The sequence below is a fragment of the Luteolibacter arcticus genome, assembly GCF_025950235.1.
In the GTDB taxonomy this organism is placed as follows: Bacteria; Verrucomicrobiota; Verrucomicrobiia; order Verrucomicrobiales; family Akkermansiaceae; genus Haloferula; species Haloferula arctica.
Genome location: NZ_JAPDDT010000001.1, coordinates 859873 through 973517, shown reverse-complemented (window position 1 = coordinate 973517; position 113645 = coordinate 859873). Strand labels below are relative to the sequence as shown.

Sequence of the window (113645 nt, the reverse complement as noted above, 5' to 3'; positions counted from 1 at the left end):
TACCGGGCCCGGCAGACGATCAGCACCGACGGCCTCACCAGCATGCGCGGCTGAGGCCACCGGCAAATCTTCAATCGACAATCTTCAATCGACAATGGCCTGGGTCCTCCTGTTCCTCCCGCTGATCGCCGCCGCGGCGAACCAGCTTTATCTCAAGCGGAACGCCTTCATCGCGTCGATGGTGTCGGTCGTCTCCGTCGCGGTGACGTTCGGCATTTCGCTGATGCTGCTCGGCAAGACCGATGCACCCAAGCCGATCGATTGGCTCAGCGTTGGCGACTTCCATCTCCAGATCGGCATCACCTTGGACAAGCTGTCCACCGGTATGATGATCGTGGTTACGGGCATCGGCTTGTTGGTTCACATCTTCTCGTTGGCCTACATGGCCGACGACAGCGCCAAGGCGCGCTACTTCACCTGCCTCTCGCTCTTCATGTTTTCGATGACCGGCATCGTGCTGGCGTCGAATTTCATCATGACCTTCATGTTCTGGGAGCTGGTCGGCCTCAGCTCCTACCTGCTGATCGGTCACTGGTATCAGAAAGCCTCCGCCGCAGATGCCGCCAAGAAAGCGTTCATCGTGAACCGGGTGGGGGACTTCGGTTTCATGATCGGCATCCTAATGCTGTGGGGCATCACCGGTCACCTCGGCTTCGCTGGCATGAAGGAATGGGCCGCTGGTGGTGGATTGGCCACGGTTTCGACCGGTGTGCTGGGTGCCGCGCTGCTCTGCGTCTTCTGCGGCGCGGTCGGCAAATCCGCCCAGATGCCGCTCCACGTCTGGTTGCCGGACGCGATGGAAGGCCCGACCCCGGTGTCCGCGCTGATTCACGCAGCGACGATGGTGGCGGCCGGCGTTTACATGCTCTTCCGCGTCCAGCTCTCGATTGGAGCTGAAGCCTTCGATAACTTCTCCGGCGAGACCATCGCTTGGATCGGCGGCATCACTTCGCTGTGCGCCGCGCTGATGGCGACCCAGCAGAACGACATCAAGAAGATCCTCGCCTACTCGACGCTGTCGCAGCTCGGCTACATGGTGATGGCCGTGGGTCTGCTCGCGGGCGAGGCCGGCATGTTCCACCTCTTCACCCACGCTTGGTTCAAGGCGCTGCTCTTCCTTGGCTCCGGCGCAATCATCTACGCCTGCCACCACGAGCAGGACATCTGGAAGATGGGCGGGCTGTTTAAGAAGATGCCATTCACTGGCCTCACCTTCTTGATCGGCACCGCAGCGTTGATCGCCGTGCCGTTCGTCACTTCCGGTTTCTACTCAAAGGAAGAAATCCTCGCCGCTGCCTATGGGGGCAACAAGTGGCTGTTCGGAATCGCCGTCTTCGTCGCCTTCCTGACGACCTTCTACATGACCCGCGCCTTCGTTGTCACCTTCCTTGGAAAGACCCGTTCCGACAATTCCGATCACGCCCACGAGGTGGGGCCGCTCATGTTGCTTCCTTTGATCCTGCTAGCGGGCATGGCAATCGGCTCCGCTTGGCTTACCGGCCCGCTCAATGCGATGGATCCCCGGGTTCACGCCCATGGTCATCATGAAGGTCACTCGATCATTCTCGGCGCATCCATTGGGTCCCTGGTGCTCGGCCTGATCGCCGGCTTCGTCCTCTACAACGGCAAGGAACGCGATCCGATTTCGATCCCCTTCTTCCGCGATCGCCTCAAGATCGACGCCTTCTACGACAACGTCATCGTCCGCTACTTCCAGGACGCCTTCGCGGCCGTCGTCCACTTCTTCGATGAGTTCCTCATCAATGGCCTGATCGTCGGTGGCTTCAGCCGCCTGGCGGAAAGTTTCGGCGGTCTGTTCCGCCGGGTCCAGTCGGGCAATCTCCAAGGCTACGCGTTCGCTTTCGGCATCGGCGTCATCCTCGTCATCTACTTCACCGCGTTCTGAGCCATGCTCCTCGTCCTTGTTCTACTTCCTCTGCTGGCGTTCGTGGCGATGCTCGCCGGTGCGCCCGCGCGCAAGGCTGCCATTGCTGCCGGTGTGGCCAATCTCGTGATCGGACTCTGGGCCGCGACGTCCTGGGAAAACGCCAAGCTATGGTCGATTTCGCTGCCCGTTCTTGAAAAGCCCGCGCTCCACCTTGCGCTCGGCTTCCAGGACGGCATGAGCCTGATCATGGTGCTGCTGTCTGTGATCGTCACGCTTGCCGCGCTGCTTTCCGGCAAGGCCCCTGAAGGCCGCGAGACACTCTACTACGGCTCCTCGCTGCTGATCTCTGCGGGCGCCATCGGTGCCTTCGCCGCTACCGACCTGTTCTTCTTCTACGCCTTCCACGAGCTCGCGCTGATCCCGACCTTCCTCATGATCGGCATCCTCGGTCGCGGCGACCGCAAGGATGCGGCTTGGAAGATCACCATCTACCTCGGCCTCGGCTCGATCGTCCTGCTCGCCGGCCTTGTCTGGCTCGCCAACCTTGCCGGCACCTTCGACATCCCGACGATGGTGAAGGCGGCGAATGAAGGCTCGCTCAAGATCGATGCCGCCTCGCAGAAGGGCATCGCCGGACTGCTGATCGTTGGCTTCGGCGTGCTGGTCTCGCTGTTCCCATTCCACTCTTGGGCCGCTCCGGCCTACGCAAGCGCTCCGGCTCCGACTGCCATGCTGCATGCGGGCGTGCTGAAGAAGTTCGGCCTCTATGGTCTGCTCCGCCTTGCCATCCCGCTGGTTCCCGAAGGTCTCAACGCTTGGCTCGTCCCGCTCTGTGTGCTGCTGCTCGGCAATATCCTGTGGGTGGGCCTCGTGACGATCAGTCAGAAGCGCCTCGATGGCATGCTCGGCAATTCGTCGGTGATGCACATGGGCTACATCTTCCTCGCCATCGCCGCGCTTGCCGCGGCGAAAGCTAATGGCCAGGTCAACGACCTCGCCGAGCCGGCCGCGGTGCTGCTGATGTTCGCTCACGGCGTCTCGATTGCCATGCTCTTCGGCCTCGCCGATCGCATCGAGCGCAACACCGGCACACTCGAGCTTTCCGACCTCGGCGGCCTTGCCAAGTCCGCGCCCGGCCTCGCCTTCCTGTTTGGCATGGTCGGCATGGCGTCGATCGGCCTGCCCGGCCTCGCCAACTTCGCGGGCGAAGTGATGGTCTTCCTCTCGTCCTTCCAGAACTACGATCCCGCCGTCGGCCTTGGCCCGGTGCAGATCACCTGCATCCTCGCGATCTGGGGTGTGGTCATCAGCGCGATCTACATGCTCCGTGCCTATCGCCGGATCTTCCAGGGCGAAAGCGTCCGCGCCACCGATGGTGCCGCCGACCTGACCCTTGCCGACCGCATCCCGGCGCTGCTCCTCGCGGTCGCGCTGCTCGCCGTCGGCCTCTACCCGAACCTGCTCCTTCAGTTTCTCAACAAGTGATTTCCACTGATCACCGGTCACTGATCACTTTTCGCTTCTTCCCATGCCCGCCTACTACCTCGAAGCCCTGACCGTTTTCCTCGGCCTGCTGTTGCTGATGGTCGAAGCCTTCGGTCCCAGCAAGTCGAAGAAATTCGTCGGTTTCTCCGCCGCGGCGGGTCTCGCGTTCATCCTGGTCTTTTCGTTCTTCGCCATCGGGCCCGACGACAAGCCGGATGCCACCTGGGCGAAGTGGCCGCTCTGGAACTTCTACGCCTTCGACTGGCTTGCCCGCTTCTACAAGGGCTTCGCGCTGGTCACCACGATCCTCGTGGTGCTAATGTCGATCGATTTCCGCTCGATCCTCTCGCGCTTCACCGATGACCCGGGCTCGGAAGATGGCACCGGAGAATACTACGCGCTCCCGGTCTTCGCCTGCGCGGGTATGATGTGGATGGCTTCCGCGAAAGACCTTGCCGGTGCCTTTGTGGCGCTCGAGCTGGTCACCATCACCTTCTACATCCTCGTCGCCTTCCTACGCCGCAATGTCGGCTCGCTCGAGGCAGGCGTGAAGTATCTCATTCTCGGCGCGCTCAGCACCGGCTTCCTCGTTTATGGCATCGCGTGGATCTACGGCTCCACGGGCACGATGAGTCTCGAACAGCTGCCATCCGCGATCTCCCAGCTGCCATCCACGACGCCGCTGCTTTTCGGCATCGCCCTCATTCTCATCGCCCTCGGCTTCAAGATCGGCGCGGTGCCGATGCAGGTCTGGATCCCTGATGTCTATCAAGGCGCGCCGACTCCGACCACCGCCTTCCTGTCCGTTGGCTCGAAGGCCGCGGGCTTCATCCTGCTGATCCGCTTCCTTGACCCGTTGCTCCAGGCCAATTCACCGGTGGCCGCCCAGGTCACCCTGATGCTCGCCATCATGGCCGGTGCCACGCTGCTCTTCGGCAATCTCGCCGCCATCGCGCAGACGAACTTCAAGCGGCTGCTTGCCTACTCGTCGATCGCCCACGCAGGCTTCCTCGTGCTCGCGCTCGCTGCCTGGAAGGCTCCCAGCATCTCGGGTCTCAGCTCGATCCAGACCGTATCGTTCTACCTCGCCACCTATCTGCTGATGACGCTCGCGAGCTTCTTCGTGCTGGCGCAGGTCCGCATCCAGACCGGCTCCGAGCAGATCGACGCCTTCAATGGCCTCGGCAAGCGCAACCCGACGCTCGCCATCGGAGTGACCGTCATTATGGCAGCTCTCGCCGGCGTGCCGCTGACTGCCGGCTTCCTCGGCAAGTTCTTCGTCTTCTCGCTCGCGGTGGAAGCGAAGCTCTGGTGGGGCGTCGGCCTTGCCTTCATCGGTGCCGCCGCCGGCTTCTACTACTACTTCAAGATCATCCGCGCCATCTGGTGGGAAGCCCCCGCGGGCGACGCGAAGCCGCTGGTGCTGCCGGAGATTACGCGGACCTGCGTGGTTGCGTTGACGCTCGCCGTGCTCGTCTTGGGCGTCTGGCCGCAGCCGATCCTGTGGCTGATGGATTGAGGCGTGTGGACGTTCCGTCCACACTGTGTCGACAGGATGTCGACACCCCTTATCCTCGCGCATGGCTCAGTCTCACGCCCGGCGGATGAATTTGGTGGCGCTTGCGCTGCTGATCACGGCGCTGATCGCCTTCGTGGCGTTCCATTTTCTGGTTGTCGATTACGATTCAGATCCTTCGACCGTGGAGAAAACCCCTGAAAGGGGATGGGAGATCTGGTTAGAGCTCATCGGGTTCCTCAAGGACGCGGACTTCACTGAATTTCGCGGGATGATCGCAGCGGCTTCCTTTCTCTGCGCGACCCTCCTGGTGGTGTTAGCGCCGTTTCTGGTCCCTGTCCTGAAACGATCCCGGCTTGCATGGTGGGTGATTGTCCTTCCCGCGGGCATAGCCACTTGTGGGTTCGGAGGAATCGTTGGAGTCGACTTGCTCGATCCCTTGAATTCCTACGGTCCCGGAGTTCCGTGCCTCTTGGCCGCCTTCGCCATCAACTTCATCGGCCTCCTCTTCATCCGCCACGAAGCCGCGCCCGATCTGATGGCGGACGTTCCGCGGCCAACTTAACGAATGAAAGCGCCAAGCTTGGGCCGCTAGACGACTTCAAGCCCGCGCCCACAGCCACTCCTGCAGCAATTGGAGGTCTGCGGGCTTCACCAGATGCTCGTCGAAGCCGGCCTCCTTGGCGCGAGCCCGGTGCTCGTCGCTGCCGTAGCCGGTCATGGCCACCAGGAAGGCACCGTCCAATTCCGGGATCGCCCGCAGCGCCCGGGCAACCTCGTAGCCGTCCATCCCCGGCAGGCCGATGTCCAGCAGCACGACTTCCGGCAGGAACTCCGCCGCGAGGGCAAGGGCGGCTGGACCGGAGTGAGCGAAGCGGGTCTGGTGGCCGCGCAATTCCTGGAGCAGGGCCATTGTTTCCGCCGCATCCACATTGTCATCCACGATGAGCATGCGGAACGAACGTTCGACCGCCGGTGCTGCGCACGGTGGCGGCGGAGCGGAACGGCCGGGCAAGATCGGCAGGCGCACGACAAACTCGCTGCCGTGGCCCAAGCCATCGCTGTGCACCTCAACGCTGCCGCCGTGCAAGGTCACCAGCCGCTGAACCACCGTGAGCCCGATTCCCAGCCCGCCGTAGGCGCGATCCGACGCGCGGGTGGCTTGTACGAAGAGATCAAAGATGTGCGGCAACAGCGCGGGCGCGATGCCTATGCCGTTGTCGCGGACCCGGACGATGACCTGCGGCGACTCATTGCCTTGCCCCGGCACAAGCTCGGCGGTGAGCCAGATCTGGCAGCCGGAGCCGCTGTATTTGCATGCGTTGCCCAGGAGATTGCCGAAGACCTGGTCGAGCCGCGTGGCGTCGCCGTTGAGGAAGACCGGCTCGGTCGGCAAGGTGATCGTGAGCTGCTGGCCGTGCGCCTCGATCGCTGGATTCGCAAGGCTTGCGGCAGCGCTGAAGACCGCTTCCAGCGACACCACTTCCTTGCGCAGCTCGATCTTGCCCTCAGTGATTCGCGAGATATCCAGCAGGTCGTCGATCATCCGGGTCATGTTTCCCACTTGGCGGGCGAGAATCCCCTGCGCGTGTTCGCAAGCCGCCGCAGGGGCACCAGGCGTTTGCAAGATTTCCGCGGCATTGCGCAGCGGGGCCAGCGGGTTGCGCAGCTCGTGGGCAAGCATGGCGAGGAACTCGTCCTTGCTGCGGTCCGCGCGAACCAGCTCCGAGGCGTGCGCGGCCAACTCGTCCTCGTGGGCGCGACGGCCGGTGATGTCCTCGATCGCCAGCACGATGAGCTGGTTCTTCCCGCTACCCTGCACGAGGCGGCGGGCGTTGAGGAGCATGATGCGCGGGCCGATCTGCTCGAAGGTATGCCGCACCTCGAAGTCATCGATCACTTCCATTTGAGGCAGCAACTCCTCCAGCAGCACGCGCAACGCCGCGATGTTCCATTGGCCGTTTCCCAAATCATAGATGAGCCGGCCCTCGGTCTTTTCGTGCGTGACGCGGAAGGTTTCATAAAACGCGACGCTCGCCGTCTTCACCCGCAGTCCCGCGTCCAGCACCACCAGCGGACTGCGCATGCTGGCCACGATGCTTTCGGAATAGTCGCGCGCCAGAGCCAGCGAGTCATTGAGCTCGTTGAGCTCGACGTTGCGGTTGTTCAGCTCGTCATTGACGGTGGCGAGCTCCTCGTTGCTCGATTGAATCTCTTCCTTCGAGGTTTCCAGCTCCTCGTTGACACTTTGCATCTCCTCGTTGGCCGACTGCGCTTCCTCGTTGGCGGATTGCAGCTCTTCGTTGACGGTTTCCTGCTGCTCGATGACCGCCTGCAAGTACTCGCGGGTGGCGATCAGTTCTTGGGAGAGGCGGGAAATCTCCTCATGGCCCGTGGCTGAATCCCGTTGGGAGTTTGCCTCGTGCCCGACTTCCGTGGCGGGTGTTTGCCCTTCCTCGAACAGCACCAGGAAGCCGCCGGCGTTTGCCTCTCCCGGCTGGATAGGGATCACCTCGACCGCCAGCTCGCGAAAGCCGTTGCCGTCCTTCACCCGCAGGCCTTCCTCGCGCACCGGCCGCCCTTCCGCGGTCGCCCGCAGGATCGCTGCGCGGACGCTGACGAGCAGGCCCTCGCGCAGCATCTTCAGCAGGTTCAGGCTGGCCGCCCCGGCTGCGGGGGTGAGATAGGGACCGGTATCGCCGCGGAACTGCAAGATCTCCATCGCCGGGGAAATGATCACACCAGGCGGGGCATACTTGGTGAGCAGGACGCGCTCTGCCTCCTTGAGCAACTGGGCGCGCGGCGGCACCCGCGAGCCGGAGTGGTCCTCCGGGAAATGGTTGTTCGCCGTGGCCCCGTGCCAAGGCCGGAAGCGCGTGCCCGGCGGGCTGCCACCGGGCTGCCGCACGTAGATCTTGTGCCGCGCGTCCGCCACTTCGAACAGGGCGCGCGAGGTGCCCGCGGTCTCCGAACTGCCGAGCCACAGGAAGCCGCCGGGCTTCAACGCGTAGTGCAGCAGCGGCACGATCTGCTGCTGTAGCACCGGCTGCATGTAGATCAGCACATTCCGGCAACTGATGAAATCGACCCGCGAGAACGGCGGATCGCCCAGCACGTTGTGGCGTGAGAAGATGCAGCGGTCGCGGATCTGCTTGCAGATGCGGTAGCACCTGCTCTCTTCCACGAAGAACCTTTTCAAGCGCTCCGCCGGAACGTCCTGGGCGATGCTTTTGGAATAGATCGCCGCTCGCGCCGTCGCGATGCCGGTGGCATTGAGATCCGTGGCGAAAATTTGCATCGGCACGTCACTGCCCGCGGCCTCCGCGCACTCGGCGAGGGCAATCGCCAGCGAATACGACTCCTCGCCGGTCGAGCAGCCGAGCGTCCAAATGCGCAAGGGGTCCTGACGGGATCTTCCTTCGAGCAGCTTCGGGAAGACCTTTTCGGAAAGCGCGCCGAAAGCCTCGGGATCGCGGAAGAAGCTCGTGACGTTGATCAGGATGTCCTGGTAGAGCGCCTCGATCTCTTCCGGCGATTTCATGAGGTGGTCCTCATAGTCCTTCACCGAATCCATCTTGTGCAGCACCATGCGGCGGGTGATGCGGCGGTGCAGCGTGTTGGACTTGTAATGGGTGAAATCCACGCCCATCGCGCGGTTCACGATCTCCGCGATCCGCGCGTGGCCCGGCTCCTCCTCGATCGCCGCCCGGTCCGCCGGCGCGACGTAAGGATGGCGGGCGATCCGGGCAATCTCGCGGGCGATCTCGGCCGGCGGCAGTACGAAATCCACACAGCCGGATGCCACCGCGCTGCGCGGCATGCTGACGTGCTCCGCGCTCTCGTCCTGGGCAAAGGTAATGCCGCCCTCGGCCTTGATCGATTCCAGCCCGAGCGTGCCGTCGCTCATCGCGCCGGACAGCACCACGCCGATCGCCTTGTGCCCGCAATCCTCGGCCAAGGCGCGGAAGAACTGGTCGATGCCGTGGTGTCTGGCATTCCGTTCCTGCGGGAGCAGCCGCAGCTTGCCGCCCTCGATGATCAACTCGCAGCCCGGCGGGCTGACATAGACGTGGTCGGCTTCGACCTCGGGCTCGCCGCAGGCCTCGCTCACCTCGCACACCGGCATCTTCGTCGCGCGCGAAAGGATCTCCGCGAGACTGCTTTCACGCTCCGGCGCCAGATGCTGGACGATGACGAAGCCCATCCCCGTGTCCGGCGGCAATGCTGCGAGCAATTGCCGTAGCGCCTCCAGCCCTCCCGCGGAGGCCCCCACGCCCACCACCGGAAATGCTCCCGGCCCGCGGCCGATGGGCTCCTCGGCGGGGGAAGGGGTGGTAGGATCGACAGTCATGTCCCTGCACCGTGAAGGATGTTGACGACTTCCAAAAGAAGCAACTTTCCATCAGTCTCCGTCAAACATGCCCGCCTTGGCGAAGGCTCCGATAACTTCCGCGGCTCCAGCCCCTCGTGGGGAACGCCGCCGTCCTTCCCGCGTCTTCAGATCGGGAAGGACTTTCCTCTGGTGCGACTGCGTCCGCCACTCCGCTTTCGATGCAGGAGAAAATCTCGGGCGGGGACCGCTGGGACTTGCGCCGCCTTCGTAGCCTCCTTGGCTGCGTAGCGGTCGTCCTCGCCCATACACTTGACGGCCAGCAGATGGAAGAACGTGGCGGCGGATCGTCGGTCATCGTCTCCACCCTCGCGCAGCAAGTCCGCGATCTGCTGCCCAAGTTCCCACGCGCCCAAGGGAGGGAAGCAGGCGAGCCGGACGCGCCACACCGCCGGAGCGCTCTTATCTTAGGCCGGTAGGGCCTCCAGTGCGTCCCATGCATCCTGCCAGGGTCTGCGGTGAGGTCTTTCGATTCCCGCGATGATCGGCTTTCGAATATCGATTTCCCCGAGTTGGGTGTGACAGGCAGGATTCGTCTCATGAGTATGGCAAAGACGATGGTGGTGGCGTTGGCGCTGCTGGCTTGCTCGTGTTCGTATGACCGGAGTGATCACCCGGTCATCGGGGAGGTGGTGGGAAAGCGCTTGACCACGAAGCGTCCCACGGTGCTGGCGTGGGGATACACGCTGAGGGGCGGGTCGTTCTTGCTCGACTCGAGCAGGCCGATGCTGCGGCTCCACGATGCGGCGGAGTATGGAAAGTACGCGAAGTATCAGAATTTCGGAGCTGTCGAGCCGGTGGTGGCGCGCTTGCCCGCGGGGACGCCGGTGAAGATCGATTCGATCTATGTCTTCACGAGCGATAGCAGCACGGTGCTGACGGGCTTCGGAGTGATCGGCGAGGGTGATGCGGCGAGGGTGTTCTACTATCCGATGGGCCACTCGGGTGAGCTGGAGATTGCGCCGTGGGAGCCGCCGTTGCGGCCGGTGCACCGGAGCTATGATGTGGTTTATGAGAGGGCAGAGTGATAAGGGGGCGGGGGAGTTTGCTAGTTTTCAGTGTTAGCTTTTAAGAAGGTCTGAGGATCAATGACGTCTTGGGTGGTGGTTCGTCGCCGGGCGGCTGTGAGGGCGGCGGCGGCCACGAACTTCGGGCTGACGGGGAATGTGACCTCCACCTTGCCGTTGCTGTTCAGCTTGGCCTTGGGCTCGTCCGGTTGGATGGATGAGCGCCGGGGCCTGCCGGTGCCTTTCTTTCGCACCTTGGGCGCTTCCGCGATTCCGGCCTCGATGTCCTTTTCGGATCGTGCCCTGCTTTCGGCACTAAGGGCGCGGTCGAAGTGCTGAAATGCTTTCATGATCCTTCCCCTCCTCCTTACACAAGTTTCAATCCAGCGGCTTCCAGTCCGCATGAGCATCCTTCCACGCTCTCAGGTCGGACGGCGTGACCTTGGAGAGCTTCTTGTCCGCGGACTGGGTGGGGAGGGTGTCGCTCGTCTGGATAAGGCTCCCCGCGATCTGCTGGTAGTATTGCTGGGTGCTCTCTTTGATCGACGGATCTTTTCGCTCGGCCTCGGTCGTGATCGCCTCGGCAATGGTCCCGGGGTGCTTCGCGTTGACGGACCCGCGAAGGTCGGCCAGCGAATTCGTCAGCCTGCCCTTGGCGGTATTGTAGTCGTCGGTTTCAACGCACCGGCGACGGACCTTGCCATCCACCTTGCACACCGCGTAGAAGTTCCCGCCCCGATGACGAAAGAGGTTCTCAACCTTCGACCTGCTGACTTGCGCTTTCTGTTGCATGCCGTCGTGATTTGTTCTTGCGAAGGTGTGCAGAGAGAGAATGCACTAGGTGATCTAATCGGCGTAACTCATTGACGGGCCTGTAGCTCAGCGGTTAGAGCAGGGGACTCATAATCCTTTGGTCGTGGGTTCAAACCCCACCGGGCCCACCCTAGAAAAGGGTATCGTCAGGATGGCTCCGGGTCGTTCAAAGGAGCGGGTGAACCGGGGGCCACTTGGCGCTTCTCGACTGCGCGGATCAGTCCGAGGTAGGCCATGGTGCCGAAGAGATAGAGCACCGCGGTGGTCAGGAAGACTTGCCAGTAGGGGAGGTCGTGCGAGCGCAGGATTTGGAAGGTGCGGGCGGCCAGCCACCAGGCGCCGCTCCAGATCGCTCCGCTACAGGCACTGACCAGTTCGCGGTTGCGCTCGCCGACGTAGCTCATCGTGAGCTCGCTGGTGGAGGGGCCGGCCATGCTCATGAGGGGTTGGCGCAGGATGAAGCAGCCGATTGCCAATGGAAGTGCCCATGCGGCGGCTTGCTGAAGTTCGGTCAGGCCCATGGCGGCGAGCAGTACCACGGCAAATGATTGCACGCCGAGGATCGCGCCGCGCCAACCGAAGCGGCGCTTTACTTCCGGCACGATCAGCCCGGCGAAGAGCACCAGCACGTTGCTGATGGAGCCATAGGCGGAGTATGCCTTCGAACTCAGGTGGTGGACGTGGCTGAAAAACAGGTTGAGGAATTGGATGCTCAGCCCCGCTCCTGTGGCGATGCATAGCGTGGGCACCAGCGAGCGCATCAGGACCGGCCAATCCTCCCGGTGGACGTGCAGCCAATGGCGGGTCGCGCCTTTCTCCGCTACCGGCACGGGATCCGGCAGCCGCATGTAAAGGAGCGGAGCGGCGCAGGCCAGCACGCTCAGCACCAGCAGCGTGGCGTGCTCGTCGAAGATCAGCGTCGCGCCACCGAGCTCGATCCGGCCAATGGCTTGCAGCGCCGTGGAAAGCACACCCCCGCAGATGCTCGCCGCCGCCCAAGTCGCGAATTGCAGGCTCAGCGCCTCGCTCGATTGCTCCGCGGGCACCAGCCGCAAGGTCATGGGGAGGCTCGCCACATTCAGCAGCAGACCGGCGAATCCCATCGCGAGAAACGAGACGCTCGCCGCGCTCATCATTCCCAGCCGCACGGTTTCCAAGGCTGCCAGCGCCGACAGCGGAAAGAGGATCGAGCCCGCCAAAAGCGGCATCCGCAGTGGCTTGCCGCGCAACCAGAGGCCGGCGGGGATCGCAAGGAACAGCGTGGCCACGAACCGTTGCGAGCCCAGTGCGGCGATTTCCGGGTCATCCAGGCCGCGCTGCTTCAGGTAAAGATTCAGCAGCAGGAACTGCGCGGTGGTGATCAGATTGATCAGGAATTGTCCCGCGGCGAAGAGCACCACCGGCCGCGGCAAGGCACGGTATCTCTCCAACCAGGCAGGCAAGCGCGGCATTCCGGCGCTTTGATGAGCCGCGGTGACGGTCGAGGCAAGGGCAACCGGTCAGGATGCGCCGTCAAAAATCAGGTAGGTCGGACTTCCGCTCGCCGTCATCTTCACCGAGTTCGGGGTGGGTTGTTTTGGCAGGGCGATCTCCTTGGCCTTCTCCGTGAGCGGCATCTGCGGCGCACCGGTCAATTTTCCCGGCACTCCGTCCAAGGTGATCTCCACGTCCTTGCCCTCGTGCGTCGGCGTCCAGACTGCCCACACGATCTTGTTCCCGGAGGCATGCCGGTATTCCTGCACCCGGATTTCTGGTTCGCTCTTCACGCTTCGCGTGAAGCGATAGTCTCCGAGTGTCCGCTGCAAGTGGCTCACCGCATGAAACGATGCCTTCGGCTGGAAATGTCGCGTGAGCCCGGCGCTGGCGTGCAGGCTCGCCTTGTCGTCATCGTTGAAGAAATAGAGGTAAGCGCGCTCCACTGGCATTGAGGAGAAGACGAGGAATGAGCGCACGAGCCACTGTGCCTGTTGCTCATCGGTAACGCCGACCCACTTGGCGAAGTCGCCGGTCTTTTCTTGCGGCTGTGTGGTGCTGTCGTAGCCGAACTCGGTGATCCACACCGGCTTGCCCTTGGCGTGCTGATCGCGCCAGCGGCACAGGTCGTCCACGTCCTTCAAGTAGCGGGGTAGGGAGGGGTCTTCGGGAAAGCTACGCCGCCATGTCGGCCAGTTCTCGAGCTGGGCATAGCTGTGGATCGTGAGGACATCGATCAAGTCTGTTAGGCCGGTGAGACAGGCGACGCTCTTCTCGTAGTCGCCGCTCTTGCCTGTTGTTAGATTGCAGGTGCCGATCTTGAGCTTCGGATCGCCCGCGCGCAGGCCGGTGGCCATCGCCTTCAGCATGCGAGTGTAGTCGGCATCGCTCCACTTGCCCGGTTCGTTGCCGACCTCGATGGACTCCACCAGCTTGCGGGCACCGGATGGCCCGAACTCCTTCGCGAAGGTGCGCCCGTAGGCCTCGGCGTCCTTCTCGATGTCCTTCCATTGCTCTCGCGGCACCGACTCGAACATCAGGCAGGCATTCGTCGTCCAGCCGTGCTTTTGCCATGAGCCATAGACGCCGTCCCAATTGACGCGGTTCTTCGCGAAGGGAAACTCCGGCAGCGTTGCGGTGTCCTTCCCTAGATCCCATTCGACGGGATGGTAGTCGCGCACGAGCCGCGCCGTTGGCTGATACAGCTCCGGCTTGAATTGCACCGTGTGGCCGTTGAGCCCGATGAAATCCTTCATCAGCGGGGGCTGGGACCACGCCATTCCCGCGAGGGCGATCGTGAAAGCAGGGGCAAATAGGCAACGACGCATCGTTGCCGGATACGCGTCCGATCGATCTTTCTTCGCCACCGCGTGATAAATCCGCCGCGCCGCGCCGCTGTCCGGGTGAAACGCATGGCATCCCCCGCACAGGACTGGAACGATTGGCTGGCTGAGAATGCGGCCCGTTTCCTTCTTTTCGCCCGCCAGCAGACCCGCTGCGAGCACGATGCGGAGGACGTCCTTCAGGAGTCGCTGGTCGAGTCCTGGCAGCGCGCCGGTGGCCGGCCGGATGCCGCGCTTGTCTTCGCGACTATCCGCCGTCGCTCCATCGACCTCGGTCGCTCGAATGATCGCCGTGCGGTCCGCGAGCTGGAGAGCGGGGATCTCTTCACCGTGCCCACTGGCGACCGCGACACCGCGGAAGTCCTCGCCAGCGAACTCCATCGCCTGCCGCCTGAGCAGCGCGACGTGCTCACCTTGAAATTCTGGGGCGGCCTCACTTTCGCCGAGGTCGCCACCACCCTCGAGATCCCGCCGGGCACTGCCGCCTCGCGCTACCGGCTGGCCCTCGAGGCTCTCCGCGAAACCCTGACCACTGCACTCACATGAACTCCGACGAAGACCTCGAAGCGCTGCTCGGCCGCTTGGCCCCGGCTCCGCCGTCGGCCGATCTCATGGCCCGGCTGCAAGCCGCGTGTCCGCCCGTCCGGAAAGCGAGGCCCGTCCTGCACCTGTGGCTGCCGCTGGCCGCGGCGGCCGGGCTGACGCTCGCCTGGCTGTGGCCGGACCCACCTTCAATACCGGAGCCCGTTGCGGAGAAGCCGGATCTTCAGCCCGTCGGCAGTGTGCAGCACCTGATGGAAGTCGCCGACCTCGGGGTCGTCATGGGTGAGGACCAGCGTCCCGTCCGGCTGATCCGTACCCGCTGGGTGGATGAAATTCTCTACGCCTCGCCCGGCGGTGGCGAACCGGTCAAGGAAGGCCGCCTCCGTGAAGAGGTGCTGCCAGTTTCCCTCGACCTCTACTGATCTACTGAAAGAGCCAAATACCGAACTACCGATACCATCATCATCATGAAAACGACCTGCCTGCTTGCCGCTCTGAGTGGCCTCGCCTTCGCCCAAGAGCCTGCTCCCGTTCCCGTCCGCCCAGCGCCGTCCGTCCCCGGAGTTCCAGGTTCCCGTGTGGAGGTGGTGCCGCGGATCACCATGTCCCGTTCCAGTAGTGCGGCACTCGCGGAACTGGAGCCGAATTGGACCGTTCCGACCTTTGAGCACGGGGAACTCGGCGAGCCGCTGCGCTGGACCTATGGGCAAGCGCGGGCGTCATTCCACGATGTCGTGCGCTCCGGCCCGGTCGGCTTCCTCGGCGTCAATGCCACGCCTGTACCTCATGAACTTTCCGCCCACCTGACGTTGCCGGCGGACACCGGCCTGATGGTGGAAGTTGTCGCGAAGGATAGCCCGGCGGAAAAGGCCGGCCTCCAAGCGAATGACGTGCTCGCCAAGCTCGACGACCAGATCCTCATCGACCCACGCCAGCTCTCGGTGCTGGTCGCAAACAAGAAGGAAGGCGACAGCGTGAAGATCAGCTACGTCCGCAAGGGCGAGACGAAGGAAGCAAACGTCGTCATCGGCAAACGGGAAAGCAGCGGCCCGGCGATGGGCAAGGTGAACGCGGATGTCCTGCTGGAGCGTTCCGGGGGTGCCCCGCTGCTCACCTTCGTCCGTCGCTTTGAGATTCCCGGGGGTGATGGCGGCGAGATCAAGATCGCCGGTAGCATTTCCGAAGATGCCACTGTTGCCCCGGCTCCCCACGACGATCCGGCGGGTCCGCCAAACGAAGACGTGAAGAAGCAACTCGAGGAGATCCGCGCCATGTTGGAAGCGCTCCAGCAGAAGGTGAAGTGAGTTTTTTGAGATGGTAGGTGTCTCATCAAAAGCGATTCCTACCATCTGACTTTCGCGGTGTCAGACGGACGAATCCCATTGTGGTCTATGATTCCAACGCGCAGAATGTCGAACGGATATGCACGACCCGCGGTATGGGGAAATCAAGTGAAGAACAGGTGGGTCAATGGATCGGTTATTGTTGGCCGCCTGTCATCGGGATCAGCGCCTTGGTTGCCGGTCACATCACTGCCTCGTCTTCGCCAAAGGCATTTATGAGCACCCACGGCTTCTTTGAAATTGCCATCGTAATCGCGTTTTTGGCTTCGATCATCTACGTGATCCGACTGCGGCCTTTCCGACGAGACCGGTGGCTTAGGATTCCGTTCTACGCAAATTGGGGAATGCTTGCCCTGACGGTGGTGGGAATCATCTCGGTTTTTGCAGGGGAACTGTGAAGTGAAAACCAGTTGTTCGTCTCCGGCTGGAGGGAATGAGGATTGAGTCGCCAAGCCCGCGATTCTCCGCTGGAGTGTGACGTCTTTCAAAACGTGATGTCATGGCAACGAGTGGAATGAACCCCAAGGTGGATGCCGTTTTGGGCAAGGCCCAGAAGTGGCAGGAGGAGTTTGAGAAGCTGCGGAAGATCGCTCTCAGTTGTCCGCTGACCGAAGAGTTGAAGTGGGGCCAGCCGTGCTATTCGATGGAAGGTGCGAACATCGTGCTGATCCACGGATTCAAGGAGTACTGCGCGCTTCTCTTTTTCAAAGGGGCCTTCCTGAAGGATGCCAAGGGACTGCTCGTCCAACAGACGGAGAACGTGCAGGCAGCACGCCAGATCCGGTTCACGAATCTCAAGGAGATCACCAAGCTGGAGCCTGTCTTGAAAGCCTACATCAAGGAAGCCATCAAGGTGGAGAAGGCGGGCATGGTAGTGGAATACAAGAAGACTTCCGAGTTCTCGATGCCAGAGGAGTTCGAGAAGCAGTTGAAGGGCAACGCTGCCTTGAAGAAGGCTTTCGAGGCTCTGACGCCGGGACGCCAACGGGGGTATCTGCTTCATTTCGCGGCGGCCAAGCAATCGAAGACGCGGGAGTCGCGAATCGAAAAGTGTGTGCCGCAGATTCTGGCGGGCAAAGGATTGATGGATCCACCGGCCGACCGGAAGGAGAAGCCGGGCAAGCTGAAGAAGAATGAGGACGGCATCGTTCTTTTGTCAGGCGGCAATCCGCAGATCGCGAAGGCAGATGGCGATGCTCCGGTGCAGGCTTACATCGCCGCGATGCCGGGATGGAAGAGCGAGATCGGCAAACGCCTCGATACGATTGTCGCGGACACGGTGCCCAGCGTGAAGAAGGCCGTGAAGTGGAACTCGCCTTTCTACGGCGTCGAAGGCAAGGGCTGGTTCCTCAACGTCCACTGCCTGACGAAATACGTGAAGGTGACGTTCTTCGCCGGCAAATCGCTGAAGCCGATGCCACCCGGCAGCACGCCGAAGAGTGGGGAAGCACGCTGGATCGATATTCACGAAGGTGAGTTCGATGAGGCGAAGATGGAGACGTGGGTGAAGCAGGCGGCCAAGTTGCCGGGGTGGACTCCGTAGGCATTCAATGCATAGTGTAATCTTCCTATCATGAAACGTGCAGCCTTGATCTTGTTCTCGATGTTCGCCTGTGGCGCTCTTGGTGAGGACGATCCTTTTGTTGCCGACGGATCTGACAAGGTTGTCGTTCAGGAGGACGATGCCTTCAAGGTGATCGCCGATCCAGCCGGCAAGGCCTATTTCCCCGAAGGACGGGCGTCGTACTACACCAAGTATTTGTCGGCGATGAAGGAGCCTTCCGTTCTATCCCCGCAGGAGAAGGGGGTGGAGAGGGTATTTCGGTTCACCTACCTTCGCAGTTTCCATGATCCGTTGGTGGTCCGGATCACCGAAACGGGAGACACGGTCACGGCGCGTGCGGTTAGGTTGGAAATGGATCAGCAATACCAGCCGGTGAAGATTGTAAGCGACAGGACATGGAAGCTCGACGGAGAGGGTCGAAAGGCAGTGAAGGCACTTCCGGAGCAGAAGGGCTTCTGGACGCCACTTAATCTAGTCGAGGAAGCGATTGCTTCCAGTGGACTGGATGGATCGAAGTGGGTCTTTGAAGTTCACGACAAGGATGGCTATCGAATGATCGATGTGTGGACTCCGGAGGCCTTGGTGGGTATGGATAAAGACGTCGTAGATCGAGTGTCAGGGGACTTGGGAAAAGAACCCGTCACGATGAGGGACTTCCTGATTTACAAGAAGACCGGCGAGAAGCTGCTGGAGATCGGGGGCATTCTTCCGGAACCGGACGACCGATACTGACGCCAAGTGGCGAGGCTTTTCACGCCGCCTCACACCATCGAGTGCATCCAGAACATCACCGAGTCTTCCACGTTCGCGATCATTCGCACCTGGCTGTCCTGGGAGATGACGAAGCCGATGACGCCGGGTTCCACGGAGCAGAGTCGATAGACTGCGCGGTGGCGGGTTCCGTCTGACTGGACATTCCAGTCGCCAAGCGCGGAGCCATCGAGGTCGTGGGCTTGGAAGACGCGGAAGACATTGTGCGGGACTTGGATTTCGCCGCCGAAGCCGAGGACTCGGACGCCTTGGTCCAGCACCATGGCCCCGTCCACCAGCATGAGGTCGGAGAAGAAGCGGGCGAGCTCGAAGAAGGCCTCCTCCAGCCGGTCGAGTTCGGCATCCTTACTGGTTCGGAAGACTTGCCAGGCATCATCGATCGTCGAGCCTTCGGGGCAGAGCTGGCCGACGCGGCGGATGATCTTCTTCATGAGGTGCGGGAAGCGGCGTCCGGCTTCGTCCGATTCGGAGGTGTACTTGCAGTCGATCCAGCGGAAGGGATCGCCATCCACGCCGGTGGTGGGGAGGAAGACGACGGTGCCGCCGTGGCCGCTGGTGCGGACGAGGTTGATCACGCGCTTGACGAACTGCAGCGAGACGAGGTGGCAGAGCTCGGCGTAGTCGGCCTCCTTCAAGGTCGGCGGCAGACAGCGGTCGCCGAGTTCCTGGACGAGGTGGAGCCGGAGGTCGGCAAAGCGTTCGCTGAGCAGGCGGGATTGGAAGACATCGAGCCGCGGCCCGTGGAATTCGCGGCCGCGCCATTCGCCGATGAGCTGGTAGTCGTGGTAAAACAGCAGCCAGCCGGGGTCACGGACATGGATGATCGGATGCAGGATGGAGTGACCGGCCGGCTTGCGGCCACCGGCGACGAGGTTCATCCAGCGCGGCCCCGTATTGAGGATGCCCCAGATGCAAAGGCCGCGGTCGCGGTCCGGCCATACCGCCACGGCGGAGTGGAAGAAGCTGGCCGCCGGGCTGAGGCGCTTGATCTCATTCGGCGAGAACGCATGGGGCGTGGTGAAGCGGATCGCGTGGACGCCGTCGGGAGGCCCGTCCGACAGGGGAAAGGCATCCGGCGGGGCGATGATGACGCGGGCGCGCACCGGCCGGCCTTCTTCCTTCAGCAGGCTTGAGGAAAACAGGATGTCGCAGGCCCGGCGGATTTCATCGGGCGACGGACAATCGGGGCGCTCATTGAGCAGCCGGTGAAGCTGCCCGACCATACCGGCGAGGTCGAGCGGGGAAGGGGCGGCGGCGACCATCTCGGACATGACATGACTAAAGAGGCTGAAACGGCTGCCGTCCAGAGCCCGGCGTGAAACATTGCTCCGGACTGCGGCGTTCCCGCATGGCCATGAAAACCCTCCTCGCCGCGCTGCTCGCATTTTCCATCGGCTCCGCCCACGCCCGTCCCAAGGTCGTGGCCTACGTGCCGAACTGGATCAATCTGGAGGAGTTTTCCAAGACCATCGACTACACGAAGGTCACCCATCTCAACATCGCCTTCGAGAATCCGACCGACGACAGTGGCGAGCTTTCCTTCAACCGGCGCAACCGGGCGCTGTTAGAAAAGGCCAAGGCGGCGAAGGTCAAGGTGCTGGTGTCGATCGGCGGCGGCTCGGCATCGGGCGACGAGGTGCTGAAGGCCCGCTACTTCAAGCTTCTGGCCGATGACCAGCGGGCCGGCTTCGTCACCAAGCTGGCGGCGTATGTGGAGAAGCACGGTTTCGACGGGCTGGACGTAGATATCGAAGGCCCCTCGATCAACGAGGACTATGGCGACTTCATCGCGGATCTCGCCGCCGTGCTGAAGCCCAAGGGCAAGCTGCTCACTGCCGCGCTGTCGAAGGGCTATGGCGGTGACCGAGTGCCGGACGCGGCGTTGGGCCACTTTGATTTCCTCAACATTATGGCCTACGACGCTAAGGGGTCATGGAACCCGGAAGCGCCGGGGCAGCATTCGTCGCTGGAGTTTGCCAAGGGAGCGGCAAATTACTGGCTCGCTCGTGGTTTGCCGAAGGAGAAGGCGATCCTTGGCGTGCCCTTCTACGGCTACGGCTTCGGGAAGGATTTCCGCAACGGCGGTTTCGGGTATGCGGACATTCTGGCGAGGCATCCAGAGGCGGATCAGCAGGATCAGGTGGGCGAAACGATCTGGCACAATGGCCAGCCGACAATCCGGGCGAAGGCGAAGCACGTGGTCGATGAAGGCCTCGGCGGCGTGATGATCTGGTCGCTCAACAACGACGTGAAGGGAGAGAAGTCGTTGTTAGAGGCGCTTCACGGGGAGTTGGTGAAGGGGAAGTGAAGGAAGCTGCGAGACGGTATCGGGAGTCTTTCGCCCCGCCGGGGCGTGATTCCTAAGCCCCAGGCATCGCCCGGGGACTGGTGTTGCGAAGGAATCCGGAGGGCTGAAAGCCTGTTAGATTGTGAGAGGATCGAAGCATGCTGATCTCATTCCGTGGCACGGGCTCGCCTCAGTGACCCTCCGCGATGGTGTGATGGGAGCCTCCCACGTCTCGCGGCCCTACAGGCCGCAATGCTCTGCCTGCAGGGACCCCGCCCGTTGGGCGGGGCTGAAAGATCGCGCCCCTTTGGGGCTGAGGAAAAGGGAATCGTTTGCGCTCCCTGTGTACACAAGGAAGGGAGACCGTGTGGTCTCCCTTCGTGATTTGGAATGTAGGCGCGTTTGTTAGAACGCGAGGAGCAAGGGTGGTGAGCGTTTCTATGACGATCGCTTTTCCCGTGGCTTCCGCGGTGTTACCACCGCGCCTACGCTGAGAAAGGCGTGGCCTCAGCGCATCCGGTAGTAGTTGTCCGGATTGTAGAGGAAGTAGACGTCCTTGGGAGTCAGGCGCGGGAGATAGGAGAAGGGCTTGCCGTTGGGGTCGATCTCTTCCTTCATCTCGGCGGCAGGCTGGGCGGGCGACGGAGGCATGGCGGACTTGAGGTCCGGGCTCTTGGTGAAGGAGCTTTCCTCGATGCCGCTGACGATGTGGTTCACCCACTTCAGCTTTTGCGCGTCTTCGCCGAATTCGCTCCAATCGCCGGCGCTGGAGTGGGCATACATCTGCTTGATGAATTCATCCGTGCTGACGCCCATCTTGGCGGCGACGGGGGAGGCGAGGCGGGTCCACCAGCGCTGGCTTTCCTTCACGACTTCCGCCTGCTCGGTCAGGTTGAGCTGGCCGAAGAGGGTGGAGCTGATCTGGTGGTGCAGGATGATGGCATTCGGGTAAGCGTAGCTTTCCTTGGCCAGGGTGGTGATGCCGGCGGCCATCGAGGCGGCGAAGGACTTCACGACCACGTGGACCGGGGCGTCGCTCGACTCCATCGCCTTGAGGATGCGGTAGCCGGCCATGACCGAACCGCCGGGCGACTGGTCGATGACGATGAAGATCGGCAGCTTCTTGTCGGCGTTGTTGAAGAAGTCGATGCGGTCGGTGATGTGGTCCGCAGTGGCCATGCTGATCATGCCGTTTAGGGCGATCCGGCGGTCGGAAATGACCAGCGTGCCATCGTCGCGGAGGGGATTCTCAAGGTAGACCGGCTTGGCGTCCGCGTAGGACTTGCGCTTGGTCTCCATCTCCATCCCGGCAATCTGGTTCTGGAGCTTGCTGATCTCGATGCCGGACTGGCTTTGGACGGCCTTGAGCTCGTTGGTGAGGTACTCGGCCTTGGCCTTGGCGAGTTCGTTGTCGCGGGTGATCTGGGCCTTCTCAGCCTCGATCTTGGACATTGATTCTTCCATGGCCACTTGGCGCTTCATGGCGGCGAGGCTGAGGCGCTCGGCGAGGAGGTCCTTCTCCATCTTGAGCCGGGTGATCTCGGCGCGCATCGCGTTGGTCTCGGCGGTGAGCTTGGCGGAGGCGAGGTTGTTCTCGGCGGTGAGCTTCTCCTGCTCCTCCTTGACCGGGTCGGCCTTCTTTTCCTCGGCTGGCTTCTCGGCGGAAACCGGCTTGTCGGCAGGCTTTTCGACCGGGAGTTCCGGCTTGGCGGCCGGGACTTCGGCGATGGCGATCGGCGCGGTGGCGGCCGTGGCCTTGGCGGCGGGCTCCTGGGCGATGGCGGCGGTGGCCAAGCCAAGCAGGACGAGGGCGGAACGGGTCGTGGTTCTCATGAAACGGGCGTGGGATGCGGAAATGCGCTACGGGGTTCCCATAGGCACGGCTTTCAAGCGCCGCGGACCCGCGGGCTTGTCTAAGGGGAAAGTGAAGCAGGAAGAATGCCCCGCTTCAATTCTCCAAGCCCTCTTTTTCCCGGCGCTTCTGGCGGCGAATCCCGACGATCACCATGGTCGCAGCAAAGGCCAGGAAGATGCAGGCGACGATGCCAAGCACGGTAAGGAAACGATTGCTACCTTGCTGGAAGGTCGCATTGCTGACGGTTTCCGGCGGATTTTCGCCGGGAACGCGGGCGAGGACCATCTTGCCGTCCTTGATCTCGGCGCGGGTCATTTGACCCATCGCGGGCCCGAGCACGGGGTCTTTCACGTAGCGCTCAAACAGGCGCAGCGTGGAAAAATGCTCCATGAAGCCGTCCGGGACGGCGGAGCCGGGGACGTCCAGCGCGTTCACCTTCAGGGCGAGTTCGCGCCGGGCGAGGTGTGGCTGGCCCTTGATGGTGCCGATCAGGTAGCGCGGGTCGGAGGTCATGAAGCCCTCTTCCCCGTCCTTGGTGAGGCGGGGGCGGCCATTGAGCTGGTAGCAGATGTCGATCACCAGCGCATCGGCAGTGATTTCGCGGATGCGGAAGCTCTTGCGGAGCTGTTCGACCTGCGGGAAGGCAGCGATCGCGAGGTTCAGGTCATCGGCCGTGAGCTCGATCCGGGCGGGCTTGGCGGCGTCGTTCAGCTCGGTGCGGAAGATTTCCAGTCGCTCGACGAGGGCGTTCACCTTGGTCTCGTTGCCCTCGATGGGGTCGACGGCCAGCGGGGTAGGGGCGGCTTTGGTGAATTTCTCGATCTCGGTCGCTTGGCGGAAGGGCATCCACGCGGTGAAACCGATCAAGCAGACCAGCATCAGCAAGGCCAGGATAAGGATCAGGCAGCCGGCAAAGGGCGAACGGGCGGAGGCTTGCGGAGGCATGGGCGGCGGTTCTTAGCCGCGGCTTTCCGGAAAGTCGAAGGCTGAAATTGCGCCGGGAAATTACCCGGCGATCTTCAGCCAGAGCCACATGCTGACGTAGGCGACGCCGGCGGATGCGGGAAGGGTGAGCACCCAGGCGCCGAGGATCTTTTTCACGATCTTCATGTCGATCGCGCTGAAGCGCTTGGTCGCGCCGACGCCCATGATGGCCGTGGTGATGGCGTGGGTGGTGGACACCGTCATGCCGTATTTCCCGGTGATCGCCAGCAGAGTCGCGGCGGTGGTCTCGGCGGCGAAGCCGTGGACCGGCTGCAGCTTCACCATCTTGTGGCCCATGGTCTTGATGATGCGCCAGCCGCCGGCGGAGGTGCCGGCTGCCATGACCAGGGCGCAGACCACCTTGATCCAGGCCGGTACGTCGGACGCGAGTTCCCGGACCTTGCTGGCCATGGCCTTGAGCGGCGGCTTGCCGTCCTTCTCCGCCTTCGCGCCTTCGGCGTCCAGGGCATTTGGCCACTCGGTGTATTTGACTGCGACCATCGGGCCGAGAATCGGGACCTTGGGCAGGAAGCGGGCTTTCTCGCGGGCCAGGCTGGCCTCGTAATCCTTCTGCACGTCGGCGCGGGCGCGGGCGGCTCCTGCCGGGTCGCCGAGGTCATCGTGGACTTCGGCAGCGAGCGAAAGGAAGGCCTCGCGGAACTCGCCGGAGCGCATCTTGAAGCCCTCCGTTTCCAGCCGGGCGGCGGTGTCGAGGGTGTGCTTGCCGTCGATCACCGTCAGCAGCAGTTGCTCGGCTTCCGGCGTCTTTTCCATCTTCAGGAAATGGAACGTCTTCGGGAGATCATGGAATGAACCGGCGGTGGTCGCGGTGACCAGCGCGAGGGTGATGATGCCCATGGTCTTCTGCGCGTCCGCGAGGCCGTGGGCGAAGCCCATGTAGCTGGCGCTGAAAATCTGCGCGCGGCCGAAGAAGCGGTTCACCCACATCGGGCGGGCGTTCCGGAGCAGGGCGTAGAGCAGCGTCATCACCAGGAAGCCGCCGACCAGGCCGATAACTGGCGAACCGAGCATCGGCCAGATCACCTTGTGAAGGACGCCTTCCATCACGACCTTGCCGTCCTTCATCTTTTCCTGGGACCAAATGATGGCCTCCCAGTTGTTCTGCGCGTTGGCCAGCGTCGCGCCGCACAGGCCGCCGACCATGGCGTGGGTGGAGGAGGAGGGGAGGCCGAGCCACCAGGTGAGCAGGTTCCACACGATGCCGCCGAAGAGCGCGCAAATGATGGTCTGCGAGGTGACGAACTGGGAATCCACCAGTCCAGACGACACCGTCTTCGCCACCGCATGGCCGACCAAGGCGCCGAAGAGGTTGGTGATCGCGGCGAGCATGATCGCCTGCCGCGGGGTGAGCACTTTCGTCGAGACGACCGTGGCGATCGAGTTCGCCGTGTCGTGGAAGCCGTTGATGAACTCGAAGGCCAGCGCGACGAGGATGACGACAAGGATGAGCGTCATGTCGGGCGCTTAGGAGTTCTTGTAGGCGATCTGTTTCGCCACGTTGCCGACGTCGCGGCAGCGGTCGAAGACCTTCTCCAACAGATCGTAGAGGTTCGAGACGATGACGACGAACAAGGTGTCGTATTTGCCGCTTTAGAGATCCTTCAAGCAATCGAGCATCAGCTTGTCCGCGTCGCCCTCGATGGTTTGCATGCGGTCGTTGAGCTCCTTCATCTTTACGATATCCATGCCCTTGCGCAGGGCTTGGATCATCTCGACCACCAGTCCGGTGGCTTCATCGAGCATCACGGCGTGGCGGTTGAAGTCGGTGATGGACACCTTGTCCTGCGAGATCAGGTAGCGCTCGACGAATTTCTCGACCGTCTTCGGGATCTTGTAGAGGGCGGTCGAGAGCGCCTCGATGTCCTCCCGCTCCAGAGCGGTGACGAAGCTTTTCACCAGCAGGTCGCTGATTTCCTGGGTGATGGCCTTGTCCTTTTTCCGGACTTCCGCGAACCTGTCGAGCGAGGGGGCCTTCTCGTGCCGCAGAATGTGGGTGAGGCCGACGATGCTTTGCCGGGCCTCCTCGGCACTGGCAATGAGCAGGGTGAAAAAGCGGTCCTCTTTGCCGAACATGCGCTGGATCGAGATCATGGGCAGGTGTTTCGGGCGGGATTTGTGTCGAAAACGTCACACGTGGCAAGCCGCACGAAGGATTTTCCCTGACAGAGTGCCGGGGTCGCCGTGCCACGGCTCACGGCGAGACCTTTACAATCCACCATGCCACTGGTAACCGATGCCCCGCCGCGGAGACGGCCGACTGCCCCGCCGATGACGTCTGAGCACCCTGTGACGCCCGATCCCGCCCCTCGAACCGCGGCAGATGTGCCTGCGATCCAAGTCCAAGGGGTCGATTTCTCCTACGGTGACAAGCAGGTCCTGAAAAGCGTCACCCTCGACGTGCCGAACAACCAGGTGGTCGCCTTCATCGGGCCCTCCGGCTGCGGGAAGACCACCCTCTTGCGCTGCTTCAACCGGATGAATGACCTCGTCCCCGGCGCGCGCGTGACCAAGGGCTCGATCATCATCGAGGGCGCGAACATCGCCGACAAGAGCATCGACCCGGTTCAGCTCCGCCGTCATGTCGGGATGGTCTTCCAGAAGTACAATCCCTTTCCCCGCAGCATCTACGACAACGTCGCCTACGGCCCGCGCACGCTCGGCGAGAAGAAGAAGTCGACGCTTGATGAAGTCGTCGAAAAGTCACTGCGCCGCGCTGCCCTGTGGGACGAGGTGAAGGATCGACTCAACGACATCGCCACCGGGCTCTCCGGCGGCCAGCAGCAGCGGCTCTGCATTGCCCGCACCATGGCGGTCGATCCCGAGATCATCCTGATGGACGAACCCTGCTCGGCGCTCGATCCGATTGCCACCGCGCACGTGGAAGACCTGATTCTGAGCCTGCGGGAGCACTACACCATCGTCATCGTCACGCACAACATGCAGCAGGCGACGCGGGTATCGGACCGCACGGCGTTCTTTTATCTCGGGGAGATGGTCGAATACGACATCACGCGAAAGATCTTCGAAAACCCCGCTCAAAAGCGTACTTTGGACTACATCAGCGGCCGCTTCGGCTGAATTTTCCCTCCATGCACTCGGATACCCCACACATTCTCCGCGAATTCGATCAAGCCTTCGGCGCGCTCCGCAATGAGGTCATTTCCATGGCCGGCCAGGCCCGCCTCAATCTGGAACGTGCCATGCAGGGCCTGCTTGAGCGCGATCTGGAAAAGTGCAAGGCCGTGGTGGCCGATGACGACGAAGTGGACGAGGCGGAGATGACGATCGACCGCATTGGCATGGAGACGCTGGTCCGCTTTCATCCGGTCGCCAGCGACCTGCGGCTGGTGATTACTTCCATGAAGGTGGCGTCCAATCTGGAGCGCATCTCCGATCACGCGGTGAACATCGCCAAGCGCGCCCGCAAGATGATCGCCCGCCCGGCATGCGCCGAGGTGCCGTTCATCGAGCCTCTGTATGCGATGGCCGGGGAACTCCTGCGCGACGCCCTGTCCGCCTACTCCGACCGCAATGCGCAACTCGGTGAATCGCTGAAGGCCCGCGACAAGGAACTCGACAAGCTTCACAAGCGCTTGATCGCCACCTTCAGCGCGCGTCTTGAAGAAGGCGGGGCGGGAACCGAGGACTTCCTGCATCTCATCTTCGTGGCGCGCTCGCTGGAACGCATCGGCGACCTCGCGGTGAACATCGGCGAGGACGCCGTCTATCTCGACTCGGCCCGCGACATCCGCCACGACAAGCAGCGGACCGCCGTCGTGGAGACACCGGCAGAGTAGTCTGAAGAATAGAAAGACCCGCGACAGACCGAGTCCGTCGCGGGCTTGGGTTTCCAGAGAATGGCGGGTTCAGGGTGCCGCAGTGGCGGTGGCGCTGGCCCGCAGGAAGCCTTTTCCGGTCAGGCCATTTGAGCCATCAAGGCTGAAGGTTTTCCATTCCCATCCGCTATTGAGCGTCGGTGCGTTTGGCGGCAGCACGGCTGTCGTTTCCACGCTCACGGCGGCGGTAAAGGTAGCGAGATCGGTGCTGCCCCCGATGCTGTAGTCGAGGCCATCCAGACTGCTGCCGGTAGCCGGGGCACCGGCGGTGAAGGGAGTGCCAGCCCGCACGGCGGCTGTGAGCAGCAGTTGCTTCTGGGTGTCCCCGTCGCCGCCATCTTCCGACAGGCCGAAGATCCGGCCATTGTTGGAGCCGTCGCCGGGATCGCCGTCGAAGGCGAATTCGGTGATGTTGTCCACGCCATCGGCATCCGGGTCATCTTCGGGGTCCGTCTGATTGGCCGGGATGTCCCCGTTCAAGACGAAGGTCTCGATCCAGGATTGGAACGGAGTGACTGCCGAGGGATTGATGATGGCGACTACCGGCGGCGTGGCAACGTTGGCATCGTCGTCGTAGGCATAGTTGAGGTCAAAGCCACCGGGCAGGCCGGTGACGTTGGCAAAGGTGCCGGTGACACCGCCCGAAGCCTTCAGTAGCACGTGGACGCCTCCGGCCACGGTGCCTGAGCCGCTGAACACCAGCGTCGAGTTGGCACCGAGGGCAATCGTGCCAGCCGAGCTGATGATCCGCGGAACGCGGGGGTTGGCTTCACTGTCGTAGGTGAGGGCGAGGGTGCCATTGATGACCGCACCTGCGGTCGCGGAGAGCACTCCCTGCGGGGCCAGCGTGGTGCCGGCATCCGCGGTGATCAGTCCACTCGTCTGGCCGCCGAGACCGAGCGTGCCTGCACTGACGAGTGTGGGGCCGGAGAAGCTGTTGGACGGCGAGCTGAAGATCACGGTGCCCGCGCCGTTCTTGGTGAGGGAGCCGGTGCCGGTGGTGGGGCCCGTGAAGGTCATCACATGTGGAGCATTGGCATCGCTCGCGCCGGTGACGACGGCAGGGCCGTTGAGGCTCACTGGAACGTTCGAGGTTGAGCTGCCCAGTGCGCCCAAGGTGCCGCCTTCCAATTTCAACTGGGCGACGATCGGGCCGGTGGAGCCGATGTTCATGCCGCCGCTGCCGACGTAGAGTGCTCCGCCGGACAGCCGGAGGGTGGAGATGCCTCCCAAGGCGGCTTGGCCGAACTGGAAGCGTTCCGCTTTGGCCACGCCGGTGCCGCGGACGTGCATCACGGCCTGGCCCCTTGAGTTGTTAGTGGCCGTCGGAACCCCCAGAAAGACTCCGCCCACTGCATCGGTGGAGGTGAAAGATCCGGCGGCGACATCAAGAATCGACCACCGGTCGGGGCTGTCGGTTCCCACCGTCGTGCTACCATTGACCGTCAGGCTGCCGCCGGATTCGATGCGGCAACTGACGGAGGAGTTCGCGTTGTTTCCCAGCAGCACGTTGCCCGCCACGTTGACGATCCCGCCATTGTGGATGTAGAGGCCGTTCGTCGTCGAGCCGTTGGCAGGCTCGGCGGTGCCGAGGGTGAAGTTGCACCGGCTCAAGCTCACGCTTCCCGCGTTGAGCGTGCCTCCGCCGACATTGATGAAGACGTTGCCACTGCTGATGTTGGGTTGATGGGTGACGGCACCGTCGATCGTGGCGGTGCCCGAGACGAGTTCGAAGCCGGCGGAGGCGTTCTCGAAGTTCCCGCCCCCGGTGGTATGGATGGTTCCGCCATTCACACGGAGTTTGCCGGTGGCGGCCGTGGTGCTCACGGAGGCGGCGGTGAAACTCGCGCCCGTATCGAGACTGAGAAGCCCGGCGCTGATGGTGGCCGCGCCGCTAAAGGCGTGGGTTCCGGTCAACGTGAAGGTACCACTGCCGAGCTTGGTGAAGGCACCGCCCGTCCCGGTGGTGGATGGGGCGTAGCTGGTGGTCGAGTTGTTCTGGCCGACCGTCAGGGACACCGGGTCGCCGATGGCATTGGTGACCGGGAAGGACCGGTCACCGGTCAGGCCGCCGAGCGTGACGGAGGTGAGGAAGTCCGGGAATGTCACCACGCCACCGGTGGTGGAGTAGGTGAGCGTGCTGTTCTGGAGCGCTGTGCCATCCGCGATCTCGACGGTGCCGGCGGTGATCGTCGTCGGGCCGCTGAAGGTGTTGGGTACGTTGAGGATGGTCTTGCCGGTGCCGGCGAAGGTTACGCTGCCGGTGCCGCTGATGCCGTAGTTGAGGATGACCTCGTCGGAGCGATTGAAGCTCAGCGCGCCGCTATTGGAGATCGGGGTGAAGATCGCACCGCTGGTCGAGCCGTTGCCGACTTGCAGGGTTCCTCCTCCCACGCTCGTGGCACCAACGTAAAAGGCGTCGCCGGTGACGACCAGGGTACCGGGACCGGACTTGGCGAAGGCCCCGATACCGTCGATTTGTCCACCGAGTGTAAGTGTGCTGGCAGCATTCTCCACGCTGGCGAGCAGTCCGTTCTCCGGTAGGGTCAGCGGGGCGGAAATGGTGTGGCTGCCATTGATCACCTGTAGCTTTGCCCCGACCGAACCGTCGTCGAAGTTCAGGGTGCTGGCACCCGCCAGGGTGAAGGACTGTTCAGCACGCCGACGGTGGCGGGAGCGCCCAGCGTGACGGTCCGTGGCTGCGTGATCGGGGTGCCTTCCGCGCCGCCGAGATTGGCGATGGCGGAGATGGCGTTCGGCACGCCGTTGCTGGTCCAGTTTGCCGGCGTGGCCCAGGTGCCGCTGATGTCCTGGTTCCAGAACGACTGCGGCCGGCTGCCAACCTCGATGGTCAGCGTGACGAAGCCTGCGGCGACGCCGAAGGTGTAGGTCTGGCCGGCGATTTTCGTGCTCTCTGCCACGGCCAGACTGGAGACGCCTGAGCCACCGATCGTGCCGGCGCTGTTAAACGCGAACAGCTTGTAGACCCCGGTGCCTGTGAATGGAGTGGTGGTGCCGGAATTGTAGAGTTCCACCGTGCCGCCGTTGATGACCAGGCCGTCGGTGTTGTTCACTGTGATCAGGTCGGCTTGGGTGGTGTCGATCCCTTCCCACTTGATCGTAGAGCCCGCGGCCAGCGAGAGCCCGCCGGTCGTGAGACTGCCAATCGCGCCGTCCCTCGGAATCAGCGTCCCACCGGATGCGACGGTGACCACGCCGGCCATGCTGCCTTGACCGGTCAGCGTGCCCGTATTGTTGACGTTCACCGCACCGCTGCCGGTAGCCGAGCCGGAGGTGGTGTTGTTGATCACCAGACGACCGCCATTCACGGTGGTGGTGTTGGTGCCGTTCCGGGTGGAACCGGTGAGGCTGTTGAGTCGGACCTCACCCGCGCTGAGGACGAGGTTGCTCGCCTGAAACTGGTCGTTGAAGATCGAGGTTCCTGCGCCGGCGAAGGTCACCGTGACGCCGCCCGAGCCGCCATTCACCGCGAGCTTCGAATTCAAGGTGAAGGTGCGGCCAGCTGCCACATTGATGGCGATGTTGAAATTGCTCCCGAGAATCCGGAATCCGGAGTTCGTGCCGGTGGGGAGGTTGCCGATGGTGAGATCCTGCGTGGCGGCGCTCATGTCGATGCCGCCATTGTTGCTGATGGACATCGTCCGCGTGACGCCGTCGATGGTGACCGCGCCACCGGGGTCCAGGATCTTGATGGTATTCAACCGCACATCGCCCCCCATGCTGACGATGCTGGCTGCAGTGACTGCAGTGACCCTGTTGTCCCAGTGCCAGATGTCGGGGTCCGAGCCGCTGTTGTTGGCAGGGGCGGTCGTTACGGCTCCTCCGGCGAGGTCGGTCCACGCGCCTGATGAGTTCAAATTGGGGGGGGAGGTAAGGTTAGCCTTGTAGTAGCTGATCGCCTCGGCGGTTGCGGCCAGCGAGACAAAGGCCGCGCCAATGGCAACTTGGGGTATGGCGCGGAAAAGAAAGGGATGTGACATGGCAGGGGTTGGCTTGGGTTGGGAACTGGGCTTTACGAATAAGATTCGATTCGTGAAAGAGGGCGAGGGCGGGGCTCTGGATGGTTTCTGGTGGTGGCCGCTGGGGCCGGGGAGCGGGAAAACGCGCCCGCTCGGGTATGCATCAAGGCGATTCAGGAGGCTTTGCCGAAAGGCTGAAGCCACGACCTTTCCCCCGGAGCACGAAGTGCAGGGGAAGTTGAATATGCAGCATGGAGACGCAGGGATTCATGGGTTTTTCCGGGCAAGCGGTTGGGTCCACTTGACCTTGGGTCTCCTATCTACCTGTCCCAAAGCTGCGCAGAGGCAAGCCATTGCTTGCTCTATTGCGCGATTTTCAATCTATTTTGCAGAAAACGGTAGGAATCGATGCTTTTCCGCCTGCGTCGACAGTCTTCCGCGTGTCTGCGTAGCCTTCGCCCCTCCTCGCCGAGGGCAAGAGGGATAGGACAGGACAGCGCGAAACATTCTGACGAACCCGCCTACATGGCTCCGGGCATTTACTGGCCCTCCAGCGGGCGCACCTTCAGGCCGCCGAAGCTTGCATGGGTATCGACCACGCGGACGCCTACCGATCCGGCAGCATGAGAATCGTCGCGGGCCGTCAGCACTTCCTTTTCTCCAAGGGTCACCTTGATTTCCGGACCGCGGGCCGTGACGCCGAGTTGGTGCGTGGCTCCGGCTGGCAGGTCCACCGGCGCACGACGGATCTCCGTCCAGCCCTTGCTGTCCATTTTCCCCAGCACCACGGCTTTGTCCCGTGGCAATAGACCGGCGAAGTAGCCGTGCTGGGCATCGAAGCCCACCGACGGAGCGGTCACTCGGAACAACAGCCCCGCATCGCGGTCGCCATTCACGAAGCGCACGGTGGTCGAGGCTTCGAAGTCCGTGAAATTGCCGCCATCGAGCACCAGCTTTTCGCCGCTGCGGTAGTCATTGACCGGGTGGGCCGGGACGGTGCCGAGGTGCAGGCCGTCCTTCTCAAAACCGAAGAATTGCAGGTGGCCGTAATAGGAGAATCCGTCGGGGTGGCCCGTGGTGAAATCCACCGCCAGCGGAAGCTTCGGGGTGGGCAGGGCTTCGCCGGAGGGGAAGGGCAGGACGGTGCCGGGTGCGACCGGGGTGCCGAAGTCCGGCAGACCGTCGGTGCCGAAGGTGAAGGGCTGCACGAAGATGGCGCGCCGCCAGCCGGTCCCACGGTCGCGCTTGGCGTGGTAAACGTGCCACCACTCGCGGTCATCCAGGCTTTTCACGAAGCAACTGTGGCCGGTGCCGTAGGTCTGCTCGGTGCCTCGGAATACGGGCTCGGGGCGTTTGGTCCACGACTTGGGATCGAGCGGGTCCTTGCCGGTGAGTTCCAGCATTCCCAGCTTGTAGGTCGGGAGCCACGAGGCGGCGGTGGAGTAGGTCACGAAGGTTCGGCCGCCGTTTTGGAGCACTTGGGGCCCCTCGGCCAAGCCTCGTGACTCGGGCTTCTCTTCGGTCCGCTCCCAGAGGTGCTCGTCGTTCTTCGCCAACAGCACCCGCGGGCCGGCCAGTTCGGTGGGCGATTTCATCGGGGCGATGTAGAGGAACTGTTTGTCCGTGCCCGGAGCATCCCAGCCGGACCAGATGGCGTAGCGCTTGCCGCCGACCTCCAGCACGGTCATGTCGATCGCCCAGATATTCGGCGACTTGCCGTCGGTGCCATCGCCGGTGGTGAAGGGGCCGTGCAAAGTGTACGGGCTCAGCGGATCCGCGTCACGCGAGCGTAGCACGTAGGCTAGATGGTTCGCATTGTTCCCGTCGGAGGCGGCGAAATAGACATGCCAACGGCCATCAAGGAGGTGGATTTCCGGCGCCCATACTTCTTTCGCATAGGGCCCGCTTTCCGGTGCCGTCCAAATGACGTGCTTCTTCCCCAGCGAGGTCAGCCGGTCGGAGACCCACAGCGCGATCCCGCGGTTGCCTTCCGAGGCGCACCACACGTACTGCTTGCCGTGCTTCACCACCCAGGGGTCGGCTCCTTCCGCGATGGGATTGATGAAGGTGGTCTCGACGGCGTAGACGGCGGCGAGCAGGGCGATGGAAATGGAAAGCGGGCGGAACATGTTTTACGGGTGATACGTATGCTGGGCGGCGGGTGCAAGCGGGCGCGGGGTCATCGTGATGAGGTCGTACGAACCAATAGACGTCGCCCGAGTGGTCGGAGAACCGGACTACTTGGGGCGGGCTTGCTTTCAATGCGGGGTGTGCTCAATCCTTTGACTGAATGAGTGCGATGAAAGCCTACCTTTCCGCGATGACGGTCGCGGCGTGTTTGCTGGTGCTTTTGATGCCGGCACATGCTGAGACACCGAAGAAGGCGGTACCGGCACCGTCGGCGGAGGAAGCAAAGCACGCGGTCGAGGAGGCGAAGCGCGCAGTGGAGCGAGCGATGGATGCAATGGGCGCCGCCTTGGTTCAGGCGAATGCGGCGACTCGCCAGCAGCATGAGGCACTTCAGCTAGCGAAGAAGGCGGGGGATGGGAAGACGGTGCCTGCGGTGGATGCCGATGCCGAGCTGGTGACGTTGGCGGCGAAGGATGCGAAGGCGTTAGAGCCGCTGTTGAAGGACGATTGGGTGGTGGAGGTGAAGCAGCATGAGATCGTGCTGACGTCGAAATTCGAGGTGTTCCGCGAGTCTCTCCATCGTCCGTTGAATGAGGGGATGCCGGAGTTCAGCGACGCGGTGTCGAGGGAGGAACTGCTCACCCATGGCGCGCCGGAGAAGTACGTGTTCCGCTTGGAATACGCCCGCGCTCTGACGAGGGAGGAGTATGAGAAGCGACTGACGGGGCGGCAGGGCGCGGCCTTGGCGATGGCACTGGGGCCGTGGTCGAAGCACGAAGGTGGCGTCGCCTACCGCCTTCTGGATGCGACGCGAGTGCCGCGCTACCGGAGCTTCATGGGAGGCGGGGCCTTCCACATCTACGAGAGCAACTCGGACCTGTTCTCCGGCCGCCTCTATCCGCCCGCCTCCGTGAGAAAGATCGGCGCGGCGAAGGCGATCCTGGCGGAGGAACTGAGATTGATGCCGAGCGCGACGGATGCCTCGGCGGTGGAGTAGCACGGAACTCGACACTCTTTACGTGCCGCGCTGCTGCATCCGGCACTCGGGATCCGGTGGCGTGCGTTCACCGATCTCATTGACGGGATGCGTGAAGAGATAGCGCCAGACGTCCTCATAGAGAAGTTTGCCTGACTTGTCCTTGGGCGACGTTCCGCCGGGCACGACGGCTCCGTGGGCGCGGTTGGGGTCGTTCTTCACGTCGGCCTCGGTGATGAGGCGGCGGCTGTTAGAGTAAGGTGGGGTAGCGGTATCGATATTGACCTGCGGGCCGTAGTCGTGGAGTTGGAGCATCTGCCAGGATCGGCAGTAGTGGTCGTTCTTCCAACCGTCATCGAGCACGTGGGTGAAGCCGAAGAAGCGCTCGCCGGGCGTGACGGAGGGCAGGCTTTGCCATGCTTCGAGTTGGTCGCGGGGGCCGGAGAACATGACGACGCGATCGACGCGGACGTGCTTGGCCATGCGGGCCGCGGTCGTGGAACCGTGGGAGATTCCGGCGAGGATGACCTTGTCCCACGCGAGGCCGCGACCGCCGGGAGCGAGGAATTGGTCCCAATGTCCCTGGGGATGTTCCTTATCCAACCATTTCAGGAGTTGGAACGAGCGCTCCATGATCCCGTCGGGCTTCGGGATATCGATGGCCTTCGAGTGATCCTCGCCGGTGGCGGCTTCAAGGCGGATCTTGGAAAGGAACAGGTCGTCCTCGGGCGGCGGGCCGCCATAGAGCTTGGAGAACCAGCCATTGGCGTAGTGGACTTGGATCGCGTGCATGCCGTAGCCGGAGACCCGCTCGAAAAGTCCCTGATTGTGGCCCATCAGCCAGATGACCAGCTTGCCCTGCGGGGCGACACGGGTATCGACGCAGGCGTGCTCGACATCCTGCGGCTTGCCGTCCTTCTCAAAGATGAAGCCGATCTCGGGGTGCTCCTTGGCCCGGCGGTCGATGACGCTGGCCCGGCCGGTCAGGTCGTAACGCTTCGGTGCAGGATCCTTGTAGGCGGGAGGAGCCGCGAAGGAGAACCCGATCAGTGACAGCCCCAGGCCGCACCACATGGCTCTCCGGAGTCCCGGCCCGCTTGTTCCTTTTTGCATCGTCGCGGGATACGCCGTATAGAGTCATTTCTTCGCCGCAGGGGGAGAAATTCTTCATTTGTATGGCAACTTCCGCGACCTCTCGGGCTATAGTGCGGGCGTCCCGGCGATCGGAAGCCGTCACTTCCACGGCAAGACCGTTCGGGACCGGCTTGAGTTTGACCTCCTTGATCACGGTTTTCGAAGCCTGCTCAAGCGTTGTCGCCCCCCGGTTGCCGAGGTCCAGGGAGCGAGCCGTCATTGCCGCCCTCCGCCTGGTGATCCGTGGCGGGTGGTCCACAGAGGCCGGATGTTCAATCCGCGCCCAACCCGGATAAAGGATTGGCTGGCGTTTCGCCGTCAGGAAGCCCACTGCGGCAACCGGCGAGGCGGCTTCCCGGCTTTTTTGCTTCCACCTACGCGATCGCGTAATGGCCTGAAAGTCTGGAATACTTAAAAGTGCGGCTGTCTTGGAGATTCACCCCAGTTTCTCAAAAGACACCCCCAAGTGCAACAACCCCCTACCCCCTAACCCCCATGACAGATCCGGAGAAGATCAGTCGCTTGGCGTCTGCCGCGATGGATATCCCTTCGTTTTCACCTGCGAGCCCGAACTCCGGCCCGGCGATTGCCCGGCCTCCGTTCGCGATTCGCAAGACGCTGCTATGCTCGGAATGCCACGCATCCAGCACGCCAATGCCGTTCTTTCCAACGAGAGTGGCGTTCTATCAGGAAGCCCGCGTGCTCTTCAGCGAGCGCATGGCTGGCGCGAATCACCGGCGCTCGCGGCCCAGTCGCCCATCGCTGGCCTCGGCGGCCTGCTGCCTGCTGACTTCCTTGAGCGCGCTGTATGTCACGTCACCGCGCGGCGAGGAATCGCTCGCCGGTGTGGCACGCACCGTGATCCAAGCCAGCAACGAGGCCGGGGCCATGGTGTCCAACGGGACGCCTGACTCGAAGCTCGAGCCCTGATTGAGCCTACGATCTTGGGTGGGTCAGGCTTCCACGCTGCTTTCGTGGTGCCTGCCCACCCGGACCGGTGCCCATTCAAGAGTCGCACGCTGGAAATCCCGCGGCGCCGGGACGCGATAGCGTCCGTCATCCCCGCGGAGCGCGATCACCTCGCGGCCATCGATGGCCACCTTGAGCTCGGCTTCGGCGCTGCCGATCCCGCAGAAGGTGAGGTGCACGACTTCATAGCCAGGAATCCACGAGCCCTCCCATTCACGGGTCAGCTCGATGCGTCCTTCGTGCCCATCGACGCGGAGAGTTGAGTCACGATAGACGCCTTGCTTCCACGCTTCGCCGTCGCCTTGGTCTTCATACCAGCGGCTGGTCTCGCTGCCACTCTTCCACCAGGTCCGCAGTTCGGGTTCGGGATTCGGAATCTCGCCGGTGTGCTGTTGCAGCGGCCAATGCGGAATCACCGCACCGCCGCGCACGAAGACCGGGATGCGGTCGATCGGGCATTCGATCCAGATGTCGGTGGCCACCGCTTTCGGTCGCGCGTCGTCGTGGTAGGAAAACCAATCCGCTTTCGGCAGGTAAAGGAAGCGACCTTCCTCGCCCTCGGCCAGGATCGGCACGACGTAGAGATGATCGCCGAAGTAGAACTCCGCGCTGCGCCAATAGGCGTCAGGGTTCTGATGCTCGACCAAAGGCAATGAGCGCAGCATCGGCGTGCCGTCCTTCACATACTGCCAGAAGGCGGTGTAAACGGCGGGCAGCAGGCGGTAGCGCATCTCGATCGCGCGGCGCACCCAATCGGTGGTGTCCTCGCCGAAGGACCATGGCTCCTGATCGCCATGATCACCCGACGAGTGTGTGCGGAAAAACGGATGGAACACCGCGAGCTGGACCCAGCGCAGGTAGAGCTCGGGCGAAGGTGTTTCGATGAAGCCGCCGATGTCCGAGCCGATGAAGGACATGCCGGATGTGGCAAGCCGCTGGCACTGGGTATTTGCCATGTTCAGGTGCTCCCACGACGCCACGTTGTCGCCGGTCCAGCCACAGGCGAAGCGCTGCGTGCCGGCATAGGCCGAGCGGGTGATGGAGAAGGGGCGCTTGCCATTGCCAAACCGCCGCAGGCCGTCCTGCGTCGCGCGGATCATCTGCATGCCGTAGATATTGTGCGCCTTTCGGTGCGAACAGGGATGGCCGTCGTAATCGTGCCGGACGTCGTGCGGAAAGGTGCCGTCCTCGAACACGGCCGGCTCGTTCATGTCGTTCCAGATGCCGTGGATGCCGACGTCGCCAATCAGACCTTGGAATTGATCCGCCCACCAGTCGCGAACTTCGGGGCGGGTGAAGTCGGGGAAGTGACAGAGACCGGGCCAAACGGAGCCCTTCATCAGGTTTCCGTCAGGCCGACGGCAGAAGTAGCCTTTCTCGACGCCCTCGACCCAGACCGGGTAGCCCGGGTCGATCTTGAGCCCGGGATCAATGATCGCGACGGTCTTGAAGCCGTCCTTTTCCAACTCGGCGACCATCCGCTTGGGATCCGGGAAGCGCTCGGCGTCCCACGTGAAGCAGCGGTAGCCATCCATGTAGTCGATGTCCAAATAGAGGGCATCGCACGGGATCCTGCGGTCGCGGAAGCCCTTGGCGATGCCGCGGAACAGAGTCTCCGGGTAGTAGCTCCACTTGCATTGGTGGTAACCCAGCGCCCACAGCGGCGGCATTTCCGCCATGCCGGTCAGGCGGGTATAGCGGCGAACCACATCGAGAGGTGTGTCCCCGTGGAGGAAGTAGTAGTTCATCTCCCCGCCCTCGGCGCGGAAGGTGGTCACGTTCGGCTTCTCGCTGCCGAAGTCGAAGCCGGTGCGGAAGGTATTGTCGAAGAAGATCCCGTAGCTGCGGCCGTGGCAGAGGCTGATGTAGAAGGGGACGTTCTTGTAGAGCGGGTCGGTATCCGGGCCGTAGGCATAGGTGTCGCTGCCCCACAGCTCGAAATGGCGGCCGCGGAGGTTGAGATCGCAGGATTTGTCGCCGAGGCCGTAGAAATATTCGCCGTGCTGGCAGATCTTGCCCATTTTCACGACCTCGCCGCCGAAGACCTTGTTGTCCTCCCAGTGGAAGCCCTTGTCGTCCTGGCAGAGGATCTTGCCGGTGGCGGACTCGGTGACGGTGGTCTTTAGCCCGTGGCGGGTGATGCGGATGGATAGCGTGCCGGTTTTCAGCGCGAAGCCATCGGCGAACTCGATCATCTCGTGCTCCGGCAGCGCCGGCGTGAAGGCGGGATCGACCGCGTAGGAAAAGTCGTCATCAAAGCGCCCGTCGGGGGAAAAACGGAAACGCACGATGCCTTCAGCCAAAAGCTGGAGGCGGAGCAGCACGCCGTTGTCGGTCAAAAACTCGAAAACACCGGCATTCGGGTGCCGGGTTTCGCGGATGCTGCCGGGAAAGAAGTCCGCCGCGACCAGCGCGGTGCGGTGCTTCTCCATGTAGTTGCCGGAGAATTCGTCGGATGCCATGGATGGGTGGCGGGGTTCTGGGGGGAACGCCGCTGGAGATTGAACCACCAAGCCGCTCCCATGCCAAGCTTGCGGAGTGTCGTTCCGCAAACCTACCCAGACTGGGGGCTCGGGGTGCGTCTCATGAATCCCATTCAGAAAATCTGTGTCTGTATATGCCTGCAAGTGGACTTTGGCCGCCGTTCGGCATAAAGGATGCAATGCGCATTACGACATGCCTTCCGTCATGAAGATCGCCATGCTTTCCTGGGAGAGCCTCCATTCCATCCCTGTGGGGGGAGGCGCCGTTCACGTCACCGAGCTTGCCGCCGCCTTGGAGCGCCGGGGCCACGAGGTTCACGTCTTCACCCGGCTCGGCCAGGGCCAGACGACCGCGGCCGTCATCGATGGGGTTTACTACCACCGCTGCCCGATCGAACTGCACCCGGACTTCATCACGGAGGTGAACAACATGGGCAACTCGCTCATGTATTTCCTGGCCGCCCACGAGGCCGAGTCGGGCAAGCCCTTCGACATCGTCCACGGCCACGACTGGCTTTGCTCGAAGGCCGTCGCGCAGGCGAAGAACGATCACGGCCGCAAGACCGTCTTCACCATCCACTCCACCCAGTACGGGCGCACCGGCAACAACCTCCACACCGGCGTGTGTGACCGCGTCCGTTCGATCGAACGCGAGGGCACCTACGTTGCCGACCGCGTGATCGCCGTCTCCGGCTACTTGGCCGATGAGGTGAAGTGGCAGTATGAAGTGCCGGAGTGGAAGCTGCGCGTGATTTACAACGGCATCGACTGCGCCCGCTTTGACGATGAGATCGATCCCGCCATCTGCCGCGCCAGCTACGGGATCGCGCCGATGGATCCGATGATCCTGTTTGTCGGCCGCATCAGCACCCAGAAGGGCCCCGACCTCTTGTTAGAGGCGATGCCGTCGATCCTCCATTACAAGCCGAATGCCAAGGCGGTCTTCGTGGGTGGTGGTGACATGCTCAGCCACCTGCGGCACCGGGCGAAGGAACTCGGCGTCGATTTTGCCGTGCGTTTCCCCGGCGCGATGAGCCCGGATGGCGACGTGATGAACCTTTTCAAAAGCGCCGACGTGGTCTGCGTGCCGAGCCGCAACGAGCCCTTCGGCATCGTGGTGCTGGAAGCTTGGGCCGCATCGAAGCCGGTGGTGGTCACCCGCAATGGCGGACCGCGCGACTTCGTCACCCACGGTGAGGATGGCTACATCGTGGACGCCAGTGCCTGGGGCATTGCCGACGGGGTGAAGGCAGCTTTCTCGAACTTCGAGCACGCCCGCTGGATGGGCACCCGCGGCCGGGTGAAAGCGGCCTATGGGTTCAGTTGGGACACGATCGCCGAACAGACCGAGGGCGTGTATCGCGAGATCGTCCCTGTGGGAGTGGTGGCGGGGGTGAATGGCAAGCCGGTCGAAGCAGTGCCGGCGAAGAAAGTGGAGACTGCGGAGGAGCCCAAGGCCCCGGTGATCCCTGAAACCAGGAAAGTCGAAGTGGCCGAAGCCAAGCCAGTAGCGGAAGCCAAGCCGCTGCCAAAAGAATCGAGTCTGGCAATGGAATCGAGCCGATCCGCCAGCGCAGCCGGATAAGGCGTGTCGACATACTGTTGACACCGCGCGGAGGGCTGGTCTCGCTCCTCAAATCGTCTGCACCAACTCGCGCGGCACTCCGCGCATCTCGAAGATCCGGAAGATCGTGTCCTCGATCAGGTTGTTCGGGCAGCTCGCGCCCGCCGTGATGCCGATGACCGCCGGGCCTTCGCCCAAGAGCGCTCCCGGATAGCCGCTGGTGATTTCCGCCTTTTCGTGCAGGTCGAAGTGGATGATCTGCTCCAGCGACTGGAGGCACTGGGCATTGCGGATGAAAAAGGTCGGTAGCGATTGTTCGCCGATCTCCACGAGGTGCGTGGTGTTGGAGCTGTTGTAGCCGCCGACCACGAACAGCATGTCCATCGGCCGACGGAGCATCTCGAAAAGCGCATCCTGCCGCTCCTGGGTGGCGCCGCAGATGGTGTCGAAGACCAGGAACTTCTCCGCCGAGCCATCGCGGGCGACCACGGCATCGCGGACGCGGCGCTGGATCTCCTCGGTCTCGCTCTTCAGCATGGTGGTCTGGTTCGCCACGCCGACCTTTTGCAAATGCAGGTCCGCATCGAAGCCGGGCGACACGGCGTGGGCGAAGCGCTTGAGGAGAGCCTCCTTGTCGCCGCCCTCGCGGATGTAGCGGCAGACGATGTCGGTTTCCTCCAGCGTCAGCACGATCAGGTAGTGGCCCTGGCCGTCCTCGCCGAGAGCCCGGGAGGCGGTCGCCTGGGTCTCCTCGTGGCCGGCCTTGCCGTGGATGATGGAGGTGATGCCATCCTTCGCGTAGCTTCGGACCCGGCGCCAGACCTTCATCACGTCGCCGCAGGTGGTGTCCACCACGTAGCAGCCGCGCTCCTCGATCTTCTCCATGAAATTCGTCGGCGCGCCGAAGGCGGGCACGATCACCACGTCCTCCGAGCTGAGCTGGTCGTAGTCGTCGGTGAGCTGCTTCCACGGCAGCGAAACGATGCCCATGTCCACGAGCTGGCGGTTGACCTCGGGATTGTGGATGATTTCGCCGATCAGGAAGATGCGCTTGTCCGGGAAGACGCGGCGGGCGGCGTAGGCGAGGTCGATCGCCCGCTCGACGCCGTAGCAGAAGCCGAATTGCTGGGCAAGCCGCACGGTGGTGTTGCCCAGCGTGACCTCGCCGCCATTGGCGCGGATCCGCTCGACGATAGACGACCGGTAGTGGCGCTCCACCTCGGCATTGACCTGCGTCATCACGTCGGGGCGACGGACGTTGACTCGGGGGCGCTTCGGTGGGGCTTCGCTCATGCGCGGGCGATATAACGCCGGGACTCCCGGCGACCAAATCATTTCCCCCGCAGCAAAATCCGGGAGATCGGGGTTGTCCTCGCTTTGGAGCAGAATCGACTACTTTTGACCCCGTGTTTGGATTTCCCGGATGGCGCGGGAAGCACTGGTCTTGGTGTTTAAGGCTCCAACCGGCTGCGAGGCGGCCGTTAGCCGACGCAATGCCGGCAGGGCCCGTTCCGTGCCGATTTTGGCCAGGGCGTCGCAGGCATTCACTTGCAGCCACAAATCGTCACTTTCAGACAACGCCGCAATCAGATCTGCCTCGGCATCCACCGAGCCGAAATCTCGCAACGCGCATGCCGTGAAACCGCGCAAGGGCGTTTTCGAGTCCCTGAGGAGCGCAAGCAAGGGACCTAGCGCCCGCGGGTCTCGCGACCGCCCGAGGGCGAGAACCGCGCCGGTCTGGAAGCTTCCCCGGGTCTTTTCCATCAAAATGTCCACCAGTTCGGCTTGGGGGCGTAGGTAGGCCAGCCAGAAGCCCCACCGCGGATCGGCTGACTCCACTTCCCGCCGAATCGTCTCCGGTTTCAGCCCGGCCGTGACCTCCGCCGCCAGCGCCCCACGTGTCGTTTCGGCCAGCTCGATCACCGCTTTGGCGTGAATGAAGCTGCGGTTGCGCCACAACAGGAAGGCGGCGGATTCCCGCTCCGTTGATTCAGGATCGGCAAGGATCTTTCCCAAGGCTTCCTCGATTTTGGCAGGCGGGCCTGCCTCGGCGTCGCTGAAACGCCACTGTGGTGGCATGCGGCAATGAAAGGGCTGGGAATCCTGCCCTTGTGACGGAGCAAGGCCAATCACCACTGCCATCAGCAATGTCCATGGTTTCACACACGCTCGTGGAGGCACCATTGAGGAACGTGCCAACGCCGAAAACCTTAGCTCTTGGCCACGGCTTTCCGAGAGAGCACCGGCAGCGCCAGCAGCGAGAACAGCACCACCGCCAGCACCTGCATTCCCAGCAGGTAGTAGGGCCAGGGCCCCATGTGGTCCAGCAGGCTGGGGTTCACCGGCTTGCGGGCGGTGAAGCCGAAATTCGTGCCCAGCCACGCATTTACCGCCATCGAGAGGAGCAAGTAGATATTCCCTATGAGCAGGGCCGTCAGCGGTCCCTTCCACCACGGCCGGTCGGCACGCCAGCCTCGGACGATGGGCAGGTAGAGAGCGGCTGCCACGAGCGCGAAGTGATGGACGAAGAACGCCACGAAGGCGGGGTGGGGGAAGCCCACCGTGATTGCCGGGGTGAGCAAGGCCTGGATCGCCCCCGCCAGACCCCAGAAATACGTCAGCGTGCACAGCAGCCGCTTCCCCGTCAGCAGGGCGAAACCGGCAATGAATGCCGAGAGATCGCACAGGTGCAGCGGCAACGAGCTGTCCAGATCCGGGTCGCCATCGATGTTCATCCATGCCGCCTGGGTGTAGCCGAAGGCCATGAGACACAGGAAGGTGAGCAGGCCGCGGGCGAGCCGCTCGTTCCGCTCGCCCGACTTTCCCCAGGAAATGATCGCTGCGATCCCGACCAATCCCGCCACCATGGCCCAGCCGTGGGTGGCGGAAAACGGGGTGAAGACGGTCGGCACGGTGGCAGACAACCGCCCCGGCCTCGCCCCGGCAAGCGGGAAGGCGGATCGGGTCATGATCCGAAAGAATCCCTCGCTTCCCCTCGTTCGGGCCGCGTAATTTGCACCCGTCATGAAACGTCGCTCTCTTTTCGCCATGGTCCCCGCCGCCTCCGCCCTGCTTGCGCTCCGTTCGCACGGCAAGCCGATCAATCCGGACGCGCTGACCGACGCCGGTTTCACGATTTCCGTCCAGTGCTGGTCGCTGAAGGAATTCACCCTGTGGGAGGCGATCGAGAAGTCCGCCGCCGCCGGGGCCAGCGCGGTGGAGGTGTTTCCCGGACAAAAGATCGGCGGCGATCTCGGCGATGTGAAGCTCGGCCCGGATCTCACCGACGACCAGATCGCCAAGCTGATCGACCACATGAAGAAGAACGGCATCACGCCCGTGAACTTTGGCGTGACCGGCATTTCCAAGGACGAGAAGGAGGCCCGCAAGACCTTCGAATTCGCCAAGAAGATGGGCCTCTACGGGGTGACGACCGAATCGCTCGACGCGCTCGATACCCTCGAGAAGCTCGCCAAGGAATACGACATCAAGGTCTGCTTCCACAACCACCCGAAGCCGACCGCCCTGTGGGACCCGAACAAGATCTGGGAAGCGATCAAGGACCGCCATGCGAACATCGGCTACTGCGCGGACCTCGGCCACTGGGCGACCTCCGGTCTCGAGCCGCTGGAAGTGATCAAGAAGATCGCGCCGCGGGTTCACTCTTTCCACATGAAGGACCGCGAGGCGGTGGGCAAGTGGACCCACGACCGGCCCTTCGGCACCGGCGTCATCGACAACGCCGCCATCCTCGATGAAGTCCGCAAGCACGGCTTCGCCGGCAACGTGACCATCGAGTACGAGCACAACTGGAAGACCAACGTGCCGGAGATCGCGCAATGCGTCGGCTACCTGCGCGCTTACTCGAAGTTCAAGAAGGCATAACGTAAGCCGTTGAAAACGGGCGGGGAATTGGAACGGCTATTCCTTTCCCCGCCCCGTTTGCCGTGTTAGGGAATTCGCTGCCATGAACGATCCCTACTTGCCGCCGTCCGCCCCTGCCGCTCCGCCGCAGTCCGGGCTCTCTAACGAGGAACGCACCTGGGCCCTGGTGGCTCACCTGTCCGCGCTGACCGGACTTTTCACCGGCTTCGGGGCCATCGTTGGTCCCTTGATCGTGTGGCTAATCAAGAAGGACACCATGCCTTACGCGGCGGCGGAGGCGAAGGAGGCGCTCAACTTCAACATCTCGTGGTTCCTGTGGACGATCATCCTCTCGGCTGTCGCATTTGTGCTCAGCTTTGTGCTGATCGGATTCCTGCTGTGGCCGTTGGTGTTCTTGCTGGGGATCGCCTGGCTGATTCTCTGCATCGTCGCCGGTGTGCAGGCAAATGATGGCCGGGGCTACCGCTATCCGCTGACGGTCCGGTTCATTTCGTGAAGGTCTGCCATGTCGTCACCGGTCCGGCGGGTGCGGGAAAATCCTCCCACGCCCGCCAACTTGCGGCCGACTTGGGCGCGTGCCTGATCGACAGCGACACGGCGACCGAGCGTCTCGTCCGGGCGGGGCTTTCGCTTGCGGGGCTCGATCCCGATGATCGAGACTCGGCGGCCTACAAGCGTGCGTTTCGTGATGCGGTGTATGAAGCGATGTTCGACCTCACCGTGGCGAACCTGCCGCAGATTCCCGTTGTCCTTGCCGGGCCATTCACGCGTGAAGGCGGTGAAGCGGATTGGCCGGTGAGGCTGGAGCAGCGGCTTGGCGTGAAGCCGGTGCTGCATTTCGTCTGGTGCCCTCTTGAAACGCGCCGCGAGCGGATGATCGCACGGGGCGAGGAACGGGATTTGCCGAAACTGCGCGATTGGGAAAGCTACGCCGCGTCATGCCGGGAGGAGCGGCCGGTGTGGGAGCATGTGTTTGTGGGGACGCACTGTTAGGGAATTGAATTCCTTCAGCGTAGGCGCGCTGGTGACAGTGCGGAGTGGTCCCTGGAGGCGGACTGCTCGCGTGCTTCCGCGGTGTCACCACCGCGCCTACATTTCTAGCGCGAGCCGTCGAAGCGGGAAGATGTGCACGTCCACATGGTCCACCCAAAGCATTGACTCGGGCCTTCCTTGAGGCTCGGGCAGCCCGTCCCACTTCACCGGCAGCGTGGACCATTGATCGCACTTTGCGGGGGCCCATCGGTAGGGAGGATGATTGACCTTCCCGCTAAACAGCCGCCCGTTTCGTCCCACCGAAAAGAGCACGTAGCGCTCTAACAGAAAGAACTCGAGCGTTCCCGGTTCGGCTTCCTGAACTTCGCCGGCGGGGCCGTATTCGTAGACCGCTTCGTCGAGTTCGCCATCGCGCAGGCAGTGGTAGCGTGTCGCTGTTAGATCGCCGCCGTAGCGCATGCGGGCATGCTGATAGGGGAGCAGGAAGAGCCTCCTCGCCAGCTCCACCGCGACGGGTTGGTTGCAATCGAGCGACAGGAACCACACGCCCGGTTGGCCCGCATCATCGTGGCAGTAGATCCGGACGTTCAGCTCGAGGAACCACGACAGCCCGGGAACGGCGGGCATGAGCACCGGCCTCACGCGTTCCATCAGGAACGGCACCACACCGAGCCATGCCTCGCCCTCATGAAGATCGAGATGAAGCCCGGCGGGCAAGAGCGGTCGCAGCAGGTCCGGATCGATGCGCCAGTGGAGGAACAGCAGTCGCGACCAGCGCTGCTTCATCACCGGTCGGCCCGCGGGGCGCTCGCGCGCGGCAAGGCGTTGCGCGAGTTCCACGGGCTTCATGGTGCTACCTTAAAGGCCGGCGATGAGCTTTTCCATCCGCTTTCCGTATTCCACGTAGCTGTCGTAGCACTGCTGCCAATCGACCTGCGACTGGTCCTTCACGTGGAAGACGGTGGCGACATGCGGCTCGATGGCGATCCAGCCGTCGTAGCCGCGGGCCTTCGCGTCCGTGAGGATTTCCGGGATCTTCGCATCGCCCTCGCCGGGCATGGTGTAAATCGGCTCCACGCCATCGATCGTCGGGCTGATGCAGTCCTTGATGTGGATGTGCACCACATGGTCGCGGACCGCGGTCCAGAATTCCCATGGGTCTTGCCATGGGTAGGGGTCACCTTTCGAGCGGTCGCGCTGGAACAGCGGATTGCCGGTGTCGAAGACCAGCTTGAGACCGGGGATCTCCTCGATCAGCCGCAGCGTGTGCGCGGCGGAAAAGCCGCCCCAGTTCATGCAGTTCTCGTGGATGGCGGTCAGGCCGGCGTCCTCGAAACGCTGCACGATCTCGCGCAAGCGGCGGAAGCGCTCCTGCTCCTGCTGGTCCTCGCCCCACGGTTCCTGGGCGTAGGACATCACGCGGATGAGCTTGGTGTTGAGGCGCTGCATCCGCGGGATGGCGCGCTCGATCTCCGCGACCGTGATGGCGAAATCGGTGGTGATCTTCTTGCCCCAATTCCCGATCAGCGAGCCGAACTCCGGGATGTGGATGCCTGCCTCGTCGAGTTGGTCCGCCACGCGGGCGAAGTCATCTTCGGGCAATTCGTGGAGGTTCGCGCCATTCACCCCACGGGCGGAAATGGCGGACCATCCGAGTTCCTTGGTGGCCTTGATCTGGGTATCGAGGTCGCGTGCGGCCTCGTCGGCGAATCCGGTGAGTTTCATCGGGAAGTTCATGTTAGAGCTCGACGCGCTTGCCGCCGTTCTGGGCACTTTCGTAGATCGCGCGGATCACGGCCACTGGCTTGCGGGCCTCGGCGGCGGAAACGTTCGTCTCGCGGCCTTCCTGGATGGCGTTGACCACTTCCTCGAAGTTCCGCTGGTGCTGGTAGAAATTGATCGCCTTGGGGTCGTTCGCGCCGAGACCGGCGGCCTGGCCCTTCATCAGCGTGGAGCGGATTTCCGCATCCTCCGGCTTCTCATTCATGAAGTCCCAGATCTCGAAGGCCTCGTCAGCGAGGAAGACAGAGCCTTCCGTGCCGGCGAGCTGCACGCGGGCCGGGTGGCCGTCCTTCGACCAGGTGCAGGTCGAGCCCTCGATCACGCCGCGCGCGCCGCTCTCGAATTCGACGATGGCGACGACGATGTCCTCCACCTCGATGCGCTCGTGGGCGAGACAGGCCATGCTTGCCTGCACGGCCTTCACGGGGCCCGCGAGATAAATGAGTGCGTCCACGGTGTGGATCGACTGGTTCATCAGCGCGCCGCCGCCATCGAGCGCCCATGTGCCGCGCCAGCCGGCGGAGTCGTAGTAGGCTTGGTCGCGATACCACTTCACGTAGCAGGAGGCCGAGGTGAGCTTGCCGAAACGGCCTTCGTCGGACGCATTCTTGAACGCCTCCATGCCGGGGTGGAAGCGGCGGTTGAGCACGGCGGCGAGCGTCTTGCCATTCGCCTTGGCGGCGGCCATGAGCTGATCGATTCGCTCGACGGTCACTTCCAGCGGCTTCTCGCAAATGACATGCTTGCCGGCATTCAGCGCCGCGAGCGAGGGGTCGAGGTGCGCGCCGGAAGGCGTGCCCACGGTCACGATTTCCAGCTCCGGGTCGGCGAGGAAGGCGGCCATGTCGGAGTAGGCCTTCGCGCCGTATTCCGCGGCGAGTTTCTCGGCGGCCTCGCCGCGCAAGTCGAAGACCGAGTGGAGTTCGCCGCCGCTCATCGCAGTGATCGCCTTGGCGTGGAAGTGGCCGATCATGCCGGCACCGATGATTCCGAATTTCATGGTCGTATGGTGAAAGAAGGAGGGGTTTTCTAGCGGTTCAGGGCTGTATGACAAGATGGCCGGGAAGCTCGCTGCGATGAGAAAAGCGGCCGATGACAGACTTGTCGAGAAAAGGCTTCCCGAAGCGTGCTTTCAGGCTTGCCGGATCGCCCCCGGCACTCTGGAGTCGCCAAAACTCAAGAACGATTCCCTATGGCAAACCTGTCGGACAACTCCCATCGCGCATGGTGGACCCAGCTCAGTGGCTATCACTGGTTCGTGATGATCGTCGCCTCCTTGGCGTGGTTTTTTGACTGCCTCGACCAGCGGCTGTTCTCCTTGGCGAGAAATCCCGCGCTCAAGTCCCTGATGCCCGGGGCGGAGGCAGGCGACATCCAAGCCGTCGGTAAGGAAGTCACAGCGCTCTTTCTGGTGGGGTGGGGCATTGGTGGTATGATCTTCGGTGCCTTGGGTGATCGTTACGGCAGGTCAAAGATGCTGACGGTCACCGTGCTCCTGTATTCGATCTTCACGGGGCTCAGCTTTTTCAGTCTCCATTATTGGGACTTCGCCGTTTATCGTTTCCTGACAGGAGTGGGTGTGGGTGGTGTTTTCGGACTCGCGGTGGCCCTGATCGCGGAAACCGTTCCGAATGGTGCACGCGCGGGGGCTCTGGGGACGCTTCAGGTCCTTTCCACCATCGGCAATATCTCGGCAGCCTTCATCAAGATGGGGATCGATTCGCTGGAAGCCGGCGGCACCATCTCTGCGGGAAATGGCTGGCGTTGGCTGTTCTTGGTCGGCGCGCTGCCAGCCTTCCTCGTCTTCTTCATCCGCAAGCATCTCAAGGAGCCGGAGCCTTGGCTGAAAATGAAGCGTGAAGGTCGGCTGCCCACCGGAGGGATCTTTTCTCCTTACGCGGCCCTCTTCAGCGACAAGCGATGGCGGCATAATTTGATCGTCGGAGCTGTCATCGCCTCGACCGGCGTTGTCGGTCTTTGGGCAATCGGTGAGTATGCCGTGGACCTCCAGCGCATCGTTTTCCGGAAGCACTTCGAGGGCATCGGCACACCAGCTCCGGAGATCGACAAGCTCGTGAATGCCGCGGTGAGCAAGGCGTACCTTTTGAGCATGGTAGGCGCAGCCATCGGAATGTCCTTCTTCACATGGCTCTGCGGCAAGTTGGGACGCCGGACTTCCTTCGCGATCGGGTTCTCCTCGGCAGCGGTCATCACCGCGCTGGTCTATTGGAAGATGAACTCGCCGATGGATGCGTATTGGATGACGCCGCTGATGAGTGGTGCCCAGTTGGGGATACTAGCGGGCTTCGCGATTTACCTGCCGGAGCTGTTTCCAAGCCGATTGCGGAGTACAGGGACTTCCTTCTGCTACAACCTCGGTCGCTTCGCCGCGGCCGGTGGAAGCTTCTTCTCTGCCGCGCTGGCCAAGGGTGCCTTCGGACAGTTTGGATCTCCGATGATGGAGCGTTATTCCGCGATGGCAATGTGCTCGATCTACATCGTCGGAATCATCGCGCTCATTTGGGCACCTGAGACCAAGGGCGAGCCGCTGCCGGAAGACTAAGCCGCTTCATGCGTAGCTGAGGCACCTTGCCTCAGTCTATTGTGGGGGCGTCTCGCCCCCACTCTTGAAGCACCGGGGCGGGATGCCCCGGCAACGGACTGGAGCGATACGCTCCAGCTACAGGGGCGCTCTCGAGCTACGGAAAATCACTCGCGCGCTGGTGCGAGCTTCGGGTCATCCAGGTCCAGACGGTAAAGGATCTGGTTGTAGTTGTAGCGCGGTGTCGGCTGCGCGTGGTTGGCGAACTCCGCGGTGTAGGTGCCTTCGAAGACGATGAAGCTGGCATCCGCCGGCGTCAGCTCCGGGTGAATCCTCGGGTTGTAGAAGGTGTAGTTGTCGTGGGTCAGGATCTTCACGGCCTTGCCCCACGGGCCCATCGGTGAAGCGGCCTCGGCATACCAGATCTCACCGAAGGCGGAGGGCTTGCCGTGGGTTTGGGTGAAGACGGTGACCCAGCGCTTGCGGAATGGATTCCATGTCACCGAGCCACGGTGCGGCTTCATTTCCGCGCCGTCCTCGGCAGCGCGCGGGTGCGGCGGCGCGGCCACTTTTTCCCACTGCTCTTTCGTCTCCCAGCCTTCGAAGGTCGCCGGGCAGCGCATGGTGGGAAAGGGGTCACCAAAGAGGAGCCATTCCTTCCCGTGTTCGTCCTTCCAGCGGAAGGGATGGCCGCGGGGAATGAGGCCCTTTTCCCCATCTCCTTCCTTCCACAGAACGTGATGGGACTCGAACGAATTCTTCTCCGGATCCCAGACGCACAAGCCAACCTCGTATTCATCGAGGTGGTTCTTGATCTTGGTGTAGGTGGCGACAAGCCGGTCGGGTAGGCCGACTTTCCACGGAAGGCTCGCCATTCCCGTCAGCCAAGTGGGGCCGTCGCCGGGGATGGGTGCCACACCCCGCACCTTTTCGTCGGCGTCGCGGAAGTGGGAGAACCGGATCGAGAGCGGCGGCTTGAATTCCGAGACCGGCTGCAAGGAGGAATGTGCCGCGGTCGAGTGGAAGACCCCGAGCGGATAGCCGGGCAGGGTGGTGTCGCCCCAAAGCCAAAACAACTTGTCCTCATGCTTCGCGAGCAGCACGGAATCGCAGCCAAAGACCCCCGTTTCTGGTTCGGGAGCCTTGACGCCTAGCTTTTGCTGCTCCGCGAAAAGTCCGCCGCCCGTGAGCCGGCCGAGCCGCTTGGAGATATTCCGCCGATCGACCTCGATGCGGATCGTCCCGCCGGCCGCTGGCGAAGTACGAATGCCCTCGTAGCCGAAGCCATCCTTCTTCACGCCGTAGCCGTGGCCCTTCACATGGAACCACACCGCGCGATCAAAGAGATCCGGATCGTCCAGCACGATCAAGCCGGCATTGTCGCTGACGTACCGGGCATCGTGCGTGGTCCGCAGCTCGACCAGCGGCACAGGCCAGCCGTTCTCCTTGTCGACGATTTCGATACGGCACGGCTCGACCGCGAGTCCGGCGGATGAAAACGCGAGCAGGGTGAGGGCCTTCATGGCCGGTGGTTACTTCGCGCCATCGAGATCCCTTACACAGCGGAAGCCGGTATGATTCGTGGGTGATTCGCTATCCTGCGAATGTCGCGCCGCGGGCCGGTAGCGCATGCAGTAGGAGACGTGGCAGAGGAATGAGCCGCCCTTGGTCACGCGGTGGACCTTGCCATCGCCCTTCCTGCCGGAGTCGCGATTGACCCAGACTTCGGGGCCTTGCGGGTTGTCGGGATCGCACTCGGTGAAATAGGTGGGGTCGTAGAGGTCGGTGCAGAGTTCCCAGACATTGCCGGCCATGTCGTAGAGACCGTAGCCATTGGGCGCATAGGTTTTGGAGGGCGAGCTACCCTTGAATCCATCGTCGGCGGTGTTCTTGTTAGGAAACTCGCCCTGCCATGAATTGGCCATCCACTTGTCGCCGGGTTTCAACTCGTCGCCCCAGGTGTAGATCTTTCCTTCGAGGCCGCCGCGGGCGGCATACTCCCACTCGGCCTCCGTCGGCAGGCGCTTGCCGGCCCACTTCGCGTAGGCGACAGCGTCCTCGTAGATCACGCAAACCACGGGATGGTCGTCCTTTCCTGTGATGGAGCTGCCTTTGCCGGTCGGTTGCTGCCAATTCGCCTCCGATTTCCAGCTCCACCACTCGATCGAGCGGCCGGGGATATTCGGGTCGCCTTGGATGTGGGCGTCGTCGCGGAAGACAATCGAGCCGTTGTTGAACTTCTCTCCGGGCAGATTGGCACGGGCTTCCTCGGGGAAATCCTCGGCCTTCACCTCGCGCTCGGCGAAGGTGACGTACTTCGTCGCCTTCACAAATTCGGCGAACTGCGCGTTGGTCACCTCAGTTTGGTCGATCCAGAAGCCTTTGACCGTCACCTTGTGGGCGGGGCCCTCCTCAGGGAATGACTTCGTCCCGTAGGGGGTTTCAAACGACCCGTCGTGGCCCATCATGTAGCTGCCGCCGGACAAGCGGACCATGTCGTCCTTCTTCTCCAAGCCCGGCACCTCGGCTGCAGCGGAGGATGAGGAAGACGCGGCCTGTTCCTTTTGGCAGGAGGGCAGCAAGGCGAGCAGCAGGAGCAATCGCTTCATGTCAGATGATTTCGGGAGAAGGTGGCGTGTTCCATGCCGCTCGGCACGGCGAATTTTCGCGGAACTCGCGGGCTACTCGCGGGCTACTCGCGCGCACCACCGCCAGCCATCCGCTGCCGGAGCTTGGTCACGGCCTCGTCCCCGGTATGGATCGCCGCCTGGTGTCCGGATTTGGCGGAATCCTCCTCGGCGAACAAGATCACCTCGAAGTGCTTTTCGCCGGACTTGAAGTGGTAGTTCACCAGGTCATCGGCGCTCAGGGTCGGATGGCCGCCGCGCCGGGTGAGGGGAAGATCGATTCCCGAGCGGCCGTTGATTCCGCGGTAAATCACCTCGGTGCAGACCTGCCGCGAGGCGTCGGCGAAGTCGAAAAGGAAGTCGTAGGAATCGCCGAGGTAGGACGAGACCTCATTCAGGTAGGCCGCACGCTCGGCAGGTCCGTAGCGCGGGCGCAGCACCAACAGCCGGTTCACGTGGGTGTCCATCAGGTAGCCCAGGTTGTTGAAGATCACCCCCTCCGCCACGGCCTCGATCACGTCCGCCGGTTTTCCATTGGGGAGCACCGCTGGTTGGTCAGCATGTCTCATTCCGGCGACTTTCCGCTGCTCTGGTGAGCCCACGTAGGTCAGGCCGTGCTTGAAGGCGCCGGGAATGAAGACGTCGCTCATGTAACCGGCGGTGTAGGTCAGGATGATGTCGCCGGGTTGGAGCCGGGCCTTCACCGCCGCGTGTTGTTCCGATGAAAAGGCGATTACCTTGGCGCCGGGATTCTTGATCCTGCTGACATCCTTGAAGAGCAGGCTGCGGGTCTTGTAGCGGAGATCACCCAGGCCAGCCTCGGCCCGGCGGGCGAAGGCGGCGGCATGCGTGTGCTCCATGTCTTCTTCCAGGGTGCCGCTGCCGCAATCGGCGAGTGCGTTCGCAGCGCGGCGGTAGTCTGCGGGGAGCTTCGCCACGAGCTTGGCATAGGCGGGATTGCCGGCCACGAGCTGCCGGATCTCCGGGCCATCGAGGTCATGCTCAAGGAGGACACGTGACGCATGCAGCCGCCGCGGCGCCTCGCGGGAGCTGACGGTCAGCCGATAGCGGTCGAGGGTGCCTTTCGGGATCTCGGAGCGATAGAAGGCTTCATTCAACTTCGCCACCGCCACCGGATCACTGGCGAAGAGCTTCACCAAGGCAGCCCGGTGCACGATCACCTGGCATTGGGCTTTCAGCACCAACACGTGAGCGGCGGTCTTGAGATTCTCGTCGGGGAAGAGGGCCGATGACTGTTTGCCGCCGAGCGCGGTCGCGAGCTCCACCAGTGCATTCTGGCCCGTGGTGTGGCGAAACAGCAGATGCTCGATGGCCTCGCTTTCCTGCGCCGTCATATAACCGCGCTTTCGCCACGCCGGTCCATGGGACTTGGCGAGGGCGGAAAACTCCCGGTCGGTTAGCGCCAACTGTGTCGAAATCGCCTCAACTTTCTCGGGTCCGGTTGCGAGCGCTTGCCGCACTTCCGTCGGCGACTGGAATCGATGCGCGCCATCCATGGGACCGGTCGTTGTGCACGCCGGGAGAAACACCGCGAAGGCCGAAACCAGAATCGCCAGGCGGCCGATGCCGTGGACCGGGGTGGGGGTGTTTTTTCCCGTCATATCTTCCCATGAAATCTGCGTGCAACGGTTTGCTGCCGTCAATGATTCCTGCCGGTCATTCGTCCGGATTGCATTGCGGCCCGATCCGTCGAGGATGTCGCCGCTGTCATGAACGATCGACGTATCTATCCGCTCAAGGGCCTGCCTCAGCAACGCCAGATCTGGAGCTGGATCTCCTACGACGTGGCGAACCAGTCCTTCACGCTGATCGTGAATACGATGTTGTTCTCGGTCTTCTTCGGCGCGGTGATCGTGCAAGACGATACCAAGGATGACCGCCTCTGGTCGCTGGCCTTCGGCGGCAGCATGCTGCTGGCGGCCTTGTTGTCGCCACTCGCCGGTGCGGCGGCGGATGAGCGCGCGTGGAAAAAGGCCGGACTGGTCGTCACCGGCATCACCTGCAGCCTCTTCACCTGCAGCCTCGCCTTCATCCAGCCGGGGCAGATCTGGCTGACCATGCTGCTCTACATTCCGGCGAACTTCGCATTCGCCATCGGGGAGAATTTCCTCGCCAGCTTCTTGCCGACCTTGGCGCGGAAGGACGAGGTCGGGCGCTTGAGCGGCTTCTCGTGGGGGCTCGCCTACCTCGCCGCGCTGCTGCTGATCTTCATCACCGCGGGCAGCATGATCGTCTTTAAATTGAATGACCCGGAGAAGTGGCGGCCCTTCTTCCTGATGGCCGGGTTATGGTTCCTCCTCTTCACCATCCCGACGATCCTTTGGCTGAAAGAGCCCAAGGTGGAGCACACCGTCCATGGCGGGAAATCGTGGCTCACCGCTGGCTTCGTGCGACTCGGTGAAACCTTCAAGCACTTGCGCGGCTATCGTGACCTCGCCATGTTGCTCGCCGCCTCATTCTTCTTCGGCACCGGTATGAGCGTGGTGGTCTCATTTGCCAGCAAGCTAGCCGGCGAGTATGGATTCAAGAACGAGCAGATGGTGATCTTCATGGCCGTGATCACCGTCTCGGGGATCGTCGGGACCCTGGTGCCGATGTTGTTCCAGGACCGTCTCGGTCACCGGCTTACCTCGGCGCTCTTGCTCGGCGTGTGGGTGCTCGCCGCCACGGGCTTCGCTGGCTATGCCTATCTCTACGAGTCCCACGTGGCGAATGGAGGCAGCGGCTATCCGACCTGGCCACTGTGGTTGATCGGAAACTTGTTAGGCTTCGGTCTTGGCTCGCTGGGGTCGGCAAACCGGGCATTCGTCGGCTATCTGGCACCGCCGGAAAAGTCCGCGGAGTTTTTCGGGATCTGGGGGCTGATGATCAAACTCGCTGCGGTGATGACCTTTCCGTTCGCGTGGGTGAAGGACACCACCGGCAGTCCGCAGGCCTTGCTCCTGTTAGCCGGGTTCATCGCCGTCGGGCTGGTGCTCACCCTGTTCATCGACGAAAAGCGGGGTCACGCCGCCGCCCAGCGCGGGGTGGAATGAGCCGAAATCCGGCCGGACCGTCCGTTCAAATTGTCGCAAGGCGAGTTTGTCATTTCCCGCGGGGCCGCTAGTGTCCGCGGCGTGAGCGACCCTTCCGATGAGCTGGCCAAGCGCCTGCTGTCCGCATTCGAGCTGGGCCCGTCGTGGGCCCGGGGCGATGCACCGGCGAAAAAACAACCCGAGTTTCGTGATGATGAGCCCCCGCGCGAGCGGCGTGGCGACCGCGATCCGCGCGGCCGAAGTAACTTTGGTGGCGGCGATCGCCGTGACCAACGCGGCGGTGGCGGTGGTGGCGGCGGCGGTGGCGGTGGCGGTGGCGGTGGGGGAGCCGGGGGAGGAGGCGGCGGACGTCGCGATGATCGCGGTCCGCGCCGCGAGGGTGGCGACCGTCGGCATCAAGGGCATGGCCAGGGTCACGGTCATGGCCGCGATCAAGGGCCGCGCGAATTTCCCCAGCCGGCGGAAGGCGTGCGCGTCTCGATCACTCCGGCCGCAGAGGCCGTGCATCTGGTGGTGAAGGAAATCCACCACGTCGCCCGCGTTTACTCGCTTTTCGACGTCGCGCAGATCCTGCTCGCCGGACGCGAGCGGTATCACCTGCAGTTCGCCGTTTCGGACAAGGTCGGGCCCATCCTCAAGAGCAAGCTGGACTCATCGATGTGGCTGACCAAGGAAGAGGCGATCGCCCATTTCTGGCATTCGCCCGCCTCCAAGGATCTCTACGAGTCCGAGGAGATCGAAACCGATCCGCCGGCCGGCAATTTCCAAGTCGTCGCGCGTTGTGGCATGAGCGGTGAGTGGCTCGGACCACCGAACTTCCACGCTTATCAGACCACGCTGCGCCGCGTCCATCGCGAGCAGTTTTCGAACATGCCGTTCGAGGTGTATGCCTCGCGGGTCCGTACGGAGCGTGGTGAGGAAGCGGTCAATGCATGGCTGGAGACGATGAAGAAGCGTGTCCGCTGGCGGCTCAAGGGAGCCGGTGACGAGGCGTGGAGCTTCGATCGCGGTGAGATCGAGCGCGACTTCGCGACCAAGCGCTTCAGCGAGGTTTTCGAGGAGGTCCGCAGCGCCGAGATCTCCGGCAATATCCCGGCACGCGATCTCTCGCCCGGCCTGCTCGCTTGCGTCCGCATCGCGAGTTCGCATGCCCGCAAGCATCCCGCCATCCTGATCCCGACGATCTGCCGTTTGTTAGAGAACGAACACCTCTCGGTCTTCAAGCGCGAGGGCAAGCTCTTCACTGGTCCTGCCCGTCCGCATCCTCTGACCACCGATGCCATCCTCGCCGAACGCCCGTCGGCGATGGTCGAGTGGTTGGAAGCGAATCCGACCGCCAAGCTCGCCGACCTGTGGAAGGGTGTTTTGCCTGAAGGAACCACCGAGCCGGGCAAAGAGTGGCTCGCCGATCTCTTCTGGCTGCTCACCCAGGGTCACGTGCTGCTTTTCGCCGACGACAGCTTGGTGCTCCCACGGCGTCGCGCGCCGCAAGGCACCAAGCCAGCGACGGCCAAGGCTCCGGCGACCAAGGCGGCTAAGAAAAAGAAGAAGAAGCGGAAGCGGAAGCCGCGCGCTCCAAAGGTCGCCGTGCCGACGCACGCAAAGGTCATCCGCACGATCTCGCGCATGTCACCCGGCCGGCTCCGCGGACTTCGCGGGCCCGATCTGCTGTGGCGTCGTCGCCTCGTGAAGCGGGGAAAGATCGCTTCAGTGGTGGAAGAGGAATAACCGCCGCGCTCGCGCCTCTCTTCTCTAGAAAGCAAATGCTCACCCGGTCGCGGGTGAGCATTTTGTTTCAAGAAGTGCCTCGCCCCGGCGAGCTCGGATTCTCCCCCCAGATCACCCGGGTTCTGACCCGGGACGAAGCAACGGGACTATCGCAATTCTTCGGGCCGGGGCAACACCGATCCATGCCGGTGACGGGTTTCTGACACCGCCTGTTCCCGGAAAAATGCCGGAAGTTCGAGCTTTCCTGACCATACGGGCGCGTGGGTGACGATCCGGACACCTGACTCGATCGCTGCTGCGATAAGGCGTTGACTCGCCGACGACGTGCGCAGGAGTCCGTAGCGAGCGGTCGCGAGTCGCTTCGTGAGGGAGTCCTCGGTCTCATGCCGGATCGTAATTCCTTTCATCGGAAATTCGCGTCCCGGCGGCAACGACAGTTCGCTTTCGACCCCGGCAGCGCGTGCGGCGATGAGCATGCGGGCGATAGCGGTGGCGTCGGTCGTCTCGCTTGCACGGATCAGGCAGCGGGCAAACGGGCGGTAGCGGAAAACATTGGCCTCACAGTCGAGTGCGGAGGGATCGTGTTCGATTCCGAACTCGTTTTTCATCCACCACGCATCGCTGCCAGCGGCCGCTTCGAGTTCTTCCGAAGAAACGATCGGAGCGAGGGATTTCAGGAGTTCCATGACCTCCGGCTTGGGCGTTTCGCGGAGTTGCGGCAGGCCCTCATTTCGCCATGTGGAGAAGAGCGGCACGTAATTCGGTCCACCGGCCTTCGCGCCCGGACCGAAGCATGAACGCTTCCATCCGCCGAATGGCTGGCGCTGCACGATTGCACCGGTGATCGGACGATTGATGTAGGCGTTGCCGACTTCGGCGCGTTCGCGCCACGCATCGATCTCGACCGGATCCAGCGCGTGAATGCCGCCGGTGAGGCCGAACTCGGAGTCATTCTGGATGCGGATCGCGTGATCGAGATTGTTGGCGCGGACCAAGCCGAGCACCGGGCCAAAGCATTCGGTGGCGCGGAACCAGCTATCCGGCATGACACCCAGCTTGATGCCCGGCGACCACAGACAGGGATTTCCGTTCAACATTTGTGGCTCAAGCAGCCACTCCTCGCCGGGATCGAGCGTGGTGAGCGCGCGCTTCAAGGCGTCTCCCGGCTCGCGGATGACGGTGGTGACGATCGAGTCGTATTCCCAGGATGGACCGGTCTTCAGCGACGACGCGGCATCGCGCAGGCGGCGGCGGAATCCGGGGTCGTCGTAGAGTTCGGCCTCGACGATGGCGAGTGAGGCGGCCGAGCACTTCTGGCCGGCATGGCCGAAGGCACTCTTGACGAGGTCCTTCACCGCGAGGTCGGGATCGGCAGAGGCGGTGATCACCAACGCATTCTTGCCGGAGGTCTCCGCGAACAGGCGCAGCTCGGGCTTCCACGAAAGAAACATCCGCGCGGTCTCATAGGCACCGGTCAGGACCACCGCGCCGATGCGTGGGTCGGTGACCAGCGAGCGGCCGATCTCGTTGTCGGGGCAGGGGAGGAATTGCAGCACCTCATGCGGCACGCCGGCTTCCCACAGGCAGTTCACCATCTCCCATGCCGTTAGGACGGTCTCCGGGGCGGGCTTGAGGATGACGGTATTGCCAGCCGCCAGCGCGGCGAGGATGCCGCCGCAGGGAATCGCGTAAGGGAAGTTCCAAGGCGGCGTCACCAGCACGGTGCCAAGAGGTTCGCATGCGACGCCATCGAAGGCTCCCACGCGGGAAAAACTACGGGCATAGTAGTCGGCGAAGTCGATCGCCTCGCTCAGCTCGGCGTCCGCTTCCATCACGGCCTTGCCAGCGTCGAGCACCATGGTGGCGATGGCATCGCCGCGGCGCGCGGCAATCACGGCCGCGACCTTGGCGATGATTTCGGAGCGGACTTGCCAGCCGATATTCTTCCACGACTCGCGGGCAGAGACGGCCACCTGCAGGGCTCGCTCAATATCTTCAGGGCCGCCGAGCGCGTGGCGGTAGGCCACGTAGCCGGGGCGGGAAGGATCGCAGCCGTCCTCGGTCGCGGAGCCTTCGCTGGTTTGCCCGCCGATCTGAAGCGGGACGAATGGCGGCTCCGCCTTCCTCATCGCTTCCACTTTCTCGCGGGCCCAGCGGACGTTGTGAGGGAGCGACCAGTCGGTGTCGGCTTCGTTGTGGAAAGGATGATCCAGTGGCAGCGGCGGGCGGCTCTCGGTGGTGCGATCTTGGACGCGCTGCGGACCATGGATTGCCGTGCCGATCATCGCACAGGCATTAAGGAAGCGTTCCTTTTGGCGCCCCCATGCGGCATCGCCCGGCTTCATGCCAAAGAGGTCGTGGAGGAAATTCTCCGGCGAGGTGTTCTCGTCCAAGCGACGGACGAGATAGGCGATCGCGCTGTGGAAGTCCTCGCGCTTCACCACTGGCGCGTAGAGCAGCAAGCCCTTTGCCGCGTCGCGGACCGTGCGGGCCTGATGGTTGGCCATGCCTTCCAGCATCTCGAACTCGACGCAGTCCTCGACGCCTTCACGGGCACGCAACAGCAAGCCGTAGGCGATGTCGAAGAGGTTGTGGCTGGCCACGCCGAGTCGCACGGCACGGGCGACTTCCTTGCGGCAGCCTTCGTGAAGCATGCGCTTGAAATTGGCATCCACTTCCACCTTCGAGCCGTAGGGCGCGAGGGGCCAGTCGTGGGTCTCGGCGTCGACCTTCTCCATAGCCAGGTTTGCGCCTTTCACGATGCGGATCTTGATGCTCGCGCCGCCGGCATCGACGCGCTTGAGCGCCCAGACGTTGAGTTCTTTCTGAACCGGCCAAGCGTCGGGCAGGTAGGCTTGGAGCACGATTCCGGCTTCGAGCTTCTGGAACTCCGGCTCGTCGAGGACTTCTTGGAAGGCGGCGCAGGTCAGGCGCAGGTCGCGGTATTCTTCCATGTCGAGGTTCACGAACTTCGCGGGCGAAGCCTTCATCGCCGCGCGGTAGAGTTCGCGCAGCCGCTTCTTGATCTCGACCAGCGTTTCATCGACCGCCACCAGGTGGATCTGGCTGTAGATCGCGGAAATTTTCACCGAGATGTAGTCGGTGTCAGGATCGGCGAGACGGGTGAGATTCGCTTCGAGGCGATGGTTCGCTTCTTCCTCGCCGAGCACGGCTTCGCCGAGCTGGTTGAGGTTCATCCGCATCCCGGCATCACGGCGGCGGCGGAGGTGCTTGCGCAGCTTTTCCTCCTCGGCCGGCAGAATAACCGACGAGCTTTCCTGACGCATCTTCTCCGCCACCAGTGGCATCACGATCTCGGGTGCGGCGGCGGAGGCGATTTCGCCGGCGCGCATTGCGACCCGGGCCGGCAGCGGAAGGTAGTGCGGCACTCCGTAGTCCTCGATCAGGTCGCGGAAACGCTTTGCCTCGCGTGCTGCCGTGGGCGGGCGGAAGACTTGGTCGGCCATCGCGAAGGTGAAGGCCTTGCCCGGTGCATCGTCCATCATGGCCGCCATCTGGCGGGCCTGCAGCTTCTCGCCGAAGCGTTGGCCGCGGGTGGCTTCACGCAGGAGCTCGGCGGCCAGCTCGATCGCCTCCCCGGGGAGTTCGGCGTCGGTAGGGTGGAATTGGCGGCACCGGTCAATGCGATCGCATACACGAGTCATACCCGTCACTTTAGCACCGGTGTCTTGACTGAATAGGACATCAAGCTCGGGACCGGTGGACAATCTGGCCCCTTCGTGGCGGGGTCAGGAGGGGAACTCTATAGAAGCTCTTCCCGGACCTTGAGGCGACATGAATGGTGAGATCTGCCTCCGGCCGTGGGGACCTGCTTGTGGCGGCCGAATGCGCCTGGGCGGCCAGCAGATTCCTCCTCGAGAGCCATGGGAGATCTTGAGGGGAAGGTATCCAGAGGGAGGAAATAGAGGTCCGTCCGCTCCTCCGCCGGAGCACACGGTGCCACGGCCGGACGGACCTCCGCATTTGCCTGGAAATCTAACAAGATGTGCGCCGGACGGGAGGCCCGCCTACTCCTCCGCCGGGACGAGCCCGGCCAGGCGGGCCTCCGGAATTCCCGGACGTGTTTCCGATGGAGTCGGTCGGCGGCGATTCCGGGCGGACCGGGAACGAGTCGCCCACCGATGAACCTTTGACGACCACTCCCATGCTCGCGAGAAAGCCGGAACGGCTGGCGAATGCGGGATGAATGGGTCGCTTCATGGTTTTCGTATCGACGTGCCCACCGTAGCCGACGGTCGATTAAGAGTGCATTAAGCCGCGAAAAATCGCCGGAAATTTCGCCCTCTCCCTTTCATGGTGGCTTAATCTTGGACCTGCTAGCCTGCCTTTGGCACAGGGTATGCCGACTCTTCATGCGACTGTTGATCATCGAGGACGAACCGCGACTGCTGCGCGCGCTGGCCAAGGCGCTACGCGAGGAAGGCTATGCCGTGGACACGGCCGAAGAAGGCGAGGACGGACTCTTCAAGGCGACCGCCTTCAATTACGATGCCGTGGTGCTGGACGTGATGCTGCCGGGCATGGACGGCTGGGAGATTCTGCGCCGCCTACGCGCGACGAAGGCAACGCCGGTGCTGATGCTCACCGCCCGTGACGCCACCACTGACCGGGTGAAAGGTCTTGATGGCGGAGCGGATGACTATCTGGTGAAGCCCTTCGAGCTGGACGAACTCTTCGCCCGCATCCGCGCCATCATCCGCCGCCACGCCGGTCGTCCGCATTCCACGGTGACCGTCGGTGATGTGGAGATCGACACCCGTGGCCGGAAGGTCGAGTTCGGTGGGAAGGCCGTCTTTCTAACAGCCCGCGAGTACGCCATCCTCGAATACCTCGCGCTGCATCGCGGCGAGGTGATCAGCCGCACGGAACTCTACGAGCATCTCTTCGACGAGAACGAGGACACGCTTTCGAATCTGTTGGATGTCCATGTCCACGGTATCCGCCGGAAGCTGCGGGCGGACCTGATCGTCACCCGTCGTGGCGAGGGCTATCTCATCGACTGATCATGTTCACGGATTCCATTCGCTGGCGTTTGCAGATCTGGCAGGGCATCCTGCTGGTCGGGCTGCTTGCTGCCTTCGGCGCGACCGCGTGGCAGCTTGAGAAGACGCAGCGGGTGACACGACTGGACGATGAGTTGGCGAGGCGGGCGGTGGCGTTGGGCGTGAGCATTCGTCCGCCGGATCCACCATTCCTGAGCAACCGCGTGTCGTCGTCGGAATCAGGTGGTTCAAAACGGCTTCCGCCCCGGGATGAGGGCGAGGACTTCGGTGATTATGAAATGGGCTTCGGTCTGGGACCGCCGCCCATGCTTCGCGATCGCTCGGTTCCCGCGACGGTGAAAGCGATGTTCCCGGGTCAAGCGGGAGAGGGCTACTACTACGTCGTGTGGACCGGTCCGCAGGCGCGTGTCCAGAGTTCGGAGAATGCCCCTGCCACGGTGCCGCTGCCGCAGCGCGAGGCGCGGGATACCCAGACGCGTTTCCGAGACCGCGACGGATTGCGGGAGGCCTATCATTTCACGGAGATGGGCGAGTGCGTGCTGGCCGGACGTCCGGTGGGGAAAGACTTGGCCGGGATGAAGCCCTATGCCGCGCGGTTATCGGCAATCGGAGTTGGCGTGCTGGTCGTGGGGCTCGGAGGTGGCTGGTGGCTGACCACGCGGTCGATCCGCCCGATCGAACAGATCGCCGGTGCGGCGAAGCGAATCTCGGAGGGAAAGCTCTCCGAGCGCATCGCGGTCGATCATCCAGGCAGCGAGCTCGGACAGCTGGCGGAAGTGCTGAACTCAACCTTCGAGCGGCTGGAGGACACCTTTGCCCAACAGAAGCGTTTCACCGCGGATGCTTCTCATGAGCTGCGGACGCCGCTTTCGGTGCTGATTGCCGAGACCCAGACGGTGTTGTCGCGAGAGCGTCCGGCGGAGGAATATCGTGAGGTGCTTGCCGGCAACCTCGACACCGCACGGCAAATGAAGCGGCTGGCGGAGGCGTTGTTAGAGCTGGCTCGTCTCGATGCCGGGGAGATTCGCAAGCCCGGCCCGCCGTTGGAAATCGGAGCGCTGGCAGATGATGTGGTGCGCCGGCTCCATTCACTGGCAAAGGCGCGGAACGTCTCGATCACGCGGGAAGGTGGAGTCGCCATCACCAGCGGCAGTCCCGAACGCCTCGTGCTGGTGATTTCCAATCTGGTGGAGAATGCGATCCATCATGGGCGTGAGGGAGGGTCAGTCGCGGTAACGATTCGGCAGGAGGAGAGTGGGGTCGTGCTTGAAGTGAAGGACGATGGTCCGGGCATTCCCGTGGAGGATCTGCCGCACGTTTTCGAGCGGTTCTACCGCGCCGACAAGTCACGGACCGGTTCCCAGGGCCGCTATGGCCTCGGGCTCGCGATCTGTCGTGGTCTGGTCGAGGCGGAAGGCGGCACCATTTCCGTGCAAAGCCAAGCGGGGCAGGGGGCCTGCTTCACTGTGAGACTGTCGGCCCCGTCTTCCTGAAATGAAACGGGTGGCTCAGGCAGGTTGTGATCCTGCGTCGCCGAGTCCGTCTTCCTGACGAGGTTTGCGAAGCTTCCGCGCGCGCAGGAGGAGTCCGTCGAACATCAGGTAAACCACCGGCGTGGTGAAGAGCGTGAGCAACTGGCTGAGGGCAAGGCCGCCAACGATCGCGTAGCCAAGCGGTTGGCGTAGCTCCGAACCGTCGCCATGGCCAAGCGCAAGCGGGATACCGCCGATCATCGCCGCGAGGGTGGTCATCAGGATGGGCCGGAAGCGCTTGATGCAGGCCTCGAAGATGGCCTTCTCTGGTTCCATCCCACGGTCTCGCTCGGCCTCGATGGCGAAGTCGATCATCATGATCGCATTTTTTTTCACGATGCCGATGAGGAGGAGGATGCCGATGACGGCGATTACGCCGACATCGTGGCCGAAGGCCCACAGCGTGAGGAGCGCGCCGAGCCCGGCCGAGGGCAGGGTGGAGAGAATGGTGAGGGGATGGATATAGCTCTCATAGAGCATGCCGAGGATGATGTAGATCGCCACGATGGCAGCGGCGATAAGCAGCGGCTGGGAGCGCAGGGAATCCTGGAAGGCCTGCGCCGTTCCCTGGAAGCTGCCGCTGACAGAGGCGGGCATGCCCATTTCCGCGGTGGCCTTTTCCACGACGGCCACGGCGTCCCCGAGAGCTACGTCCGGAGCGAGGTTGAAAGAGATGGTCACCGATGGATACTTGCCGAGGTGATTCACCGTGAGGGGTTTGCTGGCTCCGGTGGTGGATGTGATCAGTGAGGAAAGCGGCACCTGACCACCGGTGAGCGGGGATTTCAGGAAGATCTTGTCGAAGGTGGACGAATCCTTCTGAAGCTCCGGATCGACCTCGATGATGACCTTGTACTGGCTCACCTGCGTGTAGAACTGGGTGACCTGTCGTTCGCCGAAGGCATTGTAGAGGGCGGAGTTGATATCCTGCGCCGGGATGCCGAAGCGGCTCGCCGCCTGGCGATCGATCTCCACGGTGAGGGCGGGGGCGGACGACTCCTGGTCGGAGGTCACGTCACGCAATTCCGGGAGCTGCTTCATGCGGTCCATGATCTTCGGAGCCCACTCATTGAGCTCGTCCATGTCGGAATCCCGCAGGGTATACTGGAACTGGGTTTTGGAAGAGAAGCCGCCGAGGTTGAGATCCTGCTGGGGCTGGAAGAAGACCGTCATCCCGGGGATGGTGGCAGTGGCTTGGCGCAGCCGGTTCATCACCACGCCGACGGGATCGCGCTGGTCCCGCTCCTTGAGCGTGATGAAAAAGCGGGCGCTATTCATCGAGCCGCCGCCGCGTCCCCCGGAGCCGATCCGGTTCTGGAGACCCTGCACGGCGGGATCGCTCTTGATGATTTCTCCCACCTGCTGGACGCGCTCGAACATGGCCTCATAGGATATGTCGGCCGAGGCCTCAGCCGTGGCATTCATCAGGCCGGTGTCCTGCATGGGGAAGAAGCCCTTCGGCATCTTCATGAAGACGAAGCCGGTCAGTGCCACCGTGACCACCAGCGAGAACAGCGTGGTTTTCCGATGGCGGAGCACGACGTGCAACATCCACTCGTAGGTCTTCTCCAGACCGCCGAAGAATTTTTCCAAGCCGCGGTCGAGCAGGGCGCGCGGCCCCTTGCCAGTGGGCGGCTCGAAATGCTTAAGGAACCGCGAGCACAGCATCGGCACGAAGGTGAGCGAGACGAAGCAGGACACCAATACGGCCGCAGTGACCGTCACCGCGAACTCGCGGAAGAGCCGCCCGACGATGCCACCCATCAATAGCACGGGGATGAAGACGGCGATGAGCGAGAAGGTGATCGAGAGGATCGTGAAGCCGACTTCTTTGGCTCCCTTCAAGGCAGCGTCCATCGGCTTCATACCCTCCTCGATGTGACGGTAGATGTTCTCTAACATCACGATCGCGTCATCGATCACGAAGCCGACCGAGATGGTGAGCGCCATCAGCGAGAGGTTGTTCAGGCTGAAGCCGAGGAGCTTCATGATCGCGAAGGTGGCGATGATGGAAACGGGTACCACGGCACTGGCGATTAGGGTCGCCCGGGTATTTCGCAGGAAGGCGAAGACCACGATGGTGACAAGGACCACCGTGAGCACCAGGTGAAGCTCCACCTCCTCCACCGAGGCGCGGATCGTCCGGCTGCGGTCGCTCAGCAGATCGATGCTCATCGCCGGGGGGATCGACGCGCGCAGGGAAGGCAGGAGCTTGTTCACGCTCTCGATGGTGTCGATCACGTTGGCCGTGGCTTCCTTGCGAATGATGATGCCGACGCCCGGCTTGTTGTTCACCAGGGCGGAAGAACGGATGGATTCCGGGCCATCGACCGCCCGGCCGACATCGCGGACGCGGATCGGTGCGCCCTTGCGATAGGCGAGGATGAGGTCGTTGTAGGGTTCCGCTTTCAGGAGCTGGTCGTTCGCATAGATCGAGAAGCTCTGGCGCGGGCCATTGATGGTGCCCTTCGGTGAGTTGATGGTGGCGGACGCAATCACGCCCCGCACGTCATCCAGGGTGAGGCCCACGGCGGCGAGCTTGGCCGGGTCCACCTGCACGCGTACGGCGGGCTTCTGCTCTCCCATCACATCCACCTGGGCCACACCGCCGAGCTGGGAGATTTGCTGTGCCACGACGTTCGCCGCGTAGTCGCTCACCTCGGTGAGTGGCAGCACCTCGGAGGTGAGGCTGAGGATCAGGATGGGCGAGTCCGCGGGATTGACCTTCCGGAAATTCGGCGGGCTGGGCAGGTTGGCGGGAAGCTGGCCCGCCGCGGCGCTGATGGCCGCTTGCACCTCTTGGGCGGCGGCGTCGATGTTCTTGGCCAGGTCGAACTGGATCGTAATCTGGACACTGCCCAAGCCGCTGGCGGAAGTCATCTGGGTGACGCCGGGGATCAAGGCGAGTTGGTTCTCCAACGGCGTGGCCACCGAGGACGCCATTGTTTCCGGACTGGCCCCGGGCAGGTTCGCAGAGACCTGGATGGTGGGGAATTCCACCTGCGGCAGCGGCGCGACGGGCAGCAGCGGGAAGCAGATGAGACCCACCAGCAGGATGCCGATGGTGAGGAGCGTGGTCGCGATCGGGCGCCGGATGAAGGGGGCGGAAATGTTCATGATCCCGAGGGGGTAATGCTAATCTGCGAACCGGGCTTCAGCTTGTTCTGGCCCTCACGCACCACCCGGTCGCCGGCTTGCAGCCCGCTCTCGATCACGGTGAGCCCCCCCAGCGTGATCCCGGGTTTCGTCTGGCGCGCCTCCACCGTGTCATCATCCTTCACCAGGTAGACGAAGGGTCCGTCCAGTCCCGGTAGGACGGCTTCGGCAGGCACCACCAGAATGTCCTCCCTCGTCTCCACCAGCACCCGGGCGTTAACGTATTGGCCGGGCCAGAGGGTGAAGTCCTTGTTAGGAAAGGAGGCCTTCAGCTTCAGGGTGCCGGTGGTGTTGTCGATCTGGTTGTCCACCAGCTTCAGCACGCCTTCATCCAGCAGGGTGCCGTCTTCATCGCGGGCTTGCACGGCGAGTTCCGCGGCACCCGGTTTCATGTGGGCGCGGAGGTCAGCCAGATAGCGCTGGGGGAGGGTGAAAATGACTGAGATAGGCTGCAGTTCGGTCAGCACGACCAGACCCTCCGCCTGGCTGGCGGTCACCACGTTTCCGGCATCCACCATGCGCACGCCGGTGCGGCCGGAAATGGGTGCGCGCACGGTAGTGAAATCGAGGTCGAGCTGGGCGGCATCGATCGCTGCTTGGCCGGCTTTCACCTGGGCTTCCAGTTGGCTCGCGGCGGCCTCCGCCTGATCGAGCGCCTGTTGGCTCACGGCATTCTCCTTCACGAGGGTCTGGACCCGGCCGAGGGTAGTGCGGGCATTGGCCAGTTGTGCCTCATCCTGCGCCTTTCGCGCCTCTTCCTGGGCAAGCACGGACTGGTAGGGACGGGGATCGATCCGGGCAAGCACGTCGCCCTCCTTGACCATCGCGCCCTCGGTGAAGGTGATGCTTTCCAAGGCACCGCCGACCCGCGGCCGGACGGTCACGGTATTGGCCGCCTGGACATTGCCGATGCCTTCCAGCCAGATGGGAATTTCCTCCTTGCGGGCTTCCGCGACCGTCACGGGTATTGCCCGCGGCGCGGCGGTGGCGGGAGCGCGCTCGCCCGTTGAGGCGCTCGCCCTTTGCCACGCGAAATAGGCGGCGGAAAGGACCAGCAGGAAAATCAGGAAGCAGACGGCTCTCTTCATCGGCGGGGCACTCTTACCACGGGAAGAGCCCGATGGTATCTCAAGCGCCGGTATTTATTGTCGCGAATTGTCGCAACCGCCCGGACTCCGGCACAAAATGCGACACTTTTTTGCACGCCCTGTGATCCCGAAAGGGCCATGCTACCGGTGACGAAGCATGGAACCCCTTCCGCACATCGCCGTGGTCGACGACCACGGGGAAATCCGCGAGCTGCTGGTGCGCTACCTGGGCCAGCACGGCTACAAGGTGAGCGCGGCTGCCAGCGCGGCGGAATTCCGTGCCATGATGGCCCGCGGCGAGGTGCCTGACCTGGCGGTGCTCGACATCATGATGCCGGGGGAGGACGGGCTGTCACTCTGCCGCCATCTGCGGTCCGTTTCCAAGCTGCCGGTGATTTTTCTAACAGCGATGGCGGAGGACACCGAGCGCATCGTGGGCCTGGAGCTGGGTGCGGACGACTACCTCGTGAAGCCATTCAATCCGCGCGAGCTGCTTGCCCGCATCCGCGCGGTGCTGCGCCGCACAGGGAGCGATCCGGTGAAAACGGAGGAATCCGGCGCGAAAGGGGGCAATGTCCGCTTTGGCGACAAGCTCTTCGACATGACCCGTCACGAGGTCACCGGGGCGGACGGGGTGGCGGTACCGCTGAGCACCGCCGAGTACCGCCTGCTATGTGTCTTCCTGGAACACGCGGGGAAGGTGCTCAGCCGTGATGCGCTGCTGGATCTAACAAGCGGTCGTGAGGCGGAGGCGTGGGATCGCAGCATCGACAACCAGGTCAGCCGTTTGCGCCGGAAAATCGAACAGGATCCGAAGAATCCTGTCCTCATCAAGACCTTCTGGGGAGACGGCTACTGCTTCACCGGGGAGGTGTCACCGGGATGAAGCGCTTTTGGATGCGGAGCCTCACGGGGCAGTGGATCACGCTGCTGCTGCTGTCGCTGGTCCTTTCGCAGGTGGTGTTCCTGGTGATCTATCGGGACGAGCAGTTGCGCACGGTCTCGCTGCTAAGACGGGATGAGTTCATCTCCCGCACGGCCTCGGTGGCACGATTGCTGGATGCGGCCGAGTCCGACCTTCACGAGGGCATCGTGACTGCGGCGAGCACGAGTGCGGTGAGATTCTGGCTGGCCGGTGGACCCGAGCCGGAAACGCTCGCGTGGGAGAAGCAGGCTCGGGAGCGGCTGATGGAAGCAAGTCGGCCGCCGCCTCCTGGCAGCCTCGAGCTTCAGAATGGACTGAAGTGGGAGCCGCTGCCCTTGGACGAGTGGAAAGGGGGATCTCCTGCGAACCTGCTTCATCTGAACAAGTGGAACGGCTTTGGCCTGACCACCCGGATTGACGATGGGGTGTGGTTGCATGCGATCTATGCGAAGCCCGGGCCGGTGGGCGGCCCGCCCGCTTCCTACTACATTTCAATGGGCATCACGGCCGCGGCGTTGTGCCTGGTGACGGCCCTGATCGCGAACCGGGTGGGGCGGCCATTGAGACGGCTCACCGAAGCGGCGGAGAAACTCGGGCGCGGCGAGGCCACGGACCCCCTGCCGGAGGAAGGCGCAGATGACATCCGCCGGACAGCGACGGCTTTCAATCGCATGCAGTCCCGGCTCAAGAGATACGTGGAGGACCGGACCGGTATCATGGCCGCGATCAGTCATGACCTGCGCACGCCGATCACCTCATTGCGCTTGCAGGCGGAGTTCGTGGCCGACGGCGAAACCCGCGACAAGCTGGTGGCGACGCTGGATGAGATGAAGGCGATCACCGAGGCCAGCCTGGCTTTCGCACGTGAGGACGCATCTTCCGGAGGCACGCGGACCGTGGACCAGCATGCGCTGTTAGAGAGCTTGTGCGAAGACCTGCACGCGCTCGGTTGGAAGGTTGAATTCCGTGGGGATGAGCCGTTGCCATGGCGCTGCCGTCCGGATTCCCTGCGGAGGGCGGTGCGAAACATCATCGAGAATGCCGTGCGCTATGGCGGCGTGGCGCGGGTCAGCACCCGGACCGGTGCGGGGATGCTCGAGGTCATCGTGGATGACGACGGCCCGGGGATCCCGGAGGCTGACATGGACCGGGTCTTCATGCCTTTCGTGAGACTGGAAGGCTCGCGCAACCGCTCGACCGGAGGGACGGGATTGGGCCTGCCGATCGCGAGGACCATCCTGAGAAATCATGGGGGGGATCTGACCTTGGAAAACCGGCAGGGGGGGGGGCTCCGTGTGGTCATGCACTTGCCCGGTGCCTGAGCCTGCCTGCCTGTCTACTCCCGGATTCCGCGATAGCGCCACGGTTGATAGCCGCGGGCGAGCAGGTAGTCCTTGCGGATCTCGGCCGCGTTCACCCGCCACACGGGGAGGGGGCCTGCTTCATAAACATACAGGGAGTTTCCCGTCGCGGCCCACTTCGCGAACAGCACGACGTGGCGGTCATTGAGGAGGATGTCGCCGGGCTTCAGTTCATCCCAGCTCTGGAGCTTGTCGCAGATGGATGGCAGCTCCTTGGTCGAATAGGGACGCGACAGCCGCCAGCAGCGCGAAACGAAGCCGGAGCAGTCGATTCCGCATGCCTCCTTGCTGGTGCCGGCGTCGCCGAGGCGCCGCTTCTCCGCGGTGGAGATGTCGCCGGCGGCTTCACCGCGTTCGAGCGAGGCGACGAACTGCGTGGGGGTGTCGAAGCCACCCCACTGATAGGCCATCCCGCGAGCGACCCGGCCGGTTTGCCACCAGCCATTCGAAAGGCCATGGCTGGAAAGCGTGGTGTCAGGGGTGTGCACGAGCACTCCGCTACTGTCCCGGCCGTGTTTCCGGTGGTGCTCGTTAGGCTGCCATTCCAAGCGGCTGTAGGTGTAGGCGGTTTCGATCGCCTCCATTCTCCGCACCGTTGACGCAGGACCAGGGATGGCGAGATGAGGGCCGGTGGCACATTGGCAAAGCAGGAGGGCGGCGGAGCAGGGGAGCAGTCGGGAAAGCACGGCGGGAGTTAAAGGGTGGATCGATTCCGTGGGAAATCCTTAAGCAGGAATAGTTAGGGAAGGTCATTTATCGGCCCATAAATCATTGGTTCACACCGCGCCTTGTTCATTCCGGGGGAAATCCAATAGAACTCCGTTACTCAGATGCCCTGATATTTCCGGTTCACCGGAAACTTTACTTCCCGATCTCCGCGGCACCCACCGCAACTACACAGAACAAGTCCCCGGTCCGTCCCGAGAAGTCCCACCTTCTGGACCGGTTAGTCCCCCCCCAATCTGGTTTGCGGCAGTGTCAAACTGCCAATCACCCGATTCACCCTTACAACCAGCCATGATCCCCCGGACCCCCCTCCGCGCGGCCGCCTTGTGCGCCGTTTCTGCCCTGCTGTCCAATGTCTCCGCCCAAGTTGAATGCTGGGCCCCCGGCATGTCCTCCCCGGTAGTCCTCACCGAGGGCACCCGCAGTCGGACCGTTTCCTTCAACCGGCCGTATCGCTACGACGTGTTTGGCGTCGCCGGTCGCCTCGAACTTGGAAACCGCGCCGTCAACACCACGGTGGTCAACAACCAGTTCCACCTGAAACTGCTCGGCCTGATCGGGACCGGAAGCGCGGTCGATTCGACCGCCTTTGTCCGCCTGCAGACCGGGCTGACCCAGTTCTATCCCGAGGATTTGACCGTGAAAGGCCGCTTTCCCGGCGTGGAAGTCGGGCCGCTCCATAACTACGGGGCTTCGTGGACGCTGTGCGACCCGCGAAACCCGCGTGATGTCAATCTGACCTTCCACCTCGCCGGTTCCGGGTTGCTCGGCAGCTTGCTCGCGCCGGCGTATTACAATCTCAATCCCTCCGGCTACTTCTATGTCCTCGGCGAGTATCACTCCGCCCCGCCGGTGATGACCGGGGAGATTTCGGTGCCGTCGAATTCGATCCTGTATGGCGCCGCGGTTCCGATCACCTATCGCATCGACCGCGAGGAGCAGCGCCCGGTCTTTCGACCGCCCTTTCTCGGCCTCGATCTGGGAGATGCGAATCTGACGATCCTCGGCTCGCCGCCGTCCTCCTCCAGCGGCGGAAGTGGGTCCGGCCTGATCGATCTGCCGGACTACCAGGCTCCGGACCTTGTCAGCGTGACCCTCGACCTCAGCGGCTCGCAGGGCCACGGCTGGATCAAAATCAGCCGCTCTCCTCTATGAAACCTCTCCCTTTGCTGTTCGCCGCCCTCGGTCTGCTTGCAAGCGCCCCCACCCGGGGCGACGAACCGCGCCGCAGCGGCAGGGGGCCGGAAGTCCTTCCCCCCGGACTTCTGCCCCCTGCCAATGACGTCTCCGGCGACGAAGCGTTCATCGCCCGCCGCGACGCTGCCGGTGCTGCCAGGCCCAAGCCCGTGGCGCGGAAAGCGAAGGACTACAGCATCGCCGAGTTGTCGGCCTTCATCAGTAATGGAGAGACCCATGCGATCTTGCCAAAAGGCTCGGTGGTCTTCTGTCCCGATGCAGTGGCGACCCGCGTGTCTAACAAGGCGGTCGGCAAGCCGGTGGCTTGGCCGGACTTCCTCGTCGCCAATCGCAATTGGATCTCCACCCACGAGGTCACCTTGCCCCAGATCCGCGGCGAGGCCCCGCTCTCTGAAAGCGATCGCAAGGCCTTTGCCGCGGCCGGTCGCATCGTCATCGCCACCCTGCGTGGCAACCCCGTCACTGTCCTTCCCGTAACTGTCACCCCTCCATGAAACTCCCCACCCTTGCACTCATTGCCGCCACCGCCCTGCCTGCTACCGGCGTGGACTTCATCCGCCAGATCCAGCTCATCCAGGGCCAGCCGGTCGTCTATGACATGCCGGTTTCCGGGCTCAATGGCCAGATTCTCTCGAAGCCGCTCGAAGGCGACGGGGCCATCCTCCAGCTCTACGCCTATCACGACGAGACCTACGATCCCTTCAGCCTGCTCGACGTCGGCGTCGGATCGCTTGCCCACGTCAATGTCTCGCTCGACTCGCATCTCGTGGACGTCGATCTGCTTGGGATTCACCTCGATGTGATTCTCGGCGGATCCGGCGAGTACCAGCCGCTGCCGCAGCTTATCGATGAGGTCACCATCGGTGCCCATCTTCCGGCTGCGACGCTGGCACTTCGCTCGGAGGATACGTACAGCCCGCCGCGGACGCGTGCCGACCGGCCGTTTGCGATGGACTTCTCCATCCGCAAGCTCGCTGAGCCTGGCGATCCGCTTGGCGGGATCAGCAAGGTCACGCTCGAGCGCGACTTCAAATTCTACCACCCCGACCTCCATGTCCCGTACCCGAACGGTGCCGGGCAAGGAAGCTACGATGAGATGTTCGAGTTCACGAAGAACGGTGACTTCTCCGATCCCGAGATCTATCAGGCGCTTCCCGCCGAGCGACCGACCAAGGCCTGCGGCGAAGAGACTTTCACTGCCAAGGTGGCCCTCGGCGGAAATGGACGGGTGGCCGCGGTCGCATCCTCGACGATCCAGATCTGGCCGGTTTGCGACGGAGCTGTCGAAGGAATCGAATCTGGCAAACGCTATACCGGAGTGCCTCCGCACGCCCGGGTGCTGTGCAACGACCTCTATCCCGATAGCGTGACCTACGCCCAGATTTACAAGGGCCAGCAGGCACTCGGAACCGTCGGCCGCGTCATCGGTTCGTCAGTGGTGTCGTTCAATACCTATGCCCCTCAGGATGCAGTGGTGCCACTTACGGTGAGCGAAAACGACATCAAGGAAGACGGCACCTATACCATCGAAGTGCTGACCGTCACCCCTTTCGACGAGCGCCGGCCGGAGCGCGTCACCTACGTGACCTTCGAGATCGACCGCACGATCAAGGTGAATGGATCGCTGACCACGACGGAGGAGAAGTGATCGTCAGGAAATCAGGCGCTTTGCCAACCGGTAGGCCTCGGCATCCCGCTTGTCCGACGCCTCGGCGAACAACGTCTTCACCCGCTGTTCGCCGCGATGGCAGATGAAGCGCGCCGTCTGGAGCGATGCGTCATCGCCCAGGGTATGGGCCCGCGCGGCGGAAACGCTCATCGCGAGCAACTCGGAACCCGCATCGACCATCCGGCCTAACAGAAGCTGGCGGCGTTCGAGCTTCGGTCCATTGCGCGCCATTGAGTGGAAGAGGGACCGGGCCAGCTTGCGGCTGAGTGCCGCGGTCTTTCCCAGCGCCCGGCGCAACTGCGGATCCAAATCCGAAGGGATGCCGCGGGTCAGTGGCAGCCAGCGCTTGGGATACCAGCCGCTGTAGAAGACTCCGGCGTGTAGGGCGGTTTTCAAGCGCTCGGACATGGGCTTGCGGGTGTCCAATGCCGCGGCCCCCCGGCGGAGGTGGGGGTCGAGGGCTTCGCGCGCAATGAAGAGGTGCATGATCTCGGTGGAGCCCTCGAAGATCGTGTTGATCCGGCTGTCGCGCAGCAGGCGCTCGATTGGATCCGGGCGTTCGCCGCGGTTGCGCAGGGAGTCGGCGGTTTCGTAGCCGCGGCCGCCCTTGATCTGCATGGTTGAGTCCGCGCCGTGCCAGCCGGCCTCGGTGCCCCAAAGCTTGGCGACGGCGGCTTCCAGGCGGATGTCGGCCTTCTTGTCGGCATCGACCAGCGCCGAGGTGTAAAGTACGAGGGATTCCGTAGCGAAGGCGTCGGCGGCGAGGTCGGCGAGCTTGCCAGCGATGGCCTCGTGCTTGCCGATGGCTTGCCCCCACTGCTCGCGTTCGCGCGACCAGGTCACGGCGATGTCCAGGCAGCGATCCAGCAGTCCGACGCAGGCGGCGGGCAAGGTGAGGCGGCCGGTGTTGAGTGTCGTCAGCGCGACCTTGAGTCCCTTGCCTTCACCGAGGACCACGTTTTCCCGCGGCACCTTCACACCGGTGAATCGGATGACGCCATTGTAGAGCGCCTTGAGACCCATGAAGTGACAGCGGGTGATGATCTCCACGCCGGGCCACGCGATCTCAACGATGAAGGCGGTGATCGCGTTCGGTTTATCCGGGAGGGGGGTGCGAGCCATCACGATCAGGTGCTTGGCCTTGAGGCCATTGGTGCACCACAGCTTCTCGCCATCGAGAATCCAATGCGTGCCATCGTCGGAAAGCCGCCCGGTGGTTTTCATCCGCGCGGGATCCGAGCCGACCTCGGTTTCGGTCAGTGCGAAGGCCGAGACGGCACCGGCGGCGCATTGGGGAAGATACTTCCGCTTCTGTTCCTCGGTCCCGAAAGCCAGCAATGGCTGCGGGATGCCGATCGATTGATGGGCGGAAAGCAGGGCGGTAAGATTGCCGCAGTGGCCACCTAACAACATCGCGGCCCGCGAGTAGTTCGTCTGGGACAAGCCGAGGCCGCCATAGTCTTTCGGGATCTTGATGCCGAAGGCACCGAGCTTGGCGAGGCCCTCGAATACCGCCTCCGGGATCTCGCCCTCCCGGTCGATGGCGTCGGGATCGGTGCGATCGCGGAGAAACGCGGCAAGCTTCTCAAGGAAAGCATCACCCTCTGCTTCGTCTGCAGCGGATTGGTGAGGGAAGGGGAAGATCAGCGAGAAGTCCGGCGAGCCATCGAAGATCGAGGCGGCGAATCCGGATAGCTCGCGGGTGTCCCGCGACGACTCCGCGAGTTCCAGTGCCGCGCGTTGGCCGGCGGACATCTTGCTGGTGTCGATCAGGGTGTCGTGCATGGCTCAGACGGGGTGCTTGAGTTCGTTTTGCAGCGGGCCACCTCGGAACGGCGCGTAGCCGGTGCCGAGGACCATCGCGAGGTCGATGTCGTCAGCGGTTTCAGCAATTCCTTCGTCGAGGCAGAGACGTGCTTCCTCGCTCATCGCATGGGCGAGTTGCGCCGCGACATCCGCGGGTGCCGGTTCGCTGCCGGTGCGCAAGGCAAGGGCGGCGGGATTGGGCGCGGTCTCGTTGTGATTGTAGGTGTAGAAGCCTGCGCCTGACTTGCGGCCGAGTTGTCCTTGCTCGATGAGTTTTGCAAGCAAGCCGGGCACGCCCATGCGGTCAGGAAATGCGTCGGCCAAGGTCCGTGCGACGTGAGCGGAGACATCGAGACCGACTTCATCGAGCAGACGCAGCGGTCCCATCGGCATGCCGAAGTCGAGCATCGCATCGTCGATGACCTTTGGATCGCCGCCGCGCTCGAAGATCTTTGCGGCTTCGACGAGGTAGGGCATCAGGATGCGGTTTACCAGAAAGCCGGGCGAGTCGCGCACGACGACCGGCAGCTTTCCCAGCGAGCGCACGAAGGCGACCGCGGTGGCAAGGGTTGCGTCGGAGGTGGTGGTGGTGCGGACGACTTCCACCAGCGGCATGCGGTGGACCGGGTTGAAGAAGTGCAAACCAACCAATCGCTCCGGATTTCGGACGACGCCGGTGAGTTCGTGGATGGGTAACGCCGAGGTGTTGGTTGCAAGGATGGTATCGGGGCGGGTGCGAGAGGAGAGCTCGGCAAAGACCTTCTGTTTGATATCGAGCCGCTCGACGGCCGCCTCGATCACCAGGTCGCAGCGGTCGAGCGGGACGGCGACGGCGGAGGGATGGATGCGATCCAAGCCACGGGCTGCAGCGGTGGGCGTGAAGATCCGGCGACTACGAGATTCATCGTAGTTCTTCGCGATGGACTTCATGCAGCGGGCCAAGGCGTCATCGTCGAGATCGCGCAGGATGACGTCGTGACCGCGGGTGCTGAGCCAATAGGCAATGCCGGCCCCCATCACGCCGGATCCGATGACGGCGCAGCGATCGATCTTGCGTGGCTCGGCGGAGACGACGCGGTGCTTCTTGGCCCGCTCCTGGAGAAAGAAGAGTCGCAGGAGCTGCCGCGTTTCCGGCCGGGGCGCGAGCTTGAGGATGGCCTCCCTTTCACGACGGAATCCCTCTTCCAGCGGTCCGCTGCAGGAAGCGAGCGCGACGTCGAGCGCGGCTTCCGGGCCGGGATAGAGGCCGCGGGTTTTAGCCCGCAATGAGGCCCGGGCCTTAGCGCCGATGATGGCGACGGAGAGGGGATTATGGAGATGGAAGAAGGATTTGGGGCGACGCTTGCCGCGGCCGAGAAAAGTCAGGGCATGAGCTTCGAGATTTTCCCGGGGTACCACGGCATCGACCAGTCCCTTCGCCTTCGCGGCACCGGCCGCGAGGACCTTGCCGCCGAGGATGATGGACAGCGCGGCTGGCAGGCCGATGAGCCGGGGCAGTCGCGTGGTGCCGCCCCAGGCGGGAAGAATGCCGAGATTGGTTTCGGGCAGGCCGATCTTGGTGGCGGAAGCGTCGCTCGCGACGCGCCAATCGCAAGCGAGGGCAAGTTCGCAGCCGCCACCGACGCAAGCGCCGTGGATGGCGGCGATGGTGACGTAGGGAAGGCGAGCGAGCTTTTGAAAGGTCGCTTGGCCGAGTTCGATCAGGTCGCGCAGCTCGTCGCCTTGGAGCGAAGAGAGGACGTTCAGATCCGCGCCGGCGATGAAGATGGAAGGCTTGGCCGAGCGGAGAATCAGGCCGGTGAGTTCGGGATGGGCGGAGAGGGCGTCGAGCTTGTCGTTGAGTTCGACCAAGGCGGGACGGTCGAAGAGATTCGCGGAGGATCCTTCGCGGTCGAAGGTGAGAACCCCGTGCGTGCCGTTGAGCTGGAAGTGGAGATGATTCATGGCTTCACGGGCGTTCGAGCCAGAGAGCGGCGCCTTGGCCGCCGCCGACGCAAAGGGTGGTGAGAGCGTGACGTCCACCGGTCTCACGGAGCTGATGGAGGGCGGTGAGAACGAGGCGGGCTCCGCTGGCACCCACGGGATGGCCAAGCGCGATGGAGCCGCCGCGGCGGTTGAGCTTCTCGTGCGGGATCTCGACCGGCGGCATGGCGAGGCCGCATTTGTTAGGATCCTTCAAGGCGGCGAGAACGGCGAGGACTTGGGCGGCAAAGGCTTCGTTAATCTCGATGACATCGGCCTCCGCCGGTGAGCGACCGAGACGCCCGATGGCATGCACCGGTCCCAGGCCCATGCGCTTGGGATCGCAGCCGACGTAGGCGTAGCTGGTGAGACGCCCGAGAGGTTCGATGCCGAGCTTTATGGCGGCTTGCTCGCTGCCGACGAGCAAGGCCACCGCGCCATCGGTGACCTGCGAGCTATTGCCCGCGGTCACGCTGCCGCTCTGACGGTCGAAGATCGGGCGAAGCTTGGCGAGCCTTTCAGGGGTCGAGTCTTCGCGGACGCCATTGTCGCGAGTCACCGCCTTGCCGGGCAGATGGACCGGTGCGACTTCTTCTGACAACCGGTCCGCGGCGGCGAGCGCCTTGAGGTGGGAGGAGGCGGCGAAGGCGTCTTGCAACTCACGGGTCAGATGAAACTCACGGGCCAGGGTTTCCGCGGTGTCGCCCATGATCTGCCCGCTTACGGGATCGGTGAGGCCGAGCTGGAGACCAATGCGGGGCTTGAAATCGCGCGGCCGGAAATCCGCGATGGCGGTGATCTTCTCGCCGATCTCCTTGGCCTTGGAGAGCGTGGCGAACTTCGCGACCGCACTATGGGGGTAGAAGAAGGGGATGCTCGACATGCTTTCCGCGCCGCCGACGAGGAACAACTCGCCTTGGCCGGACACCATTCGCTGGTGGGCGGTGGTGATCGCCTCCATGCCTGACGCGCAATTCCGGTGAACGGTCACCGCGGGAGTCTTTTCCGGAATGCCGGTACGCAGGGCGATGACCCGGGCGACGTTCGCGGCGTCCGGTGGTTGTGCGACGCAGCCGATGATGACTTCGTCGATCAGTCCCGGATCGATGCCGGTGCGGAGCAACAAGGCGGAGCAGGCGTGCCGGCCTAGATCATCCGCGCCAAGGGCATCGAAGTCCGTGCCTGAACGGCAGAAGGGGGTGCGGATGCCGGCGATGATGAACAAGTCATTCATGAGACTTCGGGGGTGGGGCGATGATCGACGACCTTCTGCTCCTTCAACTCCTTGCCGACTCCTTGCATGCGGCGCATCTCGTCCCAACTGTGGAACACGATGTCGTTCGGCGCGAACTCGACGGCTTCGCCGAAGCGATGGCTGATCTGCTCGCGCAAGGCCTCGTGGTCGCATCCGTTGATCGGCACAGCGTGAACGAAGACCTGGTCGGTTTCGAGCGGGTCGTCGTGGCGCTTGCGCAACTCAATCTGCCATGCACCGAGACCGTCGGTGTCGTCCAAAAGGTTCTCGAGCGCGTTGAAATCGACAAGTGTGCCCTTGAGCTTGTCCACATTGAGTTCGCGGATGTCGGAGACGCGGGAAATCTTTCCTAACAGGCGAGGGCAGGTCCTGCCGCAGTGCGGGCAGGGTTCGTAGGTGAGCCCGCCTTCAATGAGGTCGCCAGTGCGGTAGCGAATCACGACCGTGCCGCGGGCATCGAGTGGCGTGCAAACGATCTCGCCGGGCTGGCCATCGGGCACGCGTTCGCCGGTCTTCGGGTCGATCACCTCGAGGAACGCGAAATCCGGATAGGTATGGAAGCCGGTGGGATCCGCACCGTCCGGCGGCATGCATTCGGTCCATGCGAGCTTGGCTTCGGTGAAGCCGTAGGTGGACATGATGGCGACCTTTTCGGCCCCGATCTCCTCGCACAACGCGCGGAGTTTTCGGCGCATCCCGAGTGGGACCTTCTCGCCGCCGAGGACGATGCGCTTGAGCTTGGTCCAGCGCAGCTTCTCGTGGGCGGCCTGTTGGAGCAGGTGATAGAGGAAGGTCGGCATCGCGATGATCGCGTCGGGATCGATCTTCGTGATGAGGCGCAGGTTGCCATCCGTGCCGAGCGTCTTGCCGCCGCCGGTGGACATCATGAAGGTGTTGAAGCCGGTGCCTGCGTGGTGGGCCAACCAGAAGGCGAGGTGAGGCGCGAAGGGGAAAGCATTGATGTGCCGCCACGAGGGATCGGACTTGCACAGTTCCATCATGCGACGTCCGCACTCCTCGAGGTTGGCGAGGTCGTGCTTGGTATAGAGGAAGGGCACCGGCGCGGCGGAGCGACCGGTGGTGCTTGTTAGCAGGATTGGACGCAGTTCTTCCTCCAGCGCTTGCTTCGTCGCCGCGGGACCGTGGGTGAGTGCGTAGCGGAGCGTGGACCACTGGTGGCGCAGGACCTTCTCGTCGGGGATGACCACGAAGTCGCGGGGCGTGGTGAGATCGGCCTTGGACGTGAAGGGTAGCAGCTTGAGGTCGTCCGTGCCCCGGATGTCGCCGGGCTCAATGCCCAGCCCCTTGAAAAGCTTGCCGTAGTAGGCGGTAAAGGGGGCCACGCGATCCTTCAGGAGGCGCCGTAACAGCGCATCCTGCCGGTGGTGGAGCTCGTCACGCGACGTCGTGGCCCACCATGGGTTGAACGGACGGGGTTTCATGGGCTTGAAAGTCGGGGCGCAGCAGCGCGCGGATCTCGTCGAGGTGATCGAGTGCGACCTGACGGCCGGCATCGATGAAGCGGCGGAAGCCAGCGTAGTCGTGCCAGGGCGCGAAGAAGTGTTCGGGCCTCAAACAAACATCGGCCCGCTTGCAGGACTCATGGGCGAGGCGGATCTGCGCGGCGCGAATGCTTTGGCGGAAGGTGTCGATCATGTTGCCGCGGGCCATGAAGTTGAAGTTGCTGTTGAGCGTCATGCCGAGGCGCTTCAACATGCCGAAGTCGGGTCGTTCTTCGTCCTCAGCCCGGCAAATGCCCTCATCGACATCTTCAAAAGTCGCCAAGGTGGAAACGGCGAGAACCCGGTCGACTTCGGAGTACTTCCGCAACGCACCAACCGGAACGGGATCGATCACGCCGCCGTCAATACACCGGTGACCATTGAGCATGACCGGCGCGATGATGCCCGGCATGGCGCACGAGGCATGCACTGCGTCGGCGATGCGGCCGCGCCGCAGGACGAGGCGCTCCTTGGTATCGATGTCGACCGTTACGATTAACAAGCGGCGCTCGAGATCCTCGAAGCGAACATCGCCGAGCGAGCGTTCGAGGTGGGCACGAGCCTTGTGGCCGTGGAACAGCCCTTTCATGGGCGGAAACATAGGGTCGGCCAGTTTCCAAAGCTGGCGGCGGTCCTGCATTTCGGCGGCGAGGTCCTCGAGGGCTTTTCCCGAGAATCCGACGGCCCACAGCGCGCCGATATAGGCCCCCATGCTGGAGCCGGCGATGGCGTGAATCTCGATGTTGTTTTCCTCCAGCACCTGGAGCACGCCGACATGGGCGAGGCCGCGGGCACCCCCGGAGGAAAGGGCGAGACCCAGCTTCGGCACCGGCGCGTCTTCCAAGGGCCGTTCCCGGCGGGCCGGGCGCGGCGAACTGCGGAAGAAGTTCAGGATCTTGCCGAGCATGGGTTTGGGTCCTTTCTGCCAAAGGGACCGGCTTTCCCACCGATCCACCTAACAGTAGGCCCGATGCAGCAAAAGATCAAATGGACGCTTCTTCGCGCCGAAAAATCAAAGGGTGATCTGCGCGCCGAGCTCGACCACCCGGCCAGGCGGCAGGCGGAAATAGGCCGTCGCCGGCGAGGCGTTCCTGGCCATCACGGCGAATAGCGCAAGTCGCACGCGGTCGAGTGCGCTGGCGTTCTTGCCAACGCCGTAGGTCTCGCGACCGAGCACGTAGGTGGCCTTGCCAGGGTGGAATTTCACAACCTCGGGCAACCGGGCTTTGAGAGCCTCGGGCACGTCGGGCGTGTCGGCAAATCCAAAGCTCAGGTTCACGCGGTGAACGCCCTCGCCGAGGTCGGTATGGCCGAGCGATTCGGCCGGCCCGGCATGCGGCTGATCGAGGGTCTGGACGTGCAGCAGGACCACACGCTCGTGCAGCACCTGGTTGTGTTTCAAATTGTGCAGCAAGGCGGTCGGCACCGTGTCGCCGCGACCGCTCATGTAGACGGCGGTGCCGGAGACGCGGTGGATGTGACCCTTTTTGAGGTCGGCCAGCAGCGCATCGATGGGCAGTGATTCACGAGAGAGCCGGGCGTAGAGCCGGGCCCGCCCCCACAGCCAGGTCATCATGAGTCCCATGGCGGTTCCGGCCACGATCAGCGGCAACCAGCCCCCGTGAAGGATCTTGAGTGAGTTTGCCGCCAGAAAGGGCAGCTCGACCAAGAGGAACAGCGAGGTCACCAAACCAGCCTTTAAGATGGACCATCCCCACGCGGCGCGGGCGGCCGAGTAGAAGAGGAACGAGGTGATCGTCATCGTCAGGATGATGGCGATGCCATAAGCCCCGGCGAGGGCGGTGGAGCTTTTGAAAGTGATCACCAGCACGATGCAGGCGAGCAGCAGGAAGCGATTGACGGCCGGCACGTAAACCTGGCCGATCGAATGCTCCGAGGTGTAGCGGATGCGGACGCGCGGCAGGCAGCCGAGTTGCACCGCCTGGGTGGTCAGCGAGAAGGCACCGGAGATAAGCGCCTGGCTGGCGATCGCGGCGGCGGCGGTGGCGAGGATGGTCAGCGGCAGGCGGAAATATTCCGGGGCCAACAGGAAGAACGGAGCGCGGATCGCTTCCGGCTCATAGCTGAGCAGCGCGGCTTGGCCGAGGTAGTTCAGCACCAGACCGGGAAATACCACGCAGAACCAGCCGAAGCGGATCGGGCGGGTTCCGAAATGCCCGAGGTCGGCGTAAAGCGCCTCCCCACCGGTGACGGCGAGGAAGACGGCTGCGAGCAACGGGAAGGCGTGGTGCCACTCGTGAACGAGGAACATGATGCCCGCCGCCGGGCTCAGGGCTCCGAGGACTTCCGGATGCTGGATGATTCCGCGAAGTCCAAGGACCCCGAGGGTGACGAACCAGGTGAGAACGATGGGACCGAACAGAATGCCGACCTTGCCCGTGCCATGACGCTGGATGGCGAACATCGCGATCAGAATCCCGACCGCGAGCGGAACCACGTAGTGCGCAAGCAGCGGCGCACTGACGGAAAGGCCTTCCACGGCGCTGAGCACCGAAATCGAAGGGGTGATCATCCCGTCCGCGTAAATCAGCGACGAGCCCGCCAGGCCGAGTAGGAGGACCGACTTCCGGTCCTTTCCTCCTAGCCGACGTGCGGCCGAGCGGATCAGGGCGGACAATGCCAGGATCCCGCCCTCGCCGCGGTTATCGAGCTTGAGGATGATCAGCACATACTTGATCGACACCACCAGAATCAGCGCCCAGACGATCAGCGAGGCGGCGCCGACCAGATTGGTCGCGGTCATCGGCGTCGGATCGATGCCGTGGGGAGCAAAGCACTCGCGGAAGGCGTAGAGCGGGCTGGTGCCAATGTCGCCGAAAACAATGCCAAGGGCCGCAAGCGTGGCAGCGGGGAGCGTGGGCTGGCGGACGGCGTGGCCGTCGGAAGGACTGTTCATCGTTGCGGCGCGGATCGCCCGCGCCGCATTTCCAATCACTCCGCCTGCCCCGTGGCCAGCGAAAAGACCCCGGGCGGGAACGCAGAAATGGCTTGATTTCCCTACGGGCCGCGCGAGCCGGGCGCCGTTTCCGGATTCCGACGGAGGCGTGCGGAATCCCCGCTGGACGCTGGGCCGTCAGGCCGTTAAACGCGGCCCGTCATGGCCAAGAAACCGGTGGTGCTCATCATTCGCGACGGCTGGGGTGTGAACCCCGGGGGGAAGAAGACGGCGAAAAAAGACGGCAACGCGACGCTGCTCGCCAAGACCCCGTTCCACGACGTGATCCTGGAAGAGTATCCCAAGGGCTTCCTCAGCGCCTCCGGCCTCGATGTGGGCCTGCCTGACGGCCAAATGGGCAATTCGGAAGTCGGCCACCTCAACCTTGGCGCCGGACGAGTCGTTTATCAGGATCTGACCCGTATCAACAAGGCGATCGAGGAAGGCACGCTGGCCAAGAACAAGACCTTCAAGAAGGCGCTCGCAGCGGCGAAAGGGAAGCGCCTGCATTTCCTCGGCCTGCTTTCCGACGGCGGTGTCCATTCCCACCAGGATCATCTTTGCGCGATGGTCGCGATGGCCAAGGAAGCCGGCGTCGATGACATCATGGTCCATGCGATCACCGACGGCCGCGACACTTCTCCCACCGGAGGTGCCGGCTACGTTTCCAAGGTCGAGGACGAGATCGCGAAGTACGGTGCCCGGATCGCCACCGTGACCGGCCGCTACTACGCGATGGATCGCGACAAGCGCTGGGAGCGCACCAAGCTGGCATGGGACGCGATTGTCCACGGCATCGGCGAGGCCAAGGACGTGCTCGCCTCCGAGGCGATAGCCGAGGCATACGGCGACGAGAAGACCGACGAGTTCCTGTTGCCGATGGTCTTCGTCACGCCGGGCAAGAAGCTCATCCGGGACGGGGATGTCGTCCTGTTCTTCAATTTCCGCGCTGACCGGGTGCGCCAGCTTTCCGATGCCTTCCTCACCGAGGGCACCTTCAAGCCCTTCAAGGCCGGCCGTCGCCCGAAGGTCCACTACGTGACCCTGACCCAGTACGACGCGAACTATAAGTGCGACGTCATCTTCGGCCCGGACAAGCTCAAGATGGGCCTCGGCGAGACCGTCGCGAAGGCGAAGAAGAACCAGATGCGGATCGCCGAGACGGAGAAGTATCCGCACGTGACCTACTTCTTTAACGGCGGCATCGAGAAGCCGAACAAGGACGAGGACCGCTACATCATTCCTTCGCCGAAGGACGTGGCCACCTACGACCTCAAGCCGGAGATGAGCGCGAGCAAGGTCACTGCCACGGTGCTCGAGCAGCTCAAGAACTACGATCTGGTCATCCTCAACTTTGCCAATCCCGACATGGTCGGTCATACCGGCGTGGTCGAGGCCGCGATCAAGGCCTGCGAAATCATCGACGCCGACGTAAAGGCGATCGTCGAGGAGACGCTCAAGCTCGGCGGCAAGCTGCTGCTCACCGCCGACCACGGGAACTGCGAGTTCATGATCAACGCGGATGGCTCACCGAACACCGCGCACACGACCAACCTCGTGCATCTCATTTACGTCGCCGCCGATGCTGCGAAGTACGAAGTGAAGGACGGCATCCTGGCGGACGTCGCACCGACGCTGCTCGACATGCTGGGCCTTCCCCAACCGAAGGAAATGACCGGCAGCTCGCTGCTGGTGAAGAGGAAGTGAGCCGCGGCTGCGGCATCTTACCGCCGAACGCATGCGCCAGGGCCATGGACCAAGAGTCCGTGGAAGACCCCAGGTCGCAGGAGACGACACCAGGACCGGACCGGCATGTTGGATGGTGTGTCGTAACCGGTACGAATTCGCGTGTTCCGCGGATGAGCGGAAATGTAACCTTCATGCCATGAAGATTCGAAGGCTGGTGGTGGGTGTCTTCAGTTGGACGCTGGTGGCGAATGCCGGGGAAATGCCGGAAGTCGCCGGTTCACCGGAGAAAGTGACTCCCGCAAGCAGCCTGGAGGATGATGCCGGCTCACCTGCTGGCCTCGTTCCGGCCAAGGGGAAGAAGGGGGCTGATGGTGGGTTATTGACGAGTAGAAATGCAACCCCTACCAGAATCCTCAATCTCACTCCCAAGGGGAATATTGTTTTCGAAGGGGTGGATGATGTAAGTGGCCGGGATGGAAAGTTCTGGAATGGCAAGCGAACAATGAATTTAACTACAAGTTCAGTTTGGTATGATTTGTTTTCGGCAGATGGGAAACTGGTCCGGAGACTTCCAAGGCATATCAATGTTGATCCGACGGGCGATCCGAAAAGCACTGATTACAGTGCGGATGATATTCATTGGAGGTGGTTGGGTGATGAGTGGATTATCGGTGTTCAAGAAATCAATTACAGGGGCTACCCTAACCCGTATGAAGGTGTGCAACGGGAGATGACCATTCCCGCTCCTCATGGTGCTAGAATCTATTTGTTTAATGTAAGTAATCTCGATATTGCCTATGAACTCAAAACCCCTGAGTTGCCCAAGGGGTTGGCTGTTCATCTCGATGGAATAACTAAAGATGGATATATTTCGCTGTCAGGCGCGAGCCCGATTGCCTATCATCAAGGGAGTGTGGAATTGGGAAATGACCCCCGCCACTTTCAGAGGCTCGGCGTTTTTGAGATCCAGTTTGAGAAATGAGCGCGGAACAGTCCCGATAGTCAAATAAGATGAAATTCACTTTGGTGCTTAAGGGCCATGAGGCGAGGATGCTGGCCCTCCTTTTGATTTCTTTGATATTCACCGGCGCGCAAGCCAGAGGTGATAGCCGAGTGATTCTCACCCGGGCGGGAGCCCGGGTTGAAACAACGATTCCCGGGAATTTCGCGAGTTTGGACGCGATTTTACCCGCGCTATTTTCGCTTGCAGATCAAGCTGCCGACAAGGGTGCCGAACAGGCCTACATCGGAGGTAGGAAAGATCGGAAGGACCTGATCTATTACTATCGCGGGGTGCGTGTGGAGGGCGACGTCGTCATTGTTTCCTTTGCGAAGGAAGCGATGCCGTATTTCAGCGGATCCCCCAGCTATGACACCGCAATCATGACGCCTCTGGTGGGTACGGTGATGCTGTATCAACCAGATGCCAAACAGGTCAAACTTGAGATTGATGGTAAATTCTGGAAAAATGAAGATGGTTGAGCCCCAGCGAATCTCGATGTGACTTATGGTGAGCGACAACGATTCCAACGTTTGGAAGGGGACCTTCCCAACTACTCTTCCTTTTCCACCTTGAACACCGGCAGCTCCCCCGCCGGATTCAATTCCGTCGGGGCCTTGAGCGTGAACTTCTGGTCCTTGCCTGCTTGGAAATCGCCGAACGCGATTGGCACCACGGTCAGGACCATGACTGGCGTGTCTTCGCCCACGATCTTTGCGGCGTGCAGGAGCATGGCGCAGTTCGGGAACTTGGAGACGGTCAACTGGCCTCCCGGCAAGATCCAGTCGGCCGCCTGCTCGTTGTCGGTCGGGAAGAGGTATTCCAGCACGACCGGCCACGGCGCGGGCTGGGTGAATTCGTCCGGCGCGACCATCGCCTGTGCCCGCACGGCGAAGCCGGGGTGGAACAGATCGCCCGGGCCGAGCTTGCGGACTTGCTGCACCTGATAGTCCCCCTCGGCGTATTGGATCAGCTTGGGCTCCTTGAGATTGAGGAGGTAGTTCCGCATCAGCGCCGCGTTGAAGGTGCTGAGTTCGTCGTCGGTGAGTCCGACATAGCGGCGGTAGAAGGCTCGCGGGTCGGCGGATTCGCCCGGCGGGGCCTCCATCGGCTTGATGTCAGTCGGCGGCTCGACGCGCTTGAGCTTCTTCAGCCACCCGTAGTTCCGCGGGATTTCCGGGTGCTGGAAGACATGCAAGCACGCCAGCCAGCTCACCACTGCCAGGCACAGCGCCACCACGTTCGCCAAGGCCCACCAGTAATAGGCCGGGGGGCGCTTTTTCTTCGGCGGCGGCTGCTTGTCGCGCGGCATCAGCGGCACTCCTCCGGCTCGGGCGTCGGCTCGTTGGCAGTCTCGAACGAGGTGCCGCAGCCGCACGAGCGGGCGGCATTCGGATTATCGATGCGGAAGCCGGCGTCGTTGAGATCGTCGCAGTAGTCGATCCGGCAGCCATCCAGCTTGCCGGCGCTGTCGGCGGCTACGATCACCCGCGCACCGGGAACCTCCACGATGGTGTCGCCGTCCTCAGCCGGGGCGATCTCCATGACATACTGCCAGCCCGCGCAGCCGCCCTTGCGGACCGCGAGGCGCAGCCCGGTTTCCGGCGTTGCGCCCTTGCGTTCCAGCAATGCCCGCAACTCGCCCGCTGCCTTGTCGGTCACCGTGATCATCTGCAGGAAAGACAAGACGCAAGTGTTGAAGACGCAAGACACAAGACTGGAACTTTTTCCGCGGGACCCCACCCTTGCCCCGTGCCTCGCATCCGCATCCTGCCTGAGATCCTCGCCAGCCAAGTGGCGGCGGGGGAGGTGGTCGAGCGGCCGGCCAGTGCGATCAAGGAATTGGTCGAGAACAGCCTGGACGCCGGGGCGGGGGAGATCCTGGTGGAAATCCGCCGTGGCGGGGCCGCGCTGCTGCGGGTGATCGACGATGGCTCGGGCATGTCGCGCGATGACGCCCTCCTCAGCCTGGAGCGCCACGCGACCAGCAAGCTTGTCGATTCTGCGGGGCTCGCATCCATTCGCACGCTCGGTTTTCGCGGTGAGGCAGTGCCCAGCATTGCCAGCGTGTCCCGGTTCCGGCTGATCACCCGCGAACCCCAGGCGGTGGCGGGGACGGAGATCGCCGTCGAAGGGGGAGTAATGCGCGACGTCCGGGAAGCGGGCTGCGCCCCCGGGACCACCGTCGAGGTGAAGGATCTCTTTTTCAACGTGCCGGCCCGGCGGAAATTCCTCAGAGCGGAGACCACCGAGTCGGCCCATGTGGAGCACCAGCTCCGGATGCATGCGCTTGCTGCCGCCGGAGTGCGATTCCGGTTTCGGAAGGACGAGCGCGAGGTTTTCGACCTCCCGGGGGGCATGTCGCGGCTCGATCGCGTGCGCTGGATGACCGGGACCGAACTGGGGAAGGAATTGATCGTGCTGCCGCTCACCCACGGCAACGGTGTGTCGGTGGAAGGCTTTGTCCTGCCAGCCGCCCATGCGCGCCGGGGCCGCCGCCACCAGTGCGTTTTCCTCAATGGGCGGCCGGTGGAAGACTCGGCGATTTCCCGTGGTCTGGCCGAGGGGTTTCGCGGTGCCTTGGCCGATGGGCTGCATCCGGCCGCTTGGATGTGGATCGATATCGAGCCGTCGCTGGTGGATGTAAACGTCCACCCCGCGAAACGGGAAATCCGCCTGCACCGGCCACACGAGTTGCGCGACGTGCTGGCCGAGGCGGTCCGCGAAGGTTTGGCCAAGGCCGAGGCGGCCAAGCGCCCAGTGTTCAAGGTGGCGTCGGGCCCTCCCGTCCGGCCGGCGGATGAGCTGCCGGTCCGCCACAGCTCGCCCGGCCCGACTCAGGGCCCGTCTCCAGCGAGGAGTGCGCCACGCGAATGGCCTGCAACCTTGCCGGTCCAGCGGATTTTCGAAACCATCGCCGCTCCGGCACCCGTGGTCATCCCGGAGCCGGAGCAGAAAGCGCTGCCGTTTCGTTACGTGGGCACGCTTCACGAGCGCTTCGCCCTCCTGGAATCCGAGGATGGCTTGGTCCTGCTCGACCCCCGTGCCGCGCGGGAACGCATCCTCTACGAGCGCTGGCTGCACGATGCGGATGGCCGCGGCGTGGAAAGCCAGACGCTGCTGGTGCCGGTGCTGCTGGAGCCCGGTCCCCGCGAGTGCGAGCTGGCGATTCGCCACCGCGACGAATTCGCCAAGGCCGGCATCGAGCTGGAAGATTTCGGCTCCGGCACCTTGCGGGTCGGTTCGTTGCCGGATTTCCTCAAGCTCGCCGACGTCCGCTCCTTCTTGACAGGCCTGATGGACGAACTCGCTGGCGGCCAGCTTCCCGGCAGCCGGGTGGCGTTCGATCACCTCGCCAAATTGCTCGCCCGCCGGGCGGCGTTGGCCGAGTCGCCCCGACCACAGGAGGCCTTGCGCTTGCTCGAGGTGCTTTTCCGCTGCGATCTCCCGTACTGTGCCCCGGACGGGCGGCCTACGCTCAGCGAATTTTCGATGCGCGAGCTTGAGAGGCGCTTTTCCGGGGTGAAATCCGGAGGTTTTTGAAATTTGGCCCCGATTTATCTTTGGGTTCCCAGTTATTCAAAATACCTGAAAATTTCATTGTTTGGGGACTTCCATCCTGCTTTTCTGACGGAGTCCATGAGTTCGATCGTTCCGCGTCATTTCCCCGCCAACGCTCCTCAAGCAGGGCGGGGGAATGACGTTGGGGTCGGCGCTAGCCTAGCAATGGCGGGCATTTTTCAGCTTTTGGAAGTGGAGCCATCTAACGCGATCACGGAATTTGCGACGGTGAAAGTTCCTGAGACAAACTGGATTTCAATCTGTTCAAAATTTCCCTAGAAATTTCTTGTTCAGGTTTCCTAATCATTCATAATGCGCGGCGAAGAGCCCCTGATGGGTTCGAGAGTTTTTGGAAAAACACTCATGAAGCCACGCTTGTTCCTCCTCCTTGCGTTTGCGCCGGCCCTGTTGCCGGTGGTGGAGGGCGCGTCGCTTCTCAGGGACCGCTTGGAAGCGGTGCATGGCGAGCTTTTGGAAAATCGCCGTGAAGCCCTGCCGGGTCTGAGCAATCCCTTCAGTGTGCCGGACAAGGCCCGCTTGGTCATCGAAAAGCCGGATGCCGGTTTCCGCAATTTCCGCGGCTGGCGTGGCAATGTGGTTGGCACGGTGTTCTGGATCGGCGAGCAGCCGACCGAGAACAACCCGGTTCCCAACACGATGAGCTCCTGGGACATGAACTGGCAGGAGAACTTCGGCGGCTACGACGACCCCGATCGCCGCAATGGCTATTCGCCGGCCAGCTTCGTACCCAAGCTGAATCCTTTCTATATCGCGCTGCCTTACAATGATGTCGCCAAGGGTGGCGGGCATCGCCCGGAAGCCTCCGAAGTCATTCCGTGGTTCTGGCGCGACTATCGCGGCGACGGCATCTCCGTCTGCAAGGGCCGCTGGCTTGCCATTCACTACAAGGGCAAGGTTTGCTACGCCCAATGGGAAGATGTGGGCCCCTTCGAGGTGGACCACTGGCAGTATGTTTTTGGCAACGAGGATCCGCGAGGCAACCGCAACCAAAGCGCGGGCATCGACCTGAGCCCGGCCGTCCGCGATTTCCTCGGCTTCCGAAGCGGCGAGCGCGTCCAATGGCGTTTCGTCGAATCCCGCGATGTCCCGCACGGCCCTTGGGCCGGCTGGGAGGATGGCCTCCCGCAGCGCTGAGAAAGGTTTCCGACCGCAGTCTGACGATTGCTGTTCTCCCACACCCGACACACACCCGAGACGAGTCACCTCGTCGCCCTTACATAAACTGATTCTGTCCGGAGAGGCGATGTTCCCGATCGCTTCCCCGGAGACCCGGCGAGGGACTCTGTCCCGAGCGGGCACGGTCCGGCTCCATTTATGTGGCCGTCCCGTGTCCGGCACCCTCGCCGGGTCCCTCTCCCCAACGCCTTTCCCGAGGCCGCGGAACAAGGAGACCGGAAGAGGTTGTCCATTGTTCACCCAAACCAGCCATGAAAACCAGCCGACTGGCAGCCCTTGCGGCAGCTTCTCTCGCCACGTGCGCATTTGTCTCCGGTGCCGCCCAGGCACAGACCACCACCGCCGACCCGTTGAGTCCGGTCGGTGTGATGACCGCCTTCCCGACCATGGTGCAGACCGGTACCAAGCCGACTCTCACCTGGTCGATCATGCATCCGGCCCGCGTCGGCAGTGGCCAGACCGGTGGCGGCGGCAATGGCAACGGCAACGGTAACGGCGGTGGCGATGGGGCTGAAGAGCTGGCCGTGGTGAATCCGCCCGGAACCATCATTCCGACCACCGATTGCTACGTGACAGTCCAGATCGTCGGCAGTGGTCCGACGGATTGTCGCAATCCCAACGCCACCAAGCCGCCCACCGATCTCCGGGTAAGCGTCAATGGATCGCTCTACGACCAGCTGTTCTACGGAACGCAGAGCAATGTGAACTCCTCACAGAAGCTCTTCATCAAGAAGGTCCGCGCGGGTCAGACCGTCGACTTCGGTGGTCGCTTCCTCGTCAATGGCGCGTGGTCTCCCTTCTACACCACCCGGAGTGGCAATCTCCAGGTGGTCGCACTGGTCAACGGAGATACCTATCCGGCCAGCACCAAGTTCAATGGACAGGCCGCGATGGCCAGCTATCTCAAGCCCTACGTCGACTCCTCCTTCAAGGTGAAGATCGGCCCGCTGAGCGTGCTGCTGGTGATGGAACTTGCTCAAACCAGCCACAGCTCACCGTGCTTCGACTATCAGGACCAAGTGGTGCTGGTCAGCCTGAGCCGCAAGCATCCTAACAACGGCCATGGCAACAACCTCGACGGAGTGGATTCGTCGAACCCCGGCCAAGGCAGTGGCGGCCCGAACGGAGCAGTGGATCCTTCGGGTGGCTACGACGACGAAATGCGCTGAAACCCGACCATCGGAATGCCATGAAAACCGTCGTCACTTTCATCATTGTCCGCGCAGCCGCTTGCTTGCTCGTCGCCAGTCCGGCGATGGCCGAGGAAGCCGCCATGCGCGATGTCGCCACCCACGATGAGCTTTCGCAAAAGCTTCGCGTGGCTAACAACAAGGGCCCGTTGTCGGACTTCAAGCCGGTTGAAGGGGAAGACCCAACCAAGGCAGAGCCGGAGAACCTGGTCAGCCGGTCCGACTTCATGTCCTTCTCAGGATATGCGACGATCGTCCCCAAGCGCGCGATCCTGCACATCCCCGCGGCGATGGCGGACCGCATCAAGCTGCTGCCAGGATCCAGAGTCCAGACCTGGGCGGAATTCTACCCTTCCAACCGAGGATGGATCACCACCGTCGAAGTCAGCCGTGCGCAGGCCGAGGGGAACCAGCCCCTCGCCGAAGAACTCGTCACCCGAATTCAAAAGAGCAGGAACGTCGTGGTCGCCACCTTTCAAGGCGGCCCGATCTCCGTGCTGCCCCTCAAAGCTCCCGTCGAAACCGCGAATCTCAAGAAGCCATGAAATCCCTCGGAATCCTCCTCGCTTCCTTCCTGGCGTCCATCACCTGGTCGCAGGCACAGACGAACGGCGGTTACACCAACTTCATCCGCCAGAAGCAGCTCCCGTCCGGAGTTGAATGGGACATGACCGTGGCTGCCCTCGGTGAAACCCAGTCGGCGCTCGCGATCAATCCGGGCGGTGCACGATTCGAGCTCTGGTCGGTCAATACGGTCACGGCGGCCGCGCACATGCTGGATTCCCGCTATGTGGGATCCTACGTGCCGATTGGCGGCGTGGTGATCCGTTCGGAAGATCCCTACGACACCGTTCCCCGTACTCGCGCCGACCGTCCGTTCTTCGTGGATGTGACCGTCTCGGGGTTGCTGAGCGGAGTCGCTGATCCGGATGCCTCGAAGAAGGTCAACTTCCTACGTCACGTGCAGTCTTACGGTGCTGCCGGCACGGGGATGGGAATCGACCGTTCCTTGGCAACGATGCTGTCCCAGAACTACATCGAGGCGAACGGCTCCAATACCCTGACCTTCGCGATCAATTCGGTGCCCGGAGCCAACCGTGCGAAAGTGCGGGGCGAGGAACGTTTCTCGGTCTTCTCGCTGCCCGACAACCGGGTCGACTCCGAAAGCGGCCTGACCTACTCCGCACCGGCGGCCCAGCTCGGAGCACAGTTGATCCAGATCTGGCCGGTGGCCGACGGTGGTCTGGCGGGGATCACCAACAACCAGCTCATTCGCTTCAAGGTCCCCGCGTTGACCATCACGCTCAACGACCTGTATCCGGACAGCCATACCTACGCCCAGGTCTACAAGGGAGCGCCGCAGCTCGGCACCACGGGTAAGATCGTTCCCGGCTCCTCGATCGTGATCAACGACACCGTGCCGCAAAGCCGAATCCTCGCGGTGTCGGACTACGACGATGTGTTCGAGGCAGACGGTCAATGGACCATGGAGATCGTCACCAAGACGCCCTTCGGCTTGGACCGTCTCGCTCACGTGACCTTCACGCTTGACCGGATCATCCAGATGAACGGCTCGGTCACTACGATCGACTGAAGCTTTCAACTCCGCCCCGCGGGCAAAGTCCATAGTCGCCATGGCCCTTCCGCTTCTTCCTTCACTTCCCGTTCCCGCCGGTATTCTGCCCGGCGGGAGCGGCGAGCTTTTCGAGATCCTGCCTGAGATTGTCGTTCCGGTAGAGGAGGGAGAACGTCGCCTCGCGGGTCTTCCTGAGTTGATCCTCGATCTCGGTGTAGGCCAGCAGCAGGAACAGGCCTTTCACCGGTTCACGGTGGAAGGAGAGCGTGCGGGTGGCGAACTGGTCCTTGATGGTGCGGTCCTGCCGGTTGGCCGAGAGCGCTCCGTATTCCCCGGTAAGCTCCTTCTTCAGCTTGTTGAAACGGGTCTCCATCTCATCCGCATTCGCCGCCGGATCGCGGTAGTGGACGGTGACCTCAAACAGCCGGCCACCGTGGAAACGCCCCTCGAGGGCTTGGGCTGCCGCTCCCGGAAGATTGCCTTGGCGCGGGGAAATTCGCACGACCCGAAGCGCGGGTTGATCTCCGGGAAGCGAAATGTTAACGTCCAGGGAATGTCGGGAAGCCCAATCAATCAATTTTTCCGGAGTATCTCCCCAGCGCAGGCCAAATGGCGGCTCAAGCACCGCTTGGGCGTGCAAGCGGGCCCACCCGAGCACGGCGATCACAAGGCAACGGACGAATGCTCGCATGCCCGCGGTTTCCCTTTTTTCCGGCGTCGTCGCAAGCCCGCAGGCTTGAAGAGTGGATCCATGCTGGTGGAGGCGGCGATTTCGATGACCCTGCTGGGGATACTCGGGCTGACGTTGCTGAAGCTGTCGCTCAATGTGACGGCACCGCGTCAATGGACCCTGCAACAGTCGATCACGGATGCCTACCTGACCTTCGAGAAGGCGTCGGCGCAGCGCTTGCCCTTCGCCGAGTTGACCGGCTCACAGTCGCTGTGGCCGGCGCAGCCGAGCGTCGCGGCGAGTTCGGTGGTGCTGGGCAGACTGCCGGGAGGTCAACCGATCACGGGCACGGTCAGCCGGACGCGCTTCCCTGACTCTAACAACCTGCCTGCCAAGGGTGGCTCCGGCACCACGGTGACGAATCCTTCCGGCATGGAGGTTTGGCGCTTCCAGAGCATCATCCGCTACGAACTGGGCGGACGCACCTATCTCAAATCCCGCACCGTCATTCGCTCGCAATGAAAACCACGATCCGGAAATCCCGCGGTCGCGGGTACACCTTGATTGAGCTGACGCTGGCCATGAGCGTCGGGATCGTCATCTCGGCGCTGGTGATGTCGCTGGTGAACCAGCAACTGGCGTTTCTCAGGATCTTCCGCGCCCAGAGCTTCCTGGTGACGGAGGCTCCGATGCTGAACAACTACCTCGTCAAGGTCGTCGGGAACGCCGACAGCTACCGGCTTTACGCGAGCGTCGAGGATCTCGTGGCCGGACGGGCGCAGGTGATGGAGAACGCTCCTGTCATCATGCTCCGTTTCAAGGAGCCGAACGGCACCTTCCGCGCCTCGGTGCTTTCCTTTGAGAACCCGGGAACGGGTAGCGGGCTCTACTACCGCATGGTGAATACATCGGGCGTGCTGGGCAGTCCGTCATGGTCCCTTTCCAAGAGGCCGACCAATGTCCGCTTTTCGATCGAGCAGGGGATCCTGCGGGTTCGCGTGAGCGGTCCCAACGGTGAAGAAGTGATCTACTCAGGAGCAATGCAGCTATGAAATCGCAATTTCCATCCCGTCCCGCCAGCCGGGGATATATCTCCTACATCATGGTCCTGTCGGTGGGCTCGATGCTGACCGTGATGACCCTGAGCGCCTACAAGTACGCCGGGGCCTCGCAGACCATCCAGAAGGAGACTCAACTCCGGGTGGACTACCAGGAGAAGGAAGACGCCATTCTGCGGGGAATCGTGAACATCGTCCCCAACCGGGCGATGCGGGCCATGCAGTCCGGTTCCAATACCTCCGGCGCCGTGCGCGATTCGCTGCGCTGGAAGAACATCTTTTCGGATGCCCTGGACCAAGCCGGGGCGAGGTCGTCGATTTCATCGGCCCTTGCCACCCAGATCGGTGGCTCCAAGGCGGTCGTGGCCAATTCCGGCGACGTGGCCGTTCAGACCGACGACCTGAAGGATGCCAATGGCAACGTGGTCAAGGCCTCGAACATCGAGCAAGTCTTTGACGCGATCGACCCTGAGACCGGCTTCGTTTCCGCTGGCATCGGGCGATCCCTTGGGACCGGTTTCCCGGCCCCTTTGGAGACGTCGAACAGCAACGTCACCAGTCGCGATCCGGTCTATCCGATCATCAGCACCACCAAGGAGTACCGGACCTTGGCACAGAGCAGCCTGCCGCTCCCTGTGTCCACCTATCCGCTCTACAACAGGGTGCCCTATCCGGAGATCCGCTTCGGCTACTGCTCGCCGGGCCAACTTTTCGTGGCGAAGCGGAACTGGTGGGCCTTCAGCATGCACCTCGGCGAGCACGGGGGCTTGCTCAAGAGCTACGCCCGGGGCGACAGCCAGGTCGGCGAGCGGGACTTCATCCTGTCAATTTACGAAATTCCCTCGCAGCTGGCCATTTCCGCCGAGGCCTTCACTAAGATCGGCACCCACGCCGACGGCACGCCTTGGCAGCACGCCAACATCCAGGGCGGGATCTATGCGACGCGTGCCCAGGTGGATAGCGGCATGCACGTGGACCGGCTCATGGCACGCCGCGGGCTGGCGCTGGGCAGCGACGTGACCGTGGGAGCAAATGCGATCGACGGCAACCCGCTGACGCCGGGCGTCCGCGAGAAGTATGAAGTGACCACCGGAGCCTACATGCCGGTGGCGCTGGCGTCGGAATCCGGCCGGGCCGCCTTCGTTTCGATCAACCGTGGGGCGGACTACTTCGACCGCTTTGCCCACACCAATGAAACCAGTGTTCTCTCCCCGACCACCTGGAACAACTACTCGGTCGGTGCGCTGCAATGCGCGATGCGCCTCGACATCAAGTCGGTGGTGAGCTCCACCAACCGCACGCCCACGGAGTTGCGCTTCGAGTACATGAAGGCCGGAGCCCGCGTGACGCTCAACGTTCCGCTCACCGCAGGGCCTGCACCCGGTCTGCCAACGGGTTACATCAAGGTCGCCGACGAGGGGCAGACCTACAATTTCGGCACCCAGTTGGTGGACGTCGCCTATGGCACCAACAGTTCCTATGTCTACAAGACCGGCGTTACCGGAAACATCACGTTCAACAACGCGACCTTCACCGACCCGGTCGTGGGAACCCTGAAGTACGGCTACTTCCGGCCGACCTATCCCTTCGAAGTGAAGATGCTGCAGGGCACGAAACCGTGTATCGCGGTTTATCCCGAGCGATTCAAGGCGTTCCTCACGTCCCTCGGGGCGGATGGCCTGGACGTGAACCACTCGCTGGCCATCAATGTGGACTACACCACGACGGGCATCAACATGCCGGCCTACAAGCCGAGCATTCCCTGCACGAACAACGACTACGGGGTGCTGATGACCGAATGCGACGATCTCACCCCCTTCACCAAGGGCTTCTCGCTGGTCACCAACCTGCGACTCTACATCGGGGACGATTTCAACGTGGTTTCGACCCCGCCGCCGGCAGGCTCCGGGCTGCCGACGCCATTCTATCCGCCGGCCTCGTTGTTTGCCCCGGAAAAACGCTACGGCACGGATTTCGACCCGCTCAAGGTGGAGGTCGCCGGCCAGATGGGCCATCTCAAGGGCGATGATGGCTCGGGGACCAATCCCGTCCACTTGCTCGACTTCAAGATGGCCAGCGAAGCCAACGCGGCGGCCGCGAACATCGATGTCAATCTCCGCCCCATCACGCACCCGGCGGAGCTTCCGCCGGTGACGATGATGAACTGGCTGGTGGTGATCGAGGAGCGCCGCAAGATGTTCTACTCCGGCGCGGGCGCGAACTGATTCACTCGCCCTCGTAGAGCAGGCGTCCGCAGCTTTCGCACTGCACGCCTTCGGTGCCTGACTTCACCTTCACCAGCGTGGAGGCGACCAGCTTGATGTGGCAGCCGCTGCATTTGCCGGCATCGACGGGCACGATGGCGACGCCGTTCTTGATCTTGAGCAGACGCTCGTAAAGCGGGAGTTGGTCGGGAGGGGCGTCGGCGGCGAGTCGGTCGCGCTCGGCTTGCACCTCCGACTGGTCCGCTTCGAGGCGCTTCTTCCGGTCGGCGAAAGCGGCCAGGTCCTCGTTCACCAGTTGCTGGGTCTTTGCCAACGCGGCTTCCGCTTGGTTAAGGGTGGCGCGCAACGCATCGGCACGCTCCATGAATTCGAGCTCCTTGGTTTCAAGGCCATCGACCTCCTTCTCATAGCGGACGATTTCATTCCCCAAGGCGGTGAACTCGTCGTTCTTGCGAGTTTCGAACTGCTGTACCTTGAGGCGGTTGATGGTCGTCTTGCGGGTCCCGACGTCGAGTTCCACCTTCTTGATCTCCACTTCGTTGGCCATCAGGGCCTCCTTGGCCTTGGCCACGGCGGCGGTGTCGCCGGCGAGCCGGTCCTTGGCGCGGGCCTCGTCCTTGGGGATTTTGGCGAGGTCCTCGGCAAGCGTCCGCAGGCGGCGGTCGCGGTCCTGGAGCACCAGCAGGGCTTCAATCGATGGCAGCATGCAAGGGTGTTAGCCGCCGCTTCCGCAACGAGCAAGCGCTCGCTCAGTCTTCGAAGTAGGTGTAGCCCGCCAAGCCGGTCCGATAGAGGTCCAGCACTTCCCGGCGCTCTTTCGGCGAAATGCGGCCTTGAGCCACGGCTTTCTCGGCGAAGGCGCGGAAGCGGCCGACGAGTTCCTTAGGGTCGTATTCCACGTAGGAGAGCACGTCCGCCACGGTGTCGCCCTCGACCTCGTGGGTATAGACCGGCTTGCCGTCTTCAAGATGGACGCCGACGACGTTGGTGTCGCCCAGCAGGTTGTGCAGGTCGCCCAGCGTCTCCTGATAGGCTCCGACGAGGAAAGTCGCAATGTAGTAGGGCTCGCCCGGCTTGATGTCGTGGAGCGGCAGCACCTTCTTTTCGTCCTCGCGGTCGATGAATCGGTCGATCTTGCCGTCGCAGTCACAGGTGATGTCGGCGATCACGCCACGCTGGCGCGGCCGCTCGTCGAGGCGGTGGATCGGGAGCACCGGGAAGAGCTGCTTGATCGCCCACGAGTCCGGCAAGCTCTGGAACAAGCTGAAATTGCAGTAGTAGAAATCGACCAGCGTGTCGGAAAGTTCGCGCAGGTCCTCCGGGACGATTTCCAGCTCCAGGATGAGCTTGGAAATGCGGGTCATGATGTGCCAGAACCACGCCTCTGCGATGCCGCGCTCACGCAGGGTGGCGGCACCGTAGAAGAACTGGGCGCGGACCTGGTCGCGGTAATAGACCGCATCGTTGAAGCACTCCTGGAGGTTGCGCTTGCTGAGGTCCTTGTTGACCGCAATCAGGTTGAAGAGGTTCTGTGGCGCCTGTTCCGGCACGGGCGGAGCCTTCTCCGTGGTCTGCACGGTGGAAACGTCCAGCACGTTGAAGACGAGCACCGAGTAGTAGGCGACGATGGCGCGGCCGGATTCCGAAATGAGGTTCGGGTGCGACACGCCTGCCTTGTCGCAGATCTGCATGATCGTCTCGATGACGTCGGTGCAGTACTCAAGGATGGAGTAGTTGCAGGAGGAGTGGAAATTGGTGTGCGAGCCATCGTAGTCGACCGCCATGCCGCCGCCGATGTCGAGCACTCCCATCGGCGCGCCCTCCTTGACCAGGTCGCAATACATCCGCGCCACTTCGGTGGCTCCCTCGCGGATCGCCGCGATGTTCGGGATCTGGCTACCCTGGTGGTAGTGGAGCATGCGCAGGCAGCCGAGGTAACCTGCGTCCTTGAGCCGATCCACCACGTCGATGACCTGGGTGGCGCTCAGGCCGAAGACCGACTTGTCGCCGGCGCTTTCCGCCCAGTGGCCGGACCCGCGGGTGGATAGCCGGACGCGCACGCCGAGGTTTGGCAGCACGCCCAGCTTCCGGGAGCGCTCCAGGATGAGGTCGAGCTCGGTCGGCATCTCGAGCACCAGCATCACCTTCAGGCCCATCTTCTGGGCATGGAGGGCGAGGTCGATGAACTCCTCGTCCTTGTAGCCGTTGCAGACGATGTAGGCCTCGGTGTCATGCATGTGGGCCAGCGCGGCGATCAGCTCGGGCTTGGAGCCGGCTTCGAGACCGTAGTGGTATTGCTTCCCGAACTCGGAGATCTCCTCGATGACCTGCCGCTGCTGGTTCACCTTGATCGGATAGACGCCGCGGTATTCGCCGCAGTAGCCGGTGTCCTTGATGGCTTGGCGGAAAGACTCGTTCAGCTCGCGGATGCGCGAGTGCAGGAGGTCGCGGAAACGCAGCAGCACGGGCAGATCGGTGCCGCGGTCACGCAGGCCTTCGATGATTTCGAAAAGCGAGACATCGGAGCCGCCATTGTCGTCCTGCAGCTTGACCGTCACATGGCCCTTCTTGTTCACGCCGAAAAAGCCGTGCCCCCACTGCTCCACGCCATAGAGTTCGGCGGACTGGTCGGGAGACCACGCGTTTTCCTTCTTGGATTTGGCGACCTTGTCGGCGGCGGGCGGAACCATGCGCGGGAAGAAAAGGCTTTTTCCGGAAAATGAAAGGGAAATGACGGGCCATGGCGCTTCCCGAGGTCCGCCTGGGCGGGTCGGAAAAAGTTTCCCCGGCGCGTAACCTTTTTCCCGCCGATCTCGGATGTCTGCCGAACATGAAACGCAATTCGCTCATCACCCTCGCCGCCGCGCTGCTGCCGCTGGCCGCTTTTGCCGAGCAAAAGCCGCTGTGGGAGGTCCAAGGACGCCTCGACGGAGGGAAAAACCCGCGGCTGAACGGCTGGATCAAGGAGCTCTTCTCGAAGGACGAATCCGCCGCCATCATTGGTGACAAGGCAGTCTTCCGCATCGCCGGCTTTGAGAATGAAGCCACCCCGGAGGAGGACTGGGTCGCCGAGGTGCGCGACCTCGCCGACATGGGGGAAATCATAAAGAAGATCGAGGGGGAGGCGAAACCCGACGGTCAAGGGCGCTTTCTCTTCGAGGAAGAGGGCGTGAGTTTCCTGGTTTGGCGCGATGGTGAATCGCTGCTGCGCCTCGCCGGTCCCCCTCTAAATGCCGGAACCGCCGTCGCACCGGCTGCGACGCTGCAGGCCGACGCCTGGGTCTCCGGCTGGGTGAATCTCGCCCGCATCGCCGAGGAAGAGGAGATCGAGTCTGACATGCTGGAATTGCCGACAAACCTCAGTTTCTCCGCATCGAGCGCTGGCGAAGGGATCGCGCTCGACCTGAGCGCGGGGCTGGACAGCAAGGAACTCGCTGAGACGACCAAGGTGCTCTTGGAAGAATTGAAGGCGGATCTGACGGCCGATGAGGAGACCGCCGCAAAGATCCCGCCGGTCAAGATCACGGCCGAAGACAAGCAGCTCAAGATCCGGATCGAATTGACCGATGCCCACCTCGGAGATCTGATCGAGGAGATCAAGAAGGCCATCGAGGAACGCTGATTCGCACTCTCCTACGGTCGTGACTGCGGACACCGACAACGACCTCGCACTGCGCTGGAAATCCGGCGTGGTGGAGGCCTACAACGAGCTGGTGCGGCGGCATCTCGATTCCGTCCACCGCTACGTCCGCTCGCGCTGTGGCAACGACCCCGACGCCTCCGACATCTGCCAGGAAGTCTTTCTCGAAGTCTGCCTCAAGATCGCCAACTTCGATCCGGCCTACCCGTTCACCGCATGGCTGTATACCATCGCCCGGCGCAAGACGGTGGACCGCTTCCGCCGCCACAAGCCGGCCGAGGAGTTCGTCGCCGACCGTCACAGCGGCACCGAATCGAGTCATCCCTCAAGCATCCTCGAAGAGCGCGAGTCCGCTCGCGATGCTTGGGAAAAGGTGTTCAAGCTGCTGCCCGAGACGCAGGCCACCGCGTTGTGGCTGCGCGTCCAGGGCCACCAGAGCATCGAGCAAATCGCCGCCACCATGGACCAGAGCGAAGCCAACGTGAAAGTCCTGCTGTTCCGAGCCCGCCAGCGCCTTGCGAAGGAATGGCGCCCTACTGCCACCATCACCTCGTGATCCCATGGATACCCTGAATCCCATTTGCGAAGCCGCTCAACGCGACATTTCCGCCGCGCTTGATGACGGCATCAAACTTCCTGCCTCCGTGCTTGATCACGCGGAGCATTGCCATGACTGCGCCGCTTTCCTCGATGCGTGGAGCGGGGGCTTGGAGGAAAAGCTCGCGGCACCGCTGCCGCCTGCCGGTTTGGAGTTGCGGGAGAAGGTCCTTGCCATGGCAGGGGAGAGCGTCCGCGTCGAATCCTCCCGTCATCGCCTCCGTGGCTTTGTTTCGGCGGCCGCCGCAGCCGTGGTGCTCGGCATCTGCGGTTACTCGCTCATCGACATCGAGCCCGCAGGTACTTCGCAGGTTCACAAGGCTTCCTATGCGGAACGGGAATTCGCCGCGCTCAAGTCCGACTTCCGCCGTGGTCTCGCCGCGCTGCGCGAACCGGCGGGTGCGGTCCAACGCGTCCTCAGCCCATGATCTCGTGGATTGACCCGCTTGCAGGCGAGCCTGCCGATCTGGTGCGCATCGCCGGCCTCGGCGTGGACTATGGGGAACGCCGTGCGGTGGATGCCGTGAACCTGCGGGTCCCGCCCGGCGAAGTGTTCGGTCTGTTAGGCCCCAATGGTGCGGGCAAGACCACAATGTTCCGCGTGATGGCCACACTGCTGCCACCTACCCGTGGCGAAGTGGCATTGTGTGGGGAAACAATCCACGACCGGCCGCGCGAAGTCCGCTCCGCCATTTCCTACATGCCGGATCTCGCGCCGATGCCCTCCGACCTGCGTGCCATCGAATACCTGCGCTTCTTCGCCGAGTCCTATGGCCTGCGTGGCAAGGCGCGTGACAATCGTGTCACGGAGTGCCTCGAATCGGTGGGCCTCCAGGAGCGGGCGAAGGACATCTGCACGAAGCTTTCGCTCGGCATGCGCCAGCGCCTCGCCTTGGCCAAGGCGATCCTCCACCGTCCGCGCCTGCTTATCCTCGACGAACCGGCCAGCGGTCTCGATCCACTGGCTCGCGTCGATCTGAAGAACGCCCTGCGCCGCCAGGCCGACAATGGTGCCACCGTCATTCTCAGCTCCCACATCATGGCGGAGATCCAGGATCTCTGCACGTCCATCGGCCTGCTGCAACGCGGGCGTTTGTTAGACGCCGGTCCCATCCGCAAGGTCCTCGCGAAATTCGGCCACGCGGAGATGCGGGTCATCGTCCGCGCTCCCGGCCGCCGCGACGAGGTTGCCGCGTGGCTTCGCGAGGTTCCCGGCGTGAAGGCGGAACTGCGTCTTCTGGATGACGAATCGATCGAACTCCGGCTCGACGAGGCGAAGCTTTCCCGCGCCGCGCTCTTCACCGCGCTTGGCGAAGCTCGGCTCGGTGTGACCGGCATGAATGTCGTGGAAACCAGCGTCGAGGAAGTCGTCGTCCGCCTCGGCAGCCAAGCCTCCCTGTCATGAACGCACCGGTTTTTCCCTCGCTCTGGAACCTGCCGGCGAATCCCGTCTTCCGCCGCCACGCGGTTTCGCGATTGCGGCTCTGGCGGGTCGTGGTGTGGCTGGTGATCACTCAGGTGGTCGCAGGTTTCGCGTGGCTTGTTTCGAGCCTGGTTTACCTGCATGTGCAGGGCGGCGGGCGGGTTGAGATCGATCTCGGCTCGCCGGCTTTCCAGAAGTTGTTAGAGTCGCATGGGACGAACGCTTTTCTCTCCGGTTGGTTGGCGGTGCTGGTGATCCAAGGCTTGCTGGTCGTCTTGAAAGGAACCTTTAGCGTGGCCACCGGCGTGGCCCGCGAGGCGAACGAGGGGATGATCGATTCCGAACGCCTCGCTCCGCTGCCAACCGGCCACAAGGTCGTCGGCCAGTTGCTCGGGCTTCCGCTGTTAGAGAACGTCCTCGCCCTGTTGCTGATCCCGTGGGCGATCGCCAGCGCGTGGCTCGGCGGGCTCTCCCCGGCGATGATGGGGAAGGTGTATCTGCTTTTCGCGACCTCCGCGCTTTTCCACCACGCCGTTGGCTTGGTGGCGGGTAGCTTGATCCGCCAGAAGATCCTCGCTGGGACCATCTCGCAGGTGCTGGTGATCCTGCTGCACTTCGTGCTGCCATTCTTCAGTGGCTTTGGCATCGGCCTGATTTCGCACCTGGGTGCGGAGTCGGCGATCCTCTACGAAATCGTGTCCGCGACGCCCGGCGTGCTGGAGCCGAAGGGCTTTTACCCGCGCGAGGCCATCCCGATGCCGGTCGATTTCTTCCGCTGGGAAATCGCGGTCTCCGGCTACCACTGGATCATCACGGTCACCGCGCTCGCCGCACTGGTGGCGATGCTGGTGCGCCGCTGGAATGATCAGGATTCGCAACTCCTCGGCAAGGTCGGAACGGCCTTGCTTGCCGCGTGGATGCTAACTCTCACCTGCGGGGAGTTGCTGCCCGGTTTTTCACAAGGCCAAGGGCTCGACGATATCTTCGATACCGGCAGCTCACGGCTCTCGATGCGAAAGGTATCTGACGCCGGCATCCCTTTGATCGGTGTGCTGTGGGTCTCCGGTTTCGCCGTGGTGCTGGGACTGATCAATCTGTTGCTCACCGCCACACTGGTCCCGACGCCGGAGGCGCGGGCGCGTTGCCGGCATCTCGTCCGCGCCCCGTGGTGGAACGATGGACGGAACTCGCTGCCATGGGTCGTGCTTCTTTCGCTGCTCGCCGCCGTTGCGTGGTGCGTCGTGGTCCGCACCTTGCTTCGTGAAACCCCGGCACTGCAGGTGGTTGAGTTCAAGATTGCCGACATGCTTTGGATTTCCGCGTCGCTGGTGGTGCCAGCCTGTGCCAGCCATGCGCTGGTGTTGTGGCGTGGTTGGAAAGTGGCGCTGTTTGCCGGCTTCGCACTGTGGATCGTGCCGCTGATGATCTCGGCCGTTGGCGTGCTGATGTCGGTCCAGCCTGACACTTGGCCGATGTGGGTGGCGGGCATGTCCGGTCTGGTGCTACCGGGCTATGCCTCGTTCGCGGAGGTCGCCGGCTTGCCGATGGTGAATGTCCGGGCGGTGTTTTACGTCTCGCTCGCCCTGCATGCGATCGCGACCGTGGTGTTCCTGCTCAAGGCGCGCCGCAGGATGCCGGTGCCGCCACCGCTCGTGGCGATCGCGGCCGATCCCGTTTCGTGACGCGGCGGGGGAGCATTCGCACCAAGCCCTCGCCACAAAGGACGCCGATCAGGTTCGCCAGCGCATCGAAGCCATCGAAGCTCCGGACGGGGATGAAATACTGGCTTCCTTCCTCCAGCATCATGCCCGCAAGGACGATCAAGCTGCCAAGCATGAGAGGGGCGGCCTCACGGCGCTTCAGTTGCAGGTTCAGCAGCACGGTCAGCGTGCCGACCAGTCCCAGATGACCGAGCTTGTCGCCCAAGGGGACCATGGCGATGAACGTCCAGATGTGTCCGATCTGACCTCGATCCGCGAGGACGATGAGCGAGACGAACGCCGAGGCGAAGAGGATGAACGCGAGACGGAGCAACATAACCTTCCCGTCGGGTATGAGTCCTCCAACAGGTTGAGGTCAAATTCACTCGTCCCGTTCACGGCGAATTCACCCGGGCTTCACCCATAAGGAGTGTCGACGTTCCGTCGACACTGCGCGGACAGTATGTCCACGCTCCTTAACTACGCGAGCCGGTCCCGGAAATCCGCGTAGCCGAACTCCCGGATGGTCTCCAGGGTTCCATCCTCATGCTGGAAGACGATGGAGGGGTGGGGGACGCCGTTGAAGGTGGTCGTCTTCACCATCGTGTAGTGCGCCATGTCGTCGAAGACGAGGGTGTCGCCGGGCTTGAGTGGCCGTGGGAAGGCGAAGTCGCCGGTGACGTCGCCGGCAAGGCAGGTGGGGCCGCCGATGCGGTAGAGGTGCTCGCCGGATTCGCTGGAGAGTTGATAGGTCTCGCCTTCGAAGGTGACGGCGGGGCGTGGCGTGGCTTCGGGCGGAATGAATTCTGCGCTCCCAGTGGACGCGAGATAAACGTCGGGCCGGTAGGGCATTTCGAGGACGTCTGGCATGTGCGCGGTGGCCGAGACATCGAGGATGACCAGCTTGTGGCCTGCGGACTCGAAGACATCGAGCACCTCCGCGCGCAGCACGCCGGTGTGGATCGCCGCGGCCTCGCCGGGTTCGAGCCAGACTTCGACATCGTATTTCGCCTTTGTCTCGCGGACGAGACGGATCAACCGCTCGCGATCGTAGAAGGGCTTGGTGATCCAGTGGCCGCCGCCCATGTTCAGGTAGGTGAACTGCGGTGAACGTAGTAGATGGCCGAACTTCTCATCGACTGCGGCGAGCGTCTTCTCAAGGTCGTCCGAGTTTTGCTCGCACAGCGTGTGGAAGTGCAGGCCGGACAGGCCGGTCAAGTCCGCGCCTTCGAGTTGGTCGGCGGTGATGCCGAGCCGCGAGCCGGGCACGCATGGATCGTAAAGCGGGGTTTCACCGGTCGAGCACTGCGGGTTCACGCGCAAACCACACAGCAGATCACCGCTCTGGAAGCGCGGATGCGCCATCACGATGTCGCGGAAGCGGAACCACTGCGACAGCGAGTTGAAGTCGAGGTGATGCGTGAACTCGCAGAGCTGCCGGATTTCCTCCTCCTGATAGCCAGGGGAGTAGGTCACCACGTGCTTCTGGAAATAGTCGCGTGCCAGCAATGCCTCCCACAGGCCGGAGGCGCAGCAGCCGTCGAGTTGATCACGGAAATGGGGAAAGGCTTTCCAACAGGAGAAGCCCTTCAGCGCGAGCACGATCTTGCACCCCGCGGCATCGGCGGTTTCGCGAAGGATGGCGGTATTGCGCTTCAGCGCGGCGAGGGAAATGACGAACGAGGCCACGCGGAGAGGAGGAAGTTCCAAGGAGGAAGTGCCAAGTTCCAAATTCGAACGGCATTGCCTCAAGCCGGGCAGTTGGCGGTGGAGGCACCCTAGCCAAAATACTGCTCTTCGCTGACTTTCTCCAGCCAATCGACTGCCTTGCCGTCCAACTGCTCCTGAATGGCGATGTGGGTCATCGCGGTGCTCGGCGCGGCTCCGTGCCAGTGCTTCTCGCCCGGCGGGAACCAGACGACGTCGCCGGGGCGGATTTCCTCGACCGCACCTCCCTCCCGCTGCACGCGGCCACAGCCCGCGGTGACGAGCAGGGTCTGGCCCAGCGGGTGGGTGTGCCAGGCGGTGCGGGCGCCGGGCTCGAAGGTGACGGTGGCCGCGGCGACGCGTGCCGGGGCACCCGTCTGGATGACCGGGTCGATGCGCACGGCACCGGTGAACCAGTCTTCGGGGCCTTTGTTGGAGGGACGGGAGCCAGCTCGCAGGATTTCCATGGCAGGAATTTTGATGGAAAGGCGGTAGGGGCGCACGCCTGAAAAGCGCTCTCCCTGCCGTCACACGAGAAGGCCGGGAATCGAACGTTCGATCCCCGGCCTCCCTTTGAACCCACGACCCGGGAATTCAGGGATTGAGCGTGATCTTGTAGAATGCCTTGCCCGCCGGTGGCTCAGGATCGGTGTAGCTGGCGGTCCCCGCCGTGCCGGCGAAGGCGGCTTCGAGCGTGCTCCATCCGCTCAGGTTGATGCTGCGCTCGATCTTGAAGGTGACGCCGGTGACGCTCGGCCACTGGATGGCACCGCCGCTGGTGCGGGTGGCGGCAAAGCGCGAGCTGCCGCCGTTCGGGATCAGCCCCAGGCGATACTCCGTGAGATTGTCGGTGCCATCGTGCTCGAAGTCTCCGGTCGCGATCTCCGCAAGTCCGTCGAAGTAGGTGGTTTCCCAACTGTCCGGCAGGTCGTCATTGTCGCTATCGTCATCGCCCCCGGCGAAGAGGAACTGGGCCGGTGTGCGGGCGATGTCGCTGATGCGGACTTCGTCCACCACACCCAGGAAACTGTCCGTGCTGCCGACGCCGGAGCCGAAATCGCGGCCTTCGTTGCCGATGGTGAAATCGGGTGTTGCCGTGATCAGGTCGCTGGTCATCTGGCCGGAGAAGACCTCGTTGGCCTGCGTGCGCGTGGAATCGAGCAGGGTCCAATAGAACTTGAAGTTGTCGGCGGTGGCCTCGGTGCCGTTGTAGGCGACCGCGACATGATACCAGCCGCCCTGGGCGATGGCGTCGGGGTCGCTGCTGATCGGCAGCGCAACCGATAGCGACTGGATGGCGGTCTCGGCGTGGAGGTTGATGAATTCCAGCAGCGGAGCGGTGCCCGCGGTGTTACCCGCGCCGCCGACGGGCACGAGGCGGAATTGCCACACGCGGCTGGCGGCTTCGTCCGCCTCGCCGGTCAAGATCTGCATCGGGTTCACGGTCGCTGGCGCCACGGCCGGATCGAAATCGATGCGCACGATCGCTTCGAAGGTGAAGGCACCATCGACGCCGGCGTAGGTCAGCGTGGCATTGTCCGACGTGCCATTGACCAGAGGCTTGGCGGCAAGCGCGCCGCCCGTCAGCGTGCCACGTCCGGGCGATGGATCGAGACCGGTGGCAAAGCCGGCAAGCGATGGAGCCCACAGCCGGCCGTTGGCATTCAGCGCGGCCATGGAAAGCGCACCGCTGCCTGCATCGGCAGCAGCCTGATCCACTTCATCGAGGTGCCACAGGTGAAGCGTGTTCGAATCGGCGGTGTAGGGGTGGAAGGCTTCCTCCGTGTCGAGGGTGCCGTCGCCGTCGATGTCAGCCGGGGTTGAACTGGCAAGCGTGGGATTCGAACCGGCGGCTTGTTCGGCCGAGTGATTGGCGGAGTCGCCATCGGTATTGCCGGTGCCGGTCTCGTCGAGGTTGGTGAAATGGAACTGCTCCCATGAATCGAGCAGGCCGTCCGCGTCGGTATCGGATGGCTTCTGCGCGGTGGTCGGATTGGTCGACGCGGCTTCTTCCTCTTCGTTGCTGTAGTGGTCCCCGTCGGGATCGCCGGTACCGGTTTGCTTGGCGAGCGTGGTGGCACGGCTTTCGCCGGTCAGGTGGAAGTAGAGCGCTTCCCAGCCGTCATTGAGGCCGTCGGTGTCGCTGTCCAGAGCGGAGAGTTGCTGGGTCGGGTCGGTGCCAGCGGTGTACTCCTCGGCATTGGTGTAGAGGTCGTGATCCGGGTCGCCGTTCGCGATTTCATCGAGATCATCGAAGCGGAAAAGCTCCCAGCCATCGCTCAAGCCATCCGGCTCCGAGTCAGGGAAGCTAGTGGAGCCATCGGTGCCGGAAGGATCGGTGCCCGCCGTTTCCTCGTCCTCGTTGTAGGCGTAGTCATTGTCGGGGTCGCCATTGCCATCCTGGGCGGTGATGACGCCGAAGTGGGTGATTTCCCAAGGATCGCCGAGGCCGTCACCATCGATGTCGCCGGGAATGGACTGGGCGTTGTTCGGATCTGAGCCGGCATTCTGTTCAGTGAAGTTGTCCGCGGAGTCTCCATCCGGATTGCCGGTTTTGCCTTGCTTCGCGAGGACTTGGACGACGGTTTCCGATTCGTTTTCGCGGAAGTGGATGAGTTCCCATGAGTCGAGCAGTTCGTCGCCATCCGTGTCGCCGTTTGGCGTGAAAATGAACTGCGTGGGGGTGCGAGCTACTTTGCTGATGCGGACTTCATCGATCAATCCGCGCAGGCCCTCCCACATGTTGACGCCGCTGCCGGTGTTGCGGCCCTCGTTGCCGATGACGAGTGGCGATACCCAGGCCGGGTCCACGCCTTCGTTCCCGGTGGTGCCGAGCACGCTGGCTTGCTCGGTGGCTGCGTTCACCCGCGTCCAATAGATCGTCGATGACTCGGCACCGCTGGCATTCGTGTAAACCAGCGCGATGTGGAACCATTCGTTGGCGACAAACGCATTGGCACCGGTGGTCGGAATCGCGAAAGTGGTGGCGCCGGTGCCATTGTTGCTGAAGAGGCCGATCGAGTTCAGTTCGACGTTGCCGTTGCTGATGCGGAACTGGAAGCCGCGGGTATCGTTGCCGTTGCTGCTGTCCGTTTGAGCGATCGAGCGGCTGGCGGTGGTCAGGTTCGGGATATTGACCAGTGCCTCGATGGTGAAGGCACTGTCGGTCCCCATGATACTGGAGAGGCTGATGGTGTCCGCATTGGTGCCGCCGGAGGCGACGAAGGTGCCGTCGGGTACGGCGGATGGGCCGGTGACGTCGATCGGGAGGCCGAGGTCATCCGCGCCGGAGAGATTGGCCGCGGTGCCGAAGCCGGGAAAGGCGACGCCACCCCACAAGGTGGTCACATTGGTCGCGGCTCCTGTCCCGGAGAGGGGGTTTCCATCGACAGTCAATGCCTGGAGCTTGGAGGCCGCCGCTCCGGAGGCCGAGTTGGCGGCGACCGAGCCGCTGGTGTCGTCGAGATGAAAGAGGAAGGCAGTATTGGCCTCCGAGCCGGAGTAGGGTGTCACGGCCGCTTGGGTCAGGGGCCAGAGCATGCCAGTGGACAGGACGACCGCTACGAGCGGATTCGCTTGGGATTTCATGGGTTGTTTTGGGTTCTTGGAAGCCGCCACCGCCGGGCGACGAAACGACTTCCTGATTCAAGGATCACTGGCCGGTGTATCCTTGAATCGAACCCAAGCAACCGAGATGCGAGTCTCTCCCACTCAATGGGGATGAACGAGTTCCCACGTTTGTGGGAGGCCGGGAAGCTACGGAGGTTCCGATGATCCCATGAATCCGGTTCCTCCCTATCGCATCACCCAAGCAGCTCTTGGAGGTGCTGCCTGGCAAAGAAAGCGCCGCTGCCTTCACCACGCCAGCAACCGGGCAATGGCGGCACGCAGGGCAGCTTCAAGCGTAGCTGCTTCGGCGTGCGTGACGGGGATGGCGACCTTCCGCACTGACTTGTCCGCGGCATCCTGCCGGGACAGGCTCAGCAGGTAGGGCGCACGGTCCGGATCGGTGCGCTCCACGATCTCGAACGCGCTGTTCGACTTCTCCGACTGATGGAAAAGCTTGGCTTCGCTCTGCCGGCCTTGGAGCACGGACAAGGCGGCACCGATATCGGTGAGGCTCCACTTCATGGTGAGCTTCCGTTCCCAATCGAACTGCTTGTCGCCGGTCTGCGGGGCGGCATCGACGAAAAGCGCGGATTTGGCGGGATTGAGGCCAAAGCGGATGACGCCTCCGGTGCCGCGGCTGTTGGGCTTGTAGATCGGAAGCTGGGGGAGACGTTGGGGGTCGAGCGTGGTTTCCGTGTTCATGACTTCTCTGGAACTGTTCGCTGGAACATCAGCCAAGGCAAGAAAGAAATGGTTCGCCTGAACAGTGGATCAATAGCGCATGACCCGCGAGAGGAAGCGTTGGCAGAGCGCCGATTCGGGCGCGCCGAACAGTTCGGCAGGGGGGCGGAACTCCTCGATCTTTCCCGCGGCGACGAACGCAACCTGATCCGCCACGGCGCGGGCGAAGCCCATCTCATGGGTGCTGAGAATGATGTCCTGCCCGGCTTCGGCGAGCTCCTGGATCAGCTCCAACACCTCGGCCGTCATTTCGGGGTCGAGCGCCGAGGTCGGCTCGTCGAGGAACAGCACCTCCGGCGAGAAGGCAACCGCGCGGGCGATGCCGACGCGCTGCTGCTGGCCGCCGGAGAGTTGGGCGGGCAACTTGTCCGCGTGCTCTAACAGCCCGAACCTGCCGAGTGCCTGCTCCGCCAGTTGGAGCGCCTTGTCGGGGGGGTGACCGTGGACTTTTTCGAGCGGCAGCGTGATGTTCCGCCGCGCGCTCATGTGGGGGAAGAGGTTGAACTGTTGGAACAGGAAGCCGTTTTGCCGGCGGTAGGCCTGGAGCGCGGCGGGGTCGGCGATGAGCCGGTGGTCGTTGACCTGCACCGTGCCTTCATCGGCGGTTTCGAGGCCGCCTAACACCCGGAGCAGCGTGCTCTTCCCGCCGCCCGAGGGGCCGATCAGCACCATCACCCGCGCCGAGGCGAGGTGCAGCGACAGGCCATCGAGCGCGGTGGTCGCGCCGTAGCGTTTCGTCACGCGATCGACTTCAAGTTTCATCGCGGAAGCGTTTTTCCAACCAGTGCGACAGCCACGCGACCGGCAGGGTGAGGATGAGATAACCGATCGCGAGCGGCAGGTAGCCCTCGAGTCCGGCGTAGGAGCGGGAGATGAAGTTCTTGGTATTGTAAAAGTATTCCGACACGCCGATCACGCTGAGCAGCGAGGAGTCCTTGATGAGGGAAACGAACAGGCCCGCGATGGCCGGCAGCACGCGGCGCAGCGCCTGCGGAAAGATCACGTAGCGATAGACCTGCACCGGGCTGAAGCCGACCGCACGGGCCGAGTCCCACTGCGTGCGCGGAATGCTTTCCACCCCGCCGCGCAGGATCTCGCCGAGATAGGCACCGCCGAAAAGCGACAGCAGCAGGCCGCCGATGACGATCTTGTCTTCAAGACCCTGCGCCGCCAGCGGCCGCGAAAGCAGCGGCGCGAAGATCACGAAGTAGCCGAACAGCAAGTGAACCAGCAGCGGCGTGTCGCGGACGAATTCAAGGAAGCCGCGGCAGGTCTTCCGGATCACGGGCAGGGGAGAGCGCTGGCCTAACAAGAACAACAGGCCGAAGACCACGCTTCCTAACAGCGACGCGAGCGAAAGAACGAGGGTGAGCTTCCAGCCGGCCCACAGCGATTCCCGGTATTCCCATGCCTTGGTCCAGTCGGTCTGCTTGCCGAGCCGGCCGAAGATCGACACGCACAGCCACGCGAAGCCCGCCGCCATGGCGATGGCGACGAGGGCATTGGCGATCTGCTGGCGGCGGGTCACGAATCCTCAGCGGATGATGAAGGGGATGCCCTGGCTTTCGAGGAACTTCTTCTCCTCGCTCAAGTACTGCGCGCCTAGTTTTTCGAAGCCGCCTTCATCTCGGAAAGACTTGATGAAGCCATTCACCTGCTCGCGGAGCGCGTCGTTGCCCTTGGCCACGCCGAGCGCCCAGGATTCCTCCACGAAGGCCTTGAGCAGGCCGCGGGTCGTGTCTGGATTCTGCTGGGAATAGCGGAAGATGCTGAGCTGGTCGTAGATGAAGGCGTCCGCCCGCCCTTGGGCAACTTCGAGCACGCACGACGCCTCATCCTCGAAGACGACCAGCTTGGCCGAGGGAAGATGGTCGGTAATCCAGATCTGGCCGGTGGTGGAAGTCTTCGCGGTCAGCGATCGGCCGGGCTTCTTCAGGTCGTCGATCGATTGGATGTCAGAGTTTTTCTGCACCAGGATCGCGAGGCCGGTGAAGGCGTAGGGATCGGTGAAATCGATCGACTTGCGGCGTTCGTCGGTGGCGGTCATCGAGGAGAGGATGAGGTCGATGTTTCCCGTCTGGAGCGCGGGAATCAGGCCGGTGAATTGCATCGGCACGATCTTGAGCGGACGGCCGAGCTTCGCGGCCAGCGCTTCTGCGATCTTCACGCCGACGCCGTCCGGCTTGCCGGCCTTGTCCTGCATCTCGAAGGGCGGATAGGTGAGATCCATGCCGATGCGGAGCTCCGGAGCACTGCCGGCCGCAGGTTTTTCCGAGCAGGAAACGGCTGCCAGCGAGGCAGCGGAGAGGGAGAGGAATCGGCGGCGGTCGAACATGAGCATGAGGGTAATTCCGAACGTCCCTAGCGGAAGCCGATTCCGTGCCTCGTCGCAGGCAAGGTTCTATTCCGGATCTTCCAGTTCCTCTTCCGGCTCTTTTTTCCGCTGGGCTTGCGTGACTTGGGAAATCTCGGCAAGCGGGAGGTAGAGTGAGACCAGGTCTTTCGGGGCTCCTTGGGGAAAGGGATCCTTGAGGCCGAGATGGAGGTGGATGGCTTGGATTTCCTTGGCGATCCGCTGGATCTTTCCTGCTTCCAGATCGACTCGCCGGATCTCTCTCAAGTACTGCTGCCCGGGATCGAGCTTCATCAGGTGCTCGTCACCTGCCTCGATGTCTCCCAACAGGTAGCAGGTCCGGATCAGGGCATTCTTGCAGTGAAAATAGATGTTCACCGTGGCGTGGTCGGTGAAGGTCTTCTTGTCCTTCTCCCATTGCCTGAAGAAGTCCTCCAGTCGCTCCTTCAGCTCGCCGTAGGTCTTCGCTTGGAACACCGCCGCGTAGGGAGGGTAGTCCACCGGTGACTTTCCACGGAAGTCGAGGGGCGACCTGCTGCTGGCCGGAATCAAGGTTTCGGCGGTTGGTCCGGCTTGGGCCGG

At 63.0% G+C, this 113645-nt stretch carries 96 protein-coding genes, 1 tRNA gene and 1 pseudogene (2 of these 98 only partly in view); 49 read left to right on the top strand and 49 right to left on the bottom strand.

Annotated features, from left to right (window positions below; translation table 11 throughout):
- The 5 genes from nuoK to OKA05_RS04020 all read left to right on the top strand — a co-directional run.
- Window positions 1-54: the final stretch of an NADH-quinone oxidoreductase subunit NuoK gene (nuoK, locus tag OKA05_RS04040; RefSeq protein ID WP_264485818.1), read on the top strand. It extends 264 nt beyond the left edge of the window; the window shows 54 of its 318 coding nt (coding positions 265-318); its start codon lies beyond the left edge, outside the window; the stop codon is at window positions 52-54.
- Window positions 55-94: 40 nt separating this feature from the next.
- The gene (nuoL, locus tag OKA05_RS04035; RefSeq protein ID WP_264485817.1) at window positions 95-1906 is read left to right on the top strand and encodes an NADH-quinone oxidoreductase subunit L; all 1812 of its coding nucleotides are present in this window, start codon (window positions 95-97) and stop codon (window positions 1904-1906) included.
- A 3-nt stretch (window positions 1907-1909) separates the two neighbouring features.
- Window positions 1910-3373, top strand: a complete 1464-nt coding sequence (locus OKA05_RS04030) for a complex I subunit 4 family protein (RefSeq protein WP_264485816.1) — start codon at window positions 1910-1912, stop codon at window positions 3371-3373.
- Between the two features lie 43 nt (window positions 3374-3416).
- Window positions 3417-4892 carry an NADH-quinone oxidoreductase subunit N gene (locus OKA05_RS04025; protein WP_264485815.1) on the top strand — a complete coding sequence of 492 codons (1476 nt, stop codon included), beginning with the start codon at window positions 3417-3419 and terminating at the stop codon, window positions 4890-4892.
- 85 nt (window positions 4893-4977) lie between these two features.
- The gene (locus tag OKA05_RS04020; RefSeq protein ID WP_264485814.1) at window positions 4978-5454 is read left to right on the top strand and encodes a hypothetical protein; all 477 of its coding nucleotides are present in this window, start codon (window positions 4978-4980) and stop codon (window positions 5452-5454) included.
- Window positions 5455-5490: 36 nt separating this feature from the next.
- Here OKA05_RS04020 and OKA05_RS04015 read toward each other — a convergent pair whose 3' ends face one another.
- Window positions 5491-9240 (bottom strand): chemotaxis protein CheB, encoded by a 3750-nt coding sequence (locus OKA05_RS04015; protein ID WP_264485813.1) that lies wholly within the window; start codon window positions 9238-9240, stop codon window positions 5491-5493.
- A gap of 578 nt (window positions 9241-9818) precedes the next feature.
- On the opposite strand from OKA05_RS04015, the gene OKA05_RS04010 reads away from it, so the two are divergent.
- On the top strand, window positions 9819-10307 hold the full coding sequence (locus OKA05_RS04010; protein WP_264485812.1) for a hypothetical protein: 489 nt from the start codon (window positions 9819-9821) through the stop codon (window positions 10305-10307).
- A 20-nt stretch (window positions 10308-10327) separates the two neighbouring features.
- Here OKA05_RS04010 and OKA05_RS04005 read toward each other — a convergent pair whose 3' ends face one another.
- Complete coding sequence (locus OKA05_RS04005) at window positions 10328-10636, bottom strand: hypothetical protein (RefSeq protein ID WP_264485811.1); 309 nt, start codon at window positions 10634-10636, stop codon at window positions 10328-10330.
- 28 nt (window positions 10637-10664) lie between these two features.
- Window positions 10665-11078, bottom strand: coding sequence for a hypothetical protein (locus tag OKA05_RS04000; protein WP_264485810.1), 414 nt, complete (start codon window positions 11076-11078; stop codon window positions 10665-10667).
- Between the two features lie 76 nt (window positions 11079-11154).
- Here OKA05_RS04000 and OKA05_RS03995 point away from each other — a divergent pair.
- Window positions 11155-11227 (top strand) — tRNA-Ile (locus tag OKA05_RS03995).
- Window positions 11228-11245: 18 nt separating this feature from the next.
- Here the strand turns inward: OKA05_RS03995 and OKA05_RS03990 are convergent.
- Window positions 11246-12550: an MFS transporter gene (locus OKA05_RS03990; RefSeq protein WP_264485809.1), complete on the bottom strand. Its 1305-nt coding sequence runs from the start codon at window positions 12548-12550 to the stop codon at window positions 11246-11248.
- A 48-nt stretch (window positions 12551-12598) separates the two neighbouring features.
- Entirely contained in the window at window positions 12599-13828 is a 1230-nt protein-coding gene (locus OKA05_RS03985) for a glycoside hydrolase 5 family protein (protein ID WP_264485808.1), read from the bottom strand.
- Between the two features lie 156 nt (window positions 13829-13984).
- Here OKA05_RS03985 and OKA05_RS03980 point away from each other — a divergent pair, with 156 nt between their 5' ends.
- The 7 genes and pseudogenes from OKA05_RS03980 (at window position 13985) to OKA05_RS03955 (ending at window position 18097) form a co-directional block, all read left to right on the top strand.
- A complete protein-coding gene (locus tag OKA05_RS03980; protein WP_264485807.1) occupies window positions 13985-14461 on the top strand; it encodes an RNA polymerase sigma factor in 477 nt (158 codons plus the stop codon).
- Entirely contained in the window at window positions 14458-14880 is a 423-nt protein-coding gene (locus OKA05_RS03975; protein ID WP_264485806.1) for a hypothetical protein, read from the top strand. Before OKA05_RS03980 ends, OKA05_RS03975 begins: the two co-directional genes overlap by 4 nt.
- 45 nt (window positions 14881-14925) lie before the next feature.
- Entirely contained in the window at window positions 14926-15762 is an 837-nt protein-coding gene (locus OKA05_RS03970; protein WP_264485805.1) for a S1C family serine protease, read from the top strand.
- Window positions 15763-15842: 80 nt separating this feature from the next.
- Window positions 15843-16199, top strand: coding sequence for a hypothetical protein (locus OKA05_RS03965; RefSeq protein ID WP_264485804.1), 357 nt, complete (start codon window positions 15843-15845; stop codon window positions 16197-16199).
- Window positions 16200-16300: 101 nt separating this feature from the next.
- Window positions 16301-16891: pseudogene (locus OKA05_RS29320) on the top strand (YdeI/OmpD-associated family protein); the annotation flags it as partial.
- Entirely contained in the window at window positions 16886-17344 is a 459-nt protein-coding gene (locus OKA05_RS29315) for a DUF1801 domain-containing protein (protein ID WP_343226946.1), read from the top strand. The pseudogene OKA05_RS29320 and the gene OKA05_RS29315, both read left to right, overlap by 6 nt.
- A gap of 30 nt (window positions 17345-17374) precedes the next feature.
- Window positions 17375-18097 carry a hypothetical protein gene (locus OKA05_RS03955; protein WP_264485802.1) on the top strand — a complete coding sequence of 241 codons (723 nt, stop codon included), beginning with the start codon at window positions 17375-17377 and terminating at the stop codon, window positions 18095-18097.
- Between the two features lie 29 nt (window positions 18098-18126).
- Here the strand turns inward: OKA05_RS03955 and OKA05_RS03950 are convergent, their stop codons facing one another.
- On the bottom strand, window positions 18127-19407 hold the full coding sequence (locus tag OKA05_RS03950; protein ID WP_264485801.1) for a putative sensor domain DACNV-containing protein: 1281 nt from the start codon (window positions 19405-19407) through the stop codon (window positions 18127-18129).
- Between the two features lie 83 nt (window positions 19408-19490).
- Between OKA05_RS03950 and OKA05_RS03945 the strand changes: the two genes are divergently transcribed.
- Window positions 19491-20444 (top strand): glycosyl hydrolase family 18 protein, encoded by a 954-nt coding sequence (locus OKA05_RS03945; RefSeq protein ID WP_264485800.1) that lies wholly within the window; start codon window positions 19491-19493, stop codon window positions 20442-20444.
- Between the two features lie 486 nt (window positions 20445-20930).
- Here the strand turns inward: OKA05_RS03945 and OKA05_RS03940 are convergent, their stop codons facing one another.
- The 4 genes from OKA05_RS03940 to OKA05_RS03925 all read right to left on the bottom strand — a co-directional run bounded on the left by OKA05_RS03940 (window position 20931) and on the right by OKA05_RS03925 (window position 25374).
- Window positions 20931-22256 (bottom strand): ATP-dependent Clp protease proteolytic subunit, encoded by a 1326-nt coding sequence (locus OKA05_RS03940; RefSeq protein ID WP_264485799.1) that lies wholly within the window; start codon window positions 22254-22256, stop codon window positions 20931-20933.
- 115 nt (window positions 22257-22371) lie between these two features.
- A complete protein-coding gene (locus OKA05_RS03935) occupies window positions 22372-23223 on the bottom strand; it encodes a hypothetical protein (protein ID WP_264485798.1) in 852 nt (283 codons plus the stop codon).
- Between the two features lie 60 nt (window positions 23224-23283).
- Window positions 23284-24738, bottom strand: coding sequence for an inorganic phosphate transporter (locus tag OKA05_RS03930; RefSeq protein ID WP_264485797.1), 1455 nt, complete (start codon window positions 24736-24738; stop codon window positions 23284-23286).
- 135 nt (window positions 24739-24873) lie between these two features.
- Window positions 24874-25374, bottom strand: coding sequence for a DUF47 domain-containing protein (locus tag OKA05_RS03925; protein WP_264485796.1), 501 nt, complete (start codon window positions 25372-25374; stop codon window positions 24874-24876).
- Between the two features lie 177 nt (window positions 25375-25551).
- Here OKA05_RS03925 and pstB point away from each other — a divergent pair, with 177 nt between their 5' ends.
- Both pstB and phoU read left to right on the top strand, forming a co-directional pair.
- Window positions 25552-26361 (top strand): phosphate ABC transporter ATP-binding protein PstB, encoded by an 810-nt coding sequence (pstB, locus tag OKA05_RS03920; RefSeq protein WP_264485795.1) that lies wholly within the window; start codon window positions 25552-25554, stop codon window positions 26359-26361.
- A gap of 11 nt (window positions 26362-26372) precedes the next feature.
- Window positions 26373-27080: a phosphate signaling complex protein PhoU gene (gene phoU, locus OKA05_RS03915; RefSeq protein ID WP_264485794.1), complete on the top strand. Its 708-nt coding sequence runs from the start codon at window positions 26373-26375 to the stop codon at window positions 27078-27080.
- A gap of 69 nt (window positions 27081-27149) precedes the next feature.
- Here phoU and OKA05_RS03910 read toward each other — a convergent pair whose 3' ends face one another.
- From OKA05_RS03910 to OKA05_RS03900, 3 genes are all read right to left on the bottom strand, one after another.
- A complete protein-coding gene (locus OKA05_RS03910; protein WP_264485793.1) occupies window positions 27150-29702 on the bottom strand; it encodes a beta strand repeat-containing protein in 2553 nt (850 codons plus the stop codon).
- Between the two features lie 35 nt (window positions 29703-29737).
- The gene (locus tag OKA05_RS03905; RefSeq protein ID WP_264485792.1) at window positions 29738-31120 is read right to left on the bottom strand and encodes a hypothetical protein; all 1383 of its coding nucleotides are present in this window, start codon (window positions 31118-31120) and stop codon (window positions 29738-29740) included.
- Window positions 31121-31638: 518 nt separating this feature from the next.
- Window positions 31639-33228: a glycoside hydrolase family 43 protein gene (locus OKA05_RS03900; protein ID WP_264485791.1), complete on the bottom strand. Its 1590-nt coding sequence runs from the start codon at window positions 33226-33228 to the stop codon at window positions 31639-31641.
- A gap of 170 nt (window positions 33229-33398) precedes the next feature.
- Between OKA05_RS03900 and OKA05_RS03895 the strand changes: the two genes are divergently transcribed.
- Window positions 33399-34226, top strand: coding sequence for a hypothetical protein (locus OKA05_RS03895; protein ID WP_264485790.1), 828 nt, complete (start codon window positions 33399-33401; stop codon window positions 34224-34226).
- Between the two features lie 18 nt (window positions 34227-34244).
- Here OKA05_RS03895 and OKA05_RS03890 read toward each other — a convergent pair whose 3' ends face one another.
- Window positions 34245-35279 (bottom strand): BPSS1187 family protein, encoded by a 1035-nt coding sequence (locus tag OKA05_RS03890; protein WP_264485789.1) that lies wholly within the window; start codon window positions 35277-35279, stop codon window positions 34245-34247.
- Window positions 35280-35834: 555 nt separating this feature from the next.
- Between OKA05_RS03890 and OKA05_RS03885 the strand changes: the two genes are divergently transcribed.
- Window positions 35835-36269, top strand: coding sequence for a hypothetical protein (locus OKA05_RS03885; protein ID WP_264485788.1), 435 nt, complete (start codon window positions 35835-35837; stop codon window positions 36267-36269).
- 23 nt (window positions 36270-36292) lie between these two features.
- Here the strand turns inward: OKA05_RS03885 and OKA05_RS03880 are convergent, their stop codons facing one another.
- The gene (locus OKA05_RS03880; protein ID WP_264485787.1) at window positions 36293-38770 is read right to left on the bottom strand and encodes a glycoside hydrolase family 31 protein; all 2478 of its coding nucleotides are present in this window, start codon (window positions 38768-38770) and stop codon (window positions 36293-36295) included.
- Between the two features lie 226 nt (window positions 38771-38996).
- On the opposite strand from OKA05_RS03880, the gene OKA05_RS03875 reads away from it, so the two are divergent.
- A complete protein-coding gene (locus OKA05_RS03875; protein WP_264485786.1) occupies window positions 38997-40376 on the top strand; it encodes a glycosyltransferase family 4 protein in 1380 nt (459 codons plus the stop codon).
- A 48-nt stretch (window positions 40377-40424) separates the two neighbouring features.
- Here the strand turns inward: OKA05_RS03875 and OKA05_RS03870 are convergent, their stop codons facing one another.
- From OKA05_RS03870 to OKA05_RS03860, 3 genes are all read right to left on the bottom strand, one after another.
- Complete coding sequence (locus tag OKA05_RS03870) at window positions 40425-41648, bottom strand: 4-hydroxy-3-methylbut-2-enyl diphosphate reductase (protein WP_264485785.1); 1224 nt, start codon at window positions 41646-41648, stop codon at window positions 40425-40427.
- Window positions 41649-41747: 99 nt separating this feature from the next.
- Window positions 41748-42518 (bottom strand): HEAT repeat domain-containing protein, encoded by a 771-nt coding sequence (locus tag OKA05_RS03865; RefSeq protein WP_264485784.1) that lies wholly within the window; start codon window positions 42516-42518, stop codon window positions 41748-41750.
- Window positions 42519-42565: 47 nt separating this feature from the next.
- Window positions 42566-43324, bottom strand: a complete 759-nt coding sequence (locus tag OKA05_RS03860) for a YwaF family protein (protein WP_264485783.1) — start codon at window positions 43322-43324, stop codon at window positions 42566-42568.
- 55 nt (window positions 43325-43379) lie between these two features.
- On the opposite strand from OKA05_RS03860, the gene OKA05_RS03855 reads away from it, so the two are divergent.
- The 3 genes from OKA05_RS03855 (at window position 43380) to OKA05_RS03845 (ending at window position 45233) form a co-directional block, all read left to right on the top strand.
- Window positions 43380-44240, top strand: coding sequence for a sugar phosphate isomerase/epimerase family protein (locus OKA05_RS03855; protein ID WP_264485782.1), 861 nt, complete (start codon window positions 43380-43382; stop codon window positions 44238-44240).
- Window positions 44241-44322: 82 nt separating this feature from the next.
- A complete protein-coding gene (locus OKA05_RS03850) occupies window positions 44323-44736 on the top strand; it encodes a DUF4870 domain-containing protein (RefSeq protein WP_264485781.1) in 414 nt (137 codons plus the stop codon).
- Window positions 44733-45233 carry a P-loop nucleotide/nucleoside kinase family protein gene (locus OKA05_RS03845; protein WP_264485780.1) on the top strand — a complete coding sequence of 167 codons (501 nt, stop codon included), beginning with the start codon at window positions 44733-44735 and terminating at the stop codon, window positions 45231-45233. Before OKA05_RS03850 ends, OKA05_RS03845 begins: the two co-directional genes overlap by 4 nt.
- A 96-nt stretch (window positions 45234-45329) precedes the next feature.
- Here OKA05_RS03845 and OKA05_RS03840 read toward each other — a convergent pair whose 3' ends face one another.
- From OKA05_RS03840 to OKA05_RS03830, 3 genes are read right to left on the bottom strand one after another with little or no spacing between them, the layout of a single operon-like run.
- Window positions 45330-46082 (bottom strand): YqjF family protein, encoded by a 753-nt coding sequence (locus OKA05_RS03840; RefSeq protein ID WP_264485779.1) that lies wholly within the window; start codon window positions 46080-46082, stop codon window positions 45330-45332.
- Between the two features lie 9 nt (window positions 46083-46091).
- On the bottom strand, window positions 46092-46958 hold the full coding sequence (locus tag OKA05_RS03835; protein WP_264485778.1) for a sugar phosphate isomerase/epimerase family protein: 867 nt from the start codon (window positions 46956-46958) through the stop codon (window positions 46092-46094).
- Between the two features lie 13 nt (window positions 46959-46971).
- Window positions 46972-48015 (bottom strand): Gfo/Idh/MocA family protein, encoded by a 1044-nt coding sequence (locus OKA05_RS03830; protein WP_264485777.1) that lies wholly within the window; start codon window positions 48013-48015, stop codon window positions 46972-46974.
- 192 nt (window positions 48016-48207) lie between these two features.
- Between OKA05_RS03830 and OKA05_RS03825 the strand changes: the two genes are divergently transcribed.
- A complete protein-coding gene (locus OKA05_RS03825) occupies window positions 48208-49578 on the top strand; it encodes an MFS transporter (protein WP_264485776.1) in 1371 nt (456 codons plus the stop codon).
- 146 nt (window positions 49579-49724) lie between these two features.
- On the opposite strand, the gene OKA05_RS03820 is transcribed toward OKA05_RS03825, so the two are convergent.
- From OKA05_RS03820 to OKA05_RS03810, 3 genes are all read right to left on the bottom strand, one after another.
- Complete coding sequence (locus OKA05_RS03820; RefSeq protein WP_264485775.1) at window positions 49725-51080, bottom strand: glycoside hydrolase family 183 protein; 1356 nt, start codon at window positions 51078-51080, stop codon at window positions 49725-49727.
- Between the two features lie 9 nt (window positions 51081-51089).
- A complete protein-coding gene (locus tag OKA05_RS03815) occupies window positions 51090-52166 on the bottom strand; it encodes a formylglycine-generating enzyme family protein (protein ID WP_264485774.1) in 1077 nt (358 codons plus the stop codon).
- A gap of 83 nt (window positions 52167-52249) precedes the next feature.
- Entirely contained in the window at window positions 52250-53806 is a 1557-nt protein-coding gene (locus tag OKA05_RS03810; protein ID WP_264485773.1) for a YiiX/YebB-like N1pC/P60 family cysteine hydrolase, read from the bottom strand.
- A gap of 108 nt (window positions 53807-53914) precedes the next feature.
- Between OKA05_RS03810 and OKA05_RS03805 the strand changes: the two genes are divergently transcribed.
- Window positions 53915-55240: an MFS transporter gene (locus OKA05_RS03805; RefSeq protein ID WP_264485772.1), complete on the top strand. Its 1326-nt coding sequence runs from the start codon at window positions 53915-53917 to the stop codon at window positions 55238-55240.
- Here the strand turns inward: OKA05_RS03805 and OKA05_RS03800 are convergent.
- On the bottom strand, window positions 55151-55663 hold the full coding sequence (locus OKA05_RS03800) for a hypothetical protein (protein ID WP_264485771.1): 513 nt from the start codon (window positions 55661-55663) through the stop codon (window positions 55151-55153). The genes OKA05_RS03805 and OKA05_RS03800 overlap by 90 nt on opposite strands.
- 45 nt (window positions 55664-55708) lie before the next feature.
- Here OKA05_RS03800 and OKA05_RS03795 point away from each other — a divergent pair, with 45 nt between their 5' ends.
- Window positions 55709-56968: a hypothetical protein gene (locus tag OKA05_RS03795; protein WP_264485770.1), complete on the top strand. Its 1260-nt coding sequence runs from the start codon at window positions 55709-55711 to the stop codon at window positions 56966-56968.
- 146 nt (window positions 56969-57114) lie between these two features.
- On the opposite strand, the gene OKA05_RS03790 is transcribed toward OKA05_RS03795, so the two are convergent.
- A complete protein-coding gene (locus tag OKA05_RS03790) occupies window positions 57115-60633 on the bottom strand; it encodes a bifunctional proline dehydrogenase/L-glutamate gamma-semialdehyde dehydrogenase (protein WP_264485769.1) in 3519 nt (1172 codons plus the stop codon).
- A gap of 708 nt (window positions 60634-61341) precedes the next feature.
- On the opposite strand from OKA05_RS03790, the gene OKA05_RS03785 reads away from it, so the two are divergent.
- On the top strand, window positions 61342-61992 hold the full coding sequence (locus OKA05_RS03785) for a response regulator transcription factor (RefSeq protein ID WP_264485768.1): 651 nt from the start codon (window positions 61342-61344) through the stop codon (window positions 61990-61992).
- Between the two features lie 2 nt (window positions 61993-61994).
- Window positions 61995-63485: a sensor histidine kinase gene (locus OKA05_RS03780; protein ID WP_264485767.1), complete on the top strand. Its 1491-nt coding sequence runs from the start codon at window positions 61995-61997 to the stop codon at window positions 63483-63485.
- Between the two features lie 15 nt (window positions 63486-63500).
- Here the strand turns inward: OKA05_RS03780 and OKA05_RS03775 are convergent, their stop codons facing one another.
- Both OKA05_RS03775 and OKA05_RS03770 read right to left on the bottom strand, forming a co-directional pair.
- Window positions 63501-66641: an efflux RND transporter permease subunit gene (locus OKA05_RS03775; protein WP_264485766.1), complete on the bottom strand. Its 3141-nt coding sequence runs from the start codon at window positions 66639-66641 to the stop codon at window positions 63501-63503.
- Entirely contained in the window at window positions 66638-67768 is a 1131-nt protein-coding gene (locus OKA05_RS03770; RefSeq protein ID WP_264485765.1) for an efflux RND transporter periplasmic adaptor subunit, read from the bottom strand. Before OKA05_RS03770 ends, OKA05_RS03775 begins: the two co-directional genes overlap by 4 nt.
- A gap of 157 nt (window positions 67769-67925) precedes the next feature.
- On the opposite strand from OKA05_RS03770, the gene OKA05_RS03765 reads away from it, so the two are divergent.
- Both OKA05_RS03765 and OKA05_RS03760 read left to right on the top strand, forming a co-directional pair.
- Window positions 67926-68654: a response regulator gene (locus tag OKA05_RS03765; protein WP_264485764.1), complete on the top strand. Its 729-nt coding sequence runs from the start codon at window positions 67926-67928 to the stop codon at window positions 68652-68654.
- Window positions 68651-70015 carry an ATP-binding protein gene (locus OKA05_RS03760; RefSeq protein ID WP_264485763.1) on the top strand — a complete coding sequence of 455 codons (1365 nt, stop codon included), beginning with the start codon at window positions 68651-68653 and terminating at the stop codon, window positions 70013-70015. Before OKA05_RS03765 ends, OKA05_RS03760 begins: the two co-directional genes overlap by 4 nt.
- A gap of 14 nt (window positions 70016-70029) precedes the next feature.
- On the opposite strand, the gene OKA05_RS03755 is transcribed toward OKA05_RS03760, so the two are convergent.
- A complete protein-coding gene (locus OKA05_RS03755; protein WP_264485762.1) occupies window positions 70030-70638 on the bottom strand; it encodes a hypothetical protein in 609 nt (202 codons plus the stop codon).
- Between the two features lie 433 nt (window positions 70639-71071).
- Between OKA05_RS03755 and OKA05_RS03750 the strand changes: the two genes are divergently transcribed.
- The 3 genes from OKA05_RS03750 to OKA05_RS03740 are packed head-to-tail and all read left to right on the top strand — an operon-like array spanning window position 71072 to window position 73625.
- Window positions 71072-71935 (top strand): hypothetical protein, encoded by an 864-nt coding sequence (locus OKA05_RS03750; RefSeq protein WP_264485761.1) that lies wholly within the window; start codon window positions 71072-71074, stop codon window positions 71933-71935.
- A complete protein-coding gene (locus OKA05_RS03745) occupies window positions 71932-72471 on the top strand; it encodes a hypothetical protein (protein WP_264485760.1) in 540 nt (179 codons plus the stop codon). Before OKA05_RS03750 ends, OKA05_RS03745 begins: the two co-directional genes overlap by 4 nt.
- A complete protein-coding gene (locus OKA05_RS03740) occupies window positions 72468-73625 on the top strand; it encodes a hypothetical protein (protein ID WP_264485759.1) in 1158 nt (385 codons plus the stop codon). The genes OKA05_RS03745 and OKA05_RS03740 overlap by 4 nt, the downstream gene beginning before the upstream one ends.
- A 3-nt stretch (window positions 73626-73628) precedes the next feature.
- On the opposite strand, the gene OKA05_RS03735 is transcribed toward OKA05_RS03740, so the two are convergent.
- From OKA05_RS03735 to OKA05_RS03710, 6 genes are all read right to left on the bottom strand, one after another.
- Entirely contained in the window at window positions 73629-75431 is a 1803-nt protein-coding gene (locus tag OKA05_RS03735; protein WP_264485758.1) for an acyl-CoA dehydrogenase family protein, read from the bottom strand.
- Between the two features lie 3 nt (window positions 75432-75434).
- Window positions 75435-77396 carry a 3-hydroxyacyl-CoA dehydrogenase NAD-binding domain-containing protein gene (locus OKA05_RS03730; RefSeq protein ID WP_264485757.1) on the bottom strand — a complete coding sequence of 654 codons (1962 nt, stop codon included), beginning with the start codon at window positions 77394-77396 and terminating at the stop codon, window positions 75435-75437.
- 4 nt (window positions 77397-77400) lie between these two features.
- Window positions 77401-78648, bottom strand: coding sequence for a thiolase family protein (locus tag OKA05_RS03725; RefSeq protein WP_264485756.1), 1248 nt, complete (start codon window positions 78646-78648; stop codon window positions 77401-77403).
- On the bottom strand, window positions 78645-80111 hold the full coding sequence (locus OKA05_RS03720) for a phenylacetate--CoA ligase family protein (RefSeq protein WP_264485755.1): 1467 nt from the start codon (window positions 80109-80111) through the stop codon (window positions 78645-78647). The genes OKA05_RS03725 and OKA05_RS03720 overlap by 4 nt, the downstream gene beginning before the upstream one ends.
- Complete coding sequence (locus tag OKA05_RS03715; RefSeq protein ID WP_264485754.1) at window positions 80065-81078, bottom strand: patatin-like phospholipase family protein; 1014 nt, start codon at window positions 81076-81078, stop codon at window positions 80065-80067. The genes OKA05_RS03720 and OKA05_RS03715 overlap by 47 nt, the downstream gene beginning before the upstream one ends.
- Before the next feature lie 105 nt (window positions 81079-81183).
- Entirely contained in the window at window positions 81184-83088 is a 1905-nt protein-coding gene (locus OKA05_RS03710; RefSeq protein ID WP_264485753.1) for a potassium transporter Kup, read from the bottom strand.
- Window positions 83089-83289: 201 nt separating this feature from the next.
- Here OKA05_RS03710 and gpmI point away from each other — a divergent pair, with 201 nt between their 5' ends.
- The 3 genes from gpmI (at window position 83290) to OKA05_RS03695 (ending at window position 86298) form a co-directional block, all read left to right on the top strand.
- Window positions 83290-84834: a 2,3-bisphosphoglycerate-independent phosphoglycerate mutase gene (gpmI, locus tag OKA05_RS03705; RefSeq protein WP_264485752.1), complete on the top strand. Its 1545-nt coding sequence runs from the start codon at window positions 83290-83292 to the stop codon at window positions 84832-84834.
- Window positions 84835-85012: 178 nt separating this feature from the next.
- The gene (locus OKA05_RS03700) at window positions 85013-85798 is read left to right on the top strand and encodes a hypothetical protein (protein ID WP_264485751.1); all 786 of its coding nucleotides are present in this window, start codon (window positions 85013-85015) and stop codon (window positions 85796-85798) included.
- Window positions 85799-85827: 29 nt separating this feature from the next.
- Window positions 85828-86298 carry a hypothetical protein gene (locus OKA05_RS03695; RefSeq protein WP_264485750.1) on the top strand — a complete coding sequence of 157 codons (471 nt, stop codon included), beginning with the start codon at window positions 85828-85830 and terminating at the stop codon, window positions 86296-86298.
- Between the two features lie 71 nt (window positions 86299-86369).
- Here OKA05_RS03695 and OKA05_RS03690 read toward each other — a convergent pair whose 3' ends face one another.
- A complete protein-coding gene (locus tag OKA05_RS03690; RefSeq protein ID WP_264485749.1) occupies window positions 86370-87128 on the bottom strand; it encodes a hypothetical protein in 759 nt (252 codons plus the stop codon).
- Complete coding sequence (locus OKA05_RS03685; protein WP_264485748.1) at window positions 87128-87502, bottom strand: HesB/IscA family protein; 375 nt, start codon at window positions 87500-87502, stop codon at window positions 87128-87130. Before OKA05_RS03685 ends, OKA05_RS03690 begins: the two co-directional genes overlap by 1 nt.
- A 66-nt stretch (window positions 87503-87568) precedes the next feature.
- Between OKA05_RS03685 and mutL the strand changes: the two genes are divergently transcribed.
- The 5 genes from mutL (at window position 87569) to OKA05_RS03660 (ending at window position 93358) form a co-directional block, all read left to right on the top strand.
- Window positions 87569-89359, top strand: coding sequence for a DNA mismatch repair endonuclease MutL (gene mutL / locus OKA05_RS03680; RefSeq protein WP_264485747.1), 1791 nt, complete (start codon window positions 87569-87571; stop codon window positions 89357-89359).
- A gap of 381 nt (window positions 89360-89740) precedes the next feature.
- Window positions 89741-90532 (top strand): hypothetical protein, encoded by a 792-nt coding sequence (locus tag OKA05_RS03675; RefSeq protein ID WP_264485746.1) that lies wholly within the window; start codon window positions 89741-89743, stop codon window positions 90530-90532.
- A gap of 293 nt (window positions 90533-90825) precedes the next feature.
- Window positions 90826-91743 (top strand): hypothetical protein, encoded by a 918-nt coding sequence (locus OKA05_RS03670; RefSeq protein WP_264485745.1) that lies wholly within the window; start codon window positions 90826-90828, stop codon window positions 91741-91743.
- A gap of 20 nt (window positions 91744-91763) precedes the next feature.
- The gene (locus OKA05_RS03665) at window positions 91764-92309 is read left to right on the top strand and encodes a hypothetical protein (protein ID WP_264485744.1); all 546 of its coding nucleotides are present in this window, start codon (window positions 91764-91766) and stop codon (window positions 92307-92309) included.
- A complete protein-coding gene (locus tag OKA05_RS03660; RefSeq protein ID WP_264485743.1) occupies window positions 92306-93358 on the top strand; it encodes a hypothetical protein in 1053 nt (350 codons plus the stop codon). Before OKA05_RS03665 ends, OKA05_RS03660 begins: the two co-directional genes overlap by 4 nt.
- Before the next feature lie 61 nt (window positions 93359-93419).
- Here OKA05_RS03660 and OKA05_RS03655 read toward each other — a convergent pair whose 3' ends face one another.
- Entirely contained in the window at window positions 93420-93842 is a 423-nt protein-coding gene (locus OKA05_RS03655; protein WP_264485742.1) for a hypothetical protein, read from the bottom strand.
- Between the two features lie 234 nt (window positions 93843-94076).
- Between OKA05_RS03655 and OKA05_RS03650 the strand changes: the two genes are divergently transcribed.
- Genes OKA05_RS03650 through OKA05_RS03640 form a run of 3 tightly spaced genes read left to right on the top strand, consistent with a single transcriptional unit; the run spans window position 94077 to window position 97293 of the window.
- A complete protein-coding gene (locus OKA05_RS03650; RefSeq protein ID WP_264485741.1) occupies window positions 94077-94532 on the top strand; it encodes a hypothetical protein in 456 nt (151 codons plus the stop codon).
- Window positions 94529-95062 carry a type II secretion system protein gene (locus OKA05_RS03645; RefSeq protein WP_264485740.1) on the top strand — a complete coding sequence of 178 codons (534 nt, stop codon included), beginning with the start codon at window positions 94529-94531 and terminating at the stop codon, window positions 95060-95062. Before OKA05_RS03650 ends, OKA05_RS03645 begins: the two co-directional genes overlap by 4 nt.
- Window positions 95059-97293: a hypothetical protein gene (locus OKA05_RS03640; RefSeq protein WP_264485739.1), complete on the top strand. Its 2235-nt coding sequence runs from the start codon at window positions 95059-95061 to the stop codon at window positions 97291-97293. The genes OKA05_RS03645 and OKA05_RS03640 overlap by 4 nt, the downstream gene beginning before the upstream one ends.
- Before the next feature lies 1 nt (window position 97294).
- Here the strand turns inward: OKA05_RS03640 and OKA05_RS03635 are convergent, their stop codons facing one another.
- On the bottom strand, window positions 97295-97999 hold the full coding sequence (locus OKA05_RS03635; RefSeq protein WP_264485738.1) for a zinc ribbon domain-containing protein: 705 nt from the start codon (window positions 97997-97999) through the stop codon (window positions 97295-97297).
- Window positions 98000-98042: 43 nt separating this feature from the next.
- The gene (gene speA / locus OKA05_RS03630) at window positions 98043-99983 is read right to left on the bottom strand and encodes a biosynthetic arginine decarboxylase (protein ID WP_264485737.1); all 1941 of its coding nucleotides are present in this window, start codon (window positions 99981-99983) and stop codon (window positions 98043-98045) included.
- Window positions 99984-100123: 140 nt separating this feature from the next.
- On the opposite strand from speA, the gene OKA05_RS03625 reads away from it, so the two are divergent.
- Genes OKA05_RS03625 through OKA05_RS03605 form a run of 5 tightly spaced genes read left to right on the top strand, consistent with a single transcriptional unit; the run spans window position 100124 to window position 104635 of the window.
- On the top strand, window positions 100124-100915 hold the full coding sequence (locus OKA05_RS03625) for a hypothetical protein (protein ID WP_264485736.1): 792 nt from the start codon (window positions 100124-100126) through the stop codon (window positions 100913-100915).
- Window positions 100916-100934: 19 nt separating this feature from the next.
- Window positions 100935-101489 (top strand): RNA polymerase sigma factor, encoded by a 555-nt coding sequence (locus OKA05_RS03620; protein WP_264485735.1) that lies wholly within the window; start codon window positions 100935-100937, stop codon window positions 101487-101489.
- A 4-nt stretch (window positions 101490-101493) separates the two neighbouring features.
- Window positions 101494-101958, top strand: a complete 465-nt coding sequence (locus OKA05_RS03615) for a hypothetical protein (RefSeq protein ID WP_264485734.1) — start codon at window positions 101494-101496, stop codon at window positions 101956-101958.
- The gene (locus OKA05_RS03610) at window positions 101955-102935 is read left to right on the top strand and encodes an ABC transporter ATP-binding protein (protein ID WP_264485733.1); all 981 of its coding nucleotides are present in this window, start codon (window positions 101955-101957) and stop codon (window positions 102933-102935) included. Before OKA05_RS03615 ends, OKA05_RS03610 begins: the two co-directional genes overlap by 4 nt.
- Complete coding sequence (locus OKA05_RS03605; protein WP_264485732.1) at window positions 102932-104635, top strand: hypothetical protein; 1704 nt, start codon at window positions 102932-102934, stop codon at window positions 104633-104635. Before OKA05_RS03610 ends, OKA05_RS03605 begins: the two co-directional genes overlap by 4 nt.
- Here OKA05_RS03605 and OKA05_RS03600 read toward each other — a convergent pair.
- The 9 genes from OKA05_RS03600 to OKA05_RS03560 all read right to left on the bottom strand — a co-directional run.
- Window positions 104568-104990 (bottom strand): VanZ family protein, encoded by a 423-nt coding sequence (locus OKA05_RS03600; protein WP_264485731.1) that lies wholly within the window; start codon window positions 104988-104990, stop codon window positions 104568-104570. The genes OKA05_RS03605 and OKA05_RS03600 overlap by 68 nt on opposite strands.
- 143 nt (window positions 104991-105133) lie before the next feature.
- Window positions 105134-106363, bottom strand: coding sequence for a carboxynorspermidine decarboxylase (nspC, locus tag OKA05_RS03595; RefSeq protein WP_264485730.1), 1230 nt, complete (start codon window positions 106361-106363; stop codon window positions 105134-105136).
- A 68-nt stretch (window positions 106364-106431) separates the two neighbouring features.
- Window positions 106432-106827: a (R)-mandelonitrile lyase gene (locus OKA05_RS03590; RefSeq protein ID WP_264485729.1), complete on the bottom strand. Its 396-nt coding sequence runs from the start codon at window positions 106825-106827 to the stop codon at window positions 106432-106434.
- A 127-nt stretch (window positions 106828-106954) separates the two neighbouring features.
- Window positions 106955-109948, bottom strand: coding sequence for a laminin G domain-containing protein (locus tag OKA05_RS03585; protein WP_264485728.1), 2994 nt, complete (start codon window positions 109946-109948; stop codon window positions 106955-106957).
- 267 nt (window positions 109949-110215) lie between these two features.
- Window positions 110216-110671 (bottom strand): hypothetical protein, encoded by a 456-nt coding sequence (locus tag OKA05_RS03580; RefSeq protein WP_264485727.1) that lies wholly within the window; start codon window positions 110669-110671, stop codon window positions 110216-110218.
- A gap of 69 nt (window positions 110672-110740) precedes the next feature.
- Window positions 110741-111472 carry an amino acid ABC transporter ATP-binding protein gene (locus OKA05_RS03575; RefSeq protein WP_264485726.1) on the bottom strand — a complete coding sequence of 244 codons (732 nt, stop codon included), beginning with the start codon at window positions 111470-111472 and terminating at the stop codon, window positions 110741-110743.
- Complete coding sequence (locus tag OKA05_RS03570; protein WP_264485725.1) at window positions 111462-112238, bottom strand: amino acid ABC transporter permease; 777 nt, start codon at window positions 112236-112238, stop codon at window positions 111462-111464. Before OKA05_RS03570 ends, OKA05_RS03575 begins: the two co-directional genes overlap by 11 nt.
- A gap of 6 nt (window positions 112239-112244) precedes the next feature.
- Window positions 112245-113045 carry a transporter substrate-binding domain-containing protein gene (locus OKA05_RS03565; RefSeq protein WP_264485724.1) on the bottom strand — a complete coding sequence of 267 codons (801 nt, stop codon included), beginning with the start codon at window positions 113043-113045 and terminating at the stop codon, window positions 112245-112247.
- Window positions 113046-113111: 66 nt separating this feature from the next.
- Window positions 113112-113645, bottom strand: partial view of a hypothetical protein gene (locus OKA05_RS03560; RefSeq protein ID WP_264485723.1) — the 3' portion only. The gene runs 45 nt beyond the window's last position; only the last 534 of its 579 coding nucleotides appear in the window; its start codon lies beyond the right edge, outside the window — the gene reads right to left on this strand; its stop codon occupies window positions 113112-113114.

What these genes read in the sequence shown, in the direction of transcription:
- nuoL (WP_264485817.1), top strand. Translation starts at nt 95, where the DNA reads ATGGCCTGGGTCCTCCTGTTCCTCCCGCTGATCGCCGCCGCGGCGAAC.
- OKA05_RS04030 (WP_264485816.1), top strand. Translation starts at nt 1,910, where the DNA reads ATGCTCCTCGTCCTTGTTCTACTTCCTCTGCTGGCGTTCGTGGCGATG.
- OKA05_RS04025 (WP_264485815.1), top strand. Translation starts at nt 3,417, where the DNA reads ATGCCCGCCTACTACCTCGAAGCCCTGACCGTTTTCCTCGGCCTGCTG.
- OKA05_RS04020 (WP_264485814.1), top strand. Translation starts at nt 4,978, where the DNA reads ATGAATTTGGTGGCGCTTGCGCTGCTGATCACGGCGCTGATCGCCTTC.
- OKA05_RS04015 (WP_264485813.1), bottom strand. Translation starts at nt 9,240, where the DNA reads ATGACTGTCGATCCTACCACCCCTTCCCCCGCCGAGGAGCCCATCGGC.
- OKA05_RS04010 (WP_264485812.1), top strand. Translation starts at nt 9,819, where the DNA reads ATGAGTATGGCAAAGACGATGGTGGTGGCGTTGGCGCTGCTGGCTTGC.
- OKA05_RS04005 (WP_264485811.1), bottom strand. Translation starts at nt 10,636, where the DNA reads ATGAAAGCATTTCAGCACTTCGACCGCGCCCTTAGTGCCGAAAGCAGG.
- OKA05_RS04000 (WP_264485810.1), bottom strand. Translation starts at nt 11,078, where the DNA reads ATGCAACAGAAAGCGCAAGTCAGCAGGTCGAAGGTTGAGAACCTCTTT.
- OKA05_RS03990 (WP_264485809.1), bottom strand. Translation starts at nt 12,550, where the DNA reads ATGCCGCGCTTGCCTGCCTGGTTGGAGAGATACCGTGCCTTGCCGCGG.
- OKA05_RS03985 (WP_264485808.1), bottom strand. Translation starts at nt 13,828, where the DNA reads ATGAAGGATTTCATCGGGCTCAACGGCCACACGGTGCAATTCAAGCCG.
- OKA05_RS03980 (WP_264485807.1), top strand. Translation starts at nt 13,985, where the DNA reads ATGGCATCCCCCGCACAGGACTGGAACGATTGGCTGGCTGAGAATGCG.
- OKA05_RS03975 (WP_264485806.1), top strand. Translation starts at nt 14,458, where the DNA reads ATGAACTCCGACGAAGACCTCGAAGCGCTGCTCGGCCGCTTGGCCCCG.
- OKA05_RS03970 (WP_264485805.1), top strand. Translation starts at nt 14,926, where the DNA reads ATGAAAACGACCTGCCTGCTTGCCGCTCTGAGTGGCCTCGCCTTCGCC.
- OKA05_RS29315 (WP_343226946.1), top strand. Translation starts at nt 16,886, where the DNA reads ATGGATCCACCGGCCGACCGGAAGGAGAAGCCGGGCAAGCTGAAGAAG.
- OKA05_RS03955 (WP_264485802.1), top strand. Translation starts at nt 17,375, where the DNA reads ATGAAACGTGCAGCCTTGATCTTGTTCTCGATGTTCGCCTGTGGCGCT.
- OKA05_RS03950 (WP_264485801.1), bottom strand. Translation starts at nt 19,407, where the DNA reads ATGTCCGAGATGGTCGCCGCCGCCCCTTCCCCGCTCGACCTCGCCGGT.
- OKA05_RS03945 (WP_264485800.1), top strand. Translation starts at nt 19,491, where the DNA reads ATGAAAACCCTCCTCGCCGCGCTGCTCGCATTTTCCATCGGCTCCGCC.
- OKA05_RS03940 (WP_264485799.1), bottom strand. Translation starts at nt 22,256, where the DNA reads ATGAGAACCACGACCCGTTCCGCCCTCGTCCTGCTTGGCTTGGCCACC.
- OKA05_RS03935 (WP_264485798.1), bottom strand. Translation starts at nt 23,223, where the DNA reads ATGCCTCCGCAAGCCTCCGCCCGTTCGCCCTTTGCCGGCTGCCTGATC.
- OKA05_RS03930 (WP_264485797.1), bottom strand. Translation starts at nt 24,738, where the DNA reads ATGACGCTCATCCTTGTCGTCATCCTCGTCGCGCTGGCCTTCGAGTTC.
- OKA05_RS03925 (WP_264485796.1), bottom strand. Translation starts at nt 25,374, where the DNA reads ATGATCTCGATCCAGCGCATGTTCGGCAAAGAGGACCGCTTTTTCACC.
- pstB (WP_264485795.1), top strand. Translation starts at nt 25,552, where the DNA reads ATGACGTCTGAGCACCCTGTGACGCCCGATCCCGCCCCTCGAACCGCG.
- phoU (WP_264485794.1), top strand. Translation starts at nt 26,373, where the DNA reads ATGCACTCGGATACCCCACACATTCTCCGCGAATTCGATCAAGCCTTC.
- OKA05_RS03905 (WP_264485792.1), bottom strand. Translation starts at nt 31,120, where the DNA reads ATGTCACATCCCTTTCTTTTCCGCGCCATACCCCAAGTTGCCATTGGC.
- OKA05_RS03900 (WP_264485791.1), bottom strand. Translation starts at nt 33,228, where the DNA reads ATGTTCCGCCCGCTTTCCATTTCCATCGCCCTGCTCGCCGCCGTCTAC.
- OKA05_RS03895 (WP_264485790.1), top strand. Translation starts at nt 33,399, where the DNA reads ATGAAAGCCTACCTTTCCGCGATGACGGTCGCGGCGTGTTTGCTGGTG.
- OKA05_RS03890 (WP_264485789.1), bottom strand. Translation starts at nt 35,279, where the DNA reads ATGTGGTGCGGCCTGGGGCTGTCACTGATCGGGTTCTCCTTCGCGGCT.
- OKA05_RS03885 (WP_264485788.1), top strand. Translation starts at nt 35,835, where the DNA reads ATGACAGATCCGGAGAAGATCAGTCGCTTGGCGTCTGCCGCGATGGAT.
- OKA05_RS03880 (WP_264485787.1), bottom strand. Translation starts at nt 38,770, where the DNA reads ATGGCATCCGACGAATTCTCCGGCAACTACATGGAGAAGCACCGCACC.
- OKA05_RS03875 (WP_264485786.1), top strand. Translation starts at nt 38,997, where the DNA reads ATGAAGATCGCCATGCTTTCCTGGGAGAGCCTCCATTCCATCCCTGTG.
- OKA05_RS03870 (WP_264485785.1), bottom strand. Translation starts at nt 41,648, where the DNA reads ATGAGCGAAGCCCCACCGAAGCGCCCCCGAGTCAACGTCCGTCGCCCC.
- OKA05_RS03860 (WP_264485783.1), bottom strand. Translation starts at nt 43,324, where the DNA reads ATGACCCGATCCGCCTTCCCGCTTGCCGGGGCGAGGCCGGGGCGGTTG.
- OKA05_RS03855 (WP_264485782.1), top strand. Translation starts at nt 43,380, where the DNA reads ATGAAACGTCGCTCTCTTTTCGCCATGGTCCCCGCCGCCTCCGCCCTG.
- OKA05_RS03850 (WP_264485781.1), top strand. Translation starts at nt 44,323, where the DNA reads ATGAACGATCCCTACTTGCCGCCGTCCGCCCCTGCCGCTCCGCCGCAG.
- OKA05_RS03840 (WP_264485779.1), bottom strand. Translation starts at nt 46,082, where the DNA reads ATGAAGCCCGTGGAACTCGCGCAACGCCTTGCCGCGCGCGAGCGCCCC.
- OKA05_RS03835 (WP_264485778.1), bottom strand. Translation starts at nt 46,958, where the DNA reads ATGAAACTCACCGGATTCGCCGACGAGGCCGCACGCGACCTCGATACC.
- OKA05_RS03830 (WP_264485777.1), bottom strand. Translation starts at nt 48,015, where the DNA reads ATGAAATTCGGAATCATCGGTGCCGGCATGATCGGCCACTTCCACGCC.
- OKA05_RS03825 (WP_264485776.1), top strand. Translation starts at nt 48,208, where the DNA reads ATGGCAAACCTGTCGGACAACTCCCATCGCGCATGGTGGACCCAGCTC.
- OKA05_RS03820 (WP_264485775.1), bottom strand. Translation starts at nt 51,080, where the DNA reads ATGAAGGCCCTCACCCTGCTCGCGTTTTCATCCGCCGGACTCGCGGTC.
- OKA05_RS03815 (WP_264485774.1), bottom strand. Translation starts at nt 52,166, where the DNA reads ATGAAGCGATTGCTCCTGCTGCTCGCCTTGCTGCCCTCCTGCCAAAAG.
- OKA05_RS03810 (WP_264485773.1), bottom strand. Translation starts at nt 53,806, where the DNA reads ATGACGGGAAAAAACACCCCCACCCCGGTCCACGGCATCGGCCGCCTG.
- OKA05_RS03805 (WP_264485772.1), top strand. Translation starts at nt 53,915, where the DNA reads ATGAACGATCGACGTATCTATCCGCTCAAGGGCCTGCCTCAGCAACGC.
- OKA05_RS03800 (WP_264485771.1), bottom strand. Translation starts at nt 55,663, where the DNA reads ATGACCGTGACCCTGGCCATGCCCTTGATGCCGACGGTCGCCACCCTC.
- OKA05_RS03790 (WP_264485769.1), bottom strand. Translation starts at nt 60,633, where the DNA reads ATGACTCGTGTATGCGATCGCATTGACCGGTGCCGCCAATTCCACCCT.
- OKA05_RS03785 (WP_264485768.1), top strand. Translation starts at nt 61,342, where the DNA reads ATGCGACTGTTGATCATCGAGGACGAACCGCGACTGCTGCGCGCGCTG.
- OKA05_RS03780 (WP_264485767.1), top strand. Translation starts at nt 61,995, where the DNA reads ATGTTCACGGATTCCATTCGCTGGCGTTTGCAGATCTGGCAGGGCATC.
- OKA05_RS03775 (WP_264485766.1), bottom strand. Translation starts at nt 66,641, where the DNA reads ATGAACATTTCCGCCCCCTTCATCCGGCGCCCGATCGCGACCACGCTC.
- OKA05_RS03770 (WP_264485765.1), bottom strand. Translation starts at nt 67,768, where the DNA reads ATGAAGAGAGCCGTCTGCTTCCTGATTTTCCTGCTGGTCCTTTCCGCC.
- OKA05_RS03765 (WP_264485764.1), top strand. Translation starts at nt 67,926, where the DNA reads ATGGAACCCCTTCCGCACATCGCCGTGGTCGACGACCACGGGGAAATC.
- OKA05_RS03760 (WP_264485763.1), top strand. Translation starts at nt 68,651, where the DNA reads ATGAAGCGCTTTTGGATGCGGAGCCTCACGGGGCAGTGGATCACGCTG.
- OKA05_RS03755 (WP_264485762.1), bottom strand. Translation starts at nt 70,638, where the DNA reads ATGGAGGCGATCGAAACCGCCTACACCTACAGCCGCTTGGAATGGCAG.
- OKA05_RS03750 (WP_264485761.1), top strand. Translation starts at nt 71,072, where the DNA reads ATGATCCCCCGGACCCCCCTCCGCGCGGCCGCCTTGTGCGCCGTTTCT.
- OKA05_RS03745 (WP_264485760.1), top strand. Translation starts at nt 71,932, where the DNA reads ATGAAACCTCTCCCTTTGCTGTTCGCCGCCCTCGGTCTGCTTGCAAGC.
- OKA05_RS03740 (WP_264485759.1), top strand. Translation starts at nt 72,468, where the DNA reads ATGAAACTCCCCACCCTTGCACTCATTGCCGCCACCGCCCTGCCTGCT.
- OKA05_RS03735 (WP_264485758.1), bottom strand. Translation starts at nt 75,431, where the DNA reads ATGCACGACACCCTGATCGACACCAGCAAGATGTCCGCCGGCCAACGC.
- OKA05_RS03730 (WP_264485757.1), bottom strand. Translation starts at nt 77,396, where the DNA reads ATGAATCATCTCCACTTCCAGCTCAACGGCACGCACGGGGTTCTCACC.
- OKA05_RS03725 (WP_264485756.1), bottom strand. Translation starts at nt 78,648, where the DNA reads ATGAATGACTTGTTCATCATCGCCGGCATCCGCACCCCCTTCTGCCGT.
- OKA05_RS03720 (WP_264485755.1), bottom strand. Translation starts at nt 80,111, where the DNA reads ATGAAACCCCGTCCGTTCAACCCATGGTGGGCCACGACGTCGCGTGAC.
- OKA05_RS03715 (WP_264485754.1), bottom strand. Translation starts at nt 81,078, where the DNA reads ATGCTCGGCAAGATCCTGAACTTCTTCCGCAGTTCGCCGCGCCCGGCC.
- OKA05_RS03710 (WP_264485753.1), bottom strand. Translation starts at nt 83,088, where the DNA reads ATGAACAGTCCTTCCGACGGCCACGCCGTCCGCCAGCCCACGCTCCCC.
- gpmI (WP_264485752.1), top strand. Translation starts at nt 83,290, where the DNA reads ATGGCCAAGAAACCGGTGGTGCTCATCATTCGCGACGGCTGGGGTGTG.
- OKA05_RS03700 (WP_264485751.1), top strand. Translation starts at nt 85,013, where the DNA reads ATGAAGATTCGAAGGCTGGTGGTGGGTGTCTTCAGTTGGACGCTGGTG.
- OKA05_RS03695 (WP_264485750.1), top strand. Translation starts at nt 85,828, where the DNA reads ATGAAATTCACTTTGGTGCTTAAGGGCCATGAGGCGAGGATGCTGGCC.
- OKA05_RS03690 (WP_264485749.1), bottom strand. Translation starts at nt 87,128, where the DNA reads ATGCCGCGCGACAAGCAGCCGCCGCCGAAGAAAAAGCGCCCCCCGGCC.
- OKA05_RS03675 (WP_264485746.1), top strand. Translation starts at nt 89,741, where the DNA reads ATGAAGCCACGCTTGTTCCTCCTCCTTGCGTTTGCGCCGGCCCTGTTG.
- OKA05_RS03670 (WP_264485745.1), top strand. Translation starts at nt 90,826, where the DNA reads ATGAAAACCAGCCGACTGGCAGCCCTTGCGGCAGCTTCTCTCGCCACG.
- OKA05_RS03665 (WP_264485744.1), top strand. Translation starts at nt 91,764, where the DNA reads ATGAAAACCGTCGTCACTTTCATCATTGTCCGCGCAGCCGCTTGCTTG.
- OKA05_RS03660 (WP_264485743.1), top strand. Translation starts at nt 92,306, where the DNA reads ATGAAATCCCTCGGAATCCTCCTCGCTTCCTTCCTGGCGTCCATCACC.
- OKA05_RS03645 (WP_264485740.1), top strand. Translation starts at nt 94,529, where the DNA reads ATGAAAACCACGATCCGGAAATCCCGCGGTCGCGGGTACACCTTGATT.
- OKA05_RS03640 (WP_264485739.1), top strand. Translation starts at nt 95,059, where the DNA reads ATGAAATCGCAATTTCCATCCCGTCCCGCCAGCCGGGGATATATCTCC.
- OKA05_RS03635 (WP_264485738.1), bottom strand. Translation starts at nt 97,999, where the DNA reads ATGCTGCCATCGATTGAAGCCCTGCTGGTGCTCCAGGACCGCGACCGC.
- speA (WP_264485737.1), bottom strand. Translation starts at nt 99,983, where the DNA reads ATGGTTCCGCCCGCCGCCGACAAGGTCGCCAAATCCAAGAAGGAAAAC.
- OKA05_RS03625 (WP_264485736.1), top strand. Translation starts at nt 100,124, where the DNA reads ATGAAACGCAATTCGCTCATCACCCTCGCCGCCGCGCTGCTGCCGCTG.
- OKA05_RS03615 (WP_264485734.1), top strand. Translation starts at nt 101,494, where the DNA reads ATGGATACCCTGAATCCCATTTGCGAAGCCGCTCAACGCGACATTTCC.
- OKA05_RS03610 (WP_264485733.1), top strand. Translation starts at nt 101,955, where the DNA reads ATGATCTCGTGGATTGACCCGCTTGCAGGCGAGCCTGCCGATCTGGTG.
- OKA05_RS03605 (WP_264485732.1), top strand. Translation starts at nt 102,932, where the DNA reads ATGAACGCACCGGTTTTTCCCTCGCTCTGGAACCTGCCGGCGAATCCC.
- OKA05_RS03600 (WP_264485731.1), bottom strand. Translation starts at nt 104,990, where the DNA reads ATGTTGCTCCGTCTCGCGTTCATCCTCTTCGCCTCGGCGTTCGTCTCG.
- OKA05_RS03590 (WP_264485729.1), bottom strand. Translation starts at nt 106,827, where the DNA reads ATGGAAATCCTGCGAGCTGGCTCCCGTCCCTCCAACAAAGGCCCCGAA.
- OKA05_RS03585 (WP_264485728.1), bottom strand. Translation starts at nt 109,948, where the DNA reads ATGAAATCCCAAGCGAATCCGCTCGTAGCGGTCGTCCTGTCCACTGGC.
- OKA05_RS03580 (WP_264485727.1), bottom strand. Translation starts at nt 110,671, where the DNA reads ATGAACACGGAAACCACGCTCGACCCCCAACGTCTCCCCCAGCTTCCG.
- OKA05_RS03575 (WP_264485726.1), bottom strand. Translation starts at nt 111,472, where the DNA reads ATGAAACTTGAAGTCGATCGCGTGACGAAACGCTACGGCGCGACCACC.
- OKA05_RS03565 (WP_264485724.1), bottom strand. Translation starts at nt 113,045, where the DNA reads ATGTTCGACCGCCGCCGATTCCTCTCCCTCTCCGCTGCCTCGCTGGCA.